This window comes from Blautia sp. HCP3S3_C4, assembly GCF_052064095.1.
In the GTDB taxonomy this organism is placed as follows: domain Bacteria; phylum Bacillota; class Clostridia; order Lachnospirales; family Lachnospiraceae; genus Blautia_A.
On sequence record NZ_JBQHWF010000005.1, the window covers coordinates 57,672 to 173,014 of the forward strand.

General features: G+C 40.9%; 105 protein-coding genes, 2 pseudogenes and 1 other annotated feature (2 of these 108 cut by a window edge). Of the genes and pseudogenes, 90 read left to right on the top strand and 17 right to left on the bottom strand.

The window, feature by feature from the left end; genetic code table 11:
- From pduB to ACTNC6_RS06495, 20 genes are all read left to right on the top strand, one after another.
- Nucleotides 1–175, top strand: the 3' portion of a protein-coding gene (gene pduB / locus ACTNC6_RS06400; RefSeq protein ID WP_019163140.1) for a microcompartment protein PduB. Its footprint begins 542 nt before the window's first position; only the last 175 of its 717 coding nucleotides appear in the window; its start codon lies off the left edge, out of view; its stop codon occupies nucleotides 173–175.
- Between the two features lie 163 nt (nucleotides 176–338).
- On the top strand, nucleotides 339–824 hold the full coding sequence (locus tag ACTNC6_RS06405; protein WP_441043521.1) for a DUF2798 domain-containing protein: 486 nt from the start codon (nucleotides 339–341) through the stop codon (nucleotides 822–824).
- A gap of 298 nt (nucleotides 825–1,122) precedes the next feature.
- Nucleotides 1,123–2,349 (top strand): O-acetylhomoserine aminocarboxypropyltransferase/cysteine synthase family protein, encoded by a 1,227-nt coding sequence (locus tag ACTNC6_RS06410; protein WP_441043522.1) that lies wholly within the window; start codon nucleotides 1,123–1,125, stop codon nucleotides 2,347–2,349.
- A 148-nt stretch (nucleotides 2,350–2,497) separates the two neighbouring features.
- Nucleotides 2,498–3,358, top strand: coding sequence for a 4Fe-4S binding protein (locus tag ACTNC6_RS06415; protein ID WP_441043523.1), 861 nt, complete (start codon nucleotides 2,498–2,500; stop codon nucleotides 3,356–3,358).
- Nucleotides 3,351–3,596, top strand: a complete 246-nt coding sequence (locus ACTNC6_RS06420; protein WP_019163135.1) for a sulfurtransferase TusA family protein — start codon at nucleotides 3,351–3,353, stop codon at nucleotides 3,594–3,596. Before ACTNC6_RS06415 ends, ACTNC6_RS06420 begins: the two co-directional genes overlap by 8 nt.
- A gap of 12 nt (nucleotides 3,597–3,608) precedes the next feature.
- Entirely contained in the window at nucleotides 3,609–3,926 is a 318-nt protein-coding gene (locus ACTNC6_RS06425; protein ID WP_019163134.1) for a thioredoxin family protein, read from the top strand.
- 21 nt (nucleotides 3,927–3,947) lie between these two features.
- Entirely contained in the window at nucleotides 3,948–4,154 is a 207-nt protein-coding gene (gene thiS / locus ACTNC6_RS06430; protein WP_173744296.1) for a sulfur carrier protein ThiS, read from the top strand.
- On the top strand, nucleotides 4,154–4,963 hold the full coding sequence (locus ACTNC6_RS06435; RefSeq protein WP_441043524.1) for a HesA/MoeB/ThiF family protein: 810 nt from the start codon (nucleotides 4,154–4,156) through the stop codon (nucleotides 4,961–4,963). The genes thiS and ACTNC6_RS06435 overlap by 1 nt, the downstream gene beginning before the upstream one ends.
- 25 nt (nucleotides 4,964–4,988) lie before the next feature.
- Complete coding sequence (locus tag ACTNC6_RS06440) at nucleotides 4,989–5,399, top strand: M67 family metallopeptidase (RefSeq protein ID WP_441043525.1); 411 nt, start codon at nucleotides 4,989–4,991, stop codon at nucleotides 5,397–5,399.
- A 51-nt stretch (nucleotides 5,400–5,450) separates the two neighbouring features.
- Complete coding sequence (locus tag ACTNC6_RS06445; RefSeq protein ID WP_441043526.1) at nucleotides 5,451–6,449, top strand: sulfate ABC transporter substrate-binding protein; 999 nt, start codon at nucleotides 5,451–5,453, stop codon at nucleotides 6,447–6,449.
- 77 nt (nucleotides 6,450–6,526) lie between these two features.
- On the top strand, nucleotides 6,527–7,363 hold the full coding sequence (gene cysT, locus ACTNC6_RS06450; protein ID WP_019163129.1) for a sulfate ABC transporter permease subunit CysT: 837 nt from the start codon (nucleotides 6,527–6,529) through the stop codon (nucleotides 7,361–7,363).
- Nucleotides 7,363–8,187, top strand: coding sequence for a sulfate ABC transporter permease subunit CysW (gene cysW, locus ACTNC6_RS06455; RefSeq protein ID WP_441033326.1), 825 nt, complete (start codon nucleotides 7,363–7,365; stop codon nucleotides 8,185–8,187). Before cysT ends, cysW begins: the two co-directional genes overlap by 1 nt.
- A gap of 1 nt (nucleotide 8,188) precedes the next feature.
- Entirely contained in the window at nucleotides 8,189–9,247 is a 1,059-nt protein-coding gene (locus ACTNC6_RS06460; protein ID WP_441043527.1) for a sulfate/molybdate ABC transporter ATP-binding protein, read from the top strand.
- 27 nt (nucleotides 9,248–9,274) lie between these two features.
- The gene (locus ACTNC6_RS06465) at nucleotides 9,275–10,990 is read left to right on the top strand and encodes an adenylyl-sulfate reductase subunit alpha (RefSeq protein WP_441043528.1); all 1,716 of its coding nucleotides are present in this window, start codon (nucleotides 9,275–9,277) and stop codon (nucleotides 10,988–10,990) included.
- A complete protein-coding gene (locus ACTNC6_RS06470) occupies nucleotides 10,987–11,301 on the top strand; it encodes a 4Fe-4S dicluster domain-containing protein (protein ID WP_173683673.1) in 315 nt (104 codons plus the stop codon). Before ACTNC6_RS06465 ends, ACTNC6_RS06470 begins: the two co-directional genes overlap by 4 nt.
- A 75-nt stretch (nucleotides 11,302–11,376) precedes the next feature.
- The gene (gene cysD / locus ACTNC6_RS06475) at nucleotides 11,377–12,276 is read left to right on the top strand and encodes a sulfate adenylyltransferase subunit CysD (protein WP_019163124.1); all 900 of its coding nucleotides are present in this window, start codon (nucleotides 11,377–11,379) and stop codon (nucleotides 12,274–12,276) included.
- A gap of 1 nt (nucleotide 12,277) precedes the next feature.
- Nucleotides 12,278–13,918 carry a sulfate adenylyltransferase subunit 1 gene (locus ACTNC6_RS06480; RefSeq protein ID WP_441043529.1) on the top strand — a complete coding sequence of 547 codons (1,641 nt, stop codon included), beginning with the start codon at nucleotides 12,278–12,280 and terminating at the stop codon, nucleotides 13,916–13,918.
- 344 nt (nucleotides 13,919–14,262) lie between these two features.
- The gene (locus ACTNC6_RS06485; RefSeq protein WP_441043530.1) at nucleotides 14,263–15,201 is read left to right on the top strand and encodes a DMT family transporter; all 939 of its coding nucleotides are present in this window, start codon (nucleotides 14,263–14,265) and stop codon (nucleotides 15,199–15,201) included.
- 142 nt (nucleotides 15,202–15,343) lie between these two features.
- Nucleotides 15,344–15,598, top strand: a complete 255-nt coding sequence (locus tag ACTNC6_RS06490) for a kinase (RefSeq protein WP_303242186.1) — start codon at nucleotides 15,344–15,346, stop codon at nucleotides 15,596–15,598.
- Nucleotides 15,599–15,744: 146 nt separating this feature from the next.
- Nucleotides 15,745–16,479 (top strand): hypothetical protein, encoded by a 735-nt coding sequence (locus tag ACTNC6_RS06495; RefSeq protein WP_441043531.1) that lies wholly within the window; start codon nucleotides 15,745–15,747, stop codon nucleotides 16,477–16,479.
- A 9-nt stretch (nucleotides 16,480–16,488) separates the two neighbouring features.
- Here the strand turns inward: ACTNC6_RS06495 and ACTNC6_RS06500 are convergent, their stop codons facing one another.
- The 3 genes from ACTNC6_RS06500 to ACTNC6_RS06510 all read right to left on the bottom strand — a co-directional run bounded on the left by ACTNC6_RS06500 (nucleotide 16,489) and on the right by ACTNC6_RS06510 (nucleotide 20,004).
- Nucleotides 16,489–17,253: a TIGR03915 family putative DNA repair protein gene (locus ACTNC6_RS06500; protein ID WP_441043532.1), complete on the bottom strand. Its 765-nt coding sequence runs from the start codon at nucleotides 17,251–17,253 to the stop codon at nucleotides 16,489–16,491.
- Nucleotides 17,254–17,275: 22 nt separating this feature from the next.
- The gene (locus ACTNC6_RS06505; protein WP_441043533.1) at nucleotides 17,276–18,814 is read right to left on the bottom strand and encodes a putative DNA modification/repair radical SAM protein; all 1,539 of its coding nucleotides are present in this window, start codon (nucleotides 18,812–18,814) and stop codon (nucleotides 17,276–17,278) included.
- Nucleotides 18,815–18,903: 89 nt separating this feature from the next.
- Nucleotides 18,904–20,004, bottom strand: coding sequence for an FAD:protein FMN transferase (locus tag ACTNC6_RS06510; protein WP_441043534.1), 1,101 nt, complete (start codon nucleotides 20,002–20,004; stop codon nucleotides 18,904–18,906).
- 171 nt (nucleotides 20,005–20,175) lie between these two features.
- Here ACTNC6_RS06510 and ACTNC6_RS06515 point away from each other — a divergent pair, with 171 nt between their 5' ends.
- The 11 genes from ACTNC6_RS06515 to ACTNC6_RS06565 all read left to right on the top strand — a co-directional run bounded on the left by ACTNC6_RS06515 (nucleotide 20,176) and on the right by ACTNC6_RS06565 (nucleotide 37,147).
- Complete coding sequence (locus ACTNC6_RS06515; protein ID WP_019163105.1) at nucleotides 20,176–20,358, top strand: DUF6472 family protein; 183 nt, start codon at nucleotides 20,176–20,178, stop codon at nucleotides 20,356–20,358.
- Between the two features lie 94 nt (nucleotides 20,359–20,452).
- Entirely contained in the window at nucleotides 20,453–21,082 is a 630-nt protein-coding gene (gene upp / locus ACTNC6_RS06520; protein WP_173744065.1) for a uracil phosphoribosyltransferase, read from the top strand.
- Nucleotides 21,083–21,169: 87 nt separating this feature from the next.
- Nucleotides 21,170–21,305, top strand: a sequence feature (ribosomal protein L10 leader region).
- A 40-nt stretch (nucleotides 21,306–21,345) separates the two neighbouring features.
- Nucleotides 21,346–21,855, top strand: a complete 510-nt coding sequence (gene rplJ / locus ACTNC6_RS06525) for a 50S ribosomal protein L10 (protein WP_303242192.1) — start codon at nucleotides 21,346–21,348, stop codon at nucleotides 21,853–21,855.
- A gap of 62 nt (nucleotides 21,856–21,917) precedes the next feature.
- A complete protein-coding gene (rplL, locus tag ACTNC6_RS06530) occupies nucleotides 21,918–22,292 on the top strand; it encodes a 50S ribosomal protein L7/L12 (protein ID WP_019163102.1) in 375 nt (124 codons plus the stop codon).
- A gap of 254 nt (nucleotides 22,293–22,546) precedes the next feature.
- Nucleotides 22,547–26,413: a DNA-directed RNA polymerase subunit beta gene (rpoB, locus tag ACTNC6_RS06535; RefSeq protein WP_019163100.1), complete on the top strand. Its 3,867-nt coding sequence runs from the start codon at nucleotides 22,547–22,549 to the stop codon at nucleotides 26,411–26,413.
- Nucleotides 26,414–26,430: 17 nt separating this feature from the next.
- Nucleotides 26,431–30,189, top strand: coding sequence for a DNA-directed RNA polymerase subunit beta' (rpoC, locus tag ACTNC6_RS06540; protein ID WP_441043535.1), 3,759 nt, complete (start codon nucleotides 26,431–26,433; stop codon nucleotides 30,187–30,189).
- Between the two features lie 222 nt (nucleotides 30,190–30,411).
- Entirely contained in the window at nucleotides 30,412–32,124 is a 1,713-nt protein-coding gene (locus ACTNC6_RS06545; RefSeq protein WP_441043536.1) for a serine/threonine protein kinase, read from the top strand.
- On the top strand, nucleotides 32,108–32,929 hold the full coding sequence (locus ACTNC6_RS06550; protein ID WP_441033366.1) for a PP2C family protein-serine/threonine phosphatase: 822 nt from the start codon (nucleotides 32,108–32,110) through the stop codon (nucleotides 32,927–32,929). The genes ACTNC6_RS06545 and ACTNC6_RS06550 overlap by 17 nt, the downstream gene beginning before the upstream one ends.
- 6 nt (nucleotides 32,930–32,935) lie before the next feature.
- Entirely contained in the window at nucleotides 32,936–34,162 is a 1,227-nt protein-coding gene (locus ACTNC6_RS06555) for a hypothetical protein (RefSeq protein WP_441043537.1), read from the top strand.
- A gap of 285 nt (nucleotides 34,163–34,447) precedes the next feature.
- On the top strand, nucleotides 34,448–35,983 hold the full coding sequence (locus ACTNC6_RS06560) for a glycoside hydrolase family 32 protein (RefSeq protein ID WP_441043538.1): 1,536 nt from the start codon (nucleotides 34,448–34,450) through the stop codon (nucleotides 35,981–35,983).
- 165 nt (nucleotides 35,984–36,148) lie between these two features.
- Nucleotides 36,149–37,147: a LacI family DNA-binding transcriptional regulator gene (locus ACTNC6_RS06565; protein WP_441043539.1), complete on the top strand. Its 999-nt coding sequence runs from the start codon at nucleotides 36,149–36,151 to the stop codon at nucleotides 37,145–37,147.
- Nucleotides 37,148–37,193: 46 nt separating this feature from the next.
- Here ACTNC6_RS06565 and ACTNC6_RS06570 read toward each other — a convergent pair whose 3' ends face one another.
- Together ACTNC6_RS06570 and ACTNC6_RS06575 are read right to left on the bottom strand one after the other, a co-directional pair.
- Nucleotides 37,194–38,249: a serine hydrolase gene (locus tag ACTNC6_RS06570; RefSeq protein ID WP_441043541.1), complete on the bottom strand. Its 1,056-nt coding sequence runs from the start codon at nucleotides 38,247–38,249 to the stop codon at nucleotides 37,194–37,196.
- 44 nt (nucleotides 38,250–38,293) lie between these two features.
- Nucleotides 38,294–39,289: an N-acetylmuramoyl-L-alanine amidase gene (locus ACTNC6_RS06575; RefSeq protein WP_441043542.1), complete on the bottom strand. Its 996-nt coding sequence runs from the start codon at nucleotides 39,287–39,289 to the stop codon at nucleotides 38,294–38,296.
- 300 nt (nucleotides 39,290–39,589) lie between these two features.
- Between ACTNC6_RS06575 and rpsL the strand changes: the two genes are divergently transcribed.
- The 18 genes from rpsL (at nucleotide 39,590) to ACTNC6_RS06665 (ending at nucleotide 64,899) form a co-directional block, all read left to right on the top strand.
- Nucleotides 39,590–40,006, top strand: coding sequence for a 30S ribosomal protein S12 (gene rpsL / locus ACTNC6_RS06580; RefSeq protein ID WP_008705161.1), 417 nt, complete (start codon nucleotides 39,590–39,592; stop codon nucleotides 40,004–40,006).
- 221 nt (nucleotides 40,007–40,227) lie between these two features.
- Entirely contained in the window at nucleotides 40,228–40,698 is a 471-nt protein-coding gene (gene rpsG, locus ACTNC6_RS06585; RefSeq protein WP_020993199.1) for a 30S ribosomal protein S7, read from the top strand.
- A gap of 17 nt (nucleotides 40,699–40,715) precedes the next feature.
- Complete coding sequence (gene fusA / locus ACTNC6_RS06590; RefSeq protein ID WP_441043544.1) at nucleotides 40,716–42,836, top strand: elongation factor G; 2,121 nt, start codon at nucleotides 40,716–40,718, stop codon at nucleotides 42,834–42,836.
- A 253-nt stretch (nucleotides 42,837–43,089) separates the two neighbouring features.
- Entirely contained in the window at nucleotides 43,090–44,283 is a 1,194-nt protein-coding gene (tuf, locus tag ACTNC6_RS06595) for an elongation factor Tu (protein ID WP_119234119.1), read from the top strand.
- Nucleotides 44,284–44,654: 371 nt separating this feature from the next.
- Nucleotides 44,655–45,584 (top strand): calcium/sodium antiporter, encoded by a 930-nt coding sequence (locus ACTNC6_RS06600; protein ID WP_441043545.1) that lies wholly within the window; start codon nucleotides 44,655–44,657, stop codon nucleotides 45,582–45,584.
- A gap of 318 nt (nucleotides 45,585–45,902) precedes the next feature.
- Entirely contained in the window at nucleotides 45,903–47,705 is a 1,803-nt protein-coding gene (locus ACTNC6_RS06605) for a sensor histidine kinase (RefSeq protein WP_441043547.1), read from the top strand.
- A 96-nt stretch (nucleotides 47,706–47,801) separates the two neighbouring features.
- Entirely contained in the window at nucleotides 47,802–49,442 is a 1,641-nt protein-coding gene (locus tag ACTNC6_RS06610) for a response regulator transcription factor (RefSeq protein WP_441033855.1), read from the top strand.
- 270 nt (nucleotides 49,443–49,712) lie between these two features.
- Complete coding sequence (locus ACTNC6_RS06615) at nucleotides 49,713–50,855, top strand: sugar ABC transporter substrate-binding protein (RefSeq protein WP_186993978.1); 1,143 nt, start codon at nucleotides 49,713–49,715, stop codon at nucleotides 50,853–50,855.
- A 158-nt stretch (nucleotides 50,856–51,013) separates the two neighbouring features.
- Nucleotides 51,014–51,952, top strand: coding sequence for an ABC transporter permease (locus tag ACTNC6_RS06620; RefSeq protein ID WP_026649979.1), 939 nt, complete (start codon nucleotides 51,014–51,016; stop codon nucleotides 51,950–51,952).
- Nucleotides 51,953–51,963: 11 nt separating this feature from the next.
- On the top strand, nucleotides 51,964–53,460 hold the full coding sequence (locus ACTNC6_RS06625) for a sugar ABC transporter ATP-binding protein (RefSeq protein ID WP_055059728.1): 1,497 nt from the start codon (nucleotides 51,964–51,966) through the stop codon (nucleotides 53,458–53,460).
- 12 nt (nucleotides 53,461–53,472) lie between these two features.
- Nucleotides 53,473–54,432 carry an ABC transporter permease gene (locus ACTNC6_RS06630; RefSeq protein WP_441033391.1) on the top strand — a complete coding sequence of 320 codons (960 nt, stop codon included), beginning with the start codon at nucleotides 53,473–53,475 and terminating at the stop codon, nucleotides 54,430–54,432.
- Between the two features lie 730 nt (nucleotides 54,433–55,162).
- The gene (locus ACTNC6_RS06635) at nucleotides 55,163–55,627 is read left to right on the top strand and encodes a Crp/Fnr family transcriptional regulator (protein WP_441043549.1); all 465 of its coding nucleotides are present in this window, start codon (nucleotides 55,163–55,165) and stop codon (nucleotides 55,625–55,627) included.
- 72 nt (nucleotides 55,628–55,699) lie between these two features.
- Nucleotides 55,700–57,520 carry a TIR domain-containing protein gene (locus tag ACTNC6_RS06640; RefSeq protein ID WP_441043550.1) on the top strand — a complete coding sequence of 607 codons (1,821 nt, stop codon included), beginning with the start codon at nucleotides 55,700–55,702 and terminating at the stop codon, nucleotides 57,518–57,520.
- 35 nt (nucleotides 57,521–57,555) lie between these two features.
- Entirely contained in the window at nucleotides 57,556–59,493 is a 1,938-nt protein-coding gene (locus tag ACTNC6_RS06645; protein ID WP_441043552.1) for an SPFH domain-containing protein, read from the top strand.
- Between the two features lie 4 nt (nucleotides 59,494–59,497).
- A complete protein-coding gene (locus ACTNC6_RS06650) occupies nucleotides 59,498–60,205 on the top strand; it encodes a hypothetical protein (protein WP_441043553.1) in 708 nt (235 codons plus the stop codon).
- 106 nt (nucleotides 60,206–60,311) lie between these two features.
- The gene (locus ACTNC6_RS06655; protein ID WP_441043555.1) at nucleotides 60,312–61,274 is read left to right on the top strand and encodes an RICIN domain-containing protein; all 963 of its coding nucleotides are present in this window, start codon (nucleotides 60,312–60,314) and stop codon (nucleotides 61,272–61,274) included.
- A 109-nt stretch (nucleotides 61,275–61,383) separates the two neighbouring features.
- Nucleotides 61,384–62,010 carry a hypothetical protein gene (locus tag ACTNC6_RS06660; RefSeq protein WP_441043557.1) on the top strand — a complete coding sequence of 209 codons (627 nt, stop codon included), beginning with the start codon at nucleotides 61,384–61,386 and terminating at the stop codon, nucleotides 62,008–62,010.
- A gap of 3 nt (nucleotides 62,011–62,013) precedes the next feature.
- Nucleotides 62,014–64,899: a hypothetical protein gene (locus tag ACTNC6_RS06665; protein WP_441043558.1), complete on the top strand. Its 2,886-nt coding sequence runs from the start codon at nucleotides 62,014–62,016 to the stop codon at nucleotides 64,897–64,899.
- A gap of 299 nt (nucleotides 64,900–65,198) precedes the next feature.
- Here the strand turns inward: ACTNC6_RS06665 and ACTNC6_RS06670 are convergent, their stop codons facing one another.
- Nucleotides 65,199–65,513 carry a helix-turn-helix domain-containing protein gene (locus tag ACTNC6_RS06670; RefSeq protein ID WP_441043560.1) on the bottom strand — a complete coding sequence of 105 codons (315 nt, stop codon included), beginning with the start codon at nucleotides 65,511–65,513 and terminating at the stop codon, nucleotides 65,199–65,201.
- 441 nt (nucleotides 65,514–65,954) lie between these two features.
- Between ACTNC6_RS06670 and ACTNC6_RS06675 the strand changes: the two genes are divergently transcribed.
- Complete coding sequence (locus tag ACTNC6_RS06675; RefSeq protein ID WP_441043561.1) at nucleotides 65,955–66,710, top strand: hypothetical protein; 756 nt, start codon at nucleotides 65,955–65,957, stop codon at nucleotides 66,708–66,710.
- A gap of 540 nt (nucleotides 66,711–67,250) precedes the next feature.
- On the opposite strand, the gene ACTNC6_RS06680 is transcribed toward ACTNC6_RS06675, so the two are convergent.
- The gene (locus tag ACTNC6_RS06680; protein WP_441043562.1) at nucleotides 67,251–67,565 is read right to left on the bottom strand and encodes a helix-turn-helix domain-containing protein; all 315 of its coding nucleotides are present in this window, start codon (nucleotides 67,563–67,565) and stop codon (nucleotides 67,251–67,253) included.
- Nucleotides 67,566–68,069: 504 nt separating this feature from the next.
- Between ACTNC6_RS06680 and ACTNC6_RS06685 the strand changes: the two genes are divergently transcribed.
- Genes ACTNC6_RS06685 through ACTNC6_RS06695 form a run of 3 tightly spaced genes read left to right on the top strand, consistent with a single transcriptional unit; the run spans nucleotide 68,070 to nucleotide 71,543 of the window.
- The gene (locus ACTNC6_RS06685; protein ID WP_441043564.1) at nucleotides 68,070–70,079 is read left to right on the top strand and encodes a fibronectin type III domain-containing protein; all 2,010 of its coding nucleotides are present in this window, start codon (nucleotides 68,070–68,072) and stop codon (nucleotides 70,077–70,079) included.
- Nucleotides 70,080–70,096: 17 nt separating this feature from the next.
- On the top strand, nucleotides 70,097–70,249 hold the full coding sequence (locus ACTNC6_RS06690; RefSeq protein ID WP_441043565.1) for a hypothetical protein: 153 nt from the start codon (nucleotides 70,097–70,099) through the stop codon (nucleotides 70,247–70,249).
- Nucleotides 70,230–71,543 carry a hypothetical protein gene (locus tag ACTNC6_RS06695; RefSeq protein ID WP_441043567.1) on the top strand — a complete coding sequence of 438 codons (1,314 nt, stop codon included), beginning with the start codon at nucleotides 70,230–70,232 and terminating at the stop codon, nucleotides 71,541–71,543. The genes ACTNC6_RS06690 and ACTNC6_RS06695 overlap by 20 nt, the downstream gene beginning before the upstream one ends.
- A 99-nt stretch (nucleotides 71,544–71,642) precedes the next feature.
- Here the strand turns inward: ACTNC6_RS06695 and tnpC are convergent, their stop codons facing one another.
- Both tnpC and tnpB read right to left on the bottom strand, forming a co-directional pair.
- A complete protein-coding gene (gene tnpC, locus ACTNC6_RS06700; protein WP_441043569.1) occupies nucleotides 71,643–73,259 on the bottom strand; it encodes an IS66 family transposase in 1,617 nt (538 codons plus the stop codon).
- A gap of 142 nt (nucleotides 73,260–73,401) precedes the next feature.
- Nucleotides 73,402–73,689, bottom strand: a pseudogene (gene tnpB, locus ACTNC6_RS06705) (IS66 family insertion sequence element accessory protein TnpB); the annotation flags it as partial.
- A gap of 170 nt (nucleotides 73,690–73,859) precedes the next feature.
- Here tnpB and ACTNC6_RS06710 point away from each other — a divergent pair.
- Nucleotides 73,860–75,209 carry a hypothetical protein gene (locus ACTNC6_RS06710; protein WP_441043571.1) on the top strand — a complete coding sequence of 450 codons (1,350 nt, stop codon included), beginning with the start codon at nucleotides 73,860–73,862 and terminating at the stop codon, nucleotides 75,207–75,209.
- Here ACTNC6_RS06710 and ACTNC6_RS06715 read toward each other — a convergent pair.
- Together ACTNC6_RS06715 and ACTNC6_RS06720 are read right to left on the bottom strand one after the other, a co-directional pair.
- Nucleotides 75,148–75,960 (bottom strand): transposase, encoded by an 813-nt coding sequence (locus ACTNC6_RS06715; RefSeq protein ID WP_441043573.1) that lies wholly within the window; start codon nucleotides 75,958–75,960, stop codon nucleotides 75,148–75,150. The two genes, ACTNC6_RS06710 and ACTNC6_RS06715, sit on opposite strands and share 62 nt — an antisense overlap.
- Nucleotides 75,923–76,792 (bottom strand): ISL3 family transposase, encoded by an 870-nt coding sequence (locus ACTNC6_RS06720; RefSeq protein ID WP_441043574.1) that lies wholly within the window; start codon nucleotides 76,790–76,792, stop codon nucleotides 75,923–75,925. Before ACTNC6_RS06720 ends, ACTNC6_RS06715 begins: the two co-directional genes overlap by 38 nt.
- 163 nt (nucleotides 76,793–76,955) lie before the next feature.
- On the opposite strand from ACTNC6_RS06720, the gene ACTNC6_RS06725 reads away from it, so the two are divergent.
- From ACTNC6_RS06725 to ACTNC6_RS06810, 18 genes are all read left to right on the top strand, one after another.
- Entirely contained in the window at nucleotides 76,956–77,117 is a 162-nt protein-coding gene (locus ACTNC6_RS06725) for a hypothetical protein (RefSeq protein ID WP_441043576.1), read from the top strand.
- Between the two features lie 15 nt (nucleotides 77,118–77,132).
- Nucleotides 77,133–77,777: an Rpn family recombination-promoting nuclease/putative transposase gene (locus tag ACTNC6_RS06730; protein ID WP_441043578.1), complete on the top strand. Its 645-nt coding sequence runs from the start codon at nucleotides 77,133–77,135 to the stop codon at nucleotides 77,775–77,777.
- 213 nt (nucleotides 77,778–77,990) lie between these two features.
- Nucleotides 77,991–78,620, top strand: a complete 630-nt coding sequence (locus ACTNC6_RS06735) for a DUF3786 domain-containing protein (protein WP_441043579.1) — start codon at nucleotides 77,991–77,993, stop codon at nucleotides 78,618–78,620.
- Nucleotides 78,621–78,726: 106 nt separating this feature from the next.
- Nucleotides 78,727–79,089, top strand: coding sequence for a fluoride efflux transporter CrcB (gene crcB, locus ACTNC6_RS06740; protein WP_441043581.1), 363 nt, complete (start codon nucleotides 78,727–78,729; stop codon nucleotides 79,087–79,089).
- 82 nt (nucleotides 79,090–79,171) lie between these two features.
- A complete protein-coding gene (locus ACTNC6_RS06745) occupies nucleotides 79,172–79,762 on the top strand; it encodes a Wadjet anti-phage system protein JetD domain-containing protein (protein WP_441043582.1) in 591 nt (196 codons plus the stop codon).
- 696 nt (nucleotides 79,763–80,458) lie between these two features.
- Entirely contained in the window at nucleotides 80,459–80,935 is a 477-nt protein-coding gene (locus tag ACTNC6_RS06750) for a mechanosensitive ion channel family protein (protein ID WP_441043642.1), read from the top strand.
- Between the two features lie 109 nt (nucleotides 80,936–81,044).
- Nucleotides 81,045–82,067, top strand: coding sequence for a LacI family DNA-binding transcriptional regulator (locus tag ACTNC6_RS06755; protein ID WP_441043584.1), 1,023 nt, complete (start codon nucleotides 81,045–81,047; stop codon nucleotides 82,065–82,067).
- Nucleotides 82,068–82,260: 193 nt separating this feature from the next.
- Nucleotides 82,261–83,601: an ABC transporter substrate-binding protein gene (locus ACTNC6_RS06760; RefSeq protein WP_441043586.1), complete on the top strand. Its 1,341-nt coding sequence runs from the start codon at nucleotides 82,261–82,263 to the stop codon at nucleotides 83,599–83,601.
- Between the two features lie 61 nt (nucleotides 83,602–83,662).
- Nucleotides 83,663–84,526: a carbohydrate ABC transporter permease gene (locus ACTNC6_RS06765; RefSeq protein WP_118136131.1), complete on the top strand. Its 864-nt coding sequence runs from the start codon at nucleotides 83,663–83,665 to the stop codon at nucleotides 84,524–84,526.
- Complete coding sequence (locus ACTNC6_RS06770; protein ID WP_118136129.1) at nucleotides 84,526–85,350, top strand: carbohydrate ABC transporter permease; 825 nt, start codon at nucleotides 84,526–84,528, stop codon at nucleotides 85,348–85,350. The genes ACTNC6_RS06765 and ACTNC6_RS06770 overlap by 1 nt, the downstream gene beginning before the upstream one ends.
- A gap of 4 nt (nucleotides 85,351–85,354) precedes the next feature.
- Nucleotides 85,355–87,022, top strand: a complete 1,668-nt coding sequence (locus ACTNC6_RS06775; protein ID WP_441043588.1) for a glycoside hydrolase family 13 protein — start codon at nucleotides 85,355–85,357, stop codon at nucleotides 87,020–87,022.
- A gap of 417 nt (nucleotides 87,023–87,439) precedes the next feature.
- Nucleotides 87,440–87,646: a hypothetical protein gene (locus tag ACTNC6_RS06780; protein WP_441043590.1), complete on the top strand. Its 207-nt coding sequence runs from the start codon at nucleotides 87,440–87,442 to the stop codon at nucleotides 87,644–87,646.
- 187 nt (nucleotides 87,647–87,833) lie between these two features.
- Nucleotides 87,834–88,688, top strand: coding sequence for a YitT family protein (locus ACTNC6_RS06785; RefSeq protein WP_026649931.1), 855 nt, complete (start codon nucleotides 87,834–87,836; stop codon nucleotides 88,686–88,688).
- 90 nt (nucleotides 88,689–88,778) lie between these two features.
- Nucleotides 88,779–90,092: a Na+/H+ antiporter NhaC family protein gene (locus ACTNC6_RS06790; protein WP_441043592.1), complete on the top strand. Its 1,314-nt coding sequence runs from the start codon at nucleotides 88,779–88,781 to the stop codon at nucleotides 90,090–90,092.
- Between the two features lie 145 nt (nucleotides 90,093–90,237).
- Nucleotides 90,238–90,879 (top strand): MerR family transcriptional regulator, encoded by a 642-nt coding sequence (locus ACTNC6_RS06795; RefSeq protein ID WP_008705113.1) that lies wholly within the window; start codon nucleotides 90,238–90,240, stop codon nucleotides 90,877–90,879.
- Nucleotides 90,860–91,177, top strand: a complete 318-nt coding sequence (locus ACTNC6_RS06800) for a YbjQ family protein (protein ID WP_019163048.1) — start codon at nucleotides 90,860–90,862, stop codon at nucleotides 91,175–91,177. Before ACTNC6_RS06795 ends, ACTNC6_RS06800 begins: the two co-directional genes overlap by 20 nt.
- An 88-nt stretch (nucleotides 91,178–91,265) precedes the next feature.
- Nucleotides 91,266–91,601 (top strand): hypothetical protein, encoded by a 336-nt coding sequence (locus tag ACTNC6_RS06805; RefSeq protein ID WP_019163047.1) that lies wholly within the window; start codon nucleotides 91,266–91,268, stop codon nucleotides 91,599–91,601.
- Between the two features lie 57 nt (nucleotides 91,602–91,658).
- Nucleotides 91,659–92,087, top strand: a complete 429-nt coding sequence (locus tag ACTNC6_RS06810) for an SseB family protein (RefSeq protein WP_441043595.1) — start codon at nucleotides 91,659–91,661, stop codon at nucleotides 92,085–92,087.
- 118 nt (nucleotides 92,088–92,205) lie between these two features.
- On the opposite strand, the gene ACTNC6_RS06815 is transcribed toward ACTNC6_RS06810, so the two are convergent.
- Nucleotides 92,206–93,573, bottom strand: a complete 1,368-nt coding sequence (locus tag ACTNC6_RS06815; protein ID WP_441043596.1) for an MATE family efflux transporter — start codon at nucleotides 93,571–93,573, stop codon at nucleotides 92,206–92,208.
- 207 nt (nucleotides 93,574–93,780) lie between these two features.
- On the opposite strand from ACTNC6_RS06815, the gene ACTNC6_RS06820 reads away from it, so the two are divergent.
- Together ACTNC6_RS06820 and ACTNC6_RS06825 are read left to right on the top strand one after the other, a co-directional pair.
- On the top strand, nucleotides 93,781–94,239 hold the full coding sequence (locus tag ACTNC6_RS06820) for a ferritin-like domain-containing protein (RefSeq protein ID WP_025581036.1): 459 nt from the start codon (nucleotides 93,781–93,783) through the stop codon (nucleotides 94,237–94,239).
- A 399-nt stretch (nucleotides 94,240–94,638) separates the two neighbouring features.
- Nucleotides 94,639–95,010, top strand: a complete 372-nt coding sequence (locus ACTNC6_RS06825; protein WP_441043598.1) for a GTP pyrophosphokinase — start codon at nucleotides 94,639–94,641, stop codon at nucleotides 95,008–95,010.
- Nucleotides 95,011–95,071: 61 nt separating this feature from the next.
- On the opposite strand, the gene ACTNC6_RS06830 is transcribed toward ACTNC6_RS06825, so the two are convergent.
- Complete coding sequence (locus ACTNC6_RS06830) at nucleotides 95,072–96,256, bottom strand: class I SAM-dependent methyltransferase (protein WP_441043600.1); 1,185 nt, start codon at nucleotides 96,254–96,256, stop codon at nucleotides 95,072–95,074.
- Nucleotides 96,257–96,550: 294 nt separating this feature from the next.
- On the opposite strand from ACTNC6_RS06830, the gene ureA reads away from it, so the two are divergent.
- The 8 genes from ureA (at nucleotide 96,551) to ACTNC6_RS06870 (ending at nucleotide 102,481) form a co-directional block, all read left to right on the top strand.
- Nucleotides 96,551–96,853, top strand: a complete 303-nt coding sequence (gene ureA, locus ACTNC6_RS06835) for an urease subunit gamma (protein WP_008705098.1) — start codon at nucleotides 96,551–96,553, stop codon at nucleotides 96,851–96,853.
- A 14-nt stretch (nucleotides 96,854–96,867) separates the two neighbouring features.
- On the top strand, nucleotides 96,868–97,227 hold the full coding sequence (ureB, locus tag ACTNC6_RS06840) for an urease subunit beta (protein ID WP_019163039.1): 360 nt from the start codon (nucleotides 96,868–96,870) through the stop codon (nucleotides 97,225–97,227).
- A gap of 12 nt (nucleotides 97,228–97,239) precedes the next feature.
- The gene (gene ureC / locus ACTNC6_RS06845) at nucleotides 97,240–98,961 is read left to right on the top strand and encodes an urease subunit beta (protein WP_118136090.1); all 1,722 of its coding nucleotides are present in this window, start codon (nucleotides 97,240–97,242) and stop codon (nucleotides 98,959–98,961) included.
- 171 nt (nucleotides 98,962–99,132) lie between these two features.
- Nucleotides 99,133–99,639 (top strand): AmiS/UreI family transporter, encoded by a 507-nt coding sequence (locus ACTNC6_RS06850; protein WP_008705095.1) that lies wholly within the window; start codon nucleotides 99,133–99,135, stop codon nucleotides 99,637–99,639.
- 20 nt (nucleotides 99,640–99,659) lie between these two features.
- Nucleotides 99,660–100,136, top strand: coding sequence for an urease accessory protein UreE (locus tag ACTNC6_RS06855; RefSeq protein ID WP_441043601.1), 477 nt, complete (start codon nucleotides 99,660–99,662; stop codon nucleotides 100,134–100,136).
- An 18-nt stretch (nucleotides 100,137–100,154) separates the two neighbouring features.
- On the top strand, nucleotides 100,155–100,847 hold the full coding sequence (locus tag ACTNC6_RS06860) for an urease accessory protein UreF (RefSeq protein WP_441043602.1): 693 nt from the start codon (nucleotides 100,155–100,157) through the stop codon (nucleotides 100,845–100,847).
- 152 nt (nucleotides 100,848–100,999) lie between these two features.
- Nucleotides 101,000–101,608 (top strand): urease accessory protein UreG, encoded by a 609-nt coding sequence (gene ureG / locus ACTNC6_RS06865; RefSeq protein WP_441043603.1) that lies wholly within the window; start codon nucleotides 101,000–101,002, stop codon nucleotides 101,606–101,608.
- A gap of 12 nt (nucleotides 101,609–101,620) precedes the next feature.
- Nucleotides 101,621–102,481, top strand: coding sequence for an urease accessory protein UreD (locus ACTNC6_RS06870; protein WP_441043605.1), 861 nt, complete (start codon nucleotides 101,621–101,623; stop codon nucleotides 102,479–102,481).
- Between the two features lie 59 nt (nucleotides 102,482–102,540).
- On the opposite strand, the gene ACTNC6_RS06875 is transcribed toward ACTNC6_RS06870, so the two are convergent.
- Entirely contained in the window at nucleotides 102,541–102,900 is a 360-nt protein-coding gene (locus ACTNC6_RS06875) for an arsenate reductase family protein (RefSeq protein ID WP_195565305.1), read from the bottom strand.
- 196 nt (nucleotides 102,901–103,096) lie between these two features.
- Between ACTNC6_RS06875 and ACTNC6_RS06880 the strand changes: the two genes are divergently transcribed.
- Nucleotides 103,097–103,243 carry a hypothetical protein gene (locus tag ACTNC6_RS06880; protein WP_441033455.1) on the top strand — a complete coding sequence of 49 codons (147 nt, stop codon included), beginning with the start codon at nucleotides 103,097–103,099 and terminating at the stop codon, nucleotides 103,241–103,243.
- Nucleotides 103,244–103,750: 507 nt separating this feature from the next.
- On the opposite strand, the gene ACTNC6_RS06885 is transcribed toward ACTNC6_RS06880, so the two are convergent.
- Entirely contained in the window at nucleotides 103,751–104,614 is an 864-nt protein-coding gene (locus tag ACTNC6_RS06885; RefSeq protein WP_441043607.1) for an AraC family transcriptional regulator, read from the bottom strand.
- A gap of 201 nt (nucleotides 104,615–104,815) precedes the next feature.
- Here ACTNC6_RS06885 and ACTNC6_RS06890 point away from each other — a divergent pair, with 201 nt between their 5' ends.
- The 4 genes and pseudogenes from ACTNC6_RS06890 to ACTNC6_RS06905 all read left to right on the top strand — a co-directional run.
- On the top strand, nucleotides 104,816–107,854 hold the full coding sequence (locus ACTNC6_RS06890; protein ID WP_441043609.1) for a glycoside hydrolase family 2 TIM barrel-domain containing protein: 3,039 nt from the start codon (nucleotides 104,816–104,818) through the stop codon (nucleotides 107,852–107,854).
- A gap of 167 nt (nucleotides 107,855–108,021) precedes the next feature.
- The gene (locus ACTNC6_RS06895) at nucleotides 108,022–109,419 is read left to right on the top strand and encodes an MFS transporter (protein WP_441033463.1); all 1,398 of its coding nucleotides are present in this window, start codon (nucleotides 108,022–108,024) and stop codon (nucleotides 109,417–109,419) included.
- A gap of 351 nt (nucleotides 109,420–109,770) precedes the next feature.
- A complete protein-coding gene (locus ACTNC6_RS06900) occupies nucleotides 109,771–110,571 on the top strand; it encodes a helix-turn-helix transcriptional regulator (RefSeq protein WP_019163021.1) in 801 nt (266 codons plus the stop codon).
- Between the two features lie 94 nt (nucleotides 110,572–110,665).
- Nucleotides 110,666–111,079 (top strand): annotated as a pseudogene (locus ACTNC6_RS06905) (transposase); the annotation flags it as partial.
- Between the two features lie 64 nt (nucleotides 111,080–111,143).
- Here the strand turns inward: ACTNC6_RS06905 and ACTNC6_RS06910 are convergent.
- Nucleotides 111,144–111,503, bottom strand: a complete 360-nt coding sequence (locus tag ACTNC6_RS06910) for an arsenate reductase family protein (protein ID WP_173699908.1) — start codon at nucleotides 111,501–111,503, stop codon at nucleotides 111,144–111,146.
- A 316-nt stretch (nucleotides 111,504–111,819) separates the two neighbouring features.
- Here ACTNC6_RS06910 and ACTNC6_RS06915 point away from each other — a divergent pair, with 316 nt between their 5' ends.
- Nucleotides 111,820–112,671 carry a hypothetical protein gene (locus ACTNC6_RS06915; protein ID WP_441043611.1) on the top strand — a complete coding sequence of 284 codons (852 nt, stop codon included), beginning with the start codon at nucleotides 111,820–111,822 and terminating at the stop codon, nucleotides 112,669–112,671.
- 137 nt (nucleotides 112,672–112,808) lie between these two features.
- On the opposite strand, the gene ACTNC6_RS06920 is transcribed toward ACTNC6_RS06915, so the two are convergent.
- Entirely contained in the window at nucleotides 112,809–113,201 is a 393-nt protein-coding gene (locus tag ACTNC6_RS06920; RefSeq protein ID WP_441043613.1) for a C-GCAxxG-C-C family protein, read from the bottom strand.
- A gap of 315 nt (nucleotides 113,202–113,516) precedes the next feature.
- On the opposite strand from ACTNC6_RS06920, the gene ACTNC6_RS06925 reads away from it, so the two are divergent.
- Nucleotides 113,517–114,380, top strand: coding sequence for a substrate-binding domain-containing protein (locus ACTNC6_RS06925; RefSeq protein WP_441043615.1), 864 nt, complete (start codon nucleotides 113,517–113,519; stop codon nucleotides 114,378–114,380).
- A gap of 153 nt (nucleotides 114,381–114,533) precedes the next feature.
- Nucleotides 114,534–115,343: the 5' portion of a phosphate ABC transporter permease subunit PstC gene (pstC, locus tag ACTNC6_RS06930; protein WP_173743309.1), read on the top strand. The gene runs 48 nt beyond the window's last position; 810 of the gene's 858 nt are visible here — the first part of the coding sequence; the start codon lies at nucleotides 114,534–114,536; its stop codon lies beyond the right edge, outside the window.

Here is a 115,343-nt window from a genome sequence, read left to right on the forward strand (position 1 = left end):
TGCAAGATATATGACACCTGACAGAGGAACCAGTCATTCCAATGAGGTGATACTGGCTGTTTCCGGAGATGCCAGCGCTGCAAAAACAGCAGTACTGAATGCCAGACAGATTGGTCTGGAGCTTCTGATCGCAATGGGCAGCTACCCGGAGATCCCCGGGACACCCTATTTATAAAAAAATCTTGACTTTTGTATCCGGAATCCATATAATAATCAACGGTAAATTTAAGAAAAAAGATATTTGGTTTTATATTGGAAACGGTACATCCTCCTGGATGGTTATGAACAACACAAATTTCTGTTTATGTTATTCACACACTATCTAAGGAGGATTTTTTATGCCAAAAAACAAGTTTCAGGAAGTAATTTTTACGATCATCATGGTATTGGTAATGGTTTATGCCATGATCTGCTACAACATTGTATTGAATACAAGGACAATGACAAATGAGACATTTCTGTTAGCTTTTCATGAACTGACATTTATGGGACCGATTGCATTTATTCTTGATTTCTTTATCATCGGTGGTCTTGCAAAGAAGATTGCATTTGGTATTGTGGATATGAGAAGAGATAATCCGTTCCACCTGGTACTTGCAATTTCTGCAGTATCTGTAGCATTTATGTGCCCGTGCATGAGCTTTGCAGCCACTGTGCTGATCAAACATGCACCAGTAAGCCAGATTATCCCTACATGGCTTCAGACAACAGCAATGAATTTCCCGATGGCGTTCTTCTGGCAGATTTTTTATGCCGGTCCGCTGGTTCGCTTCATTTTCAGAAAGCTTTTTCCTGAGAAAGAAATGGAGAAGGCTTCTGTATAAAAAATAAGAAACTGTAAAAATAAGAAACAAAGGCGCCACTGCATTTGCTAACCAGGCAATGCAGTGGCGCCTTTGTTGAAAAATCATTCTTGTTAGTGTGCTGACACTGGTAAATTTGTAGTTATGTAGTTTTAAACTATATAAAATCATAAGAAGCATGTATAAGATATTACGTTGACATTTCCGGAAACTACAAATATACTATTATTCATATCAAATAACTATGAAAAGAGAACGAAAAAGATGCCCATAAAAGAGGTTGTCTGATATGCTGTATGAGTGTATAAAGGAGAGTGCCATGAAATTTCAGACCAGATTACTGCATGGAAAATCCGTGCAAAGTTATGAAGCCGGAGCGACAGTGCCGGCGATCAGTCAGTGTAATGCTTATTCTTATGAATCATCGGAGCAGCTGGAGAAGGTTTTTCAGAACCGCGCACCGGGTTTTGCTTACACAAGGATAGGAAACCCTACAGTGGATGCTTTTGAGCGAAGGGTAAATGAATTGGAGGGCGGAATGGGAGCGATTGCCTGTTCCTCCGGAATGTCTGCAGTTACCCTGTCTCTGCTGAATATTCTTCAGTCAGGAGATGAGGTGATCGCCGGAAGCGGCCTGTTTGGAGGCACTTTGGATCTGCTTCATGATCTGGAGGCCTTCGGTATTATAGTGAAGTTTATCCCTAGGGTAGAAAAAGCATTGATAGAACCGTTGATCTCAGAAAAAACCAAAGTGGTATTCGGAGAGATTATCGGTAATCCGGGACTGAATGTAATGGATATAAGGGAAACCGGGGATTTTTTGCATGAGAAAGGAATTCCGCTGATCGTGGACAGTACTACGGCAACCCTATATCTGATCCGGCCACTGGAATATGGCGCAGATGTGGTAGTACATTCTACCTCTAAATATATCAATGGAAGTGGTGATGCCATCAGCGGAATTATTGTGGACGGAGGAACCTTTCATTGGGATCCTGAAAGATATCCGGGTATGAAAGAATATGCAAAATTTGGTAAATTTGCTTATCTGGTAAAACTGCGTAATGGAATCTGGCGGAATATGGGAGGCTGTCTGGCTCCTGTGAATGCTTATCTGAATATTATCGGAATGGAGACCCTGGGATTGCGTATGGAGCGGATCTGCAGCAATGCGCTGGCTCTGGCCCAGGCACTGGAGCAGCTGGAAGGGGTGACAGTGAATTATCCGCTGCTGAAATCAAATCCTTACCATAAGGTTGCCGGAGACCAGTTTGGAAACAAAGGCGGCGGGATCCTGACGATCCGTGCCGGTTCCAGGGAGAGAGCCTATGCAGTGATCAACAGGCTGAAATATGTAAAGATTGCCACCAATATCGGTGATGTGCGGACTCTAGTGATCCATCCTGCATCTACGATCTATCTTCACAGTAACCGGGAAGCCAGGGAAGCAGCAGGAGTATTTGATGACAGTATTCGTGTCAGCGTAGGAATTGAGGACGCAGAGGATCTGATCCGGGATTTCACAGAGGCTATAAAAGGTCTGTGAAAAAATGTATTTATTTTCAGATAGTTATTGACAAAATATGTCAGGTGGTGTAATATCATACAAAACCTAGTAATAAACTATGAAAATAAAAAATAACCTTATAGATTTATCTTTAGAATAAAAGGTGTTCTACAGGAGGAAGAGGACAATGGCAGATTATGCAGCATTAAAAAAAGGCGGATTCATGCGCCAGAAACAGAAAAATAATTTTTCATTAAGAATCCGCGTAGTTGGCGGACATCTGGATGCGAAACAGCTTGCAAAGGTAGCTGAGGTTTCAGAAAAATACGGCGAGGGCTATGTACATCTTACTTCCCGTCAGGGTGTGGAGATTCCTTTTATCAAGTTAGATCAGATTGATGAAGTGAAAGCTGCACTGGCAGAGGGAGATGTGGTTCCGGGTGTATGCGGACCAAGAGTTCGTACCATCACAGCCTGTCAGGGCTCAGCCATCTGTCCCAGCGGATGTATTGATACCTACGCATTGGCAGAGGAGCTGGACGAGATATACTTCGGACGTGAGCTTCCCCATAAATTCAAATTCGGTGTTACCGGATGTCAGAATAACTGCTTAAAAGCAGAAGAGAACGATGTAGGAATCAAGGGTGGCATCAAAGTAGTATGGCAGGAAGAGAAATGTATCCAGTGTGGTGTCTGTGTAAAAGCCTGCCGCGAAGGGGCCCTCACATTAGAAGATGGAAAAATCTCCGTTGATTCTTCCAAATGTAATTTCTGTGGACGATGCACCAAAGCCTGTCCTACAGATGCCTATGACAATACTCACGGATATATTGTTTCTTTCGGAGGAATTTTCGGAAATCACATCAATAAAGGAAAAACAGTGATCCCGTTTATCGAAGACCATGAGAAATTACTGAAGGTCTGTGATGCAGCCATAAATTTCTTCGAGAAGAATGCAAATGCCGGTGAACGACTGAAATTTACCATCGACCGGGTAGGTGAGGACAAATTCAATAAAGAAATCCTGGAGGCATATGAAAATGAGTGAGATTAAAATTGATGATACGGTAGATATTACAGATGTTGTGTGTCCGGTAACCTTTGTAAAGGCAAAGGTAGCGCTGGAAGAACTGGATGAGGGACAGATCTTATCCATCCGAATGAATGACGGGGAACCGGTACAGAATGTACCCCGAAGTATTAAGGAAGAAGGACATCAGATCCTGAAACTTGATGATAACGAAGACGGAACTTACACACTTTATGTGAAGAAAGTTGAAGACTGACAGGAGCGGATCATGGCAGAGAGATTAAGTGGTGAGACTTTTAAGGAAAAGGCTTTCCAGCCTGGAAAACTGACACTGATCGATTTTTACTCTGACAGCTGTGTACCATGTAAGAGAATGGTTCCGGTGCTTGCAAAGCTGGAAGAGAAATACGGTGATCAGATTTTTGTTGGAAAGGTAAATGTAGCTTACGAACAGGGACTTGTAGAGGAATATAAGGTTATGTCAGCGCCGACCCTGATTTTCCTGAAAGAGGGAGAACAGATCCAACGACTGACAGGAGCAAAGAAAGCTGCAGAACTGGAAGAGATTATTGATCAGAATTTATAAGAATAAAGGAGAACAGATGTTATGGTTATCACAGTAGCAGGAGATAAAAAAGAAGTAAAAGACGCAATTACAGTTTCAGAACTGATCGTACAGGAGAATGTAGAAACTCCTCAGTATGTAACTGTATCAGTAAACGATGACTTCATCGACAAAGCAGAATTTGATACCTATGCATTAAAAGAAGGGGACAGTGTTGAATTCCTGTACTTCATGGGAGGTGGAAGATAGTGGCATTTACAAATGAGCAGCTGGAGCGTTATTCCAGACACATTATTCTGAAAGAGGTTGGAGCAAAAGGACAGAAAAAACTGCTCAATTCCAGTGTCCTGATCATCGGGGCAGGGGGACTGGGTTCACCGGCAGCTCTTTATCTTGCAGCAGCAGGTGTGGGAACTATCGGAATTGCAGACGCAGATGAAGTAGATCTTTCCAATCTGCAGAGACAGATTATCCATGCAACAAAGGATATGGGAAAACCAAAGGTTCTTTCTGCAAAAGAATCTATGGAAGCCATCAACCCGGATGTGACAGTAAAAACTTACCAGACTTTCGTAGATTCTGAAACGATTATGGATCTGATCAAGGATTATGATTTCATCATTGACGGAACCGATAATTTTCCGGCGAAATTTCTGATCAACGATGCCTGCGTTATGGCAAAGAAACCATTCTCTCACGCAGGAATCCTTCGTTTCCAGGGACAGCTTATGACCTATGTTCCGGGAGAAGGTCCATGTTACAGATGTGTATTCAAGGATCCGCCGCCAAAGGATGCCGTACCTACCTGTAAACAGGCTGGTGTCATCGGAGCAATGGGAGGCGTGATCGGAAGCCTTCAGGCAATGGAAGCCATTAAGTATATTCTTGGAGTTGGAGATCTTCTTACAGGATACCTTCTTACCTATGATGCGCTTACTATGGAATTCCGTAAGATCAAACTTCCGCAGCACGTGAAAAGTTGTCCGGTATGTGGGGAACATCCTACAATTACCGAACTGATCGATTATGGGCAGGCAGAATGTGACGGGGCTCTGTAAGGAATGTTTGGAGAGTGAGTAAATAATGATTACAATGTCAAAAAGTGATTACGAAATAATCTTAAAGCATACCAGAGAAAATCTTCCGGAAGAAGCCTGCGGACTGGTCGCAGGAAAAAAGGAAGGTAAGGACAAATTTATTGAAAAGGTTTACTGCCTGACAAATATTGATCATTCCAATGAACATTTTTCACTGGATCCCAAAGAGCAGCTGGCAGCAGTTAAGGATATGCGTGCCAACGGTCTGGTACCTCTGGGTAACTGGCATTCCCATCCGGAAAGTCCATCCAGACCATCCGAAGAAGATAAGAGACTGGCTTATGACAGCACAGCAAGCTATATGATCCTTTCCCTTATGAACAATGAGAATCCGGTTCTGAATTCCTTCCATATAGAAGGAACAGAATCTGAGAAGGAAGAACTTGTATTGGTGTAAAATCCCAAAGAAGAGACTGAAAAAATCACGGAAATGCTCAGGAGATGAAACATGATCAGAAAAATATTTGCATTGAGTCTGGCAGCTGTGCTGGCACTGACACCGGTACAGGCTTTTGGAAAAACAGTATCTATCACCAATGTTTCCTACGACCCTACCAGAGAGATGTTTGAACAGTATAATAAAATATTCCAGGAGCACTGGAAGGAGAAAACCGGAGAGGATGTGGAGATCACACAGTCTCACGGTGGTTCAGGGAAGCAGGCACTGGAGGTAGCCAACGGACTGGATGCAGATGTAGTGACATTGGCGTTGGAATATGATATTGAATCCATAGAGAACGCAGGGCTGATCAAGGCAGGATGGATAGACAACTTCGACAATGACAGTTCTCCCTATACATCCACCATCGTATTCTTGGTTAAGAAAGGAAATCCAAAGAAGATTCAGGACTGGGATGACCTGACAAGGGATGGGGTAGGAGTGGTAACTCCGAATCCCAAGACCTCAGGAGGTGCCAGATGGAACTACATGGCAGCATGGGCTTATGCAGATAAGAAATACAACGGAGACGAGACACAGATGAAAGATTTCATCAGGAAGCTCTACCAGAATGTAGTAGTCCTGGACTCCGGTGCAAGAGGTGCAACCACTTCTTTCGTAGAAAACGGACAGGGCGATGTGCTGGTAGCGTGGGAAAATGAAGCCTATCTTTCTATGCGTGATTACCCGGATGAGTACGAGATCGTTACTCCCAGCGTCAGCATTCTGGCACAGCCCACGGTAGCAGTGGTGGATGAGGTAGTAGATTACAGAGACACAAGAGAAGTGGCAACTGAGTACTTAAACTATCTGTATTCCCACGAAGCACAGGAAATTGAGGCAGAGAACTATTTTCGTCCAACCAATGAGGAAATCCTGAAAAAACACAGGGATGTGTTTGACCTGAGCGTAAATCTGGTAACTATCAGTGAATACGGTGGATGGAATGAGGTACAGAAAAAGCACTTCGCAGATGGCGGAATTTTTGATGAAATCTATGAGAGATAAAGAGGCAGACAGGGAAAATGCCCACTGACACAACAACAGGACCGGAACATACGAGACGAGAGAGGTGGTAATTGATTATGAAAAAAAGAAACAAACCGGTGATTCCAGGATTCGGACTCTCCATGGGGATTACCATTTCCATATTAAGTCTGGTGGTTCTGATCCCACTTGCCAGTCTGGTGATCTACACTGCGAAATTAAGCTTTAAAGATTTCATCGAAACCATTACAAGAGCCAGAGTACTGGCATCCTTTTACACCAGTTTTGTGGCTGCTTTTGCAGCAGCAGTGATAAACGGGATCATGGGAACCATCCTTGCATGGGTGCTTGTGAAATATGAATTTCCGGGCAAACGGCTTATGGATGGAATGATCGAGCTTCCTTTTGCACTTCCCACAGCGGTAGCAGGTATTGCGCTTACATCCCTGACTTCTGACACCGGACTGGTGGGCAGCTTTTTTGCCGGATTCGGTATCAAAATCGCATACACAAGAATCGGAATCACAGTAGCTATGATCTTCGTAGGAATTCCTTTCGTTGTAAGAAGCGTACAGCCGGTACTGGAGAAAATGGACAACTCCTGCAGTGAAGCAGCCGGAGTATTGGGAGCAAAGAAATCCACCATTTTCTGGAAAGTGATTTTTCCGGAACTGAAACCTGCGATTTTTGCAGGAACCGGACTTGCGTTTGGCAGATGCCTGGGTGAATACGGAAGCATTGTATTTATTGCAGGAAATAAACCATATTATACAGAAATCACACCGCTGATCATTATGTCAGAGCTTCAGGAATTTGATTATTCCAGTGCGACAGCAATAGCACTGGTGATGCTGGCGGTTTCATTTTTCATTCTGTTTCTCAATAATGTGATCCAGCAGAGAAACGCGAGAATCTTAAAAGGAGGAAATGCCTGATGGACAACAATGTAACCACTTCAGAGAAAATCACAAAATGGATCCTGATCGGGATCAGCGTGTTGTTTCTGGCAGTAATGCTCCTCCTTCCGTTACTTACAGTAATCACAGAAGCCCTTCGAAGCGGATGGAAGGTCTACGCCGCTGCGGTAACAGACGAATACACCATCAAAGCACTTCTCCTTACTGTTAAAGCTACACTTTTCGCAGTTATTTTTAATACTATCTTCGGTATTTTTGCAGCCTGGGCACTGACCAAGTTCCAGTTCAGGGGCAAAAAACTGCTGACTACTCTGATCGATCTTCCGGTTACCATCTCCCCGGTCATTGCAGGTCTGATTTTTCTTCTGGTTTTCGGACGGCAGAGTCCGGTCTACTTTTTCCTTTTGAAATTCGGAATTAAGGTTGTATTCTCTGTACCGGGAATCATTATTGCAACTGTATTTGTAACCTTTCCTTTTATTTCCAGAGAGCTGATTCCGGTTCTGGAAGCAGAAGGAACGGACGAGGAAGAAGCTGCAGCTCTTATGGGAGCCGGCGGATGGACCATTTTCCGGAAGATTACCTTTCCTCATATTAAATGGGCATTGCTTTACGGCATTGTACTTTGTACAGCGAGAGCAATGGGAGAGTTCGGAGCAGTGTCTGTCCTTTCCGGACATTTGAGGGGAAAAACCAACACACTTCCTCTTCATGTAGAGATTCTATTTAATGAGTTTCAGTATGTTCCGGCATTTGCCGTATCTTCACTGCTGGTGATCATGGCAGTTATTATTCTGGTGATCCGAAGCGTGATCGAATACAAAGGAAAGAAGGAAGCCTGATATGTATGTAGAGTTAAAAAATATAAATAAGACCTATGGTTCCTACCAGGCATCAAGAAATGTGAATTTCGGAATCGAAAAAGGTAAGCTGATCGGCCTGCTGGGACCAAGTGGAAGCGGAAAAACAACTATTCTTCGAATGATCGCAGGTCTGGAAAATCCGGATAGTGGAGAGATCATTATTGACGGAAAGGTAGTCAACGATGTTCCGGCCAGTGAGCGTGGAATCGGATTTGTGTTTCAAAATTATGCATTGTTTCGTTATATGACAGTCTATGACAATGTAGCGTTCGGTCTGAAGGTTCAGAAAGTAGACAAAAAGAAAATTCATGCCAGAGTCATGGAGCTGGTCAAGCTGGTGGGATTAGAAGGATTGGAGAAAAGATATCCAAGCCAGCTGTCCGGCGGCCAGAGACAGAGGGTAGCATTTGCCAGAGCCCTTGCCCCGAACCCCCAGGTATTACTTCTGGATGAGCCATTTGCAGCTATTGATGCAAAAATCCGTCAGGAATTACGAAGCTGGTTAAAAGAGATGATCGAGAAACTGGGTATCACCAGTATTTTTGTTACTCATGATCAGGATGAAGCCATTGAAGTGGCAGATGAGATCATCATTACCAATGCAGGACAGATTGAGCAGAAGGGCACACCAGTGGAAGTTTACAGAAACCCGGAAACCGCTTTTACCGCATCCTTCTTTGGACAGCCATCTGTACTGGAAAATGCAGATGATTTCCATACCTTTACTCAGGCGGAGAGAGCAGACAAGATTATTGTCCGTCCGGAATTTGTAAAGATTTCCAAATTGGATGAGGTAGAGAAGTTCAGAACCTCTGTATCTCAGGGAGTGGTGGAACGGGTTTCCTTCAGAGGGGATAACCTGGAGCTTCAGGTGAGAGTGAACAATTCTGTAGTAACTGCCAGAAGAAGTCTGGAGAAAGCAGATGTCCGCGAGGGAGAAATTGTCAATGTATTCCTGTACAGGATTTTCGCACTAAAGGGTGACAGTGTACAGCTGATCGAGAATGAGGCTGTAAGGGATGACTTTGTAATTATCTAAGGAAATTAGAGGAAAGAGTAATAGAGTATGAGGACAGAGAGAATCAAAACAGATGTGCTGATCATCGGCGGCGGTACAGCAGGATGCTTTGCAGCCTACGTGATCGGTCAGAAAAGCAATAAAAAAGTTCTGATCGCAGAGAAAGCGAACATTAAACGAAGCGGATGCCTGGCAGCAGGTGTGAACGCGTTAAACGCATATATTACAGAGGGCAGAGTACCGCAGGATTATGTGGACTATGCAAAAAAGGATGCCCACGGAATCGTAAGGGAGGATCTTCTTCTCACCATGTCAGAGAGACTGAATCATGTGACAAAGGTAATGGAAGACCTGGGGCTGGTTATCCTGAAGGATGAAAAGGGCAAATACGTTGCCAGAGGAAACCGCAACATTAAGATCAACGGTGAGAACATGAAGCCAATCCTTGCAAAGGCAGCAGCCGAACAGGAGAATGTTACAGTTCTGAACCATGTAAACATCACAGATTATAAAACAGAAAAGGGAAAGATCACCGGAGCTGTAGGATTCAGTGTCAATGAAGATATTTTCTATGATATTGACGCAGAAGCAGTTCTCTGTGCAACAGGCGGGGCTGCCGGACTTTACAGACCAAACAACCCGGGATTCTCCAGACATAAAATGTGGTATCCGCCATTTAACACAGGGGCAGGATATGCAATGGGACTTCTTTCCGGTGCAGAAATGACAACCTTTGAGATGCGTTTCATTGCACTGAGATGTAAGGACACCATTGCTCCTACAGGAACCATTGCCCAGGGTGTTGGAACCAGACAGGTCAATGCACATGGTGATATTTATGAGACCAAATATGGCCTGACAACCTCTCAGAGGGTTTACGGTACAGTGATGGAGAACAGAGAGGGAAAGGGTCCGTGTTACCTCAGAACAGAAGGTATTTCCAAAGAACAGGAGCAGGACCTCTACAAAGCCTACCTGAATATGGCACCATCCCAGACTCTGAAATGGATGGAAGCAGGCAAAGGACCATCTGAAGAGAATGTAGAAATTGAAGGTACAGAACCGTACATTGTAGGCGGACATACAGCCAGCGGTTACTGGATAGACAATAACAGAGCGACCACCATAGAAGGCTTATATGCAGCCGGGGATGTAGCCGGAGGATGTCCGCAGAAATATGTAACCGGCGCACTGGCAGAGGGTGAGATCGCAGCAGAAGCGATCCTGGAATATCTGGACAGGAAAGATGACAGGGCTGTAACAGAAAATAAGAAAGAGCTATCTGAAATTGCAGCAGCAAAGAAATCAGAATATGAAGCTCACTTAAATGCGCCCCGTTCCCTGATGAATGCAGAGCAGCTTGAGGAGGCCATGCAGAAAATCATGGATCAGTATGCAGGCGGAATCGGTACAGACTACAGATATAGCGAGACAAGTCTTGCAAAAGCAGATGAAAAGATCGCCGCACTTCTTCCTGTAGTGGACACTCTGGCAGCGTCAGATACCTACGAATTGATGCAGATTTATGAGCTTCGCGAACGACTGATTCTGTGCCGCGCAGTGATCGCACATCTGGCAGCCAGAAAAGAAACCAGATGGCACAGCTTCGGTGAGAACACTGATTACCCTGAGCAGAGTGAAGAGTGGATGAAATATGTAAATTCCCGTATGGAAAACGGGGAGATCAGGATTCTGTACCGTGATCTGATCACAAAAGAAAGTGCAGATTCCAATACAGCAGCGAAAGGAGCAGGTGAAAGATGAGCATTCGGATTCAGAAAAGTAAATGTGTAGGATGCGGCAGATGTATCGAAGCCTGTCCCGGAAACCTGATCAAAAAGGACAAAGAGGGCAAAGCCTTTATCCGCCAGGTCAGAGATTGCTGGGGATGCACCTCTTGTATCAAAGAATGCAGCCGTGATGCTATCCGCTTCTTCCTTGGAGCCGATGTGGGAGGCAGAGGTGCAAGTATGATCGTGTCAGAGAAACCTGACATTTCCACCTGGACAGTGGAGAAGCCGGATGGCACCCAGATTACCATTCAGGTTAATAAGAAAGATGCCAATAAATATTAAATATAACTGTCCCTCAGTCTGCTGACAGTAAGGAGACGGACAGTCAGATATAAACAAACAGAGGAGGATAATGCAATGAGTAACTTATCTCATCTTGATGAGCTTGAAGCAGAAGCAATTTATATTATGCGGGAAGTGGCAGCCGAGTGTGAAAAGCCGGTTATGCTTTATTCTATAGGAAAGGACAGCTCCGTTATGCTCCATCTGGCGCTGAAAGCATTTTACCCGGAGAAACCACCTTTCCCATTTCTTCACATTGATACCACATGGAAATTCCGTGAGATGATCGAATTCCGTGACAGAATCGCAAAGGAAAACGGAATTGATATGCTGGTTTATACCAATGAAGAAGGTGTAAAGGCAGGAATCAACCCATTTGACAATGGTTCTGCATACACAGACATTATGAAAACCCAGGCTTTAAAACAGGCTCTGACTAAATATGGATTTACAGCAGCATTTGGCGGCGGCCGTCGTGATGAGGAGAAATCCAGAGCAAAAGAAAGAATCTTCTCTTTCCGTAACTCAGCCCAGGCATGGGATCCGAAGAACCAGAGACCGGAGATGTGGAAGCTTTACAACACAAAGATCCAGAAGGGTGAAAGCATGAGAGTTTTCCCAATCTCCAACTGGACAGAGAAAGATATCTGGCAGTACATTCAGCGTGAAAACATCGAAATCGTGCCATTATACTTTGCAAAGGAAAGACCGGTTATTTACAGAGACGGCAATATTATCATGGTAGACGATGACAGACTGAAGCTTCGTCCGGATGAAAAAATCGAATACAAAAAAGTCAGATTCCGTACCCTTGGATGCTATCCGCTTACAGGCGGCATCGAATCTGATGCAGATACACTGGACGAGATTATTGATGAAACATTAAGTGCTGTTTCCTCTGAACGTACCAGCCGTGTGATCGACCACGAGGCAGCAGGCAGCATGGAGAGAAGAAAGAGAGAGGGGTATTTCTAGAATGAAAGGATTATTGAAATTTATTACATGCGGAAGTGTGGATGATGGAAAATCCACTCTGATCGGACATATTCTTTATGATGCAAAGCTTCTCTATGCAGACCAGGAGAAAGCTCTGGAGCTGGATTCCAAAGTAGGAAGCAGAGGCGGTGCCATTGACTATTCTCTTCTTCTGGATGGCCTGATGGCAGAACGTGAGCAGGGTATTACCATCGACGTTGCATACCGCTATTTTACAACAGACAACCGCAGCTTTATTGTAGCTGACACCCCAGGTCATGAAGAATATACCAGAAACATGGCTGTTGGTGCATCTTTCGCAGATCTGGCAGTTATTCTTGTGGATGCATCCCAGGGAGTGCTGGTACAGACAAGACGTCATGCAAGAATCTGTGCACTGATGGGAATCCGTTACTTCGTATTTGCAGTAAATAAAATGGACCTGATCGGTTACGATGAAAAACGTTTCCGCGAGATCGAGAACCAGATCGCAGGTCTGATCGAAGAGCTGAAGCTTGCCAATGTAACGATCATTCCGGTATCCGCTACAGAGGGGGACAATGTTACAACAAAATCTGACAACATGCCATGGTATACAGGCGAAGCACTCCTTACACATCTGGAAACTGTAGACATCAAAGAAGATACAGAAAAAGGTTTCTATATGCCTGTACAGAGAGTCTGCAGACCGAACCATGAATTCCGTGGATTTCAGGGACAGATAGAGAACGGCACCGTCAAGGTGGGTGATCTTGTGACAACTCTTCCAAGTAAAGAAGAGGCTCATGTAAAGAGCATTCTGGTCGGTGATAAAGAAGCAGAAGAAGCAGTGCAGGGTCAGCCTGTAACCATTCAGCTTGACAGAGAGGTGGATGTTTCCCGTGGATGCGTGCTTACCATTGATTCCGGTGCAGTCCTTACAGATTCTGTGGAAGCAGATATCCTCTGGATGGATGACAACGCCCTTACAGATGGCAAGAACTTCTTTGTAAAAATCGGTACCAAGATGATCCCTGGTCTTGTTACAAAGATTAACTATTCTGTAGATGTGAATACAGGGGAAAAGAAAAACGCCTACACTTTAAAGAAAAACGAAATCGCTTCCTGCACTCTGGAATTCTCAGAGAAGATCGTAGTAGATGAATTTGACAAACACAGAACTCTGGGCGAGCTGATCTTGATTGATCGTGTTACAAATATGACATCTGCCTGCGGTGTTGTAAGAAAAACACTGGTTTCCCAGGATAAATCCCAGATCGGCAAGGTAGACGAGCAGGTTCGTGCAGGACTGAAAGGTCAGACACCGGTAGTTGTGGAATTCCCGATCGGTAAGGAGGGAATTACCCTGGATTTTGCAGAACAGGTAGAAAAAGGACTGGCTGTACTTGGAAGACATACCTATTTGTATCATCCGGCAGCAGGCGAGGATTACGCAGAAACTGTCCGCCATCTTAAGGCAGCAGGACTGATCGTGCTTCTGGTACTTGATGAAAATACTGCAAAGGATGGAACACTGAAAAATATGGATGGTTTCTATTCAAACTGGCAGATTGACGGAATCACCGTAAAGGATGCTATTGATTTCGTGAAGAAGAAATCTGCATTTGCAGTACAGAATGCCCAGGACGGAAATTATATCTAAACATAGTCAGGTAGATATTCGCAATCTGCTTTGTTGCCTGATTCGGTTAAATAAGTCTTTCTGCAGAAGCTGCAAAAAAACAGTCAGCAGTGGATAAAGACTTACGGTAATGTTATAAAATGCCACAGAGAACGAACTCTGTGGTATTTTGTTTTCTTGACAAGTGTTACAGCAGCGGATTATACTTCGGTTATATGAAAATGCTGTGTGCCGGTAATGATGTTTACAGTAATTTTCATAAATAATGTATTTTGCTCTGACTTATCGAAGTATGAAATCCTGTGACGGGATCTCTATTGTGCTTATAGCAATTCTATAATACGGACAGGAAAGATAATAGAAATATGCAAACGAAGGATGAAAGTAAACTTATTAACAAAAAGAAAGAGGTAATTTCCGGAACAATCCTGACGATTACAGGCGGAATCCTGTGGGGGATTTCCGGCGTATGCGGTCAGTTCTTATTTCAGAATAAAGAGGTTACGGCTTCCTGGCTGGTTCCCATACGTTTGGTGACAGCCGGACTTTTGCTGTTGCTTTATTATGTTATCAGGGACAAGGGGAAAGCGTTCGACATCTGGAGAAGTAAGAGAAACTGTACAGATATTATTGTCTATGGACTGGCAGGAATGATGCTGTGTCAGTACAGTTATTTTCAGACCATTGAATGGTCCAATGCAGGAACAGCCACAGTCATCCAGTATCTGGGACCTGCCCTGATCGTTGTCTGGGTATGTTTGCGGATGAAACGGCTTCCCGAAAAAAAAGAGGTTCTGGGAGTGATCCTGGCAGTGACAGGCATCTTTCTGATCGCAACCCACGGGAATCCTACATCCTTGGCATTGTCTCAGAAAGCGTTGATCATGGGGCTGATTTCAGCAGTTTCCGTTGTAATATATACAGTAAAACCTGCAAGACTGCAGGCACAGTTTGATACACCGCTGGTATTGGCATGGGGAATGCTGATCGGAGGTGTAGTACTTATGGCTGTATTTCGTCCATGGGATTATCAGGTGATTTTTGACAGAGAAACATTTATGGCACTTGCCTTTATTATTCTTTTTGGAACCATGGCAGGATTTTCCATGTATCTGACAGGGGTAAAGATGATAGGCTCTGTAAAAGCCAGCCTTTTTTCCTGTGTGGAACCGGTGGCCTCTATGGCATTAACTGCAGTCTGGATGAAAGTTAGCTTCACTACACCGGATTTGATCGGAACTCTGTTTGTAATTGCCACGATCATAATCCTGGCAATTCCTACAAAGAAAACAATGAATCAGTAAGAATACTACAAAGACATTGCATATTACACATTATGTCAAAGAATGTGTTATAATTGATTTTGTATAATATTGCATATTGGGATTGGTTTTGCAGTATAAACTGTTATAAAACAGGGCTGAGCAGTTGAATGGAGGTATTTTTATGCGGCTGAAAAAAGTACAGAAAGCGTTGGAAACGAAAAATATTAACTATGAATATACGGAAGAGAACGGGTGCGGAAGTATTGATTTTATGTTCCGCGGTCTGAGGTTTCATATATGGGAATATGAGGACCGTGTCTGGGGAGCTGAGACAAACGTATTTGAAGCAGGCAGAAGCCAGGATATTGAGGGTGCTTATGAGGATGTTATTTCGGACGAGATCCTTTCATGGCCGGATATGCTGCCTGGAATGTAAGTATTTGTCCTGTGAAGATCAGAAGTAAGCAACAGGCGGGATGTCTGTAGCAGAAAGTGCGATCATAAACCTGAAAAGGAGTGAGATTTACGAAAAAAGATCAAACCAGATGGATAGTATTGACAGTGTGTCTGGCGGTTACCTGTATGTTTTCAAATGTGTATGCAACAGAGATTGCAGGTCCGCCACGGCCGAAAATCCTGACAGTTACGCCCACACCGACAGTAAAACCGACACAGACACCAATATCAACACCAGAGCCTGTACCAACACAGAAGCCAACATCAACACCTGTACCGGACACTGCTGAAAAAGATGTATCGGATCTGGCAGATCAGGGAACATTAAGCAGACCGGATCACCCGGATACGATTTCAGCAGATAAGCTTGTTTTCATCGGAGATTCCAGGACAGAGAGCCTGAGAGATGCGGTAAGGGATGACAGTGTCTGGTCCTGTCTTTCTTCCATGGGATATGACTGGATGGTGTCTACAGGTGTGCCGCAGGTAGAAGATCAGATAGAGGACAATACAGCAGTCATCATCCTGATGGGAGTCAATGATCTCTATCATGTTAATGATTATATCAGCTATATTAATTCTAAGGCAGCAGAATGGGGAAACCGTGGAGCCCAGATATATTTTGTATCTGTGGGACCTGTACAGAATGATCCGTACTGTACCAATGGGGAGATAGAGAGCTTTAATGCAGCAATGCAGGCAAACCTTAGTGGAGTTACTTATATAGATGTATATTCCCATCTGGTATCTGAAGGCTTTTCAACTGTAGATGGAATACACTATCCGGACAGTGTATCTATAGATATTTATAATTACATACTGGATCATCTGGAAGAGCAGAGGAGCGGGATTTGGGGATAAATCATGCTGTTAATTTTTAAATTCCACAGCATGTTTCCGCTTCCAGATAGGGAACAGGTTTCTCTGGCAGACGTAATTTTCTCTCTGTCTAATGCTGACAGCATGGAAAAAAGTTTTCCACATATCAGTGAATTCATCCTCATATGCTTCCGTCTGTTGCAGAGTCTTAAACTCTTCCTCCGTAAGATAACGCAGATAGTTTTCGCCATCCTTTGGGTGCACACAGGCAATTTTACGGTTATCGTCAATGATCATCCAGTGTTCTGAGGGCATTCGGTCTGCGAAATGTCTGCCAACCAGCATGATCACATCATTTTTGGGTTTCAGATGGCTGATATATACCTTGAAATCCAGACTCTGGAAACGGGCAAATTCTCGGAAATGATGGGCTTCATTGGATACCCTGCGTCGGATTTCCAGAAGCTTTACCACATGAGGATTGGTATATAACCGGGTTACAGTATTTCCCACTGCGAAGCCTATCCTCAGAAAATTATAAATTGCCTGTAGAGCATCTTCATCTGCAGACAGGGAAGCATAGTAGATATCCAGATAAGCTTCCTCGGAAATATCTCTGCGGATAGAAAGGATCACTTTTTCTGCTTTGGAGGGATTTCCGTCTACGTGGATATACTCATCAAACATTGTCTGTTGAAATACAGGTTCTTTTCTTAATTGTATCTGACTGTGACCCACCTTTAGGGCAGCAGACCAGGCATCATAGATGCAGGTCATGATGTCTTCAAGGCGGTCCTGACATGTAAAAATTTTCATGAATTTTATCTTCTTATTATTTCTATTTTATTCCAAAATCTGCAAGGGTTATCTGGGAATAGGATTCACCGGAATGCCGGATCTTCCACAGATCGTTTTTATCTACAGTGACTAACTGTCTTGTGATGTATTCCTGTTCAATGGGAGTATGATACATCTGTCTTCCACCACAGGTAATAAAATAATGCGCCCGTTTTAACACCACGCCCATTTTCTTTAAGCTGTCAAAATCCAGCCTTCCATATTGTCTGGCGTGGGTAATACGGCTGGCTGATTTTGGACCGATACCGGGAACGCGGAGTAAAACTGGGTAGCTGGCTCTCTCCACATCCACAGGAAACTGATCCAGGTGACGCAGGGCCCAGTCACATTTCGGGTCTAACAATTCATTGAAGTTTGGCTGCTCTTCCGATAACAGTTCTCCTGCCTGAAAGCCATAGAAGCGCAGCAGCCAGTCTGCCTGATACAGGCGATGCTCCCGCAGAAGAGGAGGCGGTGTGCCAATCTGTGGAAGAACCTTATCCTCATTCAGTGGAATGTAGGCAGAGTAAAATACACGCTTCAGATCAAAGCCCTGATATAATGCCTGAGTAGTCTGCAGCAAAGTATAATCACTTTCCCCGGTTGCGCCAATGATCATCTGGGTGCTCTGGCCTGCAGGGGCAAAGCTACGTTTCAGATCAGACATATCACGGGGTGCCAGCTGGCAGGCATTTTCCCAGGTGAGAATTCGATTGTACATTTCGTTTTCCCTGCCTGAAAATATATTTCGGCTATTCTTTGTCGGAGCATTGTCAGCTTTAAGCTTTGCATTCATGTTCTGGTTTTCAAGCTTTTCTCTGAATATTTTCTTGGAGTTATCTGAAAAAATTCCCTGATTTAAAAACTGATTTCCACGGCTTCGGTCCATATATGCAGATTTGCCCACAGCTATTCTGTGGGAGGCAATTGTGTTCTGCACTTTTCCCATAGGATTCAGGATGTTCTGCATGGTCTTATTCGGTGCCAGAAGGTGCAGGCTTTCCTGGGTGGGAAGCTCCATATTCACACTGATACGGTCAGCCAGATATCCGGCTGCAGCCAGAAGCTCGTCGGAGGCTCCGGGAATGGTTTTCACATGAATGTATCCGTTGAAATGGTATTTGGTGCGGAGAAGCAGCAGTGTTTCGCACATCTTTTCCATAGTATAGGTAGGATTCTTCAGGACTCCGGAGCTGAGAAACAGTCCTTCAATATAGTTTCTTTTATAAAATTCAATGGTTAACTGGCAGATCTCCTCAGGAGTGAAGGTTGCTCTGGGTACATCATTGCTGGAACGGTTGATGCAGTATTTGCAGTCGTAGGCACAGTGATTGGTCATCAGGATCTTCAGCAGAGAAATACACCTTCCGTCTGCAGCAAAACTGTGACAGATGCCGCATGCCTCCGCATTGCCGAGCTCTCCTTTCTTACCCCGGCGGCTGGAACCGCTGGAAGTACATGCGACATCATATTTCGCTGCATCAGCCAGAATCTGTAATTTCTCCTGGGTGGTATAAGTGCTGTCTGTGATGGAATTCATATTCCTATTATACAAACTAATGTTCGATAATGCAAGAACTATTTGAACATTTGTTCCCCTGGCTTTATTCGCTTCGTGATGATGATTTTCTATTCCGTTTCCGTAACCTTAATTTTTTTCCGGAAGTCTTTGGTATAGTGAATCTCATAATCAGAAGTTACAAAAAATGCCTGTACATCATCCAGGGATTCAGCCAGCTTCACTCCGTCCTCCAGACCCAGGGCAAAGCAGGTGGTACTCAGTGCATCCCCGTCTACAGACTGGTCAGAAATAATAGTAACTGCGATCAATCCATTGTCATAGGGATAGCCGGTTTTGGGATTGAGCAGGTGATGATATAATGTGCTATCCTGTTCAAAGCATCTCTCATAAATTCCGGAAGAAACCACGGACTTATCTCTGATATCCATAACAGCAATGGTCTCACTGCGGTCTGCAAACGGCTTCTGAATTCCAATCTTAAAAGCAGAATTGTCCGGCTTTTCGCCAATGCAGAGAACATTTCCGCCAAGATTGATGATTGCACTTTTTACATTCTGAGAAACCAGATAATCCTTCAGACGGTCTGCAATATAACCCTTGGCAATGGCACCAAGCTCAATTGCAGTATCGTCTGTTTTTAATGTAATCTCATTTTTATCTTTATCAACAGAAATATTGTGATAATCACATTTGGGTAATGCTGCCTGAATCAGACTGTCCTTCGGTACCTGGGGATCTTCGGCAGTGAAATCCCACAGAGAGGTCAGCGGTTCAATGGCAATATCAAAAGCTCCTTTGGACAATTCAGAATAATCAAGCCCCTCAGAAATCAGCTCCGCCAGATCATCCGACACCTGATAAGTATCCTCCGTTCCCTCCACAGGTGTAAGCTTTCGGTGATTTAATTTGTATAATTCACTGTCAGCAGAAGTGCGGCTGAATACTTTTTCATATTTGTCACACAGATTCATACATTCGGTGAGCAGGTCTTTGTCCTTGGAATCATAAATAGTAACTGTAACTGCGGTATTCAGTTTGATTGCAGTGGAAGAGATGGGCTCCTGGGAATCCGCAGCTGTATTTTCCCCGCTTTTTGTCTGTGTCGAACATCCGGACAAAACAGCCTGACATAATATAAGAGACGCTGTGAACATTGAAAAAACACAGCATTTTATAAATTTTTTTGCAGATATATGATATAATGACATAAATGTAACCTCGTTTTATAGCAGATAAAAGCAAGCCTCACCTGTTACTTATTGTTTTTCACAATTGAAGCAAGGGATTTCTTTGATTTGGTTGAATAGAAATTGCTGCTATAAGTATATCAGAAATGACAAAAGTTGCAAAAGTATCTTTTGAGAAAGGAGATTCTAGCTATGTCCAATGCAGTAAACTGCGAATACTGTGTAAACTACAGTTATGACGATGATTATGAATGCTACACCTGTGAAGTCAATCTGGACGAGGATGAGATGGTAAAATTCATTACAGGAAATTTTCATCAGTGTCCATACTTCAAGATGGGTGATGAATATCGTATCGTACGTAAACAAATGTAAAATAATGAAAATCCCCCTTTTGTAAAACGATGCCATGCATTATAATAGGAGAACAGAAAATAAATAGGATACCACCAAGAGAGGAAATAGGATAATGGAAAACGTTTATATTATGGATCATCCGCTGATCCAGCATAAAATCTCCATGCTGAGAAATAAAGGAACAGGAACAAATGAATTCCGTAAATTAGTAGAAGAGATCGGCATTCTTATGGGATATGAAGCCCTTCGTGATCTTCCTGTGGAAGATGTGCAGATTGAAACACCGATTGAAACCTGTATGACACCCATGATCTCAGGAAAGAAGCTGGCAGTGATCCCTGTACTCCGCGCTGGTCTGGGAATGGTAAACAGCATCCTTACACTTGTACCGTCTGCAAAGGTTGGACACGTAGGACTTTACCGCGATCCTGTAACACATGAACCTCACGAATACTACTGCAAGCTTCCGGAATCCATTGATGAACGAATTGCAGTTATCGTAGACCCAATGCTTGCAACCGGAGGCTCTGCAGAAGCAGCCGTTGACTTTGTGAAAAAACAGGGCGGAAAAAACATTAAATTCATGTGTATCATAGCAGCTCCTGAGGGACTGAAACGCCTTCACGAAGCACATCCGGATGTCCAGATCTACTGTGGCCACCTTGACCGTGAGTTAAATGACCATGCCTATATCTGCCCGGGTCTTGGCGATGCCGGTGACCGCATTTTCGGAACAATGTAAGGGAGATGCATCTTTCTAATAAGGAAGCTATAAAAAACTATTGAAAAAAGTGTAAAAAACTATTGACAACTCAAATTTCGTATGCTATCTTATATCAGAACGCTGCCGAAGACAGTAGGTGCCGAAAGGCATAAGGATGTAACCGCCTACCGAGGACTAAGTATTCTTTTATGGAGATTACACAAGCCTTACTGTCATGCAGTAAGGCTTTTTCTTTACTCATTGCAGCGGTATACAAAATCTATAAGGAGGTGTACCATTTCATGGCAAAAGTAGAACTTAAACAACCAATCGTAGACGAAATTATCAGCAACGTGAAAGAGGCAGAATCTGTAGTACTTGTTAACTACAGCGGTCTTACAGTTGAACAGGATACTGCTTTACGTAAGGAATTAAGAGAAGCTGGTGTACAGTACAAGGTTTACAAAAACACAATGATGCATCGTGCATTCGAAGGTACTCAGTGTGAAGAACTGATCCAGCACTTACATGGAACAAACGCTCTGGCAATCTCTGCTAGTGACGCTACTGCTCCTGCAAGAATCCTTGATAAATTCGCTAAGAAAAACCCGGCTTTAGAGCTGGTAGCAGGTATCGTTGAAGGTAACTATAACGATCAGGCAGGTATTCAGGCGCTGGCAGGCATTCCTTCCAGAGAAGAACTTCTCGGAAAACTGCTTGGAAGCATCCAGTCTCCTATTACCAACTTTGCTCGTGTGCTTAATCAGATCGCTGAGAAAAACGGTGGTGCTGACGCAGCAGCAGCTGAATAATCCTGAAATAACAGGACAAAAAATAACGAATAATAAAATATATTATATGGAGGGAATTTAAAATGGCAAAATTAACAACAGAAGAATTTATTGCAGCAATCAAAGAATTATCTGTATTAGAATTAAATGATTTAGTAAAAGCTTGTGAAGAAGAGTTCGGTGTATCCGCAGCAGCAGGTGTTGTAGTAGCAGCAGCTGGAGCAGCTGGAGAAGCAGCTGAAGAAAAAGATGAATTCGACGTAGAACTTGCAGAAGTTGGACCAAACAAAGTTAAAGTTATCAAAGTTGTTCGTGAAGTAACTGGCTTAGGTCTGAAAGAAGCTAAAGAAATGGTTGACGGAGCTCCTAAGGTTGTTAAAGAAGGCGCATCCAAAGCAGAAGCTGAAGATATCAAAACAAAACTTGAAGCAGAAGGTGCTAAGGTTAACCTTAAATAATTATCTTCTTTATAAAAAGAATTTTATGCAGGAATGTTTCGACATTCCTGCATTTTTGCTCTGCGGCTGTCTGTGCGATGCAGGCACACAGACAGCCGGAAAATATAATAAAATATTTGAAAAAAATGATTGACAGGCGTATCTTGTTGTGCTATAGTGAAGAATGCTATATTATGGCAAGATATGCCTATTGTCTTTTGACAGTAAGGGTCATGTTATAATAAATATAAAGAAAAAACAGGGGTGAAACGTCAATGGAAAAAAACAGAATTCGTTCTGTAAAAACTGGAAAAAGCATGCGTATGAGCTTCCAGAGGCAAGAAGAAGTCCTGGAAATGCCGAACCTGATCGAAGTCCAGAGAGATTCTTATAAATGGTTTCTTGATGAAGGACTGAAAGAAGTCTTTGATGACATTTCTCCGATTGCAGATTACGGCGGAAAGCTCAGTCTGGAATTCATCGACTTTACATTTGACGAGAAGGATGCGAAATATACCATCGAGCAGTGTAAAGAACGTGACGCAACTTATGCCGCACCTTTGAAGGTTCGAGTGAGACTGATTAACAAAGAAACAGGGGAGATCAACGAACACGAGATTTTCATGGGAGATTTACCTATTATGACAGTTACCGGTACCTTTGTCATCAATGGTGCAGAGCGTGTAATTGTCAGCCAGTTAGTACGTTCCCCTGGAATCTATTATGCCATCGCACATGATAAGCTGGGTAAGAGACTGTTCTCCAGTACTGTTATTCCTAACAGAGGAGCATGGCTGGAATATGAAACAGATTCCAATGATGTATTTTATGTTCGTGTAGACAGAACCCGTAAAGTTCCGATTACAGTTCTGATCCGTGCACTGGGTGTGGGAAGCAATGCTGAGATCACAGAGCTTTTTGGTGAAGAGCCAAAGATCCTGGCAAGCTTTACCAAGGATACATCTACTAATTATCAGGAAGGGCTTCTTGAATTATACAAGAAAATCCGCCCGGGTGAACCGCTTGCTGTAGAGAGTGCAGAGAGCCTGATCAATGCTATGTTCTTTGATCCGAGAAGATATGATCTTGCTCATGTTGGACGTTATAAATTTAATAAGAAGCTTCATCTTAACAGAAGAATTGTGGGCCATAAGCTGGCAGAGGAAGTTGTAGACCCATCCACAGGAGAAATCCTGGCAGAAGAGGGCGCAGTAGTTACCAAGGAACTGGCAAATGTGATCCAGAACAGTGCTGTTCCTTTTGTATGGATTCTGGGCGAAGAAGACCGCAGAATCAAAGTCCTTTCCAACTTAATGGTTGATATCCGTCATTTCCTTCCGGAGATCGAAGACCCTAAGAAGCTTGGGGTTACAGAATTAGTATACTATCCTGTATTGAAGACTATTCTGGAAGAAAATGATACATTAGAAGACAGAATCGCAGCAGTTTACAGAGATATCCATGATCTGATTCCGAAGCATATTACAAAGGAAGATATTTTTGCTTCTATTAACTATAATATGCATCTGGAATATGGCCTTGGAAATGCAGATGATATCGATCATCTGGGTAACCGTCGTATCCGTGCGGTAGGTGAGCTGCTTCAGAACCAGTACAGAATCGGTCTTTCCAGACTGGAACGTGTGGTTCGTGAGAGAATGACAACTCAGGACACTGAGAGCATTTCTGCTCAGTCCCTGATCAATATTAAACCTGTAACTGCAGCAGTGAAGGAGTTCTTCGGTTCTTCCCAGCTGTCACAGTTCATGGATCAGAATAACCCTCTGGGTGAGCTGACCCACAAGAGACGTCTGTCAGCCCTGGGACCTGGTGGTCTGTCACGAGACAGAGCCGGATTCGAGGTTCGAGATGTCCATTATTCTCATTACGGAAGAATGTGCCCGATCGAGACTCCTGAAGGTCCTAACATCGGTCTGATCAACTCCCTTGCATCTTATGCGAGAATCAATCAGTACGGATTTATCGAAGCACCTTACCGTAAGATCGACAAGACAGATCCTAAGAATCCTCGTGTAACAGACGAGGTTGTATATATGACTGCAGATGAAGAGGATAATTATCATGTAGCACAGGCCAACGAGCCTCTGGATGAAGAAGGACATTTCGTTCACAAGAATGTATCCGGTCGTTTCCGTGAAGAGACTCAGGAGTATGAGCGTCATATGTTTGATTACATGGACGTATCTCCTCGTATGGTATTCTCCGTTGCTACTGCCCTGATTCCGTTCCTGCAGAACGACGATGCTAACCGTGCGCTGATGGGATCAAACATGCAGCGTCAGGCTGTGCCGCTTCTGACAACAGAAGCTCCTGTGGTTGGTACAGGTATGGAAGTAAAGACAGCGGTTGACTCCGGTGTCTGTGTAGTTGCGAAGAAATCAGGTACTGTACTTCGTTCTACCTCTACAGATATCAGCATCAAGAATGATGATGGTACAAAGGATGATTATCATCTGACAAAATTCCTGAGAAGTAACCAGAGTAACTGTTACAACCAGAAGCCAATCGTGTTCCAGGGAGAGCATGTAGAGGCAGGACAGGTTATTGCAGATGGTCCTTCTACCTGCAATGGCGAGCTTGCCCTTGGTAAGAACCCCCTGATTGGATTCATGACCTGGGAAGGTTACAACTACGAGGATGCTGTACTTCTGAGCGAAAGACTGGTTATGGATGATGTTTATACATCTATCCATATGGAAGAATATGAATGTGAAGCCCGTGATACCAAGCTGGGACCGGAAGAGATCACACGTGATGTTCCTGGTGTAGGAGATGAAGCACTGAAGGATCTGGATGAGCGTGGTATTATCCGTATCGGTGCGGAAGTACGTGCCGGTGATATCCTTGTTGGTAAAGTTACTCCTAAGGGAGAGACAGAGCTTACAGCAGAAGAGAGACTTCTCCGTGCAATCTTTGGTGAGAAAGCACGTGAAGTACGTGATACTTCTCTGAAAGTACCTCACGGTGAATACGGTATTATCGTAGATGCCAAGGTATTTACAAGAGAGAATGGCGATGAGATGTCACCTGGTGTAAACCAGTCCGTACGTATCTACATCGCACAGAAGAGAAAGATCTCCGTTGGTGATAAAATGGCCGGACGTCACGGTAACAAGGGTGTTGTTTCCCGGGTACTTCCTGTAGAAGATATGCCATTCCTTCCCAATGGACGTCCTCTTGATATCGTGCTGAATCCTCTGGGTGTGCCTTCCCGAATGAATATCGGACAGGTGCTGGAGATCCACTTAAGCCTTGCTGCGAAAGCACTTGGATTTAATGTTGCAACTCCTATTTTCCAGGGTGCAAACGAGAATGATATCCAGGATACACTGGAACTTGCAAATGACTATGTAAACACAGAAGACTTTGAAGAGTTCCGTGAGAAATATAAAGATATTTTAGCACCGGATGTAATGCAGTATCTGGATGAGAACAAAGCCCACAGAGCACTGTGGAAGGGTGTTCCGATCTCCAGAGACGGTAAAGTGCGTCTTCGTGACGGACGTACAGGCGAGTATTTTGACAGCCCTGTAACTATCGGTCACATGCACTATCTGAAACTGCATCACCTGGTTGATGATAAGATCCATGCACGTTCTACTGGTCCATACTCTCTGGTAACACAGCAGCCACTGGGTGGTAAAGCTCAGTTCGGTGGACAGCGTTTCGGTGAGATGGAGGTTTGGGCACTGGAGGCTTATGGTGCATCCTATACACTGCAGGAGATCCTGACAGTGAAATCTGATGATGTTGTTGGTCGTGTTAAGACATACGAAGCAATTATCAAAGGTGACAATATTCCTGAGCCGGGTATTCCGGAATCCTTCAAGGTTCTCTTAAAAGAGCTTCAGTCTCTTGGTCTGGATGTGAAGGTGCTCAAGGATGACAATACAGAAGTACATCTTCTGGAATCTGTAGATTATGGCGATACAGATCTTCGCTCTGTTATTGAGGGAGAGTCAAGAAGACATCACGACAGAGAAGAAGACTACGGCAAACATGGCTATACAAAGCAGGAGTTTGACGGTGAAGAGCTGGTTGACATCGACGAAGATGAAGAAGATGTGGATGATGACTTCATAGAGCTGGACGAAGCTTTTGAAGATGATGACGAAGAGTAAGAAAGGGGAAAGTATACATGGCAGCAACAACTAACGCCAATGAAACATATCAGCCAATGACTTTCGATGCCATCAAGATCGGACTGGCGTCCCCTGAGAAAATCAGAGAGTGGTCAAGAGGCGAGGTTTTAAAACCTGAGACCATTAACTACCGTACCTTAAAGCCGGAGAAAGACGGACTTTTCTGCGAAAGGATCTTTGGACCGAGTAAGGACTGGGAGTGCCACTGTGGAAAGTATAAAAAGATTCGTTATAAAGGCGTTGTCTGCGACAGATGTGGTGTAGAGGTTACAAAATCTTCTGTTCGTAGAGAGCGTATGGGTCATATCGAGCTGGCTGCTCCGGTATCCCATATCTGGTATTTCAAAGGAATTCCGTCCCGTATGGGTCTGATCCTTGACATTTCTCCGAGAACTCTGGAGAAAGTCCTTTACTTTGCAAATTATATCGTACTGGATCCGGCTGATTCCGGACTCCAGTACAAACAGGTGCTTACAGAGCGCGAATACCAGGATGCCCGTGAATCCTTCGGAAACAATTTCCGTGTAGGTATGGGCGCTGAATCTATCAAAGAGCTTCTGGAAGCAATTGATCTTGAAAAAGATTCTGCAGAACTGAAAACTGAATTAAAGGATGCTACAGGCCAGAAACGTGCCAGAATCATCAAACGTCTTGAGGTTGTAGAATCCTTCCGTGAATCAGGAAACCGTCCTGAGTGGATGATCATGACAGTGATCCCTGTAATCCCGCCGGATCTGCGTCCTATGGTTCAGCTGGATGGTGGACGCTTTGCTACATCTGACTTAAATGATCTTTACAGAAGAATCATCAACCGTAATAACCGTCTGAAGAGACTTCTGGAATTAGGCGCACCGGACATTATCGTCCGTAACGAGAAACGTATGCTTCAGGAAGCAGTAGATGCCCTGATCGATAACGGCCGTCGTGGACGTCCTGTAACAGGTCCTGGAAACAGAGCCCTGAAATCTCTTTCCGATATGCTGAAAGGTAAATCCGGACGTTTCCGTCAGAACCTTCTGGGTAAACGAGTTGACTATTCCGGACGTTCCGTTATCGTTGTAGGACCGGAACTTAAGATTTACCAGTGTGGTCTTCCGAAAGAAATGGCCATTGAGCTGTTCAAACCTTTCGTTATGAAAGAGCTTGTTGCCAACGGAACTTCACACAATATTAAGAACGCCAAAAAAATGGTTGAGAAGCTGGAGCCTGCTGTATGGGATGTTCTGGAAGATGTTATCAAAGAACATCCGGTTATGCTGAACCGTGCACCTACACTGCATCGTCTTGGTATCCAGGCATTCGAACCAATCCTTGTAGAAGGTAAAGCAATCAAACTGCATCCACTGGTTTGTACTGCGTTCAACGCTGACTTCGATGGTGACCAGATGGCCGTACATCTTCCGCTTTCACAGGAAGCTCAGGCAGAGTGCCGTTTCCTTCTGTTATCACCGAACAACCTGCTGAAACCTTCTGATGGTGGTCCTGTAGCCGTTCCTTCACAGGATATGGTACTTGGTATCTACTATCTGACTCAGGAAAGACCTGGAAACAAGGGTGAAGGTAAATACTTCAAGAGTATAAACGAAGCAATCCTTGCCTATGAGAATAAAGTAATCACACTGCAGTCCAGAATCCATGTGCGCTGCAGCAAGACAATGCCGGACGGAACTGTTCTGACCGGTACAGTAGAATCTACACTTGGACGTTTCCTGTTCAACGAAATCCTTCCTCAGGATCTTGGTTTCGTAGACAGAAGTATTCCGGGAAATGAACTTCTCCTTGAGGTTGACTTCCTGGTAGCTAAGAAACAGCTGAAACAGATTCTTGAAAAAGTTATCAATACTCACGGTGCTACAAAGACTGCTGAGGTTCTTGATGCGATCAAAGCTACAGGTTACAAGTATTCTACACGTGCAGCCATGACCGTTGCCATTGCCGATATGACCGTTCCGCCTCAGAAACCGGAAATGATCCAGAAGGCACAGGATACTGTTGACCTTATTACAAAGAACTACAAACGTGGTCTTATCACAGAGGAAGAGCGTTACAAAGAAGTTGTTGATACATGGAAAAAGACTGATGATGAGCTTACACATGCTCTGCTGTCCGGTCTGGATAAGTACAACAACATCTTTATGATGGCTGACTCCGGTGCCCGTGGTTCCGATAAACAGATCAAACAGCTTGCAGGTATGCGAGGACTGATGGCCGATACAACCGGTCACACCATCGAGCTGCCTATCAAGTCAAACTTCCGTGAAGGTCTTGATGTACTGGAATACTTTATGTCTGCCCATGGAGCACGTAAAGGTATGTCCGATACAGCTCTTCGTACAGCCGATTCAGGATACCTGACAAGACGTATGGTTGACGTTTCTCAGGATCTGATTGTACGTGAGACAGACTGCTGCGAAAACAGAGATGAAATCTCAGGTATGTATGTAGAAGGTTTCGCAGATGGTAAAGAAGAGATTGAAGGACTTCAGGAACGTATCACAGGTCGTTTCTCCTGTGAGACAATTAAGAATAAAGACGGCGAAGTTATTGTAAAAGCCAACCATATGATCACACCAAAACGTGCTGCCCGCATTATGAAAGAGGGCGTGGACAACCAGACAGGCGGATCTATCGAGAAAGTTAAGATCCGTACGATCCTTACATGTAAATGTAAAGTTGGTATTTGTGCAAAATGTTACGGTGCGAACCTTGCAACAGGTGAAGCTGTTCAGGTTGGTGAATCTGTCGGTATTATCGCTGCTCAGTCTATCGGTGAGCCTGGTACACAGCTTACCATGCGTACCTTCCACAGTGGTGGTGTTGCCGGTGGAGATATCACACAGGGTCTTCCCCGTGTTGAGGAGCTTTTTGAGGCAAGAAAGCCAAAAGGTCTTGCCATTATCACAGAAATTCCTGGTGTTGCTGTTCTTAATGACACCAAGAAGAAACGTGAAGTTATTGTTACAGATCCGGAGTCAGGTGAATCCAAGACTTACCTTATCCCATACGGATCCCGTATCAAGATCACAGACGGACAGATGCTTGAAGCCGGTGACGAGCTTACAGAAGGTAGCGTAAATCCACATGATATCCTGAGAATCAAGGGTGTCCGTGCAGTTCAGGATTACATGATCCGTGAAGTACAGCGTGTATACCGTCTCCAGGGTGTTGAGATCAGCGATAAGCATATCGAGGTTATTGTTCGCCAGATGCTGAAGAAGATCCGCATTGAGGACAACGGAGATACAGAATTCCTTCCTGGAACACTGGTTGACTTCCTTGAATATGAGGATGTTAATGAGCAGATGGAAAAAGAAGGCAAACGTCCTGCAGATGGAAAACAGGTTATGCTTGGTATTACCAAAGCGTCTCTTGCTACCAATTCCTTCCTGTCAGCTGCTTCCTTCCAGGAAACAACGAAGGTACTGACTGAAGCCGCAATCAAGGGTAAGGTTGACCCATTGATCGGTCTGAAAGAGAACGTAATCATTGGTAAACTGATTCCTGCAGGTACAGGTATGAAGCGTTACAGTGAAGTACGACTGAATTCTACAATGCCGGAGCCGGAACCAGAAGTGGAAATCGAAGAGGAACAGACAGAGGAAGAGGCTTCAGATGAGAATCAGACAGATGATGAGCTGATCACAATGGATGAAGATTTTTCTGAGGATGGAGACCTGGATGAGGAAGCTTCTGAAGAGGAATTTGAAGATACAGATGAATCTGAAGATGCAGATGAATCTGAGGATAATGAATAATCATTGGGTAATACGCAAACTGTGAAGCAATTGAACAGTTGCGCATGATATAAACAGGGATGATTCATGAATGGAGGAGTTATCTCATAGGGTATAATGTCCTGTGAGGTAACTCTTTTTTTGATTTGGTTAAAGATAAAAATACAAAAAAGTCTGATTTATCTGTTATAATAAAAAACAAAAACCAATAAATGCAAATGATCAGAGTAAAGGAGGTGCAGTATGGATAAGGAACTTCCGGTTTCCGCATGGCCGGAGTGGAAGATAGTTGAGAAGATTGGAGAAGGGTCTTTTGGACAGGTATATAAGGCTCAACGTACAGAGAGAGGCAAGTCTTTTTATTCTGCTATTAAAATCATCAATATTCCAGGCAGTCAGAGTGAGCTGAACAGTGTGCGTTCCGAGACTGGAAATGACCAGGCAGCCAGAGAGTATTTCCAGAATCTGGTTGAGGAGTGCATCCAGGAAATTGGTACTATGGAGTATTTCAGGGGAAATTCTTACATTGTTTCTGTAGAGGATTTTAAAGTGATGGAATACCTGGATGCCATTGGTTGGGAAATTTCCATCCGCATGGAGTATCTTACAAGTTTTCTGGACTACTGTGCAGAGAAGCAACTGCAGGAAAAAGAGGTAATCCAGATGGGGCTGGATTTAAGCAAGGCTCTGGGATATTGCAGAAAGCTTCATATCATTCACAGAGATGTAAAGCCTGAGAATATTTTTGTATCCAGATTTGGAGATTTTAAGCTGGGAGATTTTGGAATTGCCCGTGAACTGGAGCGGACTATGAGTGGATTTTCTAAAAAGGGAACCTATTCTTACATGGCTCCGGAAATGTATAAGGGAGAAAAATATGACAGCAGAGTAGATATTTATTCTTTGGGGATCGTGCTCTATAAGCTTATGAATCACAACCGGCTTCCGTTTATGAATCTGGAGAAGCAGTTTATTACTTACCGGGATAAGGAAAATGCTCTGAATAAAAGAATGTCAGGAGAGCAGATGGATCCCCCTGCAGAAGCCGGAAAGCTTTTTGGACAGATTATTCTGAAGGCCTGTGCATTTGACCCTGATGAACGTTACCAGACACCGGAGGAATTTTACCGGGCTCTGGATGACCTGAAGAATGGACGGATTCGTAACCTCCAGTCTGTTGGCACAGTAAATGTGGCAACCGCTGAAGACAGGCAGGCAGCACAGAAAGCTGTAGTACAGAAAATGGCAGTAAAAGAAACTGACAGAGATGCAGAGCTTCAGAGCTCTATACAGTCAGCCAGGGCAACAGCAGCAAGACGCCGCCGCCGTAAAAGAGAACAGAGATTTCGCAGGGGACTGGTGGTCACTGCTGTACTTCTGGCAGTTCTTATCCTGGCAGGAGTATATATAAAATTTAACAGAGACAGTACGGGAGACAATTCCGGAAACAGTGGAGTGTCTGTGCTGGATACTGATAAAAACAGTTCTTCTGATAACAATTCAAAGAGTTTTAATACTGCCTTAGCTACGATCAAGGATCAGGCAACAACGATCACGGATAACCTGAATTCCTATGACTGGGTAGGATCGGAGGGAACAGTACTTCGATATCTGCGACGGATATCTACTACTCAGAATGATGATGGAGATGTAGAGATAGAAAGTGAATGTATGAAAGCACTGGTGTACCCGGCTCAGTCAGCTGAGGGAAAATACGAAGAGTATTTTTACTGGGGCGAAAAGCTGTTTTTTGCATATATATGGTATGACGAGACTTCTGAGTACTATTATTATGATGATGGAAAGCTCATTCGTTGGATTGATTCTGATGGAAAGGCTCATGACAACGAGACAGATAACGAGGAATATACAGCAAGAGGAGAGAAGTATTGGAAGAATTCACTGAAAGCGTTGAAGGGAGAGGGAACGAAAACAGACGATGATGTATCAGATTGAGTATGCATATACCTGCCATATGGGCAGGGTTCGTGCAAACAATGAGGATAATCTTTGGTGCTGCGGAGAATCGCTCCCGGCAGATAACCAGGGTATGGAGGGAGTACATTCCCAGATCGTCTCCGGCCTGAAGACACCGGCAATGGCTGTATTTGACGGTATGGGCGGAGAAAGCTGCGGAGAGATGGCGGCATTCCTGGCTTCTGACGAATTCGGAAGATATTATCGTGCCAACAGGCGGACTTTGCGCGATATACCAGAGTTATTTATTGATGGCGTATGTGAGAGTATGAATCAGGCAGTATGCAGATATGCAGCAGAAAATCACATACAGAGTATGGGTACTACCCTGGCAATGACTTTATTTACACCGGAATCTATGTTTGTGTGTAATCTGGGAGACAGCAGGATTTATTTTTCTGATGAGAAAAGCTTTCGCCAGGTATCAACAGATCATATTTTGGGAAAATCGGGGCTTGGAAAAGCACCTCTGACTCAATATCTGGGTGTACCAGAGGAGCAGCAGAAGCTGGAGCCGGCAGTTCTGGAAATAGAGCACAAAGAGGGAAACCGATATCTCTTGTGTTCTGACGGAGTGACGGACATGCTTTCTGATGGAGAGATTGCGGATATCCTTTCACGGAAAAACAGCCTTAGGGAGACGGTGGAGCTTCTTTTGGACCGGGCTCTCCAAAAGGGAGGAAGAGATAATGCAACAATTATACTCTGTGAAGTCCAGAAGCAGGAGTTGAAGGGTAAATTCAAGGCGTGGCTAAAAAGCATAAAAGAGAAAAATGAGGGGTGAGACAGCATGAAGAATCGTATGCAGGATCTGGATTTTGAACAGACAGTAGCATTTGACAAGGTGCAGGATTATGAATTTACCAGAAGAGCGGCCCAGCGTTTTCGACAGGTAGTGAGTCTGGACAGCTTTGAAGATGAGGATGCGGATGTGATTTTCCATTATCTGTACAAGGAGATGGAGCTGGTTTCCTTTGGCGACCATTTGAAACGGTACATCTATGAGAGGGCAGAACTGGAAGAACCTTTTTCCGAGGTACCTCAGGAGGTATACAGAGATATTATACTGGACTCTTTTAAAGAAACTTTTACTCCCAAGTCCATGAATCCTACTACTACCAAGTTGTCTGCGCTGGTAAATAATTGGCTGAATCAGGCTTCTGTAAAGCGAGAAACGGTATTTCTTCTTGGATTTGGACTTCGGATGACTGCTGAGGATGTGTCAGATTTCCTGACCAGGGTACTACGAGAGCAGGATTTTGACTTTCATAATCCGGATGAGGTAATCTACTGGTACTGTTACAGTACTCAGCAGGGATACCGCAGTGCAGAAGAGTTGAAAAAGAAATATGCGGGGCTACAGCCTGTGGCTATGGAGAATTCCCAGGTGCTCTGCAGTGGTAATCTGTGCCTGGATACGGAGGAGAAGCTGCTAGATTATCTGGCCCGTCTGAAAGCCAAGAGAGATGATCCCATGTCCGAGAGGAGCCAGGCCTTTCAGGAATTCAGCAGGCTGCTTTATCATGCAAAACAGATCATTGCAGGATTATATCAGCATGATGAGGAGGAGAAAAAAGGGGATAAAGTGTGGACAGCGGAGAAAATTACTCCTTCTGATGTGGAAAAGGTGATCTGTAGTGGGATTCCCATCAATAAAATGGGGAATCTGAAAAAGATGTCTGCTTCTATTCTGGCCAGACATTTCAGCCAGAAGCGATTTAGCAGGCAGAGGATTACGAATATCCTCAGCCATAAATTGCCGGTGGAACGATTTGATTTGATTACCTTAGAGTTTTTTATCGTATCTCAGGAAATGGAGGATGATGATCCTTTTAACAGATATAAGCATTTCCTTGATGAGATTCAGAGCATTCTGCTCAGATGCGGAATGGGTGAGATCTATATTGTAAATCCATATGAATGTTTTCTTCTTATGTGTCTCCTCACAGACTGTCCACTGGCAGTATTTGCGGAGATCTGGGAAAAGTCTTATGAGGAGGGAGAGGCCGAGAGTTGAGCCTCTCCCTTTTTTTTGAGATGCTTCGAGCAATAGATACTGAGAAAAGCTGTTCAGCATAGAAATATGTCATGGGATGTATGATGTGCATTTCGCAGAAAAATGCCGATGACATTCTTGAATTATACATAATAACTAAAAATCATATAGACAAATTGTGAAACATATCAGAAAAGTAAAAATGAGACTTTTTTTACTTGACGATGAATCGTTTCAAATATATAATTAAATCATAAAATGAATCGTTTCAGATTTTGAACGGAACAGCTAAATGGAGGATACAAAATGATATTAAACGTTGAAAAACCGTATATTTGGCTCCCGGTAAGCAAGAATGCACCGGAGAGAAAATTGCATTTTTATATAGAAGGAAAAAAAATCCAGGAGATTGATATTCATCTTGGAAAAACAGATTGTGAATTTTACGGATGCTGGGATGCTTCTGCATTCTTAGGAAAAGATCTGCAGATAGAGGGTGCAGACAAGGAACTTCTGGAAGGAATTTTCTGTTACGGGAAACCTTATGATAATGTATATCCTTATCGCCCGAAACTGCATGCTGCACCTGCAACAGGATGGCATAATGACCCCAATGGTATGGTTTATGCAGATGGATTTTATCATCTCTATTATCAGTGGAATCCATATGGAAGTATGTGGGGAAATATGCAGTGGGGTCATGTAAAGAGTAAGGATCTCTATCACTGGGAACAGGAAGGACTGGCTATTGCACCGGATGAAACAGGAACTGTTTACTCCGGCTGCGGAATTCAGGATAAAGATAATCTGGCAGGCTATGGCGAAGGAGCTTTGTTGTACTTCTATACAGCTGCAGGCGGCAGAAATCAGTGGTCTGTGGATGCAGGAAATCTGTTTACCCAGAGACTGGCGTATTCTACAGATGGAGGAAAAACTCTTCAGAGATCAGAAAAATTCTGTATGCCGCATATTGTAAATGAGAACAGAGATCCTAAGGTTTTTTATCATAAAGAAAGCAAAGCATTTATTATGGTATTATACCTGGACGGATATGATTTTGCTGTCTATCGCTCAACAGATCTGCTGAACTGGGAGGAAACCCAGAGAATTTCAGAGCCTGGAATGTGGGAGTGTCCGGATCTTCTTGAACTGGAAGTTAAAAATGTGCCAGGGGAAAAGAGATGGGTATTCTGGTCCGCAGATGGTTACTATATGACCGGAGAATTTGACGGGTATAAATTTAAACCTGACGGATGCCGTAAATCCGGGTATAGCTCTGTACTGCCCTATGCAGCTCAGACATTCAGTGGCGTAGATGACAGGGTGATCAGTATGGCATGGCTCCGTATGAAGAATGACAGAGGAAATTACAGAGGACTGATGTCCCTTCCTACAGAATTATCCCTTGAAAAAGAAGACAATGACTATAAAATCTGTTTTGCACCTGCCAAAGAGCTTGAGAATCTGGAAGCGGGATGGTATGATAGTCTAAAAAGCACAATTTCTCCTGAAGGACAGGCATGCAAGATCGTTCTGACTCCGGAAGCAGGTACTAAGGGAGAGTGGAGACTGACAATAGGAAGGCTGAGACTGACAGTGGATTTCTATAGCAATATCCTGAGTATTGAGGATACAGAAACACATGTATATTATATGAGGGAAGGAATCTCAACAGAACAGGAAATCAGCTTCATTTTTGATCAGGAAGTTATTGAGGTATTTGCAGAAAACGGAAAGGTATATGGCGCAGCGGAAACAGAAGAGAATATTCTGGGTATGGACTGGGAAGTTTTCAGAACAGAAGATTTAAAAGTTTCAGAAAAAATGTGTCTGTATAAATAAAGATTTTTACCGGATCAGGTAAGAATCCTGTTTCAACTATAGTCTGTCCGGATGAGAAACATGAGCGCAGATCGCGAAGCGTCTGCGTTCATGAGCATATAGTGGAAGTAGATGATCTTGTCCGTTTTATAAGCGATATACAGTAAAAAATATCAGGAGTTGTATATGGTAACAATAAAAGATGTAGCACAGGATGCAGGGGTGGCTGTTGGAACTGTTTCCAAAGTGCTGAACGGACAGCATGTAAGTGAGAAAAACAGAATAAAAGTAGAAGATTCTGTAAAAAAGCTTGGGTATCAGATGAACTTCTATGCCAGAGGTCTGAAGACAAAGAATACTTATACAATAGCGGTAATTGTACCTGAGATACTGAATCCTTTCTTTGCAGAATGGGTTTACTATATTGAACAGGAACTTTATAAGAACGGCTATAAAATGCTCTTATGCAATACACAGGGAATGCCTGAGAAGGAAGAATATTATTATCGTATGGCAGAGCAGAATAAAGTGGATGGCATTATCTGTGTTACATATCAGGATGTTGAGCCATATGTATCGGAAAATATCCCTCTTATCTCTCTGGACAGACATTTTCACAAAAAAGTAAGCTGTATCAGTTCAGATAACTATCATGGAGGAGAACTTGCTGCACAGAAAATGATTTCAACAGGAAGCAGACATCTGCTTTATCTGAGAAATGGGTCAGAGATTTCCGGAGAGACGTTGAAGCGGGGAAAAGGATTTAAGAGCTATTGTGATGCTCATGGAGTCTCCTGTGAAACATTAAATCTGGGAGATGATTTTGATCTGATCAGAGGAAAAACTTCTGTGGAAGAGGTATTGAGGAATTTTATCATATCTGCAAGAAAGACTGGAAAAATGAGGTACGATGGTATCTATACCAGCACAGATCTGCTTGCGAAAGCTTTACTGGAACAGCTGCAGTTTCTTGGCGTTGAAGTTCCGGAGGAAGTTCAGCTTGTGGGACATGATGGAATACAGTGGATGAACAGTGGAAAATATCTGGTATCAACAATTGTACAGCCGGTGCCGGATATGGCGCGAAAGAGCGTGGAGCTTTTACTAAAGAAAATAAAGGGAGAAGAGATTGAGACATTGACGATTCTTCCTGTTAAATTTGCAGAAGGAGGCACAACCCGTTAAGGGATGTGCCTCCTTCTTTTAGTCCAATCAAGTAAGTTCTTTACATTTATTCATTATAATATCCGTAGATAGCGCGTGCATCTGCGGCAATGGTGCTCTGGGCTGCACCGGTATCAGTAAGATCCTGAGACATGAAGCATATTACAAGGTCAATACCCTTGGCTGTGTCATAAATAATCGCTGCATCATTTTCAACAGTGTCCAGTTCTCCTGTTTTGTTGGCAGTCTGCACACCCTCCGGGAGATCAGCAGGAATCTTGTTTTTTCTTTGCTGCATTTTCAGATGATAATACATAGCTTCTGCATTAGGCAGACTGGAGGAATCAATAATTCCCTTGGAAATCTGATAGATTTTCTTCAAAAAGATGCCACAGTCTTTGGCAGAGGTATAGTTGTCACCATTTGAGTTGTCTGCCAGAAGAAGGCGGTTCATCTGCGTATCGTTGAAGCCATATTTCTGACAAAACTCGTTTACCTTCTGCATACCGGCACTGTTATCACCATTTCCCAGCCAGTTAACCAGGGTATTGGCTGCGTCATTATCACTGACAGTGATCATGGAGGAAATGTTGCTGTCTACAGTATCACCTCCGTGAGACTGAGAAATGGCATCGTAATTATCATAAACAGCACCCATGATGTAGAGTTTGATCAGGCTGGCAGCCTGCATGGGAGTGTTATTGATCACACCGTTGGAATCCTTGAGCAGATTACATACATAGACGGACCAGGTTCCGTTATCCTGTGGAAGGAGAGTCTTAACCTGACTGAGAAGGGAGTCCATGCTGCTGTCAGAGTTATCTGTAAAGGATTCATTGACGGCAGAGCTTTCATTGCTGCCGGAACCTTCATTTTCTGTAGTCTGCTGTTGCTTTTCCTGTTCCTTCAGCTGATCCAGCTGGTCTGCCTGGCTGATAAGGGTATTGGCAGAATCGGATATTTCTGTCACAGTATCAGAGAGCGTCTGAACTTTTTTCTGAAGGGAAGACAGGTGACTGAGAGAGAAGAAAGACAAAGCTCCCAGACCTGCCAGCGCAATCACCAGAACAATGATGACTACATACAAAAATATGGGTTTTTTTGGTTGATTATTATCGTCCATTAGTGTATTCCTTTCTGTTGTGTATACTTCTTTCTATTTTCTTTCTATACTGAAGCAAAATAAGCATCGATTCCATTGGCGATTCCTTCAACCATAGTCTGCTGGAACTGGGAATCGTTCATTTTGGTGTCATCATTCTGATTGGTCATAAAACCCATTTCCAGGATTGTTACAGGAACAGTGCTCCAATTAATTCCGGTCATAGTATCTGTGTACTGTATCCCCAGATTCTGAAAGCCTGTAGCCTGACAATAGGAATCCAGAATACACTGGGAAAGTCTGTTTGACTGATCAAAAAGAGAGGAAACATAAGGATTGCTCTGAGAAGGAGCCATAGCCAGGGCTCCGGATGCAGAAGAAGAATCCGTACCGTTTGCGTGAATACGGACATAGATCTCTGAACCCTGAGAGGCTGCATATTCAGCCCGTTCCTTGTTACTGATGGCAGTATCATTGTCAGTTCTGGTCATAACTACCCGGTAGCCTCTCTGTTCCAGCACATCTTTTAATTGAAGGGAAACATTCAGGTTCAACTGGTATTCGGGAATTCCGGTAAAGGAGCCACGGGTACCGGAAGTACATTTTGCCTTCATCTCTGAAGAACCAGGTCCAATGGGCTCCGGAGCACTCATATCCACATTTTCACCCTGATGTCCCGGATCAATTCCTACCACATGTCCGTTATCGGCAGAAAAGTTATCTGGTTCGGAAGCATCTGCCTGACTGAAAACAGAAGGCTTGGAGGTGGTCTCCTCTTCAGAAATATCTGCCTTTTCTTTTTCCTGCTTCTGTGATGCTGTCTGGGCTTTCTGTTTCAAATAGTTGATATTATTCTGAACTTCATCTACTGCAGCGGTATATTTTTCCTGGGCAGTCTGAAATTCCTTTTGCTTAGCTGTGATCTGTTCTGTCACGGTATCTACATCTTTTTCAGTGGCAATGATCTGCTCCGTGGTACTTTTGGTAAAGAAAAAGAGGGAGACAATGCACAAAAGTCCGGTGAGAAACAGTAATACAGCCATTATACTGGGCTTTTTCATAAAAAATCCTTTCTATAAATAATAAACCTTTTAAATGTTACTGCGTTTAGCAGGCAGTAACTTTTCTTTGTCTGTTATTATAATGAAGTGATTTGTAAAATGCAATCGTGTATCTATACTAAATTCATGCAAAAAGAAAGAAAAAATCTTGCAAAATACCTTGACAGCGCTTTCTGTAAAGGATATAATGAGCAAGCGTGCATAAGAAACGTTTAATTTTTTTGCGCGTAAATGCGAGAATAGCAACCGCAAGGCCCCATAGAAAAATCTATGGAGAAATAAATCGGGAGGTGAAATGGAATGCCAACATTCAACCAGTTAGTAAGAAAAGGACGCCAGACATCTGTAAAGAAATCTACAGCTCCGGCTCTCCAGAAAACATTCAACTCTTTAAGAAAGAAAGCAGTTGAACAGTCTGCACCACAGAAACGTGGCGTTTGTACAGCAGTTAAGACTGCAACTCCTAAGAAGCCTAACTCAGCTCTTAGAAAAATCGCCAGAGTTCGTCTTTCCAACGGAATCGAAGTAACAAGCTACATCCCAGGAGAAGGTCACAACCTTCAGGAGCATAGCGTTGTTCTGATCCGTGGTGGAAGGGTTAAGGACTTACCTGGTACAAGATACCACATCATCAGAGGTACTCTTGATACTGCAGGTGTTGCTAACAGAAAACAGGCCCGTTCTAAATACGGCGCTAAGAGACCTAAAAAGAAATAATTGAGAAGGCTCTCAAAAAGCAACTGATCTCATTGTTTGAGACAGCAAATATGAATTAATGAAATCGAAAATTCACGAATAAACTATGAATCGAATTTGTACGGTATTCCATATACCCTGCCGGTTGCGGGTTAAATATAGGACCTTACCAGTGCGAACATGCAATAGTTATCTGCGTGAGTACCGATGATTTAATCACAATGATTAAGGAGGGAAGTAACGTGCCACGTAAAGGACATACTCAGAAAAGAGACGTTCTGGCAGATCCAATGTACAACAATAAAGTGGTTACCAAACTTATCAATAACATCATGTTAGACGGTAAGAAAGGTGTAGCACAGAAAATTGTTTACGGTGCATTCGCCAGAATCGAAGAAAAAGCTGGAAAACCAGCACTTGAAGTTTTCGAAGAGGCTATGAACAACATCATGCCACTTCTTGAAGTAAAAGCTAGACGTATCGGTGGTGCTACTTATCAGGTTCCGATCGAGGTAAGAGCAGACAGACGTCAGGCACTGGCTCTTCGCTGGTTAACAATGTTCTCTCGTAAAAGAGGCGAGAAAACAATGGAAGAAAGACTTGCAAATGAGCTTTTAGATGCAATGAACAACACAGGTGCATCCGTTAAGAGAAAAGAAGACATGCACAAGATGGCTGAGGCAAATAAAGCATTTGCTCACTATCGCTTCTAATATAGGAGGAAAATCCATTGGCTAAAGAGGGAAGAGAATATCCATTAGAGCGTACCAGAAATATTGGTATTATGGCTCATATCGATGCGGGTAAAACAACTCTCACAGAACGTATCCTGTATTATACAGGTGTCAACTATAAGATTGGTGATACTCATGAAGGTACTGCTACCATGGACTGGATGGAACAGGAGCAGGAGAGAGGTATCACAATCACTTCAGCGGCTACAACATGTCACTGGACTCTGGAAGAGAACTGCAAACCGAAGCCAGGTGCTCTGGAACATCGTATCAACATCATTGATACCCCAGGTCACGTTGACTTCACAGTAGAAGTTGAGCGTTCTCTTCGTGTACTTGACGGTGCTGTCGGCGTTTTCTGTGCTAAGGGTGGTGTTGAACCGCAGTCTGAAAACGTATGGCGTCAGGCCGACACTTACAATGTACCACGTATGGCATTCATCAACAAGATGGATATCCTTGGTGCAGACTTCTACGGTGCAGTAGAGCAGATCAAGACTCGTCTTGGTAAAAACGCAATCTGCTTACAGCTGCCAATCGGAAAAGAAGATGATTTCAAAGGAATCATTGACTTATTCGAAATGAAAGCTTACATCTACAACGATGAAAAAGGTGATGACATCTCCATCGTTGACATTCCTGAAGACATGAAGGAAGATGCTGAGCTTTATCATACAGAGCTCATTGAGAAAATCTGTGAGCTTGATGACGACTTAATGATGGAATATCTTGAAGGTGAAGAACCAACTGTTGAGAAACTGAAAGCAACATTAAGAAAAGCTACATGCGAGTGTACTGCTGTTCCGGTTTGCTGTGGTTCTGCTTACAGAAACAAAGGTGTTCAGAAACTTCTTGATGCTATCCTTGAGTATATGCCGGCTCCTACAGATATTCCTCCAATTCAGGGAATTGATCTGGACGGTAACGAAGTAGTGAGACATTCTTCTGATGAAGAACCATTCTCAGCTCTGGCATTTAAGATTATGACAGACCCATTCGTTGGTAAACTTGCATATTTCCGTGTATACTCCGGTACAATGAATTCTGGTTCTTATGTACTTAACGCTACTAAGGACAAGAAAGAACGTGTTGGACGTATTCTTCAGATGCATGCTAACAAACGTATGGAACTTGATAAAGTATATTCCGGTGATATCGCTGCAGCAATCGGATTCAAATTCACAACAACCGGTGATACAATCTGTGACGAGCAGCATCCGGTAATCCTGGAGTCCATGGAATTCCCAGAACCGGTTATCGAGATGGCTATCGAGCCTAAGACTAAAGCTGGACAGGGTAAACTTGGTGAAGCTCTTGCAAAACTTGCAGAAGAAGACCCGACATTCCGTGCACATACAAATCAGGAAACAGGACAGACCATTATCGCTGGTATGGGTGAGCTTCATCTGGATATCATCGTTGACCGTCTCCTTCGTGAATTCAAGGTAGAGGCTAACGTAGGTGCTCCTCAGGTTGCTTACAAAGAAACAATCACCAAACCTGTTGATGTAGACAGCAAGTATGCAAAACAGTCCGGTGGTCGTGGACAGTATGGTCACTGTAAAGTTAAATTTACACCTATGGATGCCAACGGAGAAGAACTGTACAAGTTCGAATCCACAGTTGTTGGTGGTGCTATTCCGAAGGAATACATCCCTGCAGTTGGAGAAGGTATCGAAGAGGCTATGAAAGCTGGTATCCTTGGTGGATTCCCGGTAGTTGGTGTACATGCTAATGTATACGATGGTTCTTACCATGAAGTCGACTCTTCTGAAATGGCATTCCATATTGCAGGTTCTCTTGCATTCAAGGATGCTATGCAGAAAGCAGCTCCGGTTCTTCTTGAGCCAATCATGAAGGTCGAAGTTACTACACCAGAAGATTACATGGGTGACGTTATTGGTGATATCAACTCCCGTCGTGGACGTATCGAAGGTATGGAAGATATCGGCGGTGGTAAGATGATCCGTGGATATGTACCGCTTTCCGAAATGTTTGGATATGCTACAGACCTTCGTTCCAGAACACAGGGACGTGGTAACTACTCTATGTTCTTTGAGAAATATGAGCAGGTTCCGAAGTCTGTACAGGAAAAGATTCTTTCTAAGAAAGACTGATAATTATTGATCATCTGCAGTCTGTCGGTGTTTAAAGCCAGCAGACTGTAGGAGATATAAAATTACTGTCCGCTGTATTCTCAGTAATGTGTGGACTGTAATGATACAACAATTGGTAATGCAAGTTATCAAATTGTATAAAACACTTGCAAATATTTTGGTTATGCAATATAATCAAGGATAGCAAGTTTAAAACCGAAAAAGATGCTCTATAATAATATAAGAGCCAAAGTTTTAAGGAGGACGTTTTAAAATGGCAAAAGCTAAGTTTGAGAGAACAAAACCGCATTGTAACATTGGTACCATCGGACACGTTGACCATGGTAAAACAACTTTAACTGCAGCTATCACAAAAGTTCTGGCTGAAAGAGTTGCTGGTAACACAGCTACAGATTTCGCTAACATCGATAAAGCTCCGGAAGAAAGAGAACGTGGTATCACAATTTCTACAGCACACGTTGAGTATGAAACAGAGCATAGACACTATGCACACGTTGACTGCCCAGGACATGCTGACTACGTTAAGAACATGATCACAGGTGCAGCTCAGATGGATGGTGCTATCCTCGTTGTTGCTGCTACAGATGGTGTTATGGCTCAGACTAAAGAGCACATCCTTCTTTCCCGTCAGGTAGGTGTTCCTTACATCGTTGTATTCATGAACAAATGTGATATGGTTGATGATGAAGAACTTCTTGAACTGGTAGAAATGGAAATTCGTGAACTCTTAAGCGAGTATGACTTCCCAGGAGATGACATTCCTGTAATCCAGGGTTCAGCTCTTAAAGCTCTTGAAGATCCGAGCAGCGAGTGGGGAGACAAGATCATGGAACTTATGGATGCTGTTGACAGCTACATTCCAGACCCACAGCGTGACACAGATAAACCATTCGTAATGCCTGTAGAGGACGTATTCTCTATCACAGGTCGTGGTACAGTTGCTACTGGTAGAGTAGAGGCTGGTGTACTTCATGTATCTGACGAAGTTGAAATCGTTGGTATCAAAGAAGAAACACGTAAAGTTGTTGTAACTGGTATCGAAATGTTCCGTAAACTTCTTGATGAAGCTCAGGCTGGTGATAACATCGGTGCACTTCTTCGTGGTGTTCAGAGAAACGAAATCGAGCGTGGACAGGTTCTTGCTAAACCAGGAACAATCACATGCCATACAAAATTCACAGCTCAGGTTTACGTTCTGACAAAAGATGAAGGTGGACGTCATACTCCATTCTTCAACAACTATCGTCCACAGTTCTACTTCAGAACAACAGACGTAACAGGTGTTTGCAACCTTCCAGAAGGAACAGAAATGTGCATGCCTGGAGATAACATCGAAATGACAATCGAACTGATCCACCCAATCGCTATGGCTCAGGGTCTTACTTTCGCTATCCGTGAAGGTGGACGTACTGTAGGATCAGGACGTGTTGCTACAGTTATCGAATAATTTTAGCATAACATCTTAATTATATATATTGAGTACCGCAAGGTACATTGTGTCCAAACGTAAGATACCCCGGAACCGCAAGGTTTCCGGGGTTTTTCTGTTGGATCAGGAATACATGGATTATAAAAAATAGCAAATAGGAATAAAAAAGAAAAAACAGATAAAAATAATTGATTTATAAAAAGCAGTCTGTTAGAATATACATATGAAAAGGGAGTAGCTGGCCGATTTGGTTCACTTCTTCGTCAGGACAGTTATTGAAACATATAACTCGGAAAGTGATGAAACAGCGAGACTTTTACTGTGCATGCAGTAGGAGTCTCTTTTTTATACCTACTGCAAAATAAAATGAGGAAAGAGAGAAAAAAAAGATGTTTATGCAGGTTTTTATTTTGCTGGTAGGTTTTCTGTTTCTGGTGAAGGGAGCAGACTGGTTTGTGGAGGGGGCAGCCAGTATTGCAAAGAAGCTGGGAATCCCCCAACTGATCATTGGATTGACGATCGTAGCAATGGGAACCAGTATGCCGGAGGCAGCTGTAAGTATTACAGCAGGAATGAATAAAAATGCGGGTATTACAATCGGAAATGTGGTTGGAAGCAATATTCTTAATATTCTGATTATCCTGGGAGTTACGGTACTGATTACAAATGTGGCAATACAGAAATCTACATTTCTGTATGAAATTCCATTTATGATTGTGGTAACAATTGTGCTGATGATTTTCGGCATTACAGGATCGGAAGTAACTTTTGCAGAAGGTGTGATTTTCTGGATCCTTTTTCTGGCATATCTGGGATATTTGTTCGTAATGGCAAGAAAGGGAAATGATCAGGAGGATGGAGAAACAAAGGATTATCCTATATGGAAATGCCTTCTTCTGATGGCTCTTGGCGGGATTCTGGTTGTAAAGGGCAGCGATTTTGCAGTAAGCGGAGCTTCAGAAATAGCACGTTATTTTGGAATAAGCGAAAGATTTATCGGGCTGACGATCGTTGCACTGGGAACATCACTTCCTGAACTGGTTACATCTGTTACAGCTGCAAAAAGAGGAAATGCAGGAATTGCCATCGGAAACATTGTGGGCAGCAATATCTTTAATATTCTGTTTGTGATCGGTACCACAGCGCTTATCTGCACAGTTCCCTTTGAAAGTAAATTTATTATAGATACGGGGATTGCAATTTTGTGCGGAGTTATCCTCTGGCTTGGGACCTTCCGGCACAAAGAACTCCGAAAGCCATGTGGAATTCTTATGCTGTTATGTTATGCAGCATATTTTGTATATTTGTGTATGGTATAAGAAAATAGTTTGTTATTAATAACGTTCTTCTGTGTGTTGATCCCGGCAATAACAGAGGGACTTTTTTATATTATAGGAAATTACTTTGTAATGTTCCTATAATATAAAAAAGCCCTCCGGGCAGGATCGCACTGCGACGGAGAGGAATTATGTCGCTGAAGCGACCCGTCGCAGGCGGAGAATCCTGCAAGCAGGATTCTTTCTTGCGTAACGGAAAATAGGTTACACTTTTTCTGATAGTATGATAAAATAAAACCAATGTATGTCTGTAAATTATTTGCAGGTTAAAAGAATAAAGTGTTGGAGAGATAGAAAAAAATGAAATCCAGGAAGTGGACGATGCGGAAGGCTACGTTGGTATTGTGTATCAGCAGTGTGCTGTTTGCTTTATTATTGCAGACATTTCTGTTTCAGCAGTCACTGCGAAGACAGATACGGGCGGAAATTATATCAGATCATGAGATATCATTGAATAAGATGCAGACAGATCTGTCCAGCTTTATTCATACCATTCGCGGAGAAATGCTTACAATATACAGTGAACAGGATCTGATCAATGATATGCGCAGCGCAGCGGAACAGGATAGCAGTCTGAAGGATTATTACTGGAGAAGCTGGTATTTTGCGAGAAAACGTTTTACAAAAGAAGACCAGCTTCTGGCTATGTATCTGTATGATACAAAGGATCATCTGATCAGCAGTTACAGATATAATTCAGCTGCATACCCAAAGGATATTTACAAATCAGAAGAATATGATAACAATTCAGACAGAGTATATGATTATGTTCACGGAAAACGTACAGATCTGATGATCTCAGGATATCATAATCCAGATGCAAAAAAAGATATTGTCCGTCTGGTTTTAAAATTGCATAACTATGATGCAGACAGAAGCGGGCTGGGATATCTTGTATGTGATATCAACAGTGCAGCGTTTACTTCTATTATGTCTAAATATGTGGACGTAGAGCAGGTTTGCCTGTGGCTTCAGCCGTTGAATGACAGGGTGGTCGCAATGACCGGACAGGCATCAGACAGTCAGCGCAGAATCCAGAAACAGCTTGCAAAGGCTGTGGAAAACTATTATAAATCTACTAAGCTGGAGCAGGAATATGATGGAAACTATCTGATACAGGTTTCTCAGGAAAACTATAATCTGGAAGCTTTTGTACTTGTTTCACAGTCACTTCTTACAGCAACACAGAAGTCTTTGATCAGAACACTGCTGATCATAATGGCAGCCATGCTGCTGGCTATCACAATTATTGTATTGTTTTTATCCCAATGGCTGACAAAGCCGGTAGAGGAAATGAGCAGTACGATCACGCAGATCAAAAACGGAGAAACACAGTTACGTGTGCGTCCGGTAGGATGGTCACAGGAGCTTACGACTCTTGGTACGGAATTTAATGAAATGCTGGATCGTATGCAGGTGATGGCCCAGGAGGAGCTGCAGCATAAAATGCTGGTGGAACGTACGGAATACAAAATGCTTCAGGCACAGATCAATCCACATTTTCTCTATAATACTCTGGATACTATGAGTGGAATTGCAAATGCACAGAATTGCCCTATGGTAAGTGGCATGTGCCGTTCTCTGTCTGCGATTTTCCGTTACAGCCTGAATATGACAGACGAATTATCCACTGTGCAGAATGAAATGTCCCATGTGAGAAATTATCTTTATGTAATGGATGTGAGGAACGGTTCAACAGTTGCCTATGATTATCAGATAGATAGTGAGACACTTGCAGACCAGATGCCCCGTATCTGTATTCAGCCGGTTGTGGAGAATGCACTGACACACGGGCTGAGAAATGTCCGCCGCAAGGATAAGAAGCTTCTGATACGTTCGGAGCATGTGGGTGAGAATCTGGTGATCACAGTTCAGGATAATGGTGCAGGAATGGACGCAGAGGCCATGAACCGGCTGTTGGAACAGAACGATATGAAAAGGGTGGAATCCGGAATTTCCATTGGAATCCTTAATGTCAATGCGCGGCTGAAGAAGCTTTTTGGTGCGGGCTATGGACTACATATTGACAGTATAGTGGGAGAGGGGACAACTGTGACGATTACAGTCCCGGCCGCTTCTCCGGAAATATCTGACAATATATAATATAAAAAATGCCATGCTTGACATTGGGACATCATGTGCCTTTAACAGAAAAATATTGGGACAGGCATATTTGAGGGGAGAAAAATATTGAAAACTATGAAATATAAGGTACTTGCTGCAGATGATGAATTCTGGAGCCGTGAGAATATCCGAAATCTGATCCCGTGGGAGGAATATTCCCTGGAATTTCTGGAACCTGCATGTGACGGTGAGGAGGTTATGGAAAGGATAGAAGAGGAAAAGCCGGATATTATTCTTACGGATATTAATATGCCTTTTTTAAGTGGTCTGGAATTGCTGGAGCGGCTGCAGAAGGAATATCCTGAGATCATTACGGTTGCTATCAGCGGTTATGATGATTTTGATAAGGTGAAGGGGGTATTTGTTTCCGGCGGACTGGACTATCTTTTGAAACCGGTGGGAAAAGAAGAGATGGTCAAGGTTCTTACCAAAGCCCTGAATCTTCTGGAAGAGAGGGAAAATACTAAAAAGCAGGATGAAAGCAGCCGGATTCGTGAACATAAGCTTTCATCTTTTCTGGAAGACAGCGAATATTCAGCATTGCTTTCCGGAAAATTATATGGACAGGCTGATGCACAGACTTATGTATCCAGTACTAATACTTTCTCTGAAGTTGCCACGCTGATGGTGAAATTTTATAATATTGCTGAAATTGCAGAGAAGTTTGAATATGACAATCTGCAGATGTCCTGGAGTATTAAATCCAGGCTGAGAGAGCTGACTGGTTTGGAAGAAAATGTGATTATTTTTAACAACAGTAATAAGATGAGTGAGTTTCTCCTCGTAAAGACTGCAGATGCAAAGGAATTCAGAACACTGGCAGAAAATATTCTGAGAGAATTTCCACTGGAAGAATACGGACCGATTTCTGTTGTACTTCATGAGCAGACCAGTTCATTAGACGATATCGGTACCATTTACAGGGAATTGATTTCTACATTGGTTACCCGGCCATTTAACAGACATCATTGTATCCTTTCATGCCAGGAGGAAAAAAGAGAAGAGTCTCAGAGAAGCAGCGAGATCCAGATGATGGGAAAATCAGCGCCTGCCCATATGGAAACGGAGTTGTATCATCTTCTGGCAACAGGACAGAAATCAAAGACAGAGAAATTGATTTTTAAGACCTGTGACTTTAAGGATTGTGACAATGGTGCCTGGACTTATCTGGATGTGAAACAGTATACCGGCAGGCTTACAGGAATCCTGTACCGCTATGTGCAGGAGAAATGTCCGGAGCTTACTGCACAGGCGGAGGAGGCTATGGACAATATTGACTATTATATGAAATGCCTGAATGCGCCGTCTTTACTTGCTTCGTTAAAGATTCTTCTGGACAGTCTCTGGGAAAGGGGAGAGGACAAGGATTCGGATTCCGGATCAGGTTCCATTATGCAGCAGGTAGAGCAGATCCATAAATATATGGAACGTTCTTATTATGAGAATATTACACTTACTGCTCTGGCAGAAGAATATCATATGGATGCCAGCTATCTGTCCAGAAGCTTCAGCCAGAAATATGGTGAGACGATTATTGCCTTCCTTACCAGGATCAGGATGGAGAAGGCTGCAGAGCTGATGAAAGATCCGGATAAGAAGCTAGAGACGATTTCGTTCCTGGTGGGATATGATGATTACAATTACTTTAGCAGAGTATTCAGGAAAAAGATGGGATGCAGCCCAAGGGATTACAGAAATAATCTGGCACAATTATAATAATTAATATGGAAGAAATTCAGATAGAATTGAGTGAACAGTAACGGAATTGGAAGTCCTCTGTATGGTGGTTCTTATCGAATCGAACGGATACAGAGGACTTTTTTGTATAAACTGGTCAAGAATGTGCAACAAAATTTTCCAAATATGTCCTAACTGACCAAAGGCAAAATATGGTTTAATATAGTCACAGAGGAACGGAGAGCACGAAAACATAATTTCCGTTCACAAAATCAAGAAACCAAATTTTATCAAGGAGGCTTTTACAACATGAAAAAAAGAATGAGAAAAGCAGTTGCTATCGCAGCAACAGCAGCAATGATTGGTTCCTTACCAGTAAGTGCAGTTACCACACAGGCAGCTGACGATGATATTACAATCGGTGTTTCTATCTGGAGTTCCACAGACGTACTTGGAAGCCAGAGTAAGAAAATCATTGACAAAGCAGCGGATGCTCTTGGTGTTAATGTAATGTACGTTGACCAGGGTCACGTATCTGAGCAGGTTACAGCTTCTGTTGAACAGCTTTGTGCAGCAGGATGTAATGGTATCGTAATCTGTAACTCCGCAGACTCTGAAATGACATCTGCAATCCAGACCTGCGATGCAAACCAGGTTTACCTTACACAGTTTTACCGTATCATCTCTGAAGAGAACAGCCCGGAAGTATACCAGACAGCATGCAACTCCCAGTACTATCTTGGAGCAGTTCATGAAGACGAAGTAACAAACGGATACACACTGGTTAACCTGCTTCTTGAGAACGGTGACAGAAACATCGGTCTTGAAGCATGGACAGTTGGTGATGCTACCTTCCAGCAGAGATGGAAAGGTTACAAACAGGCAGTTGACGAATGGAATGAAGCTAACCCGGATGATCAGGCAACAATGACAGAGCCTGTATATGCTAACACATCTTCTGAAGAAGGTGCAGCAGCAGCTCTTTCCCTTTACAACTCCAACCCTGATATGGACGCTCTGATCGTTGCAGGTGGCGGCGGTGACCCGCTTGTTGGTTCCATCGGTGCTCTGGCAAACGAAGGACTTACAGGAAAGATCGACGTTGTTTCCACAGACTTCCTTGATGACCTTGGCGAGCAGCTTGAATCAGGCGGAATGTTTGCTGAATCAGGCGGACACTTCTGCGACCCGTTATATGCATTCCTTATCACATATAACGCAATCAAAGGCAACTATGTAAAAGAGGAAGGATCCTTCGGATACGAAATCCAGTTCCCATATCTGTATGTATCTTCTTCCGAAGACTATGAAAACTACAAGAAATACTTTGTAGATGATGATCCATATACAGATGAAGAGCTTGTGGAATTAGCAGGATACAGCTTTGATGATCTGAACAAAGCAGCTACATCACTTTCTATTGATGATGTTATTTCCCGTCACAGCAACTAATATGATGAACTTATGCTCCACTGCCTTTTCTCCAAAGGGCAGTGGAGAAACTTTTAAGAGGTAATTGTCAGTGCCCGCTCGAAGCAAAAGGCCAAACCCTGAGGAAGCGTCTGACCTCCTGCTTTTGGCGGGCGAAGAATTGGATAAGGAGAATGGTTATGAAAAAACTCAAACAAAGCCAGTATTATGGAATCGGCCTTCTGGTTCTTATGCTTGTAGTTTTCTGGGCAGTATTTAAAGTACTTGCACCGACTACTTTCGGTTCCCCGGAGAAACTGGCCACTTACATGAAATCAGCATTAATTTACGCAGTTGGCGGATGTGGCCTCTACTTTATCTGCGTAATGGGACCTTTCGATATGAGTGTTGGTGCCAATATCGTACTTTCATCCATTATCGCCTGCAATGCAAGTGAGAAATTCGGTTATGCCGGTCTTATCATTGCACCGCTGATCTGTGGTACGATCATTGGTCTCATCAATGGTGTGGTTTATATCAAATTACATATTTCTTCCCTGATCGTTACATGTGCCCTGTCCCTGATATATGAGGCGTTCAGTGTATATGCCACAAACGGAAAGAACGTAATCCTTTCTACAGATTACAGAGCATTCGGTGATTATCCGGTTAACCTGATTCTGGCACTGATCGCATATCTGCTCTGTGCATTCATTCTGAAATACACAAAAATCGGTACTTATACATACGCAATCGGAAGCAACGAAGTTGTTGCAAAGAACATGGGTGTAAATGTTTCCAAATACAAAATTGTAGCCTTTACTCTTGCAGGTTTCTTCTTTGGACTTCAGGCAATCCTGACAATCAGCTTTGGTACTTCCATGACATCAGCTTCCAATCTTTCCTCTATGAGCCGTAACTTTACTCCTCTGATGGGAACCTTCTTTGGACTGGCATTTAAGAAATACGGCCATCCGGTTATCGCTATCGTGATCGGTGAGATGATCATCCAGCTTATGTTCAACGGTTTCGTTGCACTTGGTGCTCCGACTACGATCCAGAACGTGGTAACAGGTGTTGCACTGCTGGTGATCGTTGCACTGACAACCAAACCGGTTAAAGGTCTTGTAGTAAAATAAGGAGAACGATTATGGGTGAAATATTATTAAGAGCAGAAAATATTGATAAACATTTTGGCATCACACACGCCCTGGATAACGTTTCCTTTACATTTAATAAAGGTGAGATCCACGCACTGATCGGTGAAAACGGTTCCGGTAAATCTACATTGACATCCTGCCTGACAGGTATTTACCAGAAAGATTCCGGTAAGTTTATTCTTGAAGGAAAAGAGATCACCGCAACAAACCAGGTTGAAGCAAACCATCAGGGTGTAGCCATTATCGTACAGGAGATCGGAACACTTTCCGGACTGACTGTAGCAGAGAATATTTTCCTTGGAAACGAGGATCAGTTTACTAAATGTGGTATCAAAAATACCGCAGCAATGAACAAGAAAGCCCAGGAATATCTGGACAGCTATGGATTCAATTATATTGATGCAACTAAAGTAATCGATGATTACAACTTCGAGGATCGTAAGCTGGTAGAGATTGTAAAATCTACTTACTTTAATCCGAAGGTTCTGGTTGTAGACGAGACAACAACAGCACTTGGTCAGAAAGGTCGTGAAGAGCTTTTCAAGGTAATGCACAAGGTTCGTGACACAGGAAACTGCGTAATCTTTATTTCTCATGACCTTGAGGAAGTTATTGAGCAGTCTGATAACATCAGCGTACTTCGAGATGGTGTGAAGATCGGTTCCATCACAAAGGAAGAAGCTACACCTGACAGACTGAAAGCCTTAATGGTAGGCCGTGAGATCGGCGACAGCTACTATCGTACAGACTACGGCGAAAAGGTATCTGACGAAGTTGTTCTTTCCGCTAAGAACGTGACAGTAAAAGGACAGATTGAGAACCTGAACCTTGATCTCCACAAAGGGGAGATCCTTGGTATCGGAGGACTTTCCGAATGTGGTATGCATGAGGTTGGAAAGGCACTCTTCGGAGCTTCCTATTTCCGTCAGGGAAGTGTAACTCTGGGAGACGGCACACCGATCAATTCCATTCCGGATGCCATCAAACACAGCATTGCATATGCTTCCAAAGACAGAGACAATGAGTCTCTGGTCATTAATGATACAATTGGCGATAACATCTGTCTTCCATCCCTGGAGGATCTGAAAACTCATGGATTCCTTCGTGCAAAGACAATGAATGAATTTGCCAATAAATTTGCAAAACAGATGAGTACAAAAATGACAGGCGTTGACCAGTTTGTATCTGCTCTTTCAGGCGGTAACAAACAGAAAGTCGTTCTTGCACGCTGGGTTGGTAAGGACTCCGACCTGATTATCCTTGACTCCCCTACCCGTGGTATTGATGTTAAAGTTAAAGCTGATATCTATGCCATGATGGACGATATGAGAAAAAGAGGAAAATCCATTATTATGATCTCTGAGGAAATCATGGAGCTTCTGGGTATGGCAGACCGTATCCTGATCATGAAGGACGGTAAGATCAATGGTGAATTCCTTCGCTCTCCGGATCTGAAAGACACAGATCTGATTGACAATATGATTTAAGGGGGTAAAAAAATGAGTACAACAAAAAAATCAACTGAGCAAGTACCATTTCTGGAACGTCCCATTGTGCGTACGATCCTTCCTATCGCAGGATTTGTGATCATCTGTGTATTATTTGCATTCCTCACAGACGGCAGACTGTTTCAGCCGAAAAATATATCACTGCTTCTGAGCCAGTCATACATGCTGCTGATCTCATCTATCGGCGTGTTCATGGTAATGACAATGGGTGGCCTGGATTTCTCCCAGGGCTCCATGCTTGGTGTTGCTTCCATCGTAGTCTGCTACCTTTCCCATTACAACATGGTTCTGGCAGCAATTGGTGGTGTGGTAACTGGCGGACTGATCGGACTGATCAATGGTTACTTTAATGTTAAGAGAAAAATCACAAGCTTCATTGTTACAATCTGTACCATGTATCTGTTCCGTGGAGTTTGTGCTTATGCAACAACTAATTCACCTGTTTACGCAGTAAGTGATATTTCCAAATATAACACACTGCCATTTATGCTTACTTTTACAGTGATCATCTTCGTAGTGGCATATCTTGTATTCACTTACACAGGTCTGGGCTCCAGACTGAAAGCAATCGGTGCAGGTGAAACAGCTGCAAGATTTGCAGGTATCCGTGTAGAGACTACAAAGATCCTTGTATTCGTGGCAGCAGGATGTATCACAGGACTTGCAGCATTTGTAAATGCCATCAAAGTAGGTTCCGTTACATCAACAGCCGGAAATCAGCTGGAAACACAGATCATGATCGCCCTGGTACTTGGCGGAATGCCTGTAAACGGCGGTGCTAAAGTAAGATTCTATAACATCATCCTTGGTGTTATGACATATAAAGTACTTTCTAGTGGTCTGGTAATGCTGATGATGCCTACACAGTTACAGCAGCTGATCCTTGGTATCATCTTCCTGATCGAAGTAGCGATCTTCAGTGACAGAAAGACTGGTATGATTGTTAAGTAAGAGACTGTAAAACATAGATTATATAACCGAATCAAGTAAGTCCCCTGCTTCAATTGCGAAAAGCAATAAGCAGTGGGTGGGGACTTGCTTGTATCAGGAGGAGTGCAAACTCCTTCTGATAAACTGCGAAGCAGTTATTCGGTTATGAGCAAGTAGCGAAGCGGATTGCGAATATCCGCTTGATCTGACGTATTCGTGTATCATGTTCATACCTACATAAAATCCCCGGCTCCCGCAGAATTGTTCTGCGGGAGTTGGGGATTTTTAGGCATTACAATAACAATATAATCTTGGAAAATTAAAAGAAGTAGAATCTGCAATGGCTACTGTCCAGCTAAGCTCTGAACCGTAATAAAATATACAATAACTTGATTCTGATCAAGTAGAAAATTTGAAATTTGACAAATTGTAGATTATAATAAAAACAACAGCTCATTTATATAGAATTGCGAATATATTTTCGAAAATGAGCAGTAAAATTACAACTTGAATAGGATATTAAAAATCTCATATTTGTATATTAGAGATTATATATATCTTGAAATAAAATACGAATGAAAAGGAAAAACATATGTCTTGTGTACCGCAAAGTAATGAAAAGGATAGAATAAAAAATTTTTATCGAAAAACAATAGGAATAAAATCTGAAGAGGTACTTGAAAAACTTACTGAAAATTCAAGTATCTGTAAACTAAAAGCCAGGATGTTGATTGCTCGGGAAAATGAAAAAGTGAAGCAAATTTCTTTTTTATATAAAACAGGTGATATTGTTAAAGCTTATTATAAAAACCCAAAAGGAAAACATCAGATTCATTGTTTTGCTCATCTGGCAGGCGAACCGCTAGTGGGAATCATGAATCTGGACAGAAATATGACTTCATTTCTGACAGTGGAAGCAGTGACTGATTGTGAAATTGTGAGCATTTCATCAACTTTTATACATAGGCTGGCGAAGGAAAACCTGGAAGTAGCATTAATATGTAATCGTATGCAGGGAGTTTCCTCGTTACGGGAATATGAGTACAGAAAAATGATACTTACCTGTACTCCGATGCAGAAATATGAATATTTTTTGAAAGTATATCCGGAATTAATAGATAAGATAAATAAGAAGGATGTGGCTTCATATCTAAATATGACACCGGAATGTTTCAGCAGGATGTTGAAAAAGAAGGGCGATATTATGAGCAAGTAGCAAAGCGGATTGCGAATATCCGCTTGACTAACTAAATGAAAGAATTAATTATAAACACAAGGGGGAGAACAGATGATTTACAAATGCAAAATGTGTAAAGGTGATCTGCAGATCATTGATGAAGAAAACGGGCTTTGTGAATGCGAGTACTGCGGCAGCCGCCAGACTGTGCCACTGGAAAATAATGAAAGGAAAGCCGAACTGTATAACAGAGCCAATCAGTATCGTAAAAATAATCTTTTTGACAGAGCAGCGGATGTTTACAACAGTATGGTAAAGGAGTTTCCTAATGAGGCAGAGGCATACTGGGGACTGGTTTTATGTAGATATGGAATTGAGTATGTAGAAGATCCAGGAACTAAAAAAATGATTCCGACATGTCACCGTACTGTTCCAAAACCAATTTTTGAAGATTCTGATTATCAGCTGGCGTGTCAGAAAGCAAAACCAATGGCCAGAAAGCAGCATGAGGAGGAAGCAGCAGAAATAGCAAAGCTTCAGAAAAAGATTTTCCAACTTGTTCAAAAGGAAGAGCCCTTTGATATTTTTATCAGTTATAAAGAGCTGGAAGAAGGAAGCAGCCAGCGTACAGAAGACAGTGTAATTGCTCAGGATATTTATTCAAGACTTACGCAGGAAGGATATAAAGTCTTTTTTTCAAGGATAACACTGGAAAACAGGTTGGGAGAGGATTATGAACCGATTATTTATTCGGCACTGCGTAGTTCCAGAATTATGCTTCTTGTTGGAACCAGCCGCGAGCATATGAATGCTCCGTGGGTACGCAACGAGTGGATGAGATACCTGGCTATGATGGATGAAGAAGAAAATACAAAAACATTGATTCCCGTATATGCAGGAATGGATCCATATGATATACCGCAGGAAATTAACGGACGGCATTTACAGGCACAGGATGCAACTAAAATCGGATTTCAGCAGGATCTGCTTCACGGAATTCATAAGATTATGAATAGCAACAGAAAGAAAGTAGCTCCTGTTTCAGCGGCAGCAGGCATGGGAAATACCAATACCGGAGGTATGATTGAGAGAGGATATATTTGTCTGCAGGACAGAAATTTTAACGAAGCAAATGAAGTATTTAATCAGGTGCTGAATGTGGATCCGCATTCTGGAGGAGCATATCTGGGAAGATTGATGATTAAGCGTGGAGTGTCAGATATTGATGATCTGGAAAAAGAAACCTATGCTTTGTCTGATGAAGCGGATTACCGGCATGCAATTGAATATGGAGAACCGCAGATAAAGAAAAAATTAAAAGCTTTTAATCAGAAAATTATTCATGAAAACAAAGAATATGCGCAATATGTTATACAGAATAAAATAGATGCAATGAATAAAGTCGTGGAAGAAGAACGACAACATATATTGATGCTGCAAAATGAGATCAGTGCTTTTGCGGAAAATATACAGTCAAATCAGGAGATTTTGGACAAAAGCACGAAAGCTTTGGCAGCAGGAAAAGTGGCAGGTTACGGAGTTATGACTTTGTTTTTATTGCTTCTGCTTCCATGGACCTGTGGTTTCTGGCTTAGCGGTGATACAGCAAATGGTATATTTGCTATTATTTTGATGGTTGTTCTTTATAAATTTGTAGTAAAGAAGTTTTTGATTCCTATTGCTCGAAAAATAGCTGAAGGATGTATGGGAAAGCCAAAGGAGGATGCAATTACTGCTTCGATGGCAGCAATCAGCTATGCCGGAGAGATGACCAATGAACACAGAAATGAAATTGAAGAAACTCATAAAAATGTTACATGGATGGAAGGACAGATTCAATCATTGAAAAATAATTCTGAAGAGGTTTCAGAACACCTGTCTATGATGAAACGATCTTCTATGCAGGATGAACTGGACAGAATGTCTTTCTAAAAGATTACGATATTTAAATATACTGGAGAAGAAAAATGGGAAAATTTGCAATTATGTGCCCGAAGTGCAATCAGTATGTTACGGCATACAATGGACTTCGAGGTATGGTACAGAATAAAGTAACCTGTACCTGTGGAAATGTAATCAATGTAAAAGCAGAAAGAATGACCTCAGCCATATGTCCGGGATGTGGGAATTCAGTAGTTTATGATCAGGGAAAAAGTATTCCTGTATGTCCGGTATGTAAAAAGAAAATAGAGCCAAGTGCAGAAAACAGAGTGATTTCCTTTAAGTGTCCGGAATGTGGAGTTGGACTAAGCGTGACAGAGGGGACGGAACATTATATCTGTCCCGTATGTGATAATCACATAGATGTTCAAAGAGAAATTGCAAAAGAACAATATGCAAAACAGGGGTTGATCAGTGAAATTAAATATGAGGGCGATAACAATACTCTCATATGGAAGCATCCGTTAGAGGATTTCAGTACAGGGACACAGTTAATTGTACATGAAAGTCAGGAAGCAGTTTTCTTTAAAGACGGTGAAGCACTGGATTTATTTGGTCCTGGAAGATATACGCTGGAGACTCAGAACCTTCCTTTAATGAATCAGATTTATCATATGCCAACAGGAGATGCCAGAACAACCTTTCACTGTGAAGTGTATTTTATCAATACGGCTACGATTATGGGAGTCAAGTGGGGGACTGACACAAAGGTAAAGCTGTTTGACCCTTCATCCGGAATGCATGTATCTATTGGCGCAAGCGGTGAATTTAATATTAAGGTTACAGATTCCAGAAGACTGCTTCTGAAAAGTGTGGGAACTACAAATGGTTTGATTATTGAGGCGAAACAGCATCTTGGAAGCCCGGAAGAATTTGAAAAAGCCAGGCAGAAAAGTTCTTATGATTCAAAGCCCGGAGAATTTAAAAAGTATTTCAGATCACTGATCGTAACGAAAGTAAAAAATTATCTTGCAAATGTAATAAAAGAGGAATCCATCAGTGTTCTTGAACTGGATGCTCAGACAGAAAAGATGTCAGAGACACTTGGAGAGAAAATCAATGTAGGGCTGGATGACTATGGTTTAACAATGTCGGAGTTCTATATTACACGTTTTCTGACTCCGGAAGATGATCCGGATGATCCGATGTACAGTGAATACATGAGAATGAAATCCCTGTATTCCCAACAGTTTCTGAATGTCAAAGAAGAGCAGGTAAAAAAAGCAACAGCGGAAGCTGCCAGAGAAAGAATGGCAGTAGAGGCACAGACTGAAGCGCAGATGAAAATTATTGGAGCCCAGGGCGATGCAGCTGCGCTTAAGATCCAGAAAGAGGCTGAGGCAGAAGCTTATCGTATGAAAGCAGAGGCAGAAGCAGCAGAAATGAGAATGAAAGGATATACATATCAGCAGGAAACTGCCCGTCAGGTAGGTGTAGGTGCTATGAAGAACGGATTGACAGGTGGAGGCAGCGGTGGACTTGGAGACATTGCAAGTCTTGGCGTTGGTCTGGGAGCGATGAGTGGAGTCATTGGAATGACAAAAGAAGCTATGCAGCCGATGACCGAATCTGCCTCTCAGATGGGACAGAGTATCCATAATGGAATAACAGGAGCCTGGGATTGTCCGAAATGTGGACAGAAAGGCCTTAGTGGAAGATTCTGTCATATATGTGGCACGGAAAAACCACAGCCGATACCGGAAAATTCAGAAACCTGGGACTGCATATGTGGACAGAAAGGGCTTACCGGAAAATTCTGTCCGGAGTGCGGTGCAAAACGACCGGAACCAGTGAAGAAAGAAACCTGGGACTGTGCATGTGGCCAAAAAGGACTTACCGGAAAATTCTGTCCGGAATGTGGTGCAAAACGTCCTGAGAAAAAGCTGATCTGGGATTGTTCCTGTGGTGAAAAAAATATAACCGGAAAATTCTGCCCGGAGTGTGGAAAGAAGAGGGAGGAGTAATAATATGAAGCAGTCATGGAAGATACCGGCAATCTGTGGAATATTGATGGTCGTGTTTAACGTTATTGTATTTGCTCTGCCAATTTATAAGACTCCAGTCGTGTTGATATCGGATATAGCTGTCGTGATAGCAATAGCTGCACAGATACCTATTTCAAGCATAGCAATGAAAAAGGGAACGACAGTTACCAGCAAAGTATATGGATGGCCGATTATAAGCGTAGGTCTGCGGTATCTCGCAGCCATAACGGCATGTGCAATGATATTTATTTTAATATCAGGTGTTACTTTAATTTTTCCAATATGGCTTCCGATTATAGTTTATGTAGTTCTATATGGCGCAGCTGGAATCGGATTGATAGCAGCGGAATCTACAAGAAATTATGTAGAAGAACAGGACATTAGACATGAAGAAAAAGTCGGATTTATGCGTAAACTTTATGCAGAGACAACAACATTAAAGAGAAATGTCACCGACAGAGAGATGGCTTCCTGCATAAACAAAATATCAGAAGCTGTGCGATTTAGTGATCCCACCAGTTCGGCGGATGTATTTGACATTGAATCAGAACTGTATAGTATTTTTGGTGAAATAAAAGCGTCAGTAAAAGCAAATGACACTGCAGCAGTCAAGAGCAAATGTGTGGAATTTCAGCAGTTACTTGAAGAACGAAATTCTATGTGCAGGATTGCAAAGCATAACAAAGCTTGAGACGGCAGTGTGATTAATAAAATGAAAGGAGAGACGGACAAAGAGAGAAAAGTAATAAAATTACAGGAATAAACATTAATTTGGATTTCTGATAGGAGGAAAAAGTATGGTAAGAGTAATGGATAAGAAAGAAATAGTTCTTTTAAAAAAATTTGTACTTAAAATGGTTTTGGGATGGATTTTGTTAATATTTATGACATTGATAATGACGAAACCGGCTCAGGCATTTTATTTGGGTGAATACTATTATCTGGAGAGTGCTTTGGATAGAAATAAAGTAGTAGATGTTAACGGTGGGAGTTGTAGCGATGGAGCTAATATTCAGTTATGGGAGAAAAATGGAAGTGATGCACAATTATTTCGTATTGAAAAAAATGGAAATGGATATTACACGTTTGTAAATAAAGGTTCAAATAAGGCGATAGACGTTTATGGTGCATATACCTATCGTGGTGCTAATGTGAATCAATGGAGTCAGAATCACACCAGCGCACAACAGTGGAAATTATATAGTGCGAATGGATATTCTTCTGGATATCGAATTAAGAATAAATGCGGAAAATATTTGGATGTAAATGGTGCGAATACACAAAATGGAACTAATATTCAAATATGGGATAGAAATAACTCTAAAGCTCAAGTGTTTAGACTGGTGCCATATGCGTGGACTGAGTATGTTACTAAGACATTAGGGGCATTTTCAAATTTGGATGAATGGGCAAAGCAAATGCAATATGCAGAACAGTCAGCAGTTGGATTTTCAAGATTAAGTTATAATTTAGATGGGAAACTGACTAATTATGGGAAAATGATTACGTCAGGAACTATATTACAATATAAAACTATTACGATTACATATGATGAATATGGACAGAAGAAAACTGTTTCAATAAAACTTCCATCCAAGGTTAGATTTGGATTGCATAGACATGCAATAAAACAGACAGTTTGGTTTGATTTTTCTAATATTAATATTACTCAAACCTGCGCTTGTGGTGAAAGAAGTGATTTGCAGTGGAAGATTCCATATCCAAGTCAAAGCTATTTTAATATGAAAAACATGACATGATATCAAAATGAAAAGGAATTTTTTTCACAGAATTAATATTTATGGATTGCTCCGTAGCTTAGTCTCGGAGCAATCTTTATAATTAAAAAAAGTGTAAGAGGAAATAGAGATGAAAAAGTGTAGTAACTGTGGAAAAGATATATTAGATGATCTCATTAGATGTCCTTATTGCGGAAGCAGACAGGGGAGAAAAGAATCAGACAGCACTGTGGAAAATTCAGACAGGCAGAAAACGGAGATTCAAGAAACGCCACTTGATGGAAAAATTAAGAATATAGGAAAAAATATCAAAAAGGTGAAAGAAAGCAGCTGGTTTTCTAAGTTACAGACATCTCAGGGTACATTGAGGCTATACAGCGTTCTTGCTGGCTTTATATATATTTATTTTGCGTGTTCATGTATTCAATATCTTGGATATTATAGTTCCTGGTATAAGATATGGGGTACTGTGATGATTACAGTCTGTGTCTTAAATGCCGGAATTTATTTTTTACTTTTTTTAAAATCTAAATCTCGGCACAGTAAATGGATGTTTTATGGATTGATTGGTGGTGCTGTTATAAAAAGCATTCTTCATATTGTACAGATACAGTGGATATTCAGATATGAATACTGGGACGCTTCAGTAAGCACATATCTTCCTGTTGTCTGGACAATGATTATTACAATAATTGGAATATTACTTTTGAAAAATGCAGAGAAAAGTGAAATGGAAGAAGAAATGCAGGAGAATTAGTATATGCAAAAAAAGAAGAGAAAGTACAGTAAGCTTTGTATTCTGTTGATGGTAGCTTTATCTTTATGTTTGATGCTATCATGCGTAGTGAATGTAAGTGCAGAAACAAATGATACCTACGCAGAAATGGGAGATTCAGAAGAAGAAACGGCATACAGGGAATTTCTGTTGGATAAAAGTTATTCAGCTGATATGAAAAATCTGGATGCAATGATGTATAGTGCTTATGATGTGAATGATGATCAGAAGAAAGAATTGATCGTAAAAGGATTCAATACTGAGGATATGCATTATGAATATACTTTTTATCATTATGAAGATACGCAGGTACAACTGATTGGAACGTTAGATAACTGGCAGAATGGTGGCAGCGGTGAAATGTACTATGTGGCAAAAGGTAATGGGATTGTTGTGAACATGAGACTGGCTGACCATATGAGTTATACTTTATATCAGATAAAGGACAAAGTAGAAAAAAATTTCACTATACATAAACAATCTGTTGATGTGAAGAAATTCGGCGGAAAGTATGAAAGACAGTATTACTATTCAGGTGAAGATGAAAATGGGGATCCTTTAGGTGTGAAAATTGATGATGAAGTATGGACAGAATTTGAGAGTCGCATGCAGGAAATTCCATTTTATGAGTTAGACGATTCTGAAGAAATTTCACAATATGATGCTAATGAAGAAGATGAAGGCTCTGAGCAAGTAACTGACACAAATAAAATTTCTGATGCGGCCAAAATTGTTGGTGAAGTATCTGGTCTGCAATATATGGGAAGTCAGACATATAATTTAAGTCTACAAAGAGATGAAAACAATTACAGTACGTTGTATCCTGAGATAGAAAGTGGAATACTGGCAGCTTTTTCTATGGATTTTGATGGAGATGGCGAGGAAGAAATATTCAGTGTTTCTTATGATGATAGCATGCAGGATGAATTAGGAAAAGTACTGCACTTTCTGATTTTGGAAAATAACGGCGAAACATGGGAAATTACTTCAGATCAGGAGATAGCAACATCTTCTTCATATGGGGATGTAATAGACCGTAATTGTCTTGATGGAAAGTGTGTAAAAGAAGAGGACTCTGTTTTCTTTCGCGAATATGATGGGACTTATGAATTTTTCTATGAAGAGTATGATACAGGAATTATAGGGGATGGTCAGGAGTGGTTTTTTAAAGGATTCTGCCTGGAAGATGGAAACCTGGAAGTTATTGATGAAACGGATGAACTCTATTTCAGCGGTTCTCCGATTGATTTGCTTTGGGAGAATTTTGAGGGGGATTATAGAAATGAACTTGAAAGTTTCTGCTCCCTTGGTTTTGCCAGTCCGGAGGTCTGTTTTGACAATATGACAGTGGATAATAATGATTGTCTATACAGGATATTGCGGATGGTAAGGGATACTACCTGTTCATCAGAGGCAATCAGTCAGTGGATGAGCAACAGTTTACAGGAGAGGCTGGATGGATTTACATGTACGATTGAGGATCAGACAGGAGAGATACCTCAAAATATAGAAGAGTTTCAGATGAATCAATATTCGACATCAGGTGTTGAGTCTGAATACACAGAAGAAAGCCAGAAAACTTTTGATGATGGTGATATGCATTATAATAATTTAATTACTCTAAGTGATATTACAGATGCCGGAGCGTACTATGATAATCGTTCATTTATTTTGTTCTATCTAGATGGAGAGACTTGCAAAGGCTTTTTAGATAGAGAGGGTAATTTGATATTCTATACACCAATAACAGCAGAAGCTTACGATGAAGAAGATATATATGCTTATGATGTGAATTATGACAATGGGTATAATTGGTTTGAATTTGAAGATATTTTTTATGTAATAGATATAAATGGCAATATTAAAAGTCAGTATGTAGCAGAAGATGTGGTAAGTTATGGAGCAGGTTATACCTGGACGAAACAGGAAGACGAAGGAGATTGGGAAAATACAGGAGAAACCCAATATATCTTGCATGATCCGGATGGAAAGACGGTGCTAACGTATAGCATTGGAAACGAGTTCTTTGACAACTGGTCTTTTCGCAATACTTACTTAGGAGATGGGATTTTTCTGTATGAAAAAATGAATGATGAGTTAAAAGACGAGAGTGTATTTCTTTTTGATATATATTCATTGGAAACATCAGAAATACATGTAGAGCCCTATCATGTTATAGAAAACGGTGTGAGAGATCATATGATTGCGTTAGTTAGTGATTTTGAATATGGAGAAGAACATGATGATGACAGTGTGGGAAAATTGATATTAATCAAAAATGGAGAAGAACAGAGCATATTTATACCACAAAAATATGCCAGTGATTGGTCTTTTTGCCCTTCATTATTGTCCTGGTCTGATCAGTATGTGTTGATGTTGGCAACTCATTCCAGTGGAGATAAATTTATAATATATGATATAAAAAATCAGAAGTTCCAGACGTATGATGGAAAATATAAACGTTATGTAAAAGATTATACGGGAGCCTGTACAACTGTTTATAAAAATATAATTGCCATGCGCGTAGAGGGCGCTGATGATAATGGATATCTTTGTCTTGTAAATGCAGATACTATGGAAGAATCAGACAATCCTATAGCAGCGAATATTTTTGATGACATATATCTGGAAAATGGGATACTTGTGGTTCAAGATGGAAGTGATACGAATTTCTATAATCCAGAAGGTGATTTGTTATTTTCTGTTCAGGAAGATGAAGAATTATGGGAAATTGGTAAAGATTCTCTGGTGCTTAGTAAAACGGACGATAGCGAAGAAGATACAAAAAAATTTCAGTTTGTAAATTTTAATGGAACAGAATTATTTAAAGATATCAATGACAATGGAAGTAAAAGAATTTTGGATTTTTGATAAGATCGTATTAAATCGTAAGGAAGGTGTAGAAAACTCTTCCTTGCCGAAATCATTCTTTTGAGCCATACTAAGTCCAACGAGTTCATCTGTTTCGGAAAGGACATATGCTTGCACACATCCAGACGGGAAAAATCATGGTATATCATTCAGAATATCATGGGGTTCGTCTGGATGTTTATGTTGCAGTACTTTGATTATGTGAAAACACCGGGTGTGCAGAAGGAATTTTAACTGCAAATCCATTTGTCAGACATCTGCAGGACAATATTGATAAGACTAAGCAGGATATATGCTAATTACCTTTTTTGGAATTCTAGAACAATATTAGCAACCAGTTCCAGCTGTTTGGGTGATAAAGTTTTTGAAGCCTCCATCAGCTCTTTGAGTGTGTGGGGATCTTGGGATTTATCATCAAAAAATTCCTGTGGACTGATCTGGAGATAGTCACATATGTAGAAAAAACACTGCATGGAAGGAAATGCTTTTTTATTTTCAATCCTGTTTATATAACTGCAATTCTGCCCGATAGACAGACTCATTTCCCTTGCAGAAACCTGTTTGGCTTCTCTGAGCTGGGATAAGCGTTCTGCGAAATTGTCTTCGTTTATCATAAATTACTCCTTTTTTGACATTATATGACATATATAAATTAAAATGGGATAATTAAAACAACTGATGAATTGCAATAAGATATATAATAACTTGATTTGAGTCAAGCGAAAAATTTGAAGTTTAACAAATAGTAGATTATAATAAAAGAAACTGCTTATTTGTACAAAATGGAGAATATCCGCTTGACTGATGGTAGCAAAACTTGTAGATAATTGACAGGTTTTCAGATGAATGATGGAATGATTATGTGAGGAACAGGAAACTATACGAAAAAGAAATGATTAATTACTTTCATACAACAAGTAGTGCTTATCCTGTTCCTGGTTATAAGATTAACGGGAAAAAGTGATCAAAAACAGCCGTTTATAATATCTATAATAAATATATGATAAATGCCCACTATTTGTATTAAATTGTAATAAAGAAGGAGCTAAGAGTTAATGGTTAAAAGTGGAAGAAAATTGAAAAATAAAAAAATCCTGTTGAGTACGATATTGGCAATTATAATGCTGGTGTCATTTGCTGCACAGGTGCATGGTGCAACGGTACAAAGTGCGAAAGCAGTAAGTAAAACAACAAAAACATATGTTTATGGATTTAATATTAATGATACTGGAAGATGGACAGGGAAAGCCTACAGACAAATCAAAATATGTCCTCTTTCATCTTCAAAGCTGAAAATAACATATCATTATTTAAATGGGAATAAGAAGGATGAAACCTATACAGCAAATAAGATAGGCACATACGACTATGAGTATTCTCCGAAGATATATTATTTTCAACCCGGAGCGAAAGAAAAAATTTCTTATTATCCTAAAAAAGGCATGGTGGTATTTCATGGAAGAGAAGAGGGAGAATCATATTATTTTGAGAAGTTATCCTCAAAAGAAAAAACAGCCGTAAAGAAGCTGATCAAGAATATAAAAACAGGTTCATGGTGGGGAAAGTCTTTTAAATATTCCATTGGTGTTTACGAAAATTATGTCTTAGTTGGAAATACATATGGAAAATTGGCTGGAGTATATGGTATAGGATCTGTGAAGCAGACTTCATATGGATATTTTATAGATATTATGGGCTATAATAATTACCGTTGGTACAAATCCATGCCTAATAAATTGCAATGTTATTCTAAGGCAAGTGGATCTGCCGGACGTAAAACAACAGAGGATTTCTGGAAATTAGGATGTTAGAAGTCTCCAAAGAGTTCTTCTGCTTCAGAAAGAACAGAGGAATAGAAACCAAAAAGTTTAAAGATCTGACGATAGTATTGATAAGATCAAGCAGAATCGTGGGATGGAGGAACGCTATATGCTGTTAGAGGAAATGATGCGGAATGAAAGACAGGAAGGAAAATTAGAAGGAAATACAGAGGGAAACAGGAATTTCTTCTTACTGCGCTTGAATCTAAATTTTCAATTCCGTCTGAGCTAAGAGAAAAAATCATGTCTGAAACAGATATTGAAAAACTTAACCGATGGTTTCAGTTATTGCTCAAAGTGTCTTCTTTTGAAGAGTTTGAACAAAATATGTGAGATTCTGAAACATTTCTTAAAACCGGTAGTCATCTTTACTGAAAATTTTGTACACATCTATAGATTTTAAGCCCATATCAGGCAATCTATCAGAAACTTATTATTATCAATGTAGAGTGAAACAGAAGAACTCTTTTTTACCAATTTGGGAAAATAGATTATAATGGGAATATGGTTAGCCCTCCCTTCCGGTGAATTTTATTTTTTCTGGAATTCCAAAACAATATCAGTAATCAGTTCTAACTGTCTGGGTGATAAAGTTTTTGAAGCCTCCATCAGTTCTTTGAGTGTGTGGGGAGCCTGGGATTTATCATCAAAAAATTCCTGTGGACTGATCTGAAGATAATCACATATGTAGAAAAAACACTGCATGGAAGGAAAAGCTTTTTTATTTTCAATTCTGTTTATATAACTGCAATTCTGCCCGATAGACAGACTCATTTCCCTTGCGGAAACTTGTTTGGCTTCTCTGAGTTGAGATAAGCGTTTTGCGAAATTGTCTTCGTTTATCATAATTTACTCCTTTTTTGACATTATATGACATATCTCAAACCAAAGTGAGATAATCAAAGTGATTGATAAATTATAATAAGATATACAATGATTTGATTCGGATCAAGGGAAAAATTTGAAGTTTAATAAATAGTAGATTATAATAAAAGAAACTGCTTATTTGTACAAAATGGAGAATATATTTTCGAAAATGAGCAGTAAAAATATAGTTGGAGCAGGATATTTAAAAACCTATATTCATATATTAAGGATGGTATATATCCTGATAATGAAATATGTATGAAAAGGAAAAATCAAGTTTATTGTTTTGTATATCTGGCCGGAGAGACATTAGCGGAAAGTATGAATCTAAAGTCAGTGAACAAAATATTTCAAGTGACAGAAATGACGGGAGGGGGGATTGTTATGAGCAAGTAGCGAAGTGGATTGTGAATATTCGCTTCGTTGATGGTAGTAAAAAATGTAGATGGTTGTTAGGTTTTTCAATTAATGATGGAGGTACACATGATGAAGAAAAAGTTAGTATCAATTCTTTGCGCGGCAATTTTGCTTAGCGTATCTTTTAGCCCTGTTTGTGGATCCGAATTCACAAGCTCAGATGGAGCGGAAGAGGTTTTTTCAGCCGGAGTAGAAGAAAACAATAATAATGACACTTTAGAACCGAAAAAATCAATAGAACAGACTGCGGAAGTTCCGGATGTAAATATAGATGATGAATTTTCCGCATTTTCTGAAGAAGACGAAGATGAAGAATCTTTTATTATAAAACTTGAACTGATAAAATCTCCTAATAAAACCAAGTATACGTTAGGTGAACTCTCTACAGAGGTGAGTGATATTGATATATCTGGTTTGATACTAAAAGTGACAACAGACAATAACAAAAGCTACGAGAACACATTTGACGGAAGAATTGATGAGTACGGGATGCTTGAAGACTCAAATGGCAATGAATACGATTGTAAATTGCTAGATAAAGATTTAAGGGAAATAGACTTTAATGATTACAATGTTTACATTGGTCCTGGCAAATATTTTATACAGATAAGTTATACAGATGCAGTTCAGGTGACAATACCTATTTCTGTTCAGATTCCAAATACTGCCTCCACTTTGACTAAAACATCAGACGGGAAATATAGTGTCAATGCAAAAGTGTATAATTCAGAAGTATGTGGGGTCTTTGTTCCTGAAATTTCCGGTGACTATGTGCTTTCACTGGGGAAATATAAGCCATATATGTTATTTGATGAACATGGCAAAAAAATTTCTGATATAAACGGTAATTTTAGCTTAACTGCCGGAGAAAAGTATGTTATATATGATCCCAGATATGAAGGAGACAGTGTACAGATTACAGCTGAACTGGCTTACGATATTTCCTCAATAGAACTTGCGTCAGAATTTAATTCAGATGTTACTTATTATACACCTACAGACTTTGGAGAAGTTTCTTCTGAGGGTAAATGTTTGGGCGGAGAAAAATGGAATGGAAAGCTTAAGATAAATTACAGTAATGGTGAATCTGAAATTGTTTCAGCAAGAAACGGAAAAACAAAATACAGAAAGTATGTGCAGAGTTACATAATTTATAATGGAAATAAAATATATCCGGAAGCAGGCATCTATGACTTTCATTTTGGAATACAAGGCTCAGATAAAGAAGCAATTATAAAGAATGTATCTGTAAAAAAATCTTCGGAGATGCCAACCATTAACACCAGTGGTACGCAAACTGTAACGGTAGGAAGTACAGCAGCCTATATTCGTGTGAAAACAGGAGCAGAAACACGATATATAATATCAGCAGACTTTCCACAATATAATCAGGGAACTCAGGTAATTACTATTTATAAAGAAACTAACGGAACAATTGATGAAAAAGAAGGGGCTATTGGAACTGTCCAAAGTGGGCATGCATGTGCTTTAACTCCTAATTCTGTTTATTATTTAAAATTCAAACTTTTTAGTGGCTGGATGGAAAATCCTACTGCAACATTTACAATGACACCTCAGGCTGCATCAATATCAAAATGTGATATCAGCTTTCAAAAAGTAGCATATCCTTACACTGGGAAGACAGTCATTCCGGTGTTCACAGTTCGTGAAGGTAATACAACACTTACTCAGGGTGTAGACTATACTGTAACATATAAAAATAATAAAAATATAGGAACAGCAACTGTTACAGTTAAAGGAAAAGGAAGCTATACAGGAAGTGTAAAAAAGACGTTTAAAATCCAGTTGCAAACCCCAACTCTTCAAACTGTAAGCAAGTCTGGAAAAACAGATGTAAAACTTACGTGGAAAAAATCGATCAGTGCTACAGGCTATGAGGTGTACAGAGCAACAGGAGGTTCCTGGAAGAAAATTGCAACTGTAAAATCAATCAGTTATACGAATAAAAAACTGAAAAAGGGTACCACATATAAATATAAAGTTCGCGCTTATAAGGTTATAAACGGTAAGAAATTATACAGTGGATACTCTACTGTAAAATCCATAAAAAAATAGACAGAAAAATTAAGAGAATGGATACAGATAAGTTTGTAAATATGGGGGACGAAGATTATGAGAAACAGGAATTTAATCAGAAATATTTTATCTGTTATATGTACTATTATGGTTTTAACGTCTGTTATCTGCTTAGCGAAAACGGTGCCGGTGGCTGCTGCAAAGCCTAAAAATGAAATTGATGTATATGAAACTTTTTTAAAACAACGTCATGACTTAAATTGTCAGGGAACAGCAACTGGAATTTTTACAGTAGATTCTTTCTATATTTTTGATATAGATGGGGATGGAGTCTTTGAATTATTTGTAGCTGATCAGAATGCCTGCCCTAACAGAAGAAACCGTCCCGGACATACACATATATTATTATATAAATATGAGCAAGGAGCAGCTCAGCTGATAGATGGTGTCCTCGTAAAACAGGGAAAAACAAAATCAGTATATATTTCTACTGCTTATTCGAAGGTTATAATTCCGGCTTATAGCAAGTGGTCGATGTTAGATAAGTACGGAAATTATAATGAATATACTTCAAAGCCGTCGTTGTCTTTATACAAAAAATATTCTTTTTATAAAAATACAGAACAAAATCGCAAGAAATATCTTGGAAAGGCGAAAAAAAGATTAGAACTTACTAATAAATATCAGAAAAAACTTGATGAATATCAACTGAAATTTGAAAAATTAAAAAAGACAATGAATGATAAAGGAATAAAGATTTTTAAAAATGTGTCAGATTCCTATGATTCATTAAAAACAGAATCTATTGATAACCTTAATAAAAATTTTAAAACATTATTAGCATCCAATTTGCCAGCTTCTGCTGAGCAGGCATTATTAAAGGTATTTACAGATACTATTCAGGAAACTATAGTATCTAAACCATCATCGTACAATGATTGTAAAACGGCAGCACAATTAGTAAATAAGGTGAGCAGCCAAATGACTAAAAATGATGGAGCTTTTACATTTAAAGACAAAAAGATTACATACCGTGTAGTATTTGATTCAATCGGAACAACAGGGGCAAGTTATGTTTCTGGAACTATTACATCAAGTTTAGGAATAACATATAAATTTCTCGGAACTACTGTTAATAAAGCATATGTAAATGAAGATCTGGATAATTTGAAAAAATACAGTGATAAAAAAATAGAAGAAGCTAAGAAAGAAGTATATGATGAAACTGGTAAAATTTTACTTCCAGATTATTTGAAAAACTATTTAAAAGCAACATCTAAAAGCAAGCTTTATAAAACAATTGCTAAAAAGTCTCCGGAGATAGCAGAAATTGTAAAAAAAGGTATTACATCTATTGAGAAATTTAATGCAGTTAAAAAAGGACTTGAAGGACTCAAATCTATAGACATAAAGAATACTTCTGAAGATAAGATTGTAAAAAAATTTGCAGAGTATGATAAAAAAGTACTTGCATATCAAAAGGCAATAGAAAATTTATTCTAAACAATTATAATTAAGTGAATTTTTGTAACCGCCAAATAATAATGCGGTCAGATATAAAATTACCCCAGCCCTTTGCGAGTTGGAGTAATTCACTATAATTCACATGCGATTTTTGATAGATTGGAGTTTTTCACTCCAAGGTGCAAACTCTGCGAGCTGATTATCGGTCATCTCTTTCGTTGGCCGATGGTCCAGCAGAAATTTCAGATATCTGTAAACATTCAGGTCATGCGCCTTTGCCATCTCAACCATTGTATAAACTACAGCACTGGCATTGGCTCCTTCTACAGAATCACTGAACAGCCAGTTCTTCCGGCCGACTGCAAATGGACGGATCGCGTTCTCGCTGAGATTGTTTGTGAAGCTGCAGCGGCCATCCTCCAGATATGTCTCTGCTGTTTCCCGACGGTTAAGGACATAATTCACTGCTTTATCCATGCGGGTATTCCGGACTGGCTTTTGCTGCTCAAGCCACGACCAGAAAGCCTCCAGAACAGGTTTTTCCTTCTCGAGACGCAGCTGCTTACGCTTTTCATAATCACCGGGATATTTTTTGTTAATGGAATCCTCTATGGCGAACAGGCGGTTACAGTACTGGACTCCCTGTACTGCCGGCTGGATGTAATCATACTGTTTCCCTTTGGGAACGGCATCGATAAAGTACCGGCGGATATGTGCCCAGCAGGAACACCGCTTGATATCCGGCAGGCTGTTGTAGCCCTGATAACCATCCGTTTCCAGATATCCGTGATAGCCTTCCAGAAACTCCTTTGCATGGCTGCCACTCCTGGTTGGAGAATAGCCAAATAAGATAATGGCGGGAAGGCCGTCTTCGCCGCTGCGGAATAGCCACATGAAGGATTGCGTCTGTGCCCGGCGCTCTTCTTCCTTCAATACCTGGACTCTGGTCTCATCTGCCATTGCGAAGCTGCGCTTCAGCAGTTCCCGGTGGAAGTAATCATACATTGGCTGAAAGTAATTCCTGGAGCAATAGATGATCCAGTTGGCAAGTGTCGTCCTGCTGATCTGGGCACCATACTGTTTCCAGTCTTTTTCCTGACGGTAAAGCGGAAGTCCATTGGCGTACTTCTGATACATCGTCCATGCAACGGTGGAAGCGGTCGCCGGGCCTTTTCCTACCAGGGCCTGCGGCACCTGAGACTTTACGATCACAGGCTTTTCCGTATCTCCCAATCCTTCCTTACAGGACGGACATCCATAACTCTGCCTGTAGTATTCGATCACTTTGCATGTGGCTGGGATGAATTCCAGCTCACGGCGGACATACTCTTCGCCGATCAGAACCATCTGCGTACCGCAGACCGGGCAGACCTGATCTTCATCCGGAAGAGGGATGACTACTTTTTCAACCTTCAGGCCTTTAAAAAGATCCTCATGGGTTGCTTTCTTCTTGCGGGTATGCTCCCGGATCACGGCCTCTTCTTCCAACAGGGAAGGATCCTGTTCCACTTCCGCTTCATCAAAAAGATGCTGCTGTCCTGGAATGTCATCGGTTCTTCTTTCGCTGGAAGAACCGAAAAGCTTTTTGGTAAGATAGTCCACCTGTTCCTGAAGGGCTTTTTCGTGGCTGTTTTTTTCATCAATAACAAGACGGAGAGATTTGATCAGTTCCGTCTGCTCAGAGATCATTGTTTTCAGCCCGGTTATGGTGTCCTTCAGCTCTCGCAGCTGGATGTCTTTTGCACCGGAAGCCATCGTTCTCTCCTTGGATTTGATGTCTTTATTATACCAGAAACGTAGCCATTTCCAAAGAAAAACAAGTGCTGAAAAACGCTGAATTTATAAGGAAATCTGCCATTTTTCTGTGCAGGATTTTTACCGGGATCCAGATGCTTTTTTACTCTGCTTTGAGTGCTTTTGGCTGGTCGATATCAATTCCTGACATCAGCCAGTCGAACTCCCGCCAGGAAAGATTCCGGACTTCCGACTGCTTCCTTGGCCATTGATAGCCGCCCCGGACAGACAACCGTTTATAGATCAGGACAAAACCATCCGGTTCACGGAACAGAGCTTTGATCCTGTCCCGTCTTCTTCCACAGAACAGGAAGAGCGCACTGGATGTCGGATCCATCTTAAGCTGGTCTTCGATAATGGAACAGAGACCATCGATCGATTTGCGCATATCTGTATAGCCACATTATCCTAACATTCGGATAATGTGGCTTATCCTCAGAGTATTTTTATCCTCATCTTTTCTGGATATAGAGATATTTCCTCTCTTCTTCGCAAAAAAGATGAGGATAACATATTTTATGTGATAATGGAATCGCATTAAAATCGAAAGGATGTGATTTCATGAATTATGATGATACCGTCGAAAAGGTAATGTCACTACTTAAAGAAAAGAAGGTGTGTTCAAGCAGTAGAAAGTCGCATAGGGACTGTTATGAATCTCTTGGATCGTATCTCGACCAAAATAGTACCGAGTATACGGTCAAAGCGCGTGATGAATGGTTTGCTGAGATTAAGAAAAGCCTTCCTTCACAGCGATGTGTCATATGGATCCGGTATGTATACCAGTTAGAGGAAATGGATTCTTCAGGAACAGTATCTGACCGCAGGCTATATCTAAATCAATCAGTATACGATAAACTTCCAGTTTCATGGAAAGATGATCTTGATTTCTATCTTGAAGACTGTTGTAAACGTTATACAAAACGCACATTAGAATTAACACGTACCTATTGTTCCGAAGGGTTGCTCATTTTTGATGAAATTGGAGTTGTCAATATATCAGATATCTCATACGAAGCGGTACTGATACTTGTAAACACCAAAATGTATCAATCAGATGAAACCAGAAACGTGATCCTTAATTACACGGCTCGGATGATACAGTTCTATGAAAAGATCGGGAAATGCACAAAGCCATACAGTCTTCTCTTTAACAGTCAGATTTATCCTCATATCGGATTGATCGATGCGTTTTCTTCAGAGAATAAAGCAGCTTTACAGAAAACGATAGATGTAATTATGTCAGCCGCAGACTTTAAAGGAAAGATTGAGCCTTTTATCGAATGCCTGCAAGCCCATGGATATATCGGTACTACTTTGAAACTGGCAAAACATGCATTAACAGCTTTTTATCTGTTTCTGGATATACATGATCTTGGTTATCATCCGGATATCGTTTGGATATGGTTCTCTGAGGTAAAAAATACACTGGGAACTTCCTGGCTTCACTGGAGAAGAGTTCTGAGTTTTTGTAATGAATATCTTCTTAGCGGCGATATCCACCCGGGCGGGAAATATAAATACATTCCTACCATATATGATGAACTCCCTGAATGGTGTAAGGAAGCCGTCGCAGGTCTTTTAGAACAGAAAAAACGTGGATATCGCGAAAGCGGTACACTTAAATCTTATCGATGTTCCTGTGCAAGCTTTTGTCTGTTTTTGATCGATCATGGGTATGACAGTTTCAAACAGATTTCTCCAGAGATAATCAAAGAATTCTCAATCCGGGATGAACATTCCACATTTAAAGGCCGTGCCACCCGCTTTGTAATCGTAAGAGCCTTCCTACGCTATCTTGAGGAACATCGATATAGGTTCTTCCGCATATTTACGTACAATCCTGATTTTATACAGGATTGTACATCAGCTTTGCTGCTAATAACTTCTTGCTACATCGACCATACATAGTGCGTTTTACCATCTTCACTTTGTTATTTGTTCCTTCTACAAAAGCATTGCTTAAGTCACTGGCAACTGCATTTTCAACAGCTGAAATATCCTTTTCCAATCCACTTGCAAAAGATGCTAACTCTTTTAATGAAGAATACTTGTAGCGGTCAATAAATAGATATAATAATGGCATTTTTTTCGTCCGAAATATTTCACGGAATTCACGAATACATTTTTCAATTTCCTGCAAAATACTATATTTATTCCACAAATATTCATAGTGTTCCAAAGTTAGATCTCCATTTAACCATAGATACTGAAAGATTCCTTTTCTGATAATATAATCCGTTTTTGTCTTTTTTGATTGAGCGGTTTCATGGGAAGAAGAAACATATTTATTCACATCTATCTGATATTGCACTGCCACGGAATGTACATATTGACGGACATTACCATTTCCACAAGCACATCCCAAATCCATTACCAGACGTGCCGTTTCAGATTGTGTTTTTCCTTCTGTTAAACATCTGATAATAAAATCTTTATGCTGGTCGAGACTACTTCGCTTGTTTGTGCGGCAAAGAATCATTGGATCTCCCTTTAAATATTTTTTTGTTGTCTGTCTATTGATTTGAAATCTCCTTGTAATTTCTCGGATACTTATTCCGGTTTGGTACATTTTCTGAATCTGCTGAATCAGTTGTAAACGTTTTTGTTCAGCTTCCGTAAAGTTATCCACAATGGGTTCGATTTTTTTTACAAGGTACACCTTCCGACCGTTCAGGAAGATTCTCTTTTATAGTTTCTTTGGAAGTAATCGCTGTAGTTGAGGCTATTTCGCGACTTAATATTTTATTAACAGCATCCATAAGGTTCTGATGAAGATGGAATCTATCCGCAATCTGCATACAATCCGGTAGTATTTCTTCTACAGCTTTTGCATATGCACTTGCCCTGTCTCTTGTAACAGTCTTAACCTGTTTATTCGTTTTCAACCATTCTTTCAGCGTAACTCCATCACGTCCATCTAAAATAGCTACAGGTTTATGCGTTTCTTCGTCTACTATAATCGTTCCATATGTGTGTCTTTTTTTATAAGCAAAATCGTCAATTCCGATAGCAGAACCACATTCGGCTTCTGACTGTTTTTCATATCTCTTAATGAGCGTACGAATCACGGTATCACCACTTGTTTTAATATTCATTGATTTAAGAATTCTAGCACAACTTTCGCAACTGGTTTCAAGAGCTAATGTTGTCATCAAAGCAACCAGCCGTTCTGTCATATAACTGTAATTATTTAAAAAGTTCTCAAAAGTTTCCGTAAATGATGTTATAGAGCATTCAGGATTGACGCAATTAAACTCATAAAGGTTAACGTCAAGCATTACTCTTTTTCCGTAAATAGGCAAATCTTGAACTTTACGGTGATGCGTTGCATGCAGACTGGAAGACTCCACTATGCATTTAGGACAGTTACACCTTTTTGTATGAGAGCGCATTTTAATATGAATTTCCTTGTCTTCGACAAGAACAGATTCAATCAATAAATTCTGAGGATAAAACTGAGATAATGATAAACTATTTGTTGCGTCTGTCATGGTAGTACTCCTTATAAAACAAGCTTCTCATAGTATACCATTTCCAACATTAAATTTCCAGCTTCATACGTAAATATGCGGAAGAGCCATTTTTATTTTACAACAAACAGGACAGAGGAATGGAAACTAAAAAGTTAAAGATCTGACAATACGGGATGCGTTTATGTTTGCTGCAGTAATGTCTGATCCGGAAATCTGTCGCAAAGTGCTGGAACTGGCATTGGGGATTCCCATTTCGGAAGTGCATATCCAGACGGAGAAGACTATGGCATATCATTCAGAATATCATGGTGTACGCCTGGATGTTTATGCTGATGATGCATAGAAGAGGCGCTTCAATGTGGAGATGCAGGTTACTTTGCAGAAATTTCTTCCCAAAAGAAGCCGCTATTATCATGACCAGATAGACATGGATGCATTGCTTGCAGGTGATTCCTATGAGAATCTTCCGGATACTTATGTTATTTTTATCTGTGATTTTGATCCATTTGGTGATGGACTGTACCGTTATTCGACAGGTATGGTCTGTGAAGAAACAGGAAAATCTGTAAGTGATGGTGTAAAAACTGTTTATCTCAATGCACATGGAGGGAACAGGGAGGATATTCCAGAAGAATTACTGCAGTTTCTGGATTATGTAAAAAATACCGGGCGAACAGAAGAGATTTCAACGACAGATCCATTTGTCAGACATCTGCAGGACAGTATTGATAAGATTAAGCAGAATCGAGGTATGGAGGAAAGATATATGCTGTTAGAGGAAATGATGCGGAACGAAAGAAAGGAAGGAAAAATAGAAGGAAAATTGGAAGGAAATGCAGAGGGAAAACAGGAATTTCTTCTTACTGCGCTTGAATCCAAATTTTCAGTTCCGTCTGAGTTAAAAGAAAAAATTATGTCCGAAACAGATATTGAAAAACTTGATCTGTGGTTTCAGCTTTCACTTAAAGTGTCTTCTCTTGAAGAGTTTGAACAAAATATGTGAAGGTTCAGAAGTATTTCTTAAACCGATCATTATCTTTACCGGAAAATTTGTACACATCTATAAATTCTAAGCCCATATCGGGCGATTTATCAAAAACTTGTTATTATTAATGTAGAGTGAAAACAGAAGAACTCTTTTTTGCTAATTTGGAAAAATAGATTATAATAGAAATGTATTTATTCCTTTACATGACACAGAATGGAGAAGACGTTTATGGATAATTATGAAAAACAGGTATATATAGGAAGAGAGCTGTTTTTACAGCATGATCAGGATAAGCTGATAGAGAAATATGGATTGAAACATGATGAAGAATATCTGTATTTGAAATATATTGGAACAGAATATCGGATCAGCCGCAGAGATGGCGCCATTGCATATTCTGAGGGTGAGGAATGGATGGACTGCAAAGAATATACAATTGTTATGACAATCTATGATTTTCTTTGTTGTTCCGGGCAGGAAATATTGCCGCCTTTGACCGGCCAGTGGCAGCCGGTGGGCAGATTTGTAACTGCCGGAAGCAGTCCGTCTACAGACTCCTTTGTAGAAAAGTATGCACAAGCATTTTCAGGAAAAGTGGAAGAGGTAAAACAGGCCTGTATCTGTCTGGGAGGAAAGCAGATGGAGCGTCTGGCAGGGGCAGACCTGACCTTTGAAATGCCTGTTTTCCAGGATTTTTCTGTGCTATTTCAGTTTTGGGATGGGGATGAAGAATTCCAGCCAAAGATTTTATTGCTGTGGGATAAAGTATCGTTATCGTACCTTCATTTTGAAACTACCTATTATCTTCAGGGGGATCTGCTAAAGGCTATACTTCAGAAAACAAGCTTATTTGTGTAACAACTCTTTACCAATTGTGAAGACACGGAACAGTTATCTTTACGATAAAGTAAATTCATGTTATGATTGCTTTGAAAGTAAATTTGTATTAATTTGGAGAGATAAAATGATGAATTGTCTGGCAGTAGGGCTGGGTGGTTTTGCAGGAGCAGTATTGCGGTACCTGATCGGGCTGATTCCCACAGGGGAAACCATGATTTTTCCGGCAAAAACCTTTTGTATCAATATAATTGGATGTATTGTGATCGGAGCAATCACAGTACTGGCGGCGAAATTGTCTGTTCCACCAAGGCTGATTTTGTTTCTGAAGGTGGGAGTCTGCGGTGGATTTACCACATTCTCAACCTTTGCGCTGGAATCTTCGGATTTGATTCGGGATGGACATATGGGAATAGCTCTGTGTTATATATTGCTTAGTGTGCTGGTGGGCGTGCTGGCGATTTTTGCAGTGGAATATCTTACAGCCTGATTCTGGAGAAATTAATCAATGAAAAGAATATCGTTGGATGATCTTCTTCATACCAGACAGAATCTTACCTATCAGGAACAGTATGGATATAAAATATACCTTTTCCACCATGATTTCCGTGGATTATTATCTGGCACATCCGGATATGTATGAGAAAGATCGAAATTGGGTACTTATGCTGAACCAATATCTGAAAAAGCATACAGATGCATTACTGACACCGGAATCTTTGAATGAAAGAAGCTTTGAAATATGGCACAGAGAGAAATTTCTGGACAGAGAACAGGGAAAGAATATTCTGATCCTGGAAAATAAAGATCCTTTTTTCAGTATGCGCAATTACCTGCTGAATGGACATACTGAAATTTTTGGTGCAGAAATCGGAACCCTGATTTATGGTGCAGGAAAGGGGATTATCCGTTCTTTTCAGGATTTTGACCTGTGTGCGGAACCCTATATGAAACATCCGGAGAATACAATTTATTATTTCGGGGATCTGGATTATGAGGGTATCGGTATATACGAAAATCTGGCAGAAAAATTTCGCAGCAGATGGAAAATCATTCCTTTTGTGCCGGCATATCAGTCTATGCTGGAAACAGTGAATACAAAGCTGCGGCAGGCAAAACAGGCGGCGGAAGATGCTTTTCAGGTGCCGCAGAAGTACTCTTGATATTGGGAGTTTTTTCCCCTTGTTTTTTCCTTTTGGGGTTTTCTTCTTTTTATGTCTGAGCTGGACAGAAAGATGTTTCTGTTCAGAGTTCCAGATATGCCGGAAGAAATCGTAAAAGGTACCGATGCCTGGCACATCATCAGGGGAGAATCCACTGATGATCGCATATAAAGGACATTCTTTGAGTCTGGATACCCAATCAGTAATGGAAGTGATCTTGAGTTTAATAGAAAGCAGGTAAGAACGCAGCATGGAAACTGGATCTCGTGGAGCAGATCCGAATTTAGAATAAGAACCCAAAAGGATGCTTGTAGTCTGGGAAAGATCCAGATGCCAGAACTGTACGATGATCTTCCATGTCTGTCTGGATATAGAAAAAGGATCTGGATAATAAAGTAAAAAATTAGAGATAAGGAAGTCCTGGTAAAGGGAATGTGATTCAGGTGAATAAACAGGTAACATGATAATGCCTCCATTTCAAAAATAATATAATCGGCAGAGCCGTAAGAGATATTTCTTATTGATCAAGGCGTGAAACGCCACATTTTGGGAGGGATTTGTCAAGTATTTTTTAGAAAAAAATGGGGGAATTTTAGTTATGAACAAAGAAAAAACCTTGAAAAATCAAGGCTTAGAATTGCGAGAAGATATAGACCATGATGGGGAGCGGTATATCCTCCATCTCTCTCTGGGTAAATTAAGCCGTTTCAGGTAGGGGATTATATTATTATTGCCCAGCAGACAAGCTGTGAGGGAACTGTGTATAAAATCGAAATCTGTTATACGACACTGCTTTCCATAGATAATAAGCATATTGTGATCCCCAATGGCACGCTTTCAAACAGCATTATTACAAATGTGACAGCCAGGGATCTTCGTAAGCTGGAAATCAAGGTAGGGATATCCTATGATTCCGGTATCCAGAAGGCAAAAGAAATTCTGGAGGAGATTCTCCATAATGATGAGGATACCAAGGATGACAAGGGGATGGTGAGGTTTGTTGACGAATTAGGTGAGAACGCGGTGATCATGGGACTTCGTGTGTGGGTAGCGACAGATAAATACTGGTCTGTTAAATGGCGTCTGAATCAGTTGATCAAAGAGGCATTTGATGCCAATGGAATAGAAATCCCCTATAACCAGGTACATGTCAAAGAAGAGAGCAGAATATGAAGATTTCAGTAGTTGGAAGCATCAGGAAATTATGATTTTTGAAATTGAAAATTTCAGACAAAATTGTATAATAAATTTAAAGTGACTTGTAATGTTTTGGGAGGAAATCATGATTCGTGTAAAAGATATTGCAAATATGGTCGGAGTAAGTCCTACTACAGTGTCAAATGTTATTCACGGAAATACAAAGAGGGTATCGCAGGAAACAGCACAGAAAATCAGCAGTATACTTGATGAGGTGGGGTATATTCCTAATATGGGTGCCCGGCTTTTGTCACAGAATACTTCTCATATTATTGGATTGGTAATAGGTTTTGATTATCTTCATGGTGAAAATGCCATGCAGGATCCATTTGTCAGTACATTTGTTGGACAAATTTCCAGTGAAATTGAAAATGCCGGTTACTATATGATGATTATCAGAGGTGATGATTGCCGGAAAGTTGCTGAGGTGACTTCGCGATGGAATGTAGATGGTCTTATTGTCCTGGGATGGACCGAAAAGAGCCATAAAACATTAAAAAAAATGCTGAAAAAACCAACAGTTGCTATTGATACATATGTGAGTGACCCTGAACTGGTGGTAAATGTGGGGACGGATGATTTTGATGGAGCCTATCAGCTTGGAAAGTATTGGGCAGATCATGGATTCAGGAAAACACTGTTTCTGACAGAAAATACTGCAGAGATGGATCAGTGTCGATTTGCCGGATTTCAAAGAGCGATGACAGAGGCATTTGGAGAGTGCAAAAAGGAAGAAAGATTAATCTTACTTTCGTCGAGAAAAGAAGTACGCAGATTACAATATGATGAACTGCTCCCCAGGTTCAGGGAGGCGGGATCACTCGCATTTATTTCTGATTATCTCGCTATAGATGCTGTCGATTATTTTATTGATAAGGGAGTCAGGGTACCTGAGGATATATCGATAACAGGGTTTGATGATACCTTTTATGCAGAACTTATTCACCCCAGGTTAACTACGGTTCACCAGAATATTGGGTTAAAAGCTTCAACTGCTATGCAATTATTGCTGAGACTGATAAACCGAGAGAAATTGCCGGAGGAAGAGAGAAATATAAAGATCGCCGTACAGTTGGTTGTAAGAGAGTCAGTAAGAAAAGGAGAATAGAAATAACAAAAGGAATCAGATCTGGGGAGATTTGGTTCCTTTTTAGTTATATTTCACAAAAGCAGTTGAAATGTATTGTGTATTGCTATAGTTTTGCAGAAAACCTATTGAATTATTGTGAAAAAGCATTTATAATACAAATTACATTAAAGGTTTAGCGCAAAACCAAAGAAATATAGAGGAGGAAAAATTGATGAAAACAAAAAAAGTGATTTCCATTGGATTAGCAGCTATGATGAGTTTTACTGCTCTTACCTGTTCTGCAGCTACTGCATATGCCGAAGAAAAGAAAGATGAGGTTGCAGGAGGAAAAGATGTAACTATCAGTATTATGGGAAGAAAGGTAGAAATACATGATGCAATGTTAGAAGCTGCCGACCGTTACATGGAATTACATCCTAATGTTACAGTTGTAATGGAAACAGTCGGCGGTGGTGATGATTATGACGGTACTCTTAAAACCAGATTAAATGGTGGAAATATGCCAACCATTTTTACTCTTCAGGGTCCTCTGAATTGGGATGAGTGGGGAGAGAATATGGAAGATCTTTCAGATCAGCCATGGGTACCTTACATGACAGAGGCAGCAGCACAAGGATCCACTAATGCAGAGGGCAAGGTTCTGGGACTTCCTTATGCAATGGAAGGATATGGATATATATATAATAAGAAAATATTTGAGGCAGCAGGAATTGATGGGGAAAGTCTTAAAACGTATGAAGAAATAGATACAGCTTTTTCCAAATTAAAAACCATGATTGATAATGGAGACTTAAAGGATGAGTTCCCAGATCTGGAAGCTGTTATGGATTTTCCGGTAAAAGAAAACTGGATTACCGGATGTCATACGATTAATACCGGATTAAACCAGGAATTCCCGGATGAAAATGCAGCCTACGAGGCAAAGGAACTGAAATTCACAAATGCAGAGGAATTGAAGCAGATTATCGATTTTCAGGTGAAGTATACAGCTGCAGCAGATAATCCGGTTGAACTTCTTTCTGGCGATTATTCACAGAGCGTTGGCGGAGGTCTTGCAATTGAAAGAATTGCAGTTTTGCAGCAGGGTAACTGGATCAATACAGAAATGTCAGATGTAAATCCGGAAGTTGCAGATAATCTTGGAATTATTCCTATACCTTTAGGTGATGTGGTCAGTGGAAAACTGGCAGTAGGTGTGCCTTGCTGTTACAATGTATACAGCGGTGCTTCGGATGCAGAGAAAGAAGCGGCAAAGGATTTTTTAAACTGGTTATTTCAGTCTGATGAAGGAAAAGATATGGTTGTTCATAAGATGATGTCCGTTCCTGCTTTCTCAAATTACGATGGTGTGGAACCGGAAGACGCACTTGGAAAAGTTGTAAAAAAATATTTGGATGAAGGCAACACAACATCATGGATATTTAATGCTTTTCCAGCTGGCTTTGGTGATGTCTTTGGAAACGGTGTACAGGCTTATGTTTCAGGTGAAAAAACATGGGACGAAGTTGTAAGCGACTGTAAAGATGCCTGGTCAAAGGCCAGAAGTAAGTAAAATAATGGGATGCCGTTATAGTAAATGACGGCATCCTTTTGGAATAGGAGTGGATATAATAATGAAAAAATCTAAGTCAGGGTTTTGGATTTGCGTGCTTCCTGCCCTCATCTGTTTTGCTATGGTAGTTCTGATTCCGGCAATTACAGGTTTATTATATTCTTTTACGGATTGGAATGGAATGAATAAACCTGTCAGTTTTGCCGGACTTGAGAATTACAGGGGACTTATCAGTGATAAAGTGTTCTGGCGGGATTTTCTTTATACGGCAGAATTTTCTGTTGTAGCAGTTATTCTGGTTAATCTTCTTGGATTTGCACTTGCACTGCTGGTCACACAGAAAATTCGGGGAGCTAATTTGTTTCGTACTGTGTTCTTTATGCCCAACTTGATTGGAGGTATCCTTCTTGGATTTGCATGGCAGTTTGTGTTTACACAGGGGTTCAATTACTTAGGAAAATCACTAAATATTTCATGGCTTCAGGGATGGTTGTCTACACCATTTACATCTACCGTTGGATTAATGATTGTAGTTGTCTGGCAGCAGGCGGGATATATGATGATCGTGTATATAGCACAGCTGCAGAGTATTCCTGATAATCTGATTGAGGCTGCAGAAATTGATGGTGCAGGAAGACTGCAGCGTTTAAAAAATTTGATATTGCCATTATGTATGCCGGCATTTACAATTGGTTTCTTTCTGACACTTTCAGGTACCTTCAGACTTTATGACCAGAACCTGGCTTTAACAAACGGTGGACCTTATGGCTCTACACAGATGGTATGTATGAATATTTACCGTACTGCATTTGGAGAAAATGATCTGGGCCGCGCACAGGCAAAGGCGCTGATTTTTGTTATTGTCATTGCAATTGTATCGTTGACGCAGTTGTATTGCAGTAAAAAGATGGAGGTGGAAATGTAATGTGGGCAAAACGTATAGAAAAAATATTTATGCAATTGCTGGGAGTAATACTCTCCATTGCGTTTTTGTTTCCAATTTATGTTCTGGCGATTAATTCATTCAAACCTTTGCGGGATATTTATAAAAATGCTATTAATTTTCCGGAAACATGGTCTGTTGAAAATTATATAAAGGCGTTTGACAGGTTGAATTTTTTTAATTCATTTACGAATTCTCTAAAGATAACAGGACTAACGGTTGTTATTATCATTTTTATTTCTTCACTTGCAGCCTGGGCGCTGGTAAGATATAAAACCAGGGCGAGTAATGTTATTTTTATGATTTTTGCCTCTGCAATGCTGATTCCGTTTCAATGTGTTATGCTTCCGCTTATTCGGAATATGGGACAACTTCATTTATTAAACACTCCGGGTTTGATTTTTATGTATCAGGGATTTGGATGCTCTATGGCAATTATCCTGTTTCATGGATTTATTAAAAATATTCCACTGGAATTAGAAGAAGCTGCTACAATTGATGGATGCGGAATGTTCAGAAGATTTTTCTGCATAGTTCTGCCTTTGTTAAAGCCAATCATTGTGACAGTGGCAATTTTAAATGTAATGTCAACCTGGAACGACTATCTTCTTCCATCTCTTGTAATCAATAAGGAAGGGATTCAGACATTGCCATTAAAAACATTTTTATTTTTTGGACAATTCGCAAAGAAATGGGATTTAGCTACGGCAGGATTAGTTTTGTGTATGATACCAATTATTATTTTTTATTTGTGTTGTCAGAAGTATATTGTTAAAGGCGTAACAGAAGGAGCAGTGAAAGGATAAAAATATGAGTGTGAAAAATCAGTGGTGGAAAAAAAGTGTGGTATACCAGATTTATCCAAGAAGTTTTATGGATAGCAACGGAGATGGGATTGGTGATATAAACGGTATTGTTGAGAAGCTTGATTATTTAAAAGAACTTGGAGTGGATGTACTGTGGCTTTCTCCTGTTTATAAATCTCCTAATGACGACAATGGGTATGACATTTCTGATTATCAGGATATTATGGATGATTTTGGAACAATGTCAGATTTTGACAGAATGCTACAGGAAGCACATAAGCGAGGTCTGAAAATCATGATGGATCTTGTTGTGAATCATACATCAGATGAACATCCATGGTTTGTGGAAAGCAGAAAATCCAAAGATAATCCATACAGGGATTATTATATTTGGAAAGACCCTGTGAATGGAAAGGAACCAAATAACTGGGGAGCGTGCTTTGGAGGCTCTGCCTGGGAATTTGACGAACATACAGGAATGTATTACCTGCATTTGTTCTCAAAGAAACAGCCTGATCTTAATTGGGAAAATGAGGAGGTTCGTCATAAAATATATGATATGATGAACTGGTGGTGCGAAAAAGGAATCGACGGATTCCGTATGGACGTTATCAGCCTGCTTTCGAAAGTACAGACATTTCCAGACGGGGAGTGCAAAGGCGGTTTGTACGGAGACAGTGACCCTTACATCTGCAATGGACCAAGAATACATGAATTTCTCAGAGAAATGAATAAGGAAGTATTGTCAAAATACGATTTGATTACTGTAGGAGAAACAGCTGGTGTCACTATTGAACAGGCAAAAAAATATGCAAATCTTGATGGGTCAGAATTAAACATGGTGTTTCAGTTTGAACACGCTTTTCTGGCAAATGGACCTTATGGTAAGTGGACAGATAATCCGGTACCGTTGTTGGAGTTGAAGCAGGTGATGAGCAAGTGGCAGACGGCACTGGAAGGAAAGGCATGGAACAGCCTGTATTGGGACAATCATGATCAGCCCAGGGCAGTTTCCAGATACGGAAATGACAGTTCTGAGTTTCGTGAGATTTCAGCAAAAATGCTGGCTACCTGTCTTCATATGATGCAGGGAACACCATATATTTATCAAGGTGAAGAACTGGGAATGACCAATATCTATTTTGACAGTATTGATGATTATAAGGATATTGAATGTATAGATAATTACCGTGAATTAACAGAATCGGGTTTGATAAGTAAGGAAGACATGATTCGTTATCTGGGATTAAGAGGTCGTGATAATGCAAGAACACCTATGCAATGGAGTGATTCCCCCAATGCCGGATTTACTGTGGGTACACCATGGATTAAGGTAAATCCGAATTATAAGGAAATCAATGCGGAATCACAGATTTCCGATAAATCGTCTGTGTTTCATTATTATAAAAAATTGATTCAACTGAGGAAAGAATACGATATTATCATAGATGGGCATTACAATCTTCTACTTCCTGAAGATGAACGCATCTTTGCATATGAACGAATATTAGGTGGACAAAAACTGCTAGTAATATGTAATTTTACACAGGAAGAAGCAGAGTGTACTTTGGCAAACATAAATGAGGGAACTGTACTTATTTCCAATTATGAGAACCATAAACCGCATATGATGCAGCCATATGAAGCAATTGCGGTTCTCTATGGGGAGTAAGTGTTAAACATCGAGAGATTGAATATCTTATGAATTTGTAGTATCAGTGCGAGTGATTAAAAGGCTGTCGTAAAAGGCAGTCTTTTTTTATATGATAAAACATGAAAGACAGAAATTTATAGATTTTGGACAGATTATTTTATGGGCAATATGCGGTAGTAATGTTATGATAAACACACTTAAATATGCAAGGTGAACAATAACTTCTTGGAATTCTGAGCCTTGATTTTTCACAATGTTATTAACTTAAGGAATCTTTTACATTCTGAAGAGTTTCAGAAAATTTTTAAAGAAAAGAAAGATAAAAACAATCCTGCTTTCCATAGCAGCAACCGTAATTTGCTTTGTGGCAGTGTTCACTTTTATGAATAAACACGTTACATATATCAGCTACAAAGATGCAGGGAAACAGGTGTAATGACTATTTATTTTGAGCAGAGTTTGTGGGAAAAATATGTAAGCTGTATTTTTTATCCATATGATCATATTCATGATATTCTGAAGAAAGATGAGATAAAAGAAGTATATGTAGATAAGGATGGAACTACAACAACAATCTGGGAAGCTCCGGAGGAAGAACAGAAAGCTTATTTATCTGAAGAACATACAGAGCCGTTAGGATAAAATATTAGAGTATTTTTCAAACACGATCTAAAATATGAAAGCGAATTTTAGAGATTTCTATAGGTTATAAGGATTTATAAAGAGGTTGTCATGGAAGGCAGCCTCTTTTTGTAATTGCTGATGGACATTCTCTTTCCATATGTTACAATAGAACAAGAATATGGAAAGAAAGACAGGAAACCTAACTATGAAAAAACAACTAAATTATGCAGATATCATAAAGGAAGCGCTGATCCTGACAGGTGCGGTAGCAATCATTGCGGCAGCAGTTTATTTCTTCCTGGTGCCGAGCCATACCTCTGTAAGCAGTATCTCCGGTCTTGGTATCGTGTTATCAAACTTTGTACCTTTACCATTGTCTGCAATCACCATGATTTTGAATGTGGTACTTCTGATCATTGGCTTCTTTACCTGCGGACGCGAATTTGGCGTAAAAACGGTTTACACCAGCATCGTTTTGCCTTTATTTCTCGGATTATTTGAGAAAGTATTTCCGGATTTTGGCTCTATGACCAACAGTCAGGAGCTGGATGTGCTGTGCTATATCCTGGTGGTTAGCGTAGGACTGAGCATTCTTTTTAACAGAAATGCATCCTCAGGCGGACTGGATATTGTGGCAAAGATCATGAACAAATATCTTCACATGGAACTGGGAAAAGCAATGTCTCTTTCCGGTATGTGCGTGGCTCTTTCAGCAGCGCTGGTATATGATAAGAAGACAGTGGTGCTGAGTATTCTCGGAACATACTTTAATGGAATGGTTCTGGATCACTTTATCTTTGACCATAATATTAAACGTCGTGTCTGTGTCATCACTCAGAAAGAGGAAGAACTGCGTAAATTCATTATCGAAGATCTGCACAGCGGAGCGACGATCTATGAAGCGACAGGTGCCTATAATATGAAGAAACGCAATGAGATCATCACGATCGTAGACAAAACAGAATATCAGAAGCTGATGGCTTACATCAATCATGAAGATCCAAAGGCCTTTGTGACGGTTTACAATGTATCGGATATGCGCTATCAGCCAAAGCTGTGAGAAATATTATGGCGGGAAAGCTGTGGGTATGATAGAATAGCAGGGTGATTATATAACCATAAAGAGATTATGGTAGAAAGAGGATGAAAGATGAGAAAAGGAAAAGGAATTACCTTGCTTCCCATTGGTGTATTTCTTGTATTATACCTTGGACTGGGCATTTTGTTTGAGTATGTGATGGAAATCCCCATGGGATTTTATAATGTGCCGATCGTAGTAGCATTTCTGGCTGCAATCCTGGTTGCCTGTTTGCAGAACAGAGCACTGGATTTTGATAAGAAACTGGAAATCATGGCACAGGGAGTTGGGGACAAAAATATCATCACCATGCTTCTGATCTTCCTTGCAGCCGGATCTTTTGTAGGAGTTGTGGGAAGAAGCAGTGCTGAGAGTGTTGCATATTGTATGCTGAGCCTGATACCTGCCAGATTTTCAGTATCTGTGCTGTTTATAGTTGCCTGTTTTGTGTCTGTGGCCATGGGAACCTCTGTGGGAACCATTACCCTACTGACACCGATCGCAGCAGCAGTTTCCACAGCATCGGGATTTGATCTGGCATTTTGTGTGGCTTCTGTTATGGGTGGAGCTATGTTTGGAGACAATCTTTCTTTTATTTCAGATACGACGATTGCTGCATGTAATGGTCAGGGATGTGAGATGAAAGACAAATTCAGGGAAAACTTCTGGATCGCTCTTCCAGCAGCTGTTGCCACGCTGATTTTGATTCTGATCCTGTCATTTCAGACAGAAATCCAGGGTCGTGTGATCCAGCCCTATCATCTGACACAGGTAATACCATATGTGCTGGTGTTAATCGGAGGAATTGTTGGAATCAATGTGTTTGTGGTATTGCTGACAGGGATCATATCCGGAGCATTTATCATGCTGATCGGAGGACATACCACACCTGTAGAGATTCTGAAAAATATGGGATCCGGTGTATCCGGAATGTTTGAGACCTGTATGGTGGCAATCCTGGTAGCTGCAATGTGTGCGCTGATTCGTGAATATGGTGGATTCGATGCGCTTCTTGGCTGGATCCATAAAATTTTCCGCGGAAAGAAGGGCGGACAGCTTGGAATGGGACTTCTGGTAGGAACTATGGATATTGCCACTGCCAATAATACAGTGGCAATTGTAATGGCAAACCCTATCGCAAAGGAAATGGCAGAGGAGTATGGGATTACACCGAGAAAGACAGCTTCCATACTGGACACTTTTTCCTGTGTTTTCCAGGGAGTGATTCCATATGGTGCACAGATGCTGGTTGCAATCTCAGCAGTGAACGAACTGGGTGATGAGATTTCTGCATTTCAGATCATGCCGAAATTGTTTTATCCCATGTTATTGCTGCTCAGCTCTCTGATCACAATTATGAGAGGTTCAGACCGTACAGGAGCTTAAAAGATTCCCCCTGCCGGAAACTATATTTTTTCTGATTTTTTTCAAAAAATACTTGACCTTCCTCCTTGTGGAAGCAGTATAAATGAAGCACAGACAGGGCAGCAGATCAACTGTATCTGCTGTCAGGAAAGCAAGAGGTAGCAGTATGAAGATCAAACAGGTGGAAGAGCTGGTAGGCATCACCAGAAAGAATATCCGTTTTTATGAAGAGCAGGGTCTCCTGAATGTGGAGCGTGCAGAGAACGGATACCGGGAATATCATAGGGCAGACATTGCCAGACTTCAGGAAATCAAATTATTCCGGAAGATGGATATTTCAATAGAAGAGATGAGAGCTCTTTTTGAAAAGAGGAAAAGCCTGCAGGTCTGTCTGGAACAGCACCTGGGAGAACTGGAACGCCGCAGGGAGGGCCTTGTGAAAATGCAGGAAATGTGCCAGCGCCTGATAGCAGAGCATCAGTCTCTGGATACCTTGAATGCCGAGAACTGTCTGGAAGAAATCGAGCAGATGGAGAAAGAGGGTGCAAGGTTTATGGATATAAAGAAAACAGATATCCGTAAGAAAAGAAGGACAGGAGCGATCATTGGAGCAGTAGTTATGATCTTGCTTATGGGATTTACCATAGGGCTTATGCTGTGGGCAAATACACAAGATCCCATACCGACCGGACTGCTGATATTCCTGATCGCCATACCGGTTGTGATCATCGGAGGAATTCTGGCAGCACTTGCAGGACGCATGAAAGAGATTGAAGGAGGAGAAGAGGATGAAGCTTCTAAGTATTGAATACATTCCGGGTGTAGAGTTTGAGGCACTGGGAATTGTAAAGGGAACAGTTGTACAGACAAAAAATGTAGGAAAAGATTTCATGGCAGGGATGAAGACTCTGGTAGGCGGAGAGATCACTGGCTATACGGAAATGCTCAATGAGGCAAGACAGATTGCCACCAAGCGTATGGTGGATGAAGCCAAAGAGATGAATGCGGATGCTGTGATCGGTGTAAAATACGGCTCCTCCCAGGTAATGTCAGGGGCAGCAGAAGTGATTGCATATGGAACTGCTGTGAAATATAAACAGGATTAAAAATTAAGAACAAGAGCAGAGAACGCAAAAAGAGATCTTAAGTAAAGCAGAAAATCCGTAATGAAGGTTGGGAAAGGAAATTCAACATATGAAGATTGAAGGAAATCAGAAGGAATTAGACGCAATGGCTGAGTTTCATAAAGGAAACCGTGCAGAGGGTTTGCGTCTGCAGGAGGAATTCGCGGCAGAATTTCGTGAAGAATACAAGGAGAAGGATCACTGTTCCTGCCAGAAGGCCTGTCGTTATCACGGAAACTGCAAGGAATGTGTGGCAATCCACAGAGCACACCAGGAACATGTTCCGAACTGTATGCGGCCTCTGCTCAATAAGAAGCTGAAACTGTTATCAGAGCTGACAGAACATACGCTGGCAAATGAGATAGAGGCACCGCATGAGATCCTGAGAAAGCCATCAAAAAGCTGAAAAATTTAGAAAATACACTGGAAATAAAACGATGAAAGGCATAAAAGAGATATTAATATGAGCGATAATAAGAATGTAAATCAGGATAAAGGTCTTCAGGGAAATGAAAAAATAGAGCAGGCGATCGCTGCTCTGCAGCAGGAAGCCACTCAGGAAATGCTGGCACATACACTGACTGTAATCCGCAGGCGAATGAGAGAAAACGGTCAGCTTATCCTTGCAGTAGAACCGCCCACAGGAGACAACCAGCTCCGGATCGGCACAGTGAAAACCGGAGATGGTAAAGTCTGGTGGGCGGCATTTACAAGCTTTGAGGAAGAACTGAAAGGCGGCGGAAGCGTACAATCCACTTTTCTGACAGACATAGATCAGCTTTTTCATTCAGCATTACAGGTAAATGAGATTGAGGGAATCATCCTCAACCCATGGAACCGGACGATCATGCTCGATAAGAACCTGATTAATATTATATTGGGAAATATATGAAGCTATGTAAAGAACTCTCATGTTCAGTTAAATAAAAGTCCTCATTGTTTATCCTTTTTACAATTTCTGCAAAGTTATGCGATAGTTAAAAATGGATAAATACTGAGGACTTTTCTGCTTATCGGGAGTTTCCCATTTTGTTTAATTCAGGTAAGATTGTAACCAGCATGGTAATAAAACACAGAGAACCACCGATCACATTGGATACCGGCTCTGCCATAAACACGCCATCTGTACCCATGTGTAATCCATAGGGCAGGAAATAAGTCAGCGGAACCACGATAAATACTTTACGAAGCAGGGAGAAAAAAATAGCCTGCTTTTTTTTATTTAATGATTTAAACACTGTCTGACCGATATACTGCAGATCCATAAAAATAAAGGCTGCGAAGTAAAGCTTCAGTGCAGGAACTGCATCCTTTAATAGCAGTTTGTCTGAACTGAAGATCCCGATCAGAAATTCAGGGGCAATGAGAATGACGCTCCACATGATACCTGTATAGATCAGAACCATAATGATCAGAACACCCCCTGCTTTCTTTACCCTGTCAGGACGTCTGGCTCCGTAATTGTAGCTGAGAACAGGAGAGGTTCCCTCATTGATCGCATGGATAGGAGTCTCCACCATCTGGCGAACACTGGATATAATAGTCATGACAGAGATATAAATATCACCGCCTGTCACGGAAAGAACATTATTGCAGCAGATACTTACCAGGCTGTTAGTCAGCTGCATGATAAATCCGGCAGACCCCAGACTGATGATATCCCTGGCATGTCTGGTGCACTCAGAAATCTCATTTATATGAATCCATCTTACCTTCAATTCTGATTTTCCATGAAGAAAATAAAATACAAGCAAGGCAGAGAGAATCTGAGAGATGACAGTAGCAATCGCTGCACCCTTAATCCCCATATCCAGAACAAAAATAAAAATTGGATCGAGAATAATATTTGCCACTGCACCGACTGTTACTGACAGCATACCGATAATGGCATATCCCTGTGCATTGATAAAAGGATTCATTCCTGTTGCTATCATGGAAGGGAGAGTACCCAGAAGGTAAATCATAAGATAGGGATACGCATAAACCAGAGCATCATCTGAAGCACCAAACAGAGTCAGTAAGGGGCGGGCAAAAAGAAATCCGATCAGCATCAGCACAGCAGCACTTCCACATAACATGGTGAAAGCAGTATTCATGATCATGTCAGCAGTCCTGGAATCTCCTTTTCCGCGGTTGATAGAGAAAATTGGTGCACCTCCGGAACCAAAGAGATTACTGAAAGCAGTAATGATCATGATGATCGGAAAGCATAAGCCCACAGCGCCAAGTGCAGTTGTTCCTATATCATGGATCCTGGCGATATAGATACGGTCCACAATGTTGTATAAAAGATTCAATATCTGTGCTACCAGCATGGGAAGCGCAGCGCTTAATATATTGTTGGTTACAGTTCCGTTTTCAAAATCAATTCGTTTCATTATAAATCTTCCTAAGTTTAAAACTTTTATCGTGCATATAAGTATATCATAAAGTAAACAGAAATTCACTCTGATACAGTGGTGTTGGAACAAAATATTCTCTGAAATTGTGATAAGTCATGATACAGAGAATAAAAAAGCATTTTTTATCCATACTATTTTCATGTAACAAAATACAGTATTTCTTAAAAAAGGAGACAACAGACTATGATTTTAAAAGAAAAGGAACGTTCAGTAATCGAAGATCTTCAGACACAAGAGAAAAGCTGTGTGGAAAAGTATGGAAAATACGCAGAACAGGCCAGAGACCCGGAGCTTAAAAATCTTTTCCGGAATATCCAGCAGGAAGAACAGAAGCATTATGAGTCTTTGTCAATGATTCTTTCCGGAAGTGTGCCTGAATGTAACTGTAATGACAGATCAGGCAGAGATTATCAGCCAAAAGCGGTCTATACAGCTATGAGTTCACCGGAAGACAAAGAGCACGATGCGTTTCTTGCAACAGACTGTATTGGTACAGAGAAGCTGGTGTCAGGAACATACAATGATGATGTATTTGCCTTTGGCGATAGTGGTGTACGCAAGCTGCTGGCAGATATCCAGATTGAGGAACAGAACCATGCAGAGATGCTGTATAAGTATAAAACAGTGAATGGAATGGCATAAGAAGTTTTAAGGCATTGAGCAGAGTGGCATATTGGGGAAATTTTAATTACCTGACAGGAGACAATTGGTTCTGACTGTCTCTTATCAGGCACATCTTATTTTACAAAAAATATGACTGTATAAATGTTGGGATATTTTATGAAAAATCTTGTAAAACGCCATATTATACTATAATTACTTCCTTCACTGTCATTCCAGACAGATAATAGATATATCGTAAATTGGAAAGGGAGATTTTGCAAGAGAATGTTATGGAAGAATTGTAAGGTCCAGGTTTTCGTGTTAATATATCCATATACAAAAGAAGAACAGTTCCAGTTCTCCGGAGGGGAGAAATCATGCGTGATGAGACGAAGATAGAAGGGAAAAGAACCAGAAGAGAACGGGATATTTGAGTATATGAATGGAATTCGTGTGGTCTGTCCTTTTGAGGATGAGATTTATGAGGTCGTAGAACTTTTAAAGCTGCAGAAAGATATTGAAATTCTTAAGATCAAAGATTATATAAAAGATCCCAAGAAAAATGGATATCGAAGCCTCCATCTCATTGTGCAGGTACCAATCTATTCTGCTGATGGACCGCAGAAGGAACCGGTAGAAATTCAGCTCAGAACCCTTGCTATGGATTATTGGTCTGTGCTGGAATATCAGTTGTATTATAAGAAAAGTGAGAACGAAGAAGTGGCAGCAGAGCTAAAAGAATATGCTGAGGAAATCGCCCGGCTAGATGGAAAAATGTTGAAGATGCGGAATAAAATCGAGAAGATCTAGAATAAAAAAATATTATCTATGTACTGCCTGGATTTTTATTTTTGAAATCCAGGCAGTTATTTTAATACCAGCGTGTCATTGGCAGATCATTATTGATTCCTTTAGTCATCAGAATCTGGTGCAGATCAATAATTCCGTTATGGAAGGTTGCAGCACATGCTGACAGGTAAAGTTCCCACATACGCAGGAAGGATTCATCAAACATGGTCTTTTCCTTTTCTATATTATCACGGAAATTCTTTTCCCAGTGGAGCAGAGTTTTATTGTAATGCAGACGCAGATTTTCAATGTCCAGAGTGTGGAAATTGTCCTCTGCCATATGATTCAGGATTTCTCTCAGACTGGGAACGGTTCCGCCTGGAAAGATATATTTCTTGATCCATGGATCTCCCGGATGTTCTTTCAGCGCGCTGATAAAATGAAGCAGGAATAATCCGCCCGGCTTCAGAACTTTCTCTACACAGTCAAGGAAGAGCTGATAATTGTCACGGCCAACATGTTCCAGCATTCCCACACTGACTACCCGGTCAAACTGATAGTCATGCTTTGGCAGATCGCGGTAATCCATCAGTTCCACTGTAAGATAATCTTCCAGGCCCTGGGCTTTGATGCGCTTTTGGAATTCTGTATATTGTTCGTGGCTTAAAGTGATTCCTGTACCATGTACTTTGTATTTTTTTGCAGCCTCAATCAGCAGAAAACCCCATCCGCAGCCGATATCAAGAAGACTCATACCTTCTTCCAGATGCAACTTTTTCAGAATATAATCTACTTTATTGACCTGTGCCTGATATAAAGAGTCATCTTCATGAATGAAGTAGCCACAGGAATAACTCATGGTTTCGTCCAGCCATAATTTATAAAAATCATTTCCGATATCATAGTGGCTGGTGACTTCCTTTTCCTGATTCTTTTTGGATGTAGAACTGAACATGATTTTTTTCAGAGCAGATTCATTGGTAGAAAATTTACCCATCTGTCCCAGAAAATGATCCAGTGCCTCGTAAAGATTTCCTTCAATATCCAGATCTCCCCGCATATAAGCCTCGCCTAATGCCAGGGAAGTGCTTTTTAGCAGCTCGGCCAGAGGAATTGTTTTCTTAAAATTTACTGTAAATGTGGGTTCTCCCTCTCCGATTGGATATTCGGAATTCTTGAACCTTACCAGAAATGGATAGTCCGTAAAGCGTTCAAGGAACTGCACCATTGCTTTTTCTTCAGCCTTTTCTCCTAATGTCTCAAACATAATAGTTTACCTCCTTTAACACAAAACTATGATACACCTTTGGGGGCGCTTATCGTCAAGGGGAGAATTAAACAAAGATATCTGGAAAATTGGTCAGACTTGTAGCAGAATAATGGAAATAGAAGAAGAAACAAAAAGTTCACAAAAAACATCTTGACCATCAAAGAAACACAAGTTATAATCCCCTATATAAAAATTTTCGTGCAAAGAGCAGACAATGGGGTCTGAGAAAGAATCCCATTGTCTGCTCTTTTTTGCATATTATAATCCGCACAATTCGAGAGGAGGAATATCATGAGGCTGAATCCCAAAGAACAGGAAAAATTAATGCTTCATATGGCAGGAAATCTTGCAAAAGAGAGAAAGGAAAGAGGTCTGAAACTGAATTACGTGGAGGCACTTGCGTATATCAGTTCTGAACTCCTGGAGCTTGCAAGAGATGGTAAAACAGTAGTAGAGCTGATGCAGCTTGGAACCAAGATTCTTACAAAGGATGACGTAATGGACGGTGTTGCTGATATGATCGGTGAAGTCCAGGTAGAGGCAACATTCCCGGATGGAACCAAGCTTGTGACAGTACATAATCCAATTCAGTAAGGAGGAGAATGAGCATGAAGATCGGTGAAATTATGGCCGCAGATCGTGAGATCACACTTAATGAAGGCAAGAAAACAGTGACAGTAACAGTGGCAAACAAAGGCGACAGACCGGTTCAGGTCGGTTCTCATTTTCATTTCTTTGAAGTAAATAAATGCCTTTCTTTTGACAGGGAAAAAGCCTATGGATATCATCTGGACATTCCTTCAGGAACATCTGTAAGATTTGAGCCGGGTGAAGAAAAAGAGGTTCAGCTTACAGAAATGGGCGGCAGACAGAGAGTATTTGGACTGAATGATCTCACCCGCGCCCAGGCAACTGACGATACAAAAGCAGCATCCATGGAAACTGCGAAATTAAAAGGATTTCTGTAAGGAGGGACAATAATGAGTACAAAAATTTCCGGAAGCAAATATGCGGCAATGTATGGCCCGACTACAGGAGATAAGGTACGTCTGGCAGATACAAGCCTTGTGATCGAGGTAGAAAAAGATTATACAACCTATGGAGACGAAGTAAAGTTCGGCGGCGGCAAGACAATCCGTGACGGTATGGGACAGTCTGTAAAAACCTGCAGTAAAGACGGAGATCTGGATCTGGTAATTACCAATGCATTGATCGTAGACTCTACAGGAATCGTAAAAGCAGATATCGGTATCAAAGACGGCAAAATCGCAGGAATCGGTAAAGCCGGAAATCCGGACATCATGGATGGTGTGACACCCGGAATGACAGTGGGTGCATCTACAGAAGCACTTGCAGGAGAAGGAATGATCGTAACTGCAGGTGGAATTGATACCCATATCCATTTCATCAGCCCACAGCAGATCGATTGTGCATTATACAGTGGTGTAACTACTATGATCGGAGGTGGTACAGGCCCTGCAGACGGTACAAATGCAACTACCTGTACACCAGGACCATGGAATTTGAGAATGATGTTAAAGGCAGCCGAGGAATACCCGATGAACTTAGGCTTCCTTGGAAAAGGTAACTGCTCAGACGAAGCTCCTCTCATTGAGCAGGTCAAGGCCGGAGCTATGGGACTGAAGATTCATGAGGACTGGGGTGCAACACCTGCAGTTATCAATCACTGTCTGAATGTGGCAGATGAATATGATGTACAGGTTGCCATCCATACAGATACATTAAATGAAGGTGGATGTGTGGAAGATACACTTGCAGCCATCGGCGGCAGAACCATCCACACTTATCATACAGAGGGTGCAGGCGGTGGACATGCACCGGATATCATCCGCGCAGCAGCAGCTCCGAACGTACTGCCATCCTCCACAAACCCAACAATGCCATATACAGTAAACACTCTGGATGAGCATCTGGATATGTTGATGGTTTGCCATCACCTTGACAAGAGAATTCCGGAAGATGTTGCATTTGCAGATTCCCGAATCCGTCCTGAGACAATCGCAGCAGAGGATGTTCTTCATGATATGGGTATCTTCAGTATGATGAGCTCTGACTCTCAGGCTATGGGACGTGTAGGTGAGGTTATTACACGTACCTGGCAGACAGCAAGTAAGATGAAAGATGAGAGAGGTGCACTTCCGGAAGATGCAGGACATGACAATGATAATTTCCGTGTAAAACGTTATATCTCCAAATATACCATTAATCCGGCAATCACACACGGTATTTCCCAGTATGTGGGTTCTGTGGAAGAAGGTAAATTCGCAGACCTCGTTCTCTGGAATCCTGTATTCTTTGGTGCAAAACCGGATATTATCATCAAAGGCGGTATGATCATTGCATCTAAGATGGGCGATGCAAATGCATCCATTCCGACTACACAGCCGGTTCTCTATCAGCCAATGTTTGCAGCTCATGGAAAAGCTAAGAACGAAGCCTGCCTGACCTTTGTATCCCAGGCTGCCATGGATGAGAATGTAAAAGAGAAATACGGTCTTGAGAAAACTGTAGTACCTGTAAAGGGATGCAGAAATATCAGCAAAAAAGATATGGTATTTAACGACAGAACACCGGAACTGACTGTAGATCCGGAGACATATAAGGTTACTGTTGACGGCGAAGAGATCACTTCCAAACCGGCAGAGAAGCTTCCGCTGACACAGCTTTACAGTCTGTTCTAAAAATTCTGAATAGTTACAATCTGGTTATCTGATCATAAAAATGATATTCGCAGGACTGTTATTTATGGAGTTTTGTGAGAACTTTTATAAGAACTTACCAAACAATATAATGACAGTCCTGTCAGATTTAACAGAAAAATATACTGAAGAAGCAGGAGAGGAGAGAATATTATGTTAGGAGTTTGTCTTTTGTTCGTAGGAATCGTACTGATCAACAACGGTATGTGTTCTTTATACAATGTAGACGGAAAATCAACCGCCATTATGAACATCTTTACAGGTGGTCTTTCTTTATTTATTAACTTTGTCAATCTGGTGCAGGGCAATTATTATGCAGCAGGAACAGGACTGCTGTTTTGCTTTACCTATCTTTTCGTAGCCCTGAGTAAATTCCTGAAAGCAAGCCCTATCCCATTTGCATGGTTTTCTACTTTTGTAGCCATCAATGCGGTGATCTTCGGTACAATCGAGGGATTTACAGGAAGCACTGCACTGGGAATCACACCGGATCTGCGCTGGGCAGCAATCTGGTATCTGTGGGCAATTCTCTGGGGAACTGCTTTCGTAGAAGACATCTGCGGAAAGAAACTGGGAAAATTCGTTCCATATCTTCAGGTATTTGAAGGAATCGTAACTGCATGGGTTCCTGGAGTTATGATGTTGCTTCAGATTTGGTAAGATTCAGGAGGTCGAAAATAATGCTGTGTGAACAGGTTTTGGGAAAGCTTCATGATTTTGATACTACAGGAAAAACAATAGAATATGTAGATATTGAATGGCACGAAGCATTCAAGAAAATACATAAAAAAATAACAGACAAAGGAACAGAAGTGGGAATCCGAATGGACGATTCCATTCTCGCCAGAGGTCTGTATCAGGATGATGTGATCTACGCAGATGATGAGAAGCTTGTAGTGGTAAATACACCGCCATGCGAAGTTATCCGTGTTTCTCTGACTCCGGGACATGAGAAAATGTCTGCAAAAGTCTGCTACGAAATCGGAAACAGACATGCACCGCTTTTCTGGGGAGAGAATGATACGTTTATCACGATTTATAACGAGCCAATGCTTGTTATGCTTCAGAAAATCCATGGAGTTCAGGCGGATAAAGAAGTGCTGAAGCTGGACTTTGACAGGAGAATTTCTGCAAGTATTCATAATCATCATCATTAATAACAACGGAGGTTCTTCATGTCAGAAAAACAGTTCTATCTTCTACAGGTAAATGATGCGCTGTTCCCTATCGGAGGATATTCCCACTCCCAGGGACTTGAGACTTATATTCAGCGTGGAATTGTCCACGATGCAGAAACAGCCAGAGAGTACATCACTCACAAAATTAAATGGAATCTTGCATATACAGAACTTCTGGCAGCCAGACTTGCATACGAAGCTGCAGAGAAAAAAGATCTGCAGGAACTTCTGTACCTGGAAGAACTTCTGGAAGCATCCAGAATTCCTATGGAACAGAGAGAAGCCGCCAGAAAAATGGGTTCCCGTTTCGCAAAAACCATTGAAAAGCTAGGGCTTTCCATCAGTGAAACAGGGATTTTCAGAGAATATCTGGATGCAAGAAAGGGAAAAGCAGTAAATCATTGCTGTATTTACGGAGTTTTCTGTGCGGAAATGCAGATTCCTCTGGAAGAGGCGCTGACACATTATCTATATGCCCAGACATCTGCAATCGTCACCAACTGCGTAAAAACAATCCCCCTCAGCCAGACATCCGGGCAGCAGCTTCTGAGCGGATGCTATGGTGAGTTTGATGAGATATTAAAGGATATCATGAACAGAAGCGAGGAGGACTTATGTCTCTCTGCACCTGGATTTGATATCAGAGGAATCCAGCATGAGAAGTTGTATTCCAGGCTATATATGTCTTAGCTTGAATTTGGTATTAGTTTATTCCAGGTTCAAGCGTGGATAGAAACAGAATCATGTGTATAATATGAAATCTTCAAAAATAATATGTGGAAAGTCAGTAAACAGATTATAAGAAGCTATCAACAAGTAAAGTAGAAAAGAGGAAATCGGTTATGTCATACGTAAAAATCGGAGTTGCCGGACCTGTGGGTTCCGGAAAAACAGCACTTATTGAAGCACTGTCAAGAAAGATGGCAAAGGATTACAGCATTGGTGTCATCACAAATGATATCTACACAAAAGAAGACGCCCAGTTCCTTGCAAAGAACAGCGTTCTTCCTGTAGAGAGAATCATTGGTGTAGAGACAGGCGGATGCCCTCACACAGCCATCCGTGAAGATGCTTCCATGAATCTGGAAGCAGTAGATGAGATGATGGAACGCTTCCCTGATATTGAACTTCTTTTCATCGAAAGCGGCGGAGATAACCTGTCTGCAACATTCAGTCCGGAGCTGGTAGATGCAACAATCTTCGTCATTGATGTAGCAGAAGGAGATAAGATTCCGCGTAAAGGCGGTCCTGGAATCACACGTTCTGATCTTCTTGTAATTAATAAGATAGACCTGGCTCCATATGTAGGTGCAAGTCTCGAAGTAATGGAAAGAGACTCCAAAAAAATGCGTGGTGACAGACTATTCCAGTTTACAAATATCCGCGGAGATGAGAACGTAGATAAAGTGGTAGAGTGGATCAAGAAAAACGTACTCCTGGAAGGAATGTAAAGGAAAATGCCTATGGATAACAAATTCGGAAAGATATCCCGTATCAGCGCCTGCGCAGCCTTAAAAGACGGCAAGACCATTCTCGAAGATCTGTCTTTCACAGCACCATACAAGATTATGATGCCCTTCGAAAAAGAAAACGGTGGGATCCAGATCATGCCTCTCTGTGCTTCCGCCGGAATTATGGCAGGTGATTCCCAGGAATTTTCCTATCATGTAAAGGAAGGTGCAGATCTGGAAGTCCTGTCCCAGTCCTTTGAGAAAATCCACAAAATGGACGAAGGCTCAGCCGCCCGAACCATTGAAGTGCAGGTAGACAAAAACGCCACATTATATTACTATCCACAGCCGGTGATTCCTTTCGCACAGTCAGCCTTTGACAGCAAAATGACTATCCATCTGGAAGACGCAACCTCCTGTTTATTCCTGCTGGAGATCATCTCCTGTGGTCGAAACGCTCATGACGAACGTTTTCAGTACCGCAGATTCTCCTCAAAAGTCCTGCTGTACAGAGGGGACAAACTCATCTATCGCGATAACACCCGCTACGAACCGGACAAAATGCCCATGGAAGGAATCGGAATGTACGAGGGCTATACACATATGGCAAACCTGTTTCTTTCTAAGATCTGCAGCAGAGATGGTGAAAGTTGCAGTCAGGAATCCGGGAGTGTAAAGTCAGCAGATTCAGCAATCAATCTGGAACTTCAGGAAAAAATCTGGCAGATCCTTGACGAAGATTCAGAAATAGATGGCGGAGTTACCCGTCTCACAACCGGAGATCTGGCGTTGAGAATCTTCGGTTATCGTGCTCAGAAACTGCAGCAGGTAGCGGAAAAAATCAAAAAGTTATACGAAACAGAACAGAGATAAAAAATGGCGGGATTTCCCGCCATCAGATTGTAGATAAACTTGGTGTTGGGCTATACACATTATACGTGCATAGCCTCGATCCATTCTTTTTCTTTAAATCCGGTAAGTACAAAGTCATCCCCGATTACCAGCGGTCGTTTCACCAGCATTCCGTCTGTGGCAAGAAGCTTCAGCTGTTCATCTTCAGACATATCTTTTAACTTATCTTTCAATCCCATTTCCTTATAGAGCATCCCACTTGTATTAAAGAATTTCTTCAGCGGAAGCCCACTTTTGGTGTACCATTCTTTTAATTCTTCATAGGTAGGATTTTCTTCTTTAATAGCCCGTTCTTCATAACTGATATTGTGTTCATCCAGCCATTTCAGAGCTTTCATGCAGGTACTGCATTTGCGGTAAACTAAAACTTTCATAGACATTCTCCTCGTATAGATTTATCGTGACTATTTACAGGCAATTATTTCCTCTATTATTGTTCCAGATATATATATCATAAATTGGAAAGGGCGATTTTGCAAGAGAATGTTATGGAAGAATTGTAAGGTTCAGGTTTTCATGTTAATATATCCATATACAAAAGAAAAAACAGTCCCAGTTCCCCGGAGAGGAGAAATCATGCGTGATGAGACGAAGATGGACGTATATACGTCTGGAGTGACTGGCGCAGAGTATGATGCAGGAATGAAACAGCTTATGAGTAATAAGGAGATTATTGTTCCTATCCTGCAGATGACAGTGTCGGAGTTTAACCGAATCAAGTAAGTCCCCTGCTTCAATTGCGAGAAGCAATAAGCAGTGGGTGGGACTTGCTTGTATCAGGAGGGGTACAAGCCCCTCCTGATAAACTGCGGAGCAGTTATTCGGTTATGAGCAAGTAGCGAAAGCGGATTGCGAATATCCGATTGACAACGTGCCGTATGGGAAGCTCTTTTAAGCCCCTCATTCCTGCTCTCTGTCTATTCCTTCGTCATTTATATTATTGCCAGAAATTTCCGATCCTATTCCAGAGGTCGGGTGTGGGCAGAGCCCACAAAAGGCAATAATCATGATGCCTTACTTGTCATACAAAAAAATCGAAAATGATGTATATAATTTTCCTACATGGCAATACTGTAAGTACAAAGATATATTCGACAGCCGCATAATCATTAATTCGACAGCAAAATTTTACATATCTATTTCTTATCAGAAAGATTTACTTTCCATAGACACAAGAATTTTTACACCCTCTACTCTTTTGATAATTCAGTGGTATCCTCTTTGTGGATTTCAGAATTTGTTTCTCAGCTTTCGGTATTCTCTCGGCGAATATCCTTTCAACTTGTGAAAAAGCCGACTGAAATAAAGCTGGTTATCATATCCGACAATCTTAGAAATCTCATTGATGGAATAGGTTGTTGTTTCAAGTAACATCTGGGCATTGTTAATTCGGATTCCCACAATAAACTGCATTGGTGTAGAACCTGTGTATTTTTTGAAGTTTCGGATAAACCAGCTGACACTCATGCCTCGTGAGGCAGCATAATCATCAATATTGATATTTTGATTGTAGTTTTCACTGAAAAAGGTAACAGCATTATCCATCTCATGATCAAGATATTCATTTTTTAATATGTGCTCTCTTGTCAGTTCCCGGTGGAAACTGATCAGAAGATGACGGAGCAGAAGGACAAGCATTTCCTCATAATTATCTTGGCAACGCTGAAGCTCGATGATAATACGCTTGAAAATCTGTTCGTATTCCATAGAGGTTCCGACCTGAAATACACGCTCTTTATCCGGGAATCCATATTGCCGTAGGATATTTTTTACATTGTTGCCTGTAAAATGAATCCAGTATACTTCTATCTTATCTTTTCCATAATATTCATATTTCTGAAGTTCCTTCGGTCTGTACAGTACAATATTACCGGCGGGGACAATCGTTTCGTTATCCACATTATCAAAATGAAAATGCCCACAACCAGCAGTGATATAGATAATCTGATAATCCAGGCGTCCCCTTGGACGGTAGGTTGGTAACTTTGGATGGCTGGAAAGGCGGTAAGTACCGCAACTTCCTACAACCAGTGGGCGACTTTTGTCTTTGAAATCCATATGGGAGTGGTTTAAATAACCGGTATTCATATACATATGGTAGCACCTCTTTTCCTTTTTTTGTTATTGTATCATTTAGTGTATATTTTGTCTAATCCAATTCATAGACATGTTTTGCAGATTAGGATAAGATATATATAGCAAAACAGAGAAACGTAAACATAAAAATAAAAGACAAGGTTTGCTGTGGAAAAACAAAGTGCAAAAAAATGTATATGTATTAAAGGAGAGTTATTTATGATTGTACCACGTTATTATGAGGATTTAAGCGTACTGCATGAAAATACAATGCCAGCCAGAGCCTATTTTATTCCGGCATCCAAAAGAATGGATAACCTGGTGGAGCACAGGGAAGAGTCAGACCGAATGCAGTTATTGAACGGAACTTGGAAGTTCCAGTATTTTAACAGTATCTATGATGTTCAGGAACCCTTCTTTGAGAAAGATTATGATACAGAAAATTTTGATGAGATTCAGGTTCCGAGTGTATGGCAGATGGCAGGATATGACACACATCAGTATACAAACATCAGGTATCCGTTCCCATTTGATCCACCGTATGTACCACAGGATATTCCATGTGGAACATATGCACATACCTTTGTTTATCACAAAGATGAAAATGCACCAAAAGCTTTCTTGAATTTTGAAGGAGTAGACAGTTGCTTTTATGTATGGATCAATGGCTCTTATGTAGGGTATAGCCAGGTTTCTCATATGACCAGTGAGTTTGATATCACCGACCTCCTTCGGGACGGAGAGAACAGCATAGCGGTTCTGGTCATGAAGTGGTGTGATGGTTCCTATTTGGAAGATCAGGACAAATTCCGTATGAGTGGTATTTTCCGGGATGTGTACATTTTGAAACGCCCAAAACAGGCAATCAGTGATTATCATATTAAAACAAGAATTGATGATATGCTTGCGAAAGTAGAAATTGAAATGAAATTCTACTCTCCGTTAAATGTAAAAATTTCGATTGAAGATAGAAACGGAGCAGTTGTAGCACTAGGAAGTATTGCTGAAGAAGGAACAGCTGTATTAGAAATCGCAAGTCCGGAACTTTGGAATACAGAAAATCCATATCTCTATAAACTGATTCTTGAAACAGAGAATGAAGTAATTGTAGATCACATTGCATTAAGAAAGATAGAGATTAAAGACCAGGTTATTTATTTAAATGGACAGAAGATTAAATTCCGTGGTGTCAATCGACATGATTCTGATCCGGTTACTGGATTTACAATCAATCCGGAACAGATTACAACCGATCTTACGTTAATGAAGCAGCATAATTTTAATGCGATCCGTTCCAGCCACTATCCGAACGCACCATTTTTCTATGAAATGTGTGACAAGTATGGATTCATGGTAATAGATGAAGCAGATATTGAAGCTCATGGTCCATTTATGATCTACAGAAAAGAAGACACTGATTACAATCGGTTCAAACGATGGAATGAGAAGATTGCAGATGATCCGGTATGGGAAGAGGCAATCGTTGATCGCGTAAAACTCATGGTGGAACGTGACAAAAACCGTTTCTGTATTGTTATGTGGTCAATGGGAAATGAGAGTGCTTATGGCTGCAACTTTGAAAAAGCACTGGAATGGACAAAGAATTTTGATCCAGACCGTATCACACAATATGAGAGTGCAAGATACCGTAATTATGATGAAACATATGATTACAGCAATCTGGATGTGTACAGCCGGATGTACCCAGCGCTTTCCGAAATTCAGGAATATCTGGATAAAGATGGAAGCAAACCCTTCCTTTTGGTAGAGTACTGTCACAGCATGGGAAACGGACCTGGAGATTTTGAAGATTACTTCCAGATGATTCAGGATAATGATAAAATGTGCGGCGGCTTTGTCTGGGAATGGTGTGACCATGCGATTGCTCATGGAACTGCTGAGAATGGAAAGACTATATATGCTTATGGGGGCGACCATGGCGAAGAAATTCATGATGGCAACTTCTGTATGGATGGATTAGTATGTCCGGACAGAACGGTACATACAGGACTTTTGGAATACAAGAATGTTTATCGCCCGGCAAGAGTTGTTTCCTATAACAAAGAAAGCGGAGAACTGGTGCTTCATAACTACATGGATTTTGATGACTTGAAAGCTTATGTGAAGATTAGTTATGAGCTGACACAGGATGGTCTTGTGATCAGCAAAGGCATACTTCCGGAGTTTTCTGTGGCACCACACGGGGAAGGAAAAACAAACCTGAAGATCAATGTTCCAGAGAATGGGAAATGTTATTTAAAACTTATTTACCATCTGAAAAAAAAATTGCCACTGTTGGATGAAGACCATATTCTTGGATTTGATGAAATTGAGGTAAGTAAAGAGGATACAAAATGTAAACTTGCAGAGAAATGGATACCAAAAACAGTAGTGGACTCTGAATTACAGGTAAATGAAAATGATACACAGATTCATATCAAGGGGCGTGAATTTGCTTATACCATAGACAAACGTACTGCACTCTTTACAGAGATGAAATTCGCAGGGCGGGAATACTTGAACCATCCGATGGAATTAAATATTTGGAGAGCTCCAACAGATAACGATATGTACATCAAGTCTGAATGGAAGAAAGCCCACTATGATAAGGCTTACACAAGAGCCTATACGACAGAGGTTGTGCAGGGAAAACATGGTGTGAAGATTACAAGCCATGCTTCCGTTGTGGCAGAGACAGTACAGAAGATTCTTGATGTGACGATTACATGGAAAATAGAAGCTGCTGGAAAGATTGATGCAGATATTGTAGTAACAAAAGACGATGAATTCCCGGATCTTCCGAGATTTGGTGTGAGGATGTTCCTGGATAAAAAACTTTCAGCTGTAAGATACTTTGGAATGGGACCACAGGAAAGTTATTGTGATAAACATCAGGCTGCGAGCCACGGTTTGTACCGGGCAGATGTAGGGGATTTACATGAGGACTATATCCGTCCACAGGAAAATGGAAGCCATTATGATTGTGAATATGTAGAGCTTAACAACAGCCGATATGGAATTGTGGCATCCGCAGAAAAGGCATTTTCATTCAATGCTTCTTATTATACACAGGAAGAACTTGAGAAGAAAACGCATAATTATGAATTAATAGAATCAGATAGTGTAGTATTCTGTGTTGACTACGCATTAAATGGCATTGGTTCTAATAGTTGTGGTCCAGTTGTATTGGAGCAGTACCGATTTGATGATGTATTATTCCGGTTTCAGTTTACACTGATACCGTATGTAAAGGGATAATAAAGTTTCATGTAACCCGTAAACAAGGAAAGAGAGTCTGATTGTAATGTAAAGTCCGGATATACAGAGCAATCAGACAAAATCAGAGAAAAAAACAGAATTAGATATCATACGGTTAGCCATATTGAGATTCTAAGTGCGATGAAGATGAGGAGCAAAGAAATTCGATGGAAGAAAAAAAGTATTTGAAATGGTATAACAAAATTGGATACGGATCAGGTGATATTGCAGGTAATGTAGTCTATGCGTTCCTGACATCTTTTATGATGGTCTATCTGACGGACTCGGTAGGACTTGCTGCAGGTGTCGTGGGTACCCTGATTGCCGTATCAAAACTATTTGATGGTTTTACGGATATATTTTTTGGATCAATGATTGACAAAACACACAGTAAAATGGGAAAAGCGAAACCCTGGATGCTATACGGATATATTGGTTGTGCCATTACGCTGGTCGGCTGCTTTGCAGTACCGGTGAGTTTGGGAACAACGGCTAAATATGCATGGTTCTTTATTTCTTATACACTGTTAAATGGTGTGTTTTATACAGCAAACAATATTGCTTATTCAGCACTTACGTCACTGATTACAAAGAACAGCAAAGAGCGTGTACAGATGGGATCTTACCGTTTTATTTTTGCATTTTCAACAAGTCTTCTGATTCAGGCGATTACAGTTGGATTTGTAGATAAATGTGGTGGAGATGCTGCGGCATGGAGAACGGTTGCTATTATCTATGCAATCATTGGTCTGGTCGTAAATACGATTTCAGCACTTTCTGTTAAGGAACTTCCGGAGGAAGAACTTAATGAAGGAGAAGTAAAGAATGATAATGAAAAGTATGGAATGGTACAGGCATTCAAGCTTCTTGTCAAAAACAAATATTACATGATGATTTGTGGAACATATATTTTACAGCAGTTATATGGTGCCATGATTGGAGCTGGCATTTATTACATGACATGGGTACTGAAAAATAAGAATTTGTTTGGACAATTTGCATGGGCAGTAAATATTCCACTGATCATTGCCCTGATTTTCACACCGACATTAGTTGGTAAGTGGAAAGGTATGTATAAACTGAACTTAAGAGGTTATGTCTTAGCAGTCATCGGTAGAGCACTTGTTGTTGTTGCAGGATATATGGGCAGTGTTCCGCTGATGATGGCATTTACAGCTCTTGCAGCCTTAGGTCAGGGACCATGGCAGGGAGATATGAATGCAGTTATCGCATCCTGCTCTGAGTACACTTATCTTACACAGGGAAAGAGAATTGACGGAACGATGTACTCTTGTACTTCTCTTGGCGTAAAAATCGGTGGAGGTATTGGAACCGCTGTTGTTGGATGGCTGCTTGAGTTCAGTGGATATATTGGAACAAATGCAACTCAGCCGCAGTCTGCACTTGATATGATGCAGTTTATGTATCTTTGGCTTCCGTTAATCTTTGATGTATTGATTATGTTTGTACTTTCAAGAATGAATGTAGAAGATGCAAATAAAAAACTGAAAGCAGAAAAAGAAATTGCTGCAGATGAAGTAACAGATGCATCAGACATAAATTAGAATTGACAGGAGAAAGCGTTGTCTGGTCATTGCTCGATGAGACAGTGCTTTTTTCTATATATAAAGTGATTGAACTGTATTTTGAAAATAAAAAAGGACCACTTCATTTTTGTGAAATGGCCTTAAGAAAATATTCAGTTTTCACAAAATAGTCCTTTTAGTATTTATACATGGTAAGGATGCTCAAAATATTCAGTGTAGAATACTAAAAGGTCATTCAGATATTTTTTTAGGTTGCTCATTTGCAATTCCTCCTTTCCTTATTTACAAGTTGATTATAAGATAGGTGTAAAAGGATTGCTTGCCAAATCGAAAGAAGATATAGACAAATGTTGCAAAGGGGAGTATTTCATGCAGTTAAAATATGTTGACACAAAAGAGGAGATCATAGCAATAAATAGGAAGTCAAAACATATTGAACCACATCTTCATAATGCACTGGAGATCGTTTGTGTAACAAGTGGAGCATTAGAACTTGGTGTCGGACAGGAACTATACCATATGGAAAAAGGAGATATAGGCTTTGTATTTCCAGATGTTATTCATCACTATCAGGTACTGACACCCGGTGTAAATAAAGCGACTTATCTGATTGCATCGCCATTTACGATAGCCAAATTTGCAGATATCATGCAATCCATGGCTCCTGAATACCCAATCATCAAAGCGGAAAAGGTTGAACCGGAGGTATATAGGGTTATAAATGCAATTTTAGAGACAGAACAGTCGGATATTACTGTTGCACAGGCATATCTTCAAATTGTGTTGGCACGCTGCATAGGAAAATTAAATTTGGTAGAAAAGAGCAGTGTGGGGAGCAACGATCTTATTTACCAGACAGTTTCCTATATATCAGCAAATTTCAAGAAGAAGTTTTCGTTGGAAGAGATGGCAAAAGACCTGGGCGTGAGCAAATATGTTTTATCCAGACTCTTTTCCAAGACATTCCATAGAAACTTTAATCAGTATCTTAACGATGCAAGGCTGAACTATGCATGCCATCGTTTGGAAAATACGAGTGATTCTATTACAAATATTTGTCTGGATAGTGGATTTGAAAGTCAGAGAACGTTTAACCGAGTATTTAAAGAAAGATATAAAATATCACCAAGTGATTATCGAAGTACTTGTGTGAAAGAGATGTTGTCATAAAAGGTTCTGTTGATTGAAATATTTACTTTGATTTTACAGTGCTATGTATTTGATTTCATGTGTGGATGATATAATATAAAAATATTTGTAGAAAAAAGAGTTTTATTCTATTATGAAAAGAGTAAGGTGTATTCTAAAGAAACAAGAAAGGCAAGGCGCAGCCGCTTTAACAGAGCTGGAAAACATGAAAGAAAAATGGGGGAAGAAATATCCGTACGCGATCAGTAACTGGGAAAATAATTGGGAAGATGTAAGTTCCTTTTTTCAGTTTTCTAATGATATCAGACGCATTATGTACACGACAAATATCATAGAAGGATTGAACCGCCAGTATCGGAAAGTCACGAAAACGAAAAGCGTATTCCCAAGCGATTCTGCATTGGAAAAGATGCTGTATCTTGCCAGCGAGAACGTAGTCAAAAAGTGGACGCAGAGATACCGGAACTGGGATCAGGTATTGAATCAGCTTATAGTCCTTTACGGAGAACGGCTTACTGCTTATCTGTAAGAGAAAAGAAAAGCAGGAATGGGAAGCTCTCTCAAATTTGAATAAAAAGGAGAGACTATGCACATCACACGTGCATAGCCTCAATCCATTCTTTCTCCCTGAATCCGGTAAGTACAAAGTCATCCCCGATTACCAGCGGTCGTTTCACCAGCATTCCGTCTGTGGCAAGAAGCTTCAGCTGTTCATCTTCAGACATATCTTTTAACTTATCTTTCAATCCCATTTCCTTATAGAGCATCCCACTTGTATTAAAGAATTTCTTCAGTGGAAGACCACTTTTGGTGTACCATTCTTTTAATTCTTCATAGGTAGGATTTTCTTCTTTAATAGCCCGTTCTTCATAACTGATATTGTGTTCATCCAGCCATTTCAGAGCTTTCATGCAGGTACTGCATTTGCGGTAAACTAAAACTTTCATAGACATTCTCCTCGTATAGATTTATCGTAACTATTTACAGGTAATTACTTCCTCCATTATTGTTCCAGATAGATATATCATAAATTGGAAAGGGCGATTTTGCAAGAGAATGTTATGGAAGAATTGTAAGGCTTAGATTTTCATGTTAATATATCCATATACAAAAGAAAAAACAGTCCCAGTTCCCCGGAGAGGAGAAATCATGCGTGATGAGACGAAGATGGACGTATATACGTCCGGAGTGACTGGCGCAGAGTATGATGCAGGAATGAAACAGCTTATGAGTAATAAGGAGATTATCGTTCCCATTTTGCAGATGACGGTGCCAGAGTTTAAAACGTGCTCACAGGAAGAAATTTTACAGTGCTTAGACATTTCTTCTATTACAAAAGATGATTTCGTAAGTGATATACCAAATGTAGAAAAGGATCTGAGATTAACAAAAGAAGACAGTGAACTCTCATCTCTTGTGGAGAAACTGGTGAGGTTTGATATTCGGTTTAAAATAATAAATCCAAAGTTATCTACAGAGAAAATAAGAGTGAATTTACATATTGATATGGAAGCGCAGAAAAGCTACCGTCCAAGTAATCCGTCATACCCTATATTAAAACGTGCAGTATATTATGTGGCCAGAGACCTTTCATCTCAGTTAAGTACTATTACGCAGACTACAGATTATTCAAAGTTGGAAAAATGTTATTCCATATGGATCTGTGCGGAGGATGTGCCAAAGAAACTGCAGAATACATTGACGGAATACTCTTTTTCGAAGAAGGATATTATAGGGGTAGCAGATGAACCTGAGGAGGATTATGATCTCTTAACAGTAATTATAATCCGACTGGGAAAAGAAACAGAAGAAAAAGGAATATTTGATTATCTGAAAGGGCTTTTTACTGGTGATATAAAGAGAATACAAAGATATTCACATATAGAATGGTCAGAACCATTTCAGGAGGAGGCGAGCAAAATGACAGGATTTGGAGATATGATTTATGAAAGAGGAATACAGCAAGGAATGCAACAGGGAATGCAACAAGGCCGTCATGAGGGAATGATTCTGGGGGCTCTCATGAGTGGAAAAACTCCAGAAGAAGTTTCGAAGATGTTGAACTTGCCTTTGGAAGAAATAAAAAAAGTTCAGGAACAGCAGATGACTGTGAACAAGTAGTGAAAGTAAATTACAGATATAAAATTAATTGGGAACTGGGAGCATTAATCAAGCTAATCATAAAAGAGGCTATGCACATTATACGTGCATAGCTCCTTTTGCGTTGGTATTTATGCATTGCGAATATCTGCCTGAAATCAATTTTCTGATTTTAATGTGTCTTCCAGGAATTTCACCGCATCTCTGACACAGTCATCACAGGAGCGGATTACCTTTCCGGTCTCCACGCCCTTTAAGTCTTTACATATTACAGTTCCGTTCTGCTGTTTAAACTGATTCATGACAGAGCGGACAGTCTGAGAGGTTCCTGCTTTGTCCTGGTTAATAAGTCCTGCTACAACTGCAGCACCGGAGATTGCTCCGCATGTACCGGCCATAGTGCCAAGACCTGCACCGAATCCCTGTGTGATCTTTTTGAGTGTATCCTCATCCATAGATGCTTCTTTACAGAAAGAACAGGCCACAGCCTGTGCACAGTTATAGCCGTTATGTTTCTTTTCTACTGCTTTTTCACATCTTAAGTTTTCCATATATAAAATCCTCCTGTGTATAAATTTTAACCGAATCAAGTAAGTCCCCTGCTTGACTTGCGAAGAGCAATAAGCAGTGGGTGGGGACTTGAAGATATAGTTTATGATAGCACCTGACGCCTGTTTTTACAACCTTCACAAAAATTTTCAATTTACAAAGATTTTACTTTAGCGTGGTTTTACATTTAACTTTGGATTTCTATAATAGCACTTGTAAATGAGGTAACAAGTTATAAAACATAAAAATATAAAAAAGGAAATGAGCCTTTCACTTTATATTAAAAACATGGCTCATGGGAAGAGGAGAAAATTATCATGAAGAAAAAAATCGCAACAATCCTTACAGCAGCAGTTATCGGAGCAACAGCTTTCACAACAATCGTAAGTGCAGCAAGCGGAGACATCACAGTTGTATCCCGTGAGGATGGTTCCGGTACACGTGGAGCATTCGTAGAACTGTTTGGAATTGAAGAAGAAAAAGACGGTGAGAAAGTAGATATGACTACAGATGAAGCAAGTGTAACAAACAGCACATCTGTTATGATGACAACTGTTGCAGGTGATGAAAATGCAATCGGTTATATCTCACTTGGTTCTCTGGATGATACAGTAAAGGCAGTTAAGATCGACGGCGTAGAAGCTACTGTAGATAATGTTTCCAATGATTCTTACAAGATCGCACGTCCATTCAACATCCTTACATCTGATAAAGAAAGCGATGCAGCAAAGGATTTTGTAAACTACATTATGAGCTCTGACGGACAGAAGATCGTAGAGGACAACGGCTATATCAAAGAAGCAGCAGATGCCAAGGCTTATGAAGCAGCAGACGGAGTTTCCGGTAAAGTAGTAGTTGCAGGTTCTTCTTCAGTAACACCGGTTATGGAGAAACTTGCAGAAGGCTATGAAGCAGTAAATAAAGACGTAACTGTAGAAGTTCAGCAGAGTGATTCCACAACAGGTGTAAACATGGCAGCAGAAGGAACAGCAGACATTGGAATGGCTTCCCGTGAGCTGAAGGATGAAGAAAAGGATCTGGGATTGACAGCAACTGTGATTGCAAGAGATGGTATTGCAATTATCGTAAACAAAGATAATGATATTGATGAGCTGACAAGTGATCAGGTGAAATCCGTTTACACAGGCGAGACAACAACCTGGGAAGGTCTTGCAAAATAATTCAGTGAAGCATGATCACTGAATCAGAAGTCTGAACAGAATTGAAACATAAGAAAAGCGGTCCGCTTGCCGTGGAAAATAGCCAGGCGGACTGCTTTATGTGTGTATTTCTTTGAAAGGAAGAAATACATTTATAGAAGAAAGGTGTTATTTATGAACCATTTTAAAGAAAAAGGTATGAAAATTATCTTCATGGCTGCAGCCTGTACTTCAGTACTGGCAGTATTCCTGATCTGTGCATTCCTTTTTGCAAACGGAATTCCGGCTATGGGAAAAATCGGTCCGCTGAAGTTCCTTCTTGGTACAACATGGAAGCCTTCCAATGAAATTTTTGGAATTCTCCCCATGATCGTAGCCAGTATTTATGTTACAGCAGGAGCTATTCTTCTGGGTGTACCGATCGCATTATTTACTTCTGTGTTTATGGCACGCTATTGTCCAAAAAAAATCTACAGACCTTTGAAATCAGGAATTGAGCTGATGGCCGGTGTACCTTCTATAGTATATGGCTTCTTTGGACTGGTTCTCATCGTTCCCCTGATCCGACAGATTTTTGGCGGTACAGGAACAAGTATGCTGGCAGCCTGTATTCTTCTGGGAATGATGATCCTGCCAACTATCATAGGCGTGACAGAGTCAGCGATCAGAAGTGTACCGGAAAGCTATTATGAAGGCTCTCTGGCATTGGGAGCAACGAAAGAGAGAAGTATTTTCTGTGTTATGCTTCCGGCAGCAAAATCTGGTATTCTGGCAGCAGTGGTACTGGGAATCGGCCGTGCAATTGGTGAGACAATGGCGGTAGTCATGGTAGCTGGTAATCAGCCGAGAATGCCACAGGGAATCCTGAAGGGGGTTCGTACAATGACTGCAAATATCGTTACAGAGATGGGATATGCAACAGGTCTTCACAGAGAGGCTCTGATTGCAACAGCAGTAGTGTTGTTTGTATTTATCCTGATCATT

Coding starts and splice junctions, on each gene's coding strand:
- ACTNC6_RS06405 (WP_441043521.1), top strand. CDS start 339: ATGCCAAAAAACAAGTTTCAGGAAGTAATTTTTACGATCATCATGGTA.
- ACTNC6_RS06410 (WP_441043522.1), top strand. CDS start 1,123: ATGAAATTTCAGACCAGATTACTGCATGGAAAATCCGTGCAAAGTTAT.
- ACTNC6_RS06415 (WP_441043523.1), top strand. CDS start 2,498: ATGGCAGATTATGCAGCATTAAAAAAAGGCGGATTCATGCGCCAGAAA.
- ACTNC6_RS06420 (WP_019163135.1), top strand. CDS start 3,351: ATGAGTGAGATTAAAATTGATGATACGGTAGATATTACAGATGTTGTG.
- ACTNC6_RS06425 (WP_019163134.1), top strand. CDS start 3,609: ATGGCAGAGAGATTAAGTGGTGAGACTTTTAAGGAAAAGGCTTTCCAG.
- thiS (WP_173744296.1), top strand. CDS start 3,948: ATGGTTATCACAGTAGCAGGAGATAAAAAAGAAGTAAAAGACGCAATT.
- ACTNC6_RS06440 (WP_441043525.1), top strand. CDS start 4,989: ATGATTACAATGTCAAAAAGTGATTACGAAATAATCTTAAAGCATACC.
- ACTNC6_RS06445 (WP_441043526.1), top strand. CDS start 5,451: ATGATCAGAAAAATATTTGCATTGAGTCTGGCAGCTGTGCTGGCACTG.
- cysT (WP_019163129.1), top strand. CDS start 6,527: ATGAAAAAAAGAAACAAACCGGTGATTCCAGGATTCGGACTCTCCATG.
- cysW (WP_441033326.1), top strand. CDS start 7,363: ATGGACAACAATGTAACCACTTCAGAGAAAATCACAAAATGGATCCTG.
- ACTNC6_RS06460 (WP_441043527.1), top strand. CDS start 8,189: ATGTATGTAGAGTTAAAAAATATAAATAAGACCTATGGTTCCTACCAG.
- ACTNC6_RS06465 (WP_441043528.1), top strand. CDS start 9,275: ATGAGGACAGAGAGAATCAAAACAGATGTGCTGATCATCGGCGGCGGT.
- ACTNC6_RS06470 (WP_173683673.1), top strand. CDS start 10,987: ATGAGCATTCGGATTCAGAAAAGTAAATGTGTAGGATGCGGCAGATGT.
- cysD (WP_019163124.1), top strand. CDS start 11,377: ATGAGTAACTTATCTCATCTTGATGAGCTTGAAGCAGAAGCAATTTAT.
- ACTNC6_RS06480 (WP_441043529.1), top strand. CDS start 12,278: ATGAAAGGATTATTGAAATTTATTACATGCGGAAGTGTGGATGATGGA.
- ACTNC6_RS06485 (WP_441043530.1), top strand. CDS start 14,263: ATGCAAACGAAGGATGAAAGTAAACTTATTAACAAAAAGAAAGAGGTA.
- ACTNC6_RS06490 (WP_303242186.1), top strand. CDS start 15,344: ATGCGGCTGAAAAAAGTACAGAAAGCGTTGGAAACGAAAAATATTAAC.
- ACTNC6_RS06495 (WP_441043531.1), top strand. CDS start 15,745: ATGTTTTCAAATGTGTATGCAACAGAGATTGCAGGTCCGCCACGGCCG.
- ACTNC6_RS06500 (WP_441043532.1), bottom strand. CDS start 17,253: ATGAAAATTTTTACATGTCAGGACCGCCTTGAAGACATCATGACCTGC.
- ACTNC6_RS06505 (WP_441043533.1), bottom strand. CDS start 18,814: ATGAATTCCATCACAGACAGCACTTATACCACCCAGGAGAAATTACAG.
- ACTNC6_RS06510 (WP_441043534.1), bottom strand. CDS start 20,004: ATGTCATTATATCATATATCTGCAAAAAAATTTATAAAATGCTGTGTT.
- ACTNC6_RS06515 (WP_019163105.1), top strand. CDS start 20,176: ATGTCCAATGCAGTAAACTGCGAATACTGTGTAAACTACAGTTATGAC.
- upp (WP_173744065.1), top strand. CDS start 20,453: ATGGAAAACGTTTATATTATGGATCATCCGCTGATCCAGCATAAAATC.
- rplJ (WP_303242192.1), top strand. CDS start 21,346: ATGGCAAAAGTAGAACTTAAACAACCAATCGTAGACGAAATTATCAGC.
- rplL (WP_019163102.1), top strand. CDS start 21,918: ATGGCAAAATTAACAACAGAAGAATTTATTGCAGCAATCAAAGAATTA.
- rpoB (WP_019163100.1), top strand. CDS start 22,547: ATGGAAAAAAACAGAATTCGTTCTGTAAAAACTGGAAAAAGCATGCGT.
- rpoC (WP_441043535.1), top strand. CDS start 26,431: ATGGCAGCAACAACTAACGCCAATGAAACATATCAGCCAATGACTTTC.
- ACTNC6_RS06545 (WP_441043536.1), top strand. CDS start 30,412: ATGGATAAGGAACTTCCGGTTTCCGCATGGCCGGAGTGGAAGATAGTT.
- ACTNC6_RS06550 (WP_441033366.1), top strand. CDS start 32,108: ATGATGTATCAGATTGAGTATGCATATACCTGCCATATGGGCAGGGTT.
- ACTNC6_RS06555 (WP_441043537.1), top strand. CDS start 32,936: ATGAAGAATCGTATGCAGGATCTGGATTTTGAACAGACAGTAGCATTT.
- ACTNC6_RS06560 (WP_441043538.1), top strand. CDS start 34,448: ATGATATTAAACGTTGAAAAACCGTATATTTGGCTCCCGGTAAGCAAG.
- ACTNC6_RS06565 (WP_441043539.1), top strand. CDS start 36,149: ATGGTAACAATAAAAGATGTAGCACAGGATGCAGGGGTGGCTGTTGGA.
- ACTNC6_RS06570 (WP_441043541.1), bottom strand. CDS start 38,249: ATGGACGATAATAATCAACCAAAAAAACCCATATTTTTGTATGTAGTC.
- ACTNC6_RS06575 (WP_441043542.1), bottom strand. CDS start 39,289: ATGAAAAAGCCCAGTATAATGGCTGTATTACTGTTTCTCACCGGACTT.
- rpsL (WP_008705161.1), top strand. CDS start 39,590: ATGCCAACATTCAACCAGTTAGTAAGAAAAGGACGCCAGACATCTGTA.
- tuf (WP_119234119.1), top strand. CDS start 43,090: ATGGCAAAAGCTAAGTTTGAGAGAACAAAACCGCATTGTAACATTGGT.
- ACTNC6_RS06600 (WP_441043545.1), top strand. CDS start 44,655: ATGTTTATGCAGGTTTTTATTTTGCTGGTAGGTTTTCTGTTTCTGGTG.
- ACTNC6_RS06605 (WP_441043547.1), top strand. CDS start 45,903: ATGAAATCCAGGAAGTGGACGATGCGGAAGGCTACGTTGGTATTGTGT.
- ACTNC6_RS06610 (WP_441033855.1), top strand. CDS start 47,802: ATGAAATATAAGGTACTTGCTGCAGATGATGAATTCTGGAGCCGTGAG.
- ACTNC6_RS06615 (WP_186993978.1), top strand. CDS start 49,713: ATGAAAAAAAGAATGAGAAAAGCAGTTGCTATCGCAGCAACAGCAGCA.
- ACTNC6_RS06620 (WP_026649979.1), top strand. CDS start 51,014: ATGAAAAAACTCAAACAAAGCCAGTATTATGGAATCGGCCTTCTGGTT.
- ACTNC6_RS06625 (WP_055059728.1), top strand. CDS start 51,964: ATGGGTGAAATATTATTAAGAGCAGAAAATATTGATAAACATTTTGGC.
- ACTNC6_RS06630 (WP_441033391.1), top strand. CDS start 53,473: ATGAGTACAACAAAAAAATCAACTGAGCAAGTACCATTTCTGGAACGT.
- ACTNC6_RS06640 (WP_441043550.1), top strand. CDS start 55,700: ATGATTTACAAATGCAAAATGTGTAAAGGTGATCTGCAGATCATTGAT.
- ACTNC6_RS06645 (WP_441043552.1), top strand. CDS start 57,556: ATGGGAAAATTTGCAATTATGTGCCCGAAGTGCAATCAGTATGTTACG.
- ACTNC6_RS06650 (WP_441043553.1), top strand. CDS start 59,498: ATGAAGCAGTCATGGAAGATACCGGCAATCTGTGGAATATTGATGGTC.
- ACTNC6_RS06655 (WP_441043555.1), top strand. CDS start 60,312: ATGGTAAGAGTAATGGATAAGAAAGAAATAGTTCTTTTAAAAAAATTT.
- ACTNC6_RS06660 (WP_441043557.1), top strand. CDS start 61,384: ATGAAAAAGTGTAGTAACTGTGGAAAAGATATATTAGATGATCTCATT.
- ACTNC6_RS06665 (WP_441043558.1), top strand. CDS start 62,014: ATGCAAAAAAAGAAGAGAAAGTACAGTAAGCTTTGTATTCTGTTGATG.
- ACTNC6_RS06670 (WP_441043560.1), bottom strand. CDS start 65,513: ATGATAAACGAAGACAATTTCGCAGAACGCTTATCCCAGCTCAGAGAA.
- ACTNC6_RS06675 (WP_441043561.1), top strand. CDS start 65,955: ATGGTTAAAAGTGGAAGAAAATTGAAAAATAAAAAAATCCTGTTGAGT.
- ACTNC6_RS06680 (WP_441043562.1), bottom strand. CDS start 67,565: ATGATAAACGAAGACAATTTCGCAAAACGCTTATCTCAACTCAGAGAA.
- ACTNC6_RS06685 (WP_441043564.1), top strand. CDS start 68,070: ATGATGAAGAAAAAGTTAGTATCAATTCTTTGCGCGGCAATTTTGCTT.
- ACTNC6_RS06690 (WP_441043565.1), top strand. CDS start 70,097: ATGGATACAGATAAGTTTGTAAATATGGGGGACGAAGATTATGAGAAA.
- tnpC (WP_441043569.1), bottom strand. CDS start 73,259: ATGGCTTCCGGTGCAAAAGACATCCAGCTGCGAGAGCTGAAGGACACC.
- ACTNC6_RS06710 (WP_441043571.1), top strand. CDS start 73,860: ATGAATTATGATGATACCGTCGAAAAGGTAATGTCACTACTTAAAGAA.
- ACTNC6_RS06720 (WP_441043574.1), bottom strand. CDS start 76,792: ATGACAGACGCAACAAATAGTTTATCATTATCTCAGTTTTATCCTCAG.
- ACTNC6_RS06725 (WP_441043576.1), top strand. CDS start 76,956: ATGTTTGCTGCAGTAATGTCTGATCCGGAAATCTGTCGCAAAGTGCTG.
- ACTNC6_RS06735 (WP_441043579.1), top strand. CDS start 77,991: ATGGATAATTATGAAAAACAGGTATATATAGGAAGAGAGCTGTTTTTA.
- crcB (WP_441043581.1), top strand. CDS start 78,727: ATGATGAATTGTCTGGCAGTAGGGCTGGGTGGTTTTGCAGGAGCAGTA.
- ACTNC6_RS06745 (WP_441043582.1), top strand. CDS start 79,172: ATGGATATAAAATATACCTTTTCCACCATGATTTCCGTGGATTATTAT.
- ACTNC6_RS06755 (WP_441043584.1), top strand. CDS start 81,045: ATGATTCGTGTAAAAGATATTGCAAATATGGTCGGAGTAAGTCCTACT.
- ACTNC6_RS06760 (WP_441043586.1), top strand. CDS start 82,261: ATGAAAACAAAAAAAGTGATTTCCATTGGATTAGCAGCTATGATGAGT.
- ACTNC6_RS06765 (WP_118136131.1), top strand. CDS start 83,663: ATGAAAAAATCTAAGTCAGGGTTTTGGATTTGCGTGCTTCCTGCCCTC.
- ACTNC6_RS06770 (WP_118136129.1), top strand. CDS start 84,526: ATGTGGGCAAAACGTATAGAAAAAATATTTATGCAATTGCTGGGAGTA.
- ACTNC6_RS06775 (WP_441043588.1), top strand. CDS start 85,355: ATGAGTGTGAAAAATCAGTGGTGGAAAAAAAGTGTGGTATACCAGATT.
- ACTNC6_RS06780 (WP_441043590.1), top strand. CDS start 87,440: ATGACTATTTATTTTGAGCAGAGTTTGTGGGAAAAATATGTAAGCTGT.
- ACTNC6_RS06785 (WP_026649931.1), top strand. CDS start 87,834: ATGAAAAAACAACTAAATTATGCAGATATCATAAAGGAAGCGCTGATC.
- ACTNC6_RS06790 (WP_441043592.1), top strand. CDS start 88,779: ATGAGAAAAGGAAAAGGAATTACCTTGCTTCCCATTGGTGTATTTCTT.
- ACTNC6_RS06795 (WP_008705113.1), top strand. CDS start 90,238: ATGAAGATCAAACAGGTGGAAGAGCTGGTAGGCATCACCAGAAAGAAT.
- ACTNC6_RS06800 (WP_019163048.1), top strand. CDS start 90,860: ATGAAGCTTCTAAGTATTGAATACATTCCGGGTGTAGAGTTTGAGGCA.
- ACTNC6_RS06805 (WP_019163047.1), top strand. CDS start 91,266: ATGAAGATTGAAGGAAATCAGAAGGAATTAGACGCAATGGCTGAGTTT.
- ACTNC6_RS06810 (WP_441043595.1), top strand. CDS start 91,659: ATGAGCGATAATAAGAATGTAAATCAGGATAAAGGTCTTCAGGGAAAT.
- ACTNC6_RS06815 (WP_441043596.1), bottom strand. CDS start 93,573: ATGAAACGAATTGATTTTGAAAACGGAACTGTAACCAACAATATATTA.
- ACTNC6_RS06820 (WP_025581036.1), top strand. CDS start 93,781: ATGATTTTAAAAGAAAAGGAACGTTCAGTAATCGAAGATCTTCAGACA.
- ACTNC6_RS06825 (WP_441043598.1), top strand. CDS start 94,639: ATGAATGGAATTCGTGTGGTCTGTCCTTTTGAGGATGAGATTTATGAG.
- ACTNC6_RS06830 (WP_441043600.1), bottom strand. CDS start 96,256: ATGTTTGAGACATTAGGAGAAAAGGCTGAAGAAAAAGCAATGGTGCAG.
- ureA (WP_008705098.1), top strand. CDS start 96,551: ATGAGGCTGAATCCCAAAGAACAGGAAAAATTAATGCTTCATATGGCA.
- ureB (WP_019163039.1), top strand. CDS start 96,868: ATGAAGATCGGTGAAATTATGGCCGCAGATCGTGAGATCACACTTAAT.
- ureC (WP_118136090.1), top strand. CDS start 97,240: ATGAGTACAAAAATTTCCGGAAGCAAATATGCGGCAATGTATGGCCCG.
- ACTNC6_RS06850 (WP_008705095.1), top strand. CDS start 99,133: ATGTTAGGAGTTTGTCTTTTGTTCGTAGGAATCGTACTGATCAACAAC.
- ACTNC6_RS06855 (WP_441043601.1), top strand. CDS start 99,660: ATGCTGTGTGAACAGGTTTTGGGAAAGCTTCATGATTTTGATACTACA.
- ACTNC6_RS06860 (WP_441043602.1), top strand. CDS start 100,155: ATGTCAGAAAAACAGTTCTATCTTCTACAGGTAAATGATGCGCTGTTC.
- ureG (WP_441043603.1), top strand. CDS start 101,000: ATGTCATACGTAAAAATCGGAGTTGCCGGACCTGTGGGTTCCGGAAAA.
- ACTNC6_RS06870 (WP_441043605.1), top strand. CDS start 101,621: ATGGATAACAAATTCGGAAAGATATCCCGTATCAGCGCCTGCGCAGCC.
- ACTNC6_RS06875 (WP_195565305.1), bottom strand. CDS start 102,900: ATGTCTATGAAAGTTTTAGTTTACCGCAAATGCAGTACCTGCATGAAA.
- ACTNC6_RS06880 (WP_441033455.1), top strand. CDS start 103,097: ATGCGTGATGAGACGAAGATGGACGTATATACGTCTGGAGTGACTGGC.
- ACTNC6_RS06885 (WP_441043607.1), bottom strand. CDS start 104,614: ATGTATATGAATACCGGTTATTTAAACCACTCCCATATGGATTTCAAA.
- ACTNC6_RS06890 (WP_441043609.1), top strand. CDS start 104,816: ATGATTGTACCACGTTATTATGAGGATTTAAGCGTACTGCATGAAAAT.
- ACTNC6_RS06895 (WP_441033463.1), top strand. CDS start 108,022: ATGGAAGAAAAAAAGTATTTGAAATGGTATAACAAAATTGGATACGGA.
- ACTNC6_RS06900 (WP_019163021.1), top strand. CDS start 109,771: ATGCAGTTAAAATATGTTGACACAAAAGAGGAGATCATAGCAATAAAT.
- ACTNC6_RS06910 (WP_173699908.1), bottom strand. CDS start 111,503: ATGTCTATGAAAGTTTTAGTTTACCGCAAATGCAGTACCTGCATGAAA.
- ACTNC6_RS06920 (WP_441043613.1), bottom strand. CDS start 113,201: ATGGAAAACTTAAGATGTGAAAAAGCAGTAGAAAAGAAACATAACGGC.
- ACTNC6_RS06925 (WP_441043615.1), top strand. CDS start 113,517: ATGAAGAAAAAAATCGCAACAATCCTTACAGCAGCAGTTATCGGAGCA.